The sequence below is a fragment of the Pantoea sp. GbtcB22 genome (genome assembly GCF_019091025.1).
Lineage (GTDB): Bacteria > Pseudomonadota > Gammaproteobacteria > Enterobacterales > Enterobacteriaceae > Pantoea > Pantoea leporis.
The window spans coordinates 923,407-1,036,793 of the sequence record NZ_JAGXKB010000001.1 but is presented as its reverse complement, the minus strand read 5'-3'; the positions used below and the strand labels follow the sequence as shown (position 1 = coordinate 1,036,793).

Genomic DNA, 113,387 nt, shown 5'->3' with positions numbered 1-113,387 from the left:
GGTGAAAAAGGGGGACGCAGCCGCGGCAAGAAATAGCGCGACTGACCGTTAATCCCCGGCCGCCGGGTTCGCCCGGCGGTGACAGGCATTGCAATTTCCCCGCTCTCTGAGCAAACTGACCGCCAACTGATTATTCTGGTGCGTTATGTCCGCTTCTTCTTCTCGTCTCAGCCTGCGTATTTCGCGTCAGGAGTTGGTGCTCATATTTATTACCATGGTTTGGGGTGGCACTTTTTTGGTGGTACACCGGGCGATGGCCCATTCCGGTCCGTTCTTTTTTGTGGGATTACGTTTTGCTACGGCATCGCTGCTGCTGGCCTTTTTCTTCCGTCGTTATCTCAAGCAAGTTACCTGGCTGGAAATCAAAGCCGGGGCGCTGATTGGCCTGTCGATTGCCGGCGGCTACGGTCTGCAAACCTGGGGCATGCAAACCATTTCCAGCAGTCAGTCGGCGTTTATCACCGCGCTCTACGTGCCGGTGGTGCCGCTGCTGCAATGGTTATTCCTGCGCCGTCCGCCGGGATTGATGGCGTGGCTGGGCATTTTGCTGGCGTTTACCGGTTTAGTGCTGGTGGCGGGTCCGCAGGATGGCAGTTTGACGCTGAATGCCGGTGAAATCGCCACCTTACTGAGCACGCTGGCAATCGCGGCGGAGATCATCCTGATCAGCCGTTATGCCGGACAGGTCGATGTACGCCGCGTCACGCTGATTCAGCTGATGGTGGCATCGGCCTGCGCCTTTGTTCTGATGATCCCGAATGGCGAATTGGTTCCTGCCATGTCAACGCCGTTGCTGCTGAGCGCGTTGGGTCTGGGCGCGGCCAGCGCCTTAATTCAGGTGACGATGAACTGGGCGCAACGCAGCGTTTCACCGACGCGTGCCACGGTGATTTACGCCGGTGAACCGGTGTGGGCGGGCGTGGTAGGGCGTTTGGCGGGCGAGCGTCTACCTGCTGCTGCGCTGCTGGGCGCGGCACTGATTGTTTGTGGGGTGATCGTCAGCGAACTGCGTATACGCCGCAAGAAAGCGGTGCCCGATCAGGCACCGCTCGAGCCTTAAGGGTGTTGCCGTGCCGCCTCGTTCGCCAGCGCGGCGCCGCGACGTTGTAAAATCGCGTTCAGGATGATGGCACCAAAGGTGGCGGTGCCGATGCCGCCAAGAGTGAAGCTGCCAATCTTCAGGGCAAAATCACCGGCGCCCAGCACCAGCGTGGTCGCCACCATGATCAAATTGCCATTCTGATTAAAATCCACATGGTTCTGCACCCAAATGCGTGCGCCTGCCACCGCAATCAAACCAAATACTACAATCGATGCGCCACCAATCACCGGACCGGGAATGGTGTGGATTAGCGCGCCAAATTTCGGTGAGAAGCCAAGCACCAAAGCGATCGCCGCGGCGGCCACAAAGGCCAGCGTTGAATAGACTTTGGTTACCGCCATCACACCGATATTTTCCGCGTAGGTGGTGACGCCGCTGCCGCCGATAGATCCCGACAGCATGGTTGCCAGACCGTCGCCGACAAAGGCGCGGCCCATCCAGGGATCAAGATTGCGCCCGGTCATGCCCGCCACGGCTTTAATGTGCCCGAGGTTTTCCGCCACCAGAATGATCGCCACAGGCGCGATCATCACGATGGCCTGCATATCAAAGATCGGTGCGGTGGTGTGCGGCAGGCCAAACCACGGTGCGTTGGCAAGGCCGCTGAAATCCACGGGTTTGCCGAAGCCCATCACGTTGGTTAGCAGTGCATAGATGGCCCACGCAACAATCAGACCGACCAGAATCAGCAGGCGCTGGATCATCCCGCGCGTGAATACCGCCACCAGACCAATGCACAGCACCGTCATCACTGCCATCCAGCTGTCAAACATTGAGCCGGACACCCCGTGCACCGCAATTGGCGCCAGGTTCAGACCAATCGCCATCACCACCGCGCCCGTGACCACCGGCGGCATCAGACGCTCGATCCAGCCGGTGCCGACCTTCATCACGATCAGGCCAATCAGCGTATAGAGCGCGCCGCAGGCAATCACGCCGCCCAGCGCCAGCGCCAGGTTGGGGTTGAGTCCCTGACCGTTAAAGCCGGTTACCGCGATGATTACGCCGACAAACGCCGCGCTGGATCCGAGATAACTGGGTACGCGCCCGCCGGTGACCAGGAAGAACAGCAGCGTACCGATGCCCGAAACCAGAATCGCCAGATTGGGGTCCAGTCCCATCAGCAACGGCATCAGCACCGTTGCGCCAAACATTGCCACAGCATGCTGCAGGCCTAGCACGACCGTCTGCGCAAACGGCAGCGTTTCGTCCGGCGCAATCAGCCCATCATCGGTCATGGCTGACTTTTTCTGCCAGCGGGGGAACCAGGAACTCGCCATCGTCATCTCCAGGGTGTCAGTGAAAGCGGGCCGCACAAGGCGGCGTTAGCGGGCGTCCTGCCGTAAAAGGTGATGATAGCCACGGTCAAACCATGCCAGACCGTGCGTTTCATCATTGCGTACCAGCGCCTGCACTTCGCAAAACAGAATGTCGTGCGTGCCCACGCTGACCACTTGTGCCACTTTGCAGTCAAACGACACCAGCGCGCCGTCTAACAGCGGTGAACCGCTGGCCAGCGTGTGCCAGTCAGCGGCGGCAAAGCGTTCTGCCATCGGCGTTTTGCCGCCAAATAGCGTCGAGAGATCTTCATGCCCGGCGGCCAGGGTGTTAACGCAGAGATAACCGTTGTCGCGAAAAATCGGCCACACCGACGCTGAGCGATTAAGACAAACCAGCAGCGTAGGCGGCGTATCAGTAACGCTGCACACCGCCGAGGCGGTAAATCCGGCGCGTCCAGCGGGACCGTCGGTGGTGATGATATTCACCGCCGCGCCTAAGCACGCCATCGCGTTACGAAACGCATCGTGTTCTACACCGGGTAAAACTGGCAGTTCATGCACGCTCATTGGCGGCTCCTGTGATTAGCTGGCCGCTCGCTGGGCAGGCGCAGCCGTATCGGCCAGCCAGCGCAGCAGCAGCGCATTAAAGTTGTCGGCATCGGTGACGCTCATCGCGTGTCCGCCCCAGGCCATCTCAATCAGGCTGCCGTTGGGCAGCGCCTGCGCCAGCTGCGGTGAGCAGCTCCACGGCACCAGCAGATCGTCCTGGCTGCAGATCGCCAACACCGGCTGGGAGATGCGCCCCACATGTGCGCGGAAATCCGCGCTTTTCAATGCATGCAAGCGACGCAGCAGGTTTTCCATGCCCTGAAAATGGGCGACATGGTGCGCATCTTCAGCGTTAATGCGCTCCTGATTGCGCGCCAGCCATTCCGCGGGATAGAGGAACAGCGGCTGCGCACGCACAAAGGCTTCGACGCCGACGTTCATCAGCAGATCCTGACGCACCTGGAAGCAGCGCTGCGTGTGCGCATCCAGCGAAAGCCAGCCGTTGATCACTACCACGCGGCCCACGCGCTGCGGGAAGTCCAGCGCCAGCTGCAGGCCGATTAAGCCGCCCAGCGCATGGCCGATAATGTCGTAATGTTGAATGCCGTGCTGTTCCAGCGTTTCTGCCAGTTCCGCCGCCATCATCGTCATGCTGTAGCCGTCCGGCAGCGTATCGGCGCTGCGGCCAGTACCGCGCTGATCGTACGTCACCACGCGATAATGCGGCGTCAGCGCCGCCAGCTGCGGTTGCCAGAAACCGGCGACGCCGCCTAAACCGGAAGCGAGCACCAGCGTCGGCGCATCTTCAGTGGTTAAACCCTGGATCTCCAGATGCATCACGCCTCCTGTTTGCCGATATGCGCAACGCTGGCGATTTCGATCAGCGCATCCGGTTTCACTAAGCCGCACTGAATGCAGAAGCGCGCCGGTTTATCTCCGGGGAAGTATTCGGCGTAGATCTGGTTAATCGCTGCGTAGTTGCTCCAGTCGGTGAGAAAAATCGAGTTGAAGGTCACGTCTTCCATGGTGCCGCCGGCAGTTTCGATCACCTTTTTAATGGTCTCCAGCACGTGACGCGTTTGCGCGGCGGCATCACCGACGTGCACCACGTTGTTGTTGGCATCGAACGGCAAGGTGCCGGAGACGTAGACGACGCCGTCAGCTAAGGTGCCGGGCACGAATGGCGCTATGGGCATACCGGTGCCGGGCGGAATAATCACACTTTTAGGCATGGCGAAATCCTCTTCTTATCGGTTTGCAGGTGAATCGAGGCGTTAGCTTTTCAGCGTTTCGCAGAAGGTGTCGGTATCGCTGACCCAGCCAAAAAACGTTTCGATATTGAAAATGGCCGCCTGCTGGGCAAACGCCGGACCCGCCTGATAGGTCGCGTCTTCCAGCACCACGCCGAAATATTCCAGGAAGAAGCCGTCACGCAGCGTCGATTCCACGCAGACGTTGGTGGCGATGCCGGTAAACACCAGATGGCGGATGCCACGGCTGCGCAGCATGCTGTCGAGCGAGGTGTTGAAGAAGCCGCTGTAGCGCGGTTTCGGCAGTACGATATCGCCGGCCTGCGGCACCAGTTCATCGACCAGCGCATAATCCCAGCCGCCTTTCGACAGCAGCGTGCCCTGTAACTCCGGGCGCTTGCGCATGGTTTTCAGCGCATTAGATTTGTGGAAGTTAGGCGATCCGGCATCACCGGCTTCAACGTATTGGTCGTCCCAACCGTTCTGGAACCAGATGATCTGCATCCCGGCGGCCCGCGCTGCGGTGACCGCCTGATGGATTTTGGCAATCACCGGCTTGGTAGCGGAGACATCAAAGCCCGCCAGATCGAGATAGCCGCCTTGCGTGGCGTAGGCGTTCTGCATATCCACCACAATCAGCGCACTTTGCGCGGGCGGCAGCGCGATGGCTTCCGGGCGCGCCGGCAAGGTGACGTTCGGTAAACTTGAGGTATGGGCGCAAACAACGGTACTCATCAGGCAACCTCCTGCTGGGATGCGATTAAATCGTGGCGACACTGCATTAAGGGCTGAATACGTTCACCGAAATCTTCGATGCCTTGCAGGAAGTCGTCGAAGGTGAGCAACACGCCTTGCGTGCCATCGACTAATGCAACCTCATCCAACATTCGTGCCACATTGGCGTAAGAACCCACCAGCGTGCCCATATTGATGTTGACGGCGGAGGTCGGATCGGCCATCTGGCGCACGTTGGTGTCGCTGCCAGATTTGGTGTCCTGCTGACTTTGCGTGGTGAGCCAGGCGAGCGCCTCTTCATCGGCACCGGCTTTGTAGTGCTCCCATTTGGCGCGTGCGGCTTCGTCGCTCTCGGCGGCAATGATCATAAACAGCACATAGGAACCGACGTCGCGGCCCGCTTTATCGGCAGCTTGCTTCATACGCGCGGCGGTTGGCGCGAAGGCAGTTGGCGTGTTGACGCCTTTGCCGAAGCAGAAGTTGTAATCGGCGTGCTGCGCCGAGAACGCCATGCCCGCATCGCTCTGGCCGGCGCAGATCACTTTCATCGGTTTCTGCGGCTGCGGGCTGACGCGGCAATCGTTCATGGTAAAGAACTCGCCTTTAAAGTCGCTCTGGCCGGTGCCCCACAAATCGCGCAGCACGGTGACGTATTCGGTCAGATATTGGTAGCGGCTGGAGAAGTAAGCATCGCCCGGCCACAAGCCCATCTGCTCGTACTCGGGTTTCTGCCAGCCGGTGACGAGGTTGACGCCGAAGCGGCCATTGGAGATGGAATCAATGGTGGAGGCCATACGCGCCACAATCGCGGGCGGTAAGGTTAGCGTGGCGGCGGTGGCGTAGATCTCAATGCGTGAGGTCACCGCCGCGAGTCCCGCCATCAGCGTGAAGGATTCGAGGTTGTGATCCCAAAACTCGGTTTTGCCGCCGAAGCCGCGCAGTTTGATCATCGAAAGGGCAAAGTCGAAATGATAATGCTCTGCTTTCAGCACGATCTCTTTGTTCAGTTCAAAAGTCGGTTTGTACTGCGGCGCATGGGTGGAGATCAGCCAGCCGTTATTACCAATCGGGATAAAAACGCCAATTTTCATGTGAAACCTCTCTGCATTAGACGGGGACTGCTTCACGCGCTGCGCTGCTTCCTGCACGCATCCTGCGGGCGGCGCTCCATCACAAAATTGCAAAGGCTGTGCCACATTTTTAAAAGAGATAAATAACAATGCGTTAAAAGTATCGCCTGTTCTAAACTGGAGTAATTGGTCCATTTCAGACCGTTTGGTCAAAACGTTTTGCACGTTTTTCATGCGCCGCATGGTCAAAAAAGGTGCAGGCGGGCGATTAGGCAGGAAAGAAGGCCTTTGTTATGATGCGTTGACGCAGGACGGAAGAGGTAACAGTGTGAAAAGCGATGAAAAAAAACCGGGACGCCGTTCGCGAGCGGTCGCCGCAAAGCGGGCAGCCATTCTGGAAGCGGCGTTAACCTTCTTCTCGCAATACGGTATTCACGGCACCAGCCTGGATAAAGTGGCGGAGCGCGCCGACGTCTCCAAAACCAATTTGCTGTATTACTATCCGTCGAAAGAAGTGCTGTATGTGGCTGTTTTAAAAGAGATTCTTGATGTGTGGCTGGCGCCGCTGCGCGCGCTGCAGCACGATCACGATCCGCTGACCGCGATACGTCAATACATTCGCCTTAAGCTGGAAGTCTCGCGTGATCATCCGCAAGCTTCGCGATTGTTCTGCCTTGAGATGTTGCAGGGCGCGCCGCTGCTGAAAGGTGAACTGGCCGGTGATTTAAAAGCGCTGGTGGATGAGAAAGCGGCGATTATCGAACAGTGGATCGCCGAAGGTCGGTTGGCGGGTGTGCAGCCGCAGCACCTGTTTTTCCTGCTATGGGCGACTACGCAGCACTATGCGGATTTCGCCTCACAGGTGGAAGCGATTACCGGCCAGACGTTGAACGATGCGGCGTTTTTTGAACAGACGCTGGAAAACGTGCAGCGCATGATAATTGAAGGGATCCGCGTGCGCTGATCCCGCGTTTTCAAGGAGAGTGCATGGATTCGTTATCACAACTGACGTTAGGCGCGGCGGTCACCGTTGCGGTGATGGGCAAGCGCGTCCCGCTGTGGCAAGCGGCGCTGGTGGGCGCGGTGGCGGGCACCTTGCCGGATCTCGACGTGTTTATCGATCACGGCGATGCCATCCGCAATATGACGCTGCATCGTACCGAAAGTCATGCGCTGATAATCCTCACCTTAATTGCACCGCTGCTCGGCTGGCTGGTGGCCGGTGCGACACGCAGTCGCGCGCACTGGCGCGGCTGGACGCTGGCGATGTGGCTGGCGCTGGTGACGCATCCGCTGCTGGATCTCACCACCGTTTACGGTACGCAGCTGGGCCTGCCGCTCACCGATTTCCCTTATGCCATTGGCAGCATGTATATCATCGATCCGCTGTATACCTTGCCATTGCTAATTGCGCTGCTCGTCGCCCTGTGGCGACGCGATGCTGTGGGCTTGCGCTGGAATCAGGCGGGATTATTGGTGAGTACGCTTTATCTCGGCTGGAGCATGGTGGCACAGAGCATGGCGACGCAACACATTGAGCAAGCGCTGGCGCAGCAATCAGTGCAACCGGAGCAACTACTGGTGACGCCAACCGCGTTTAATACGCTGGTGTGGCGCACGGTGATCATGACGCCAGAGCGTTATGGCGAAGCCTATTGGTCGCTGTTGTCACCGGGGCGTTCGCTGCAGATAAGCTGGCACGATCGTCAACCCGCGCTGTTTACGCCGTTCAAAGGGCAATGGCACGCCGAGCGTGTAGCGTGGTTTAGTCATGGGTTTTACGCAATGAAGCAGGAGGGCGATCGCACGTTGATCAGCGATTTGCGGATGGGGGAAGAGCCGGATTACACCTTTACCTTCAATCTGGGATCGCCGCAGTCGCCGGAGCTAGCACCGCAGCGTGAACCTTCGGTGCGTCCTGCATTGGGTGAGGCGTGGCATAAGCTGCGGGAGAGATTGTGACTTCGTGGTGAAGCGTGTTTGCTGATGAGGTGCGCTTTCTGTCAAAAAAGAAAAAGGCTGCACTTTCTTTCAAAAGGCAGCCTTAACGTAGCCGTGATAAATCAGGCTTTACGACGACGTAACAACCAGCCCATGGTCAGCATCACAAACCACAGCGGCGTGACCATTAGCGCCTGACGGGTGTCTTCCTGCAGCGTCAGCAGCACCAGCACAAAGGCGAAGAACGCCATGCATACCCAGCACATAAACTTGCCCAGCGGCATTTTGAACTTCGATTCAGCATGACGCTGTGGATGCTGCTTACGATACGCCAGATAGCTGCACAGGATGATGGTCCAGACGAACATAAATAGAATCGCCGACACCGTAGTGACCATGGTGAACACCGTCATCACATCCGGAATCAGGTAGATCAGCGCCACGCCCGCCAGCAGACACAGACAAGAGAAGAACAGGCCGGTGGTTGGCACCGCACGCGCCGAGAGGCGACCAAAGGCTTTATGCGCTACGCCTTGTTCCGCCAGGCCGAACAACATGCGGCTGGTGGAGAAGATACCGCTATTGGCGGACGAGGCGGCGGAGGTCAGCACCACGAAGTTGACGATGCTGGCGGCGGCAGGCAAGCCGATCAGCACAAACATCTCAACGAACGGGCTGCGATTCGCCAGCACCTGATTCCACGGCGTCACCGCCATGATGACCATCAGCGCCAGCACGTAAAACATAATAATGCGCAGCGGAATGGCGTTAATTGCACGCGGCAAAACTTTGTGCGGATCTTTGGTTTCTGCTGCCGCGGTGCCGACCAGCTCAATGCCGACAAAGGCGAAAACCGCAATCTGGAAGCCAGCAAAGAAGCCGCTCAAGCCTTTCGGGAACATGCCGCCGTGATCCCAGATGTTGCTCAGGGACGCGGTGCCACCGTTCGGCGACGGATAATGCATGCTCACCAGCACAATGCCGGTGATGATCAGCGCCACAATGGCGACGATTTTGATAATCGCGAACCAAAACTCCATCTCACCAAACAGCTTCACCGTAGCGATGTTCAAAGCCAGGAAGACAAAGACGCACAGCAGGGCGCTCATCCAGATGGAGAAGTCCGGGAACCACAGCTGGAAATAGGCGCTGATGGCCACCACGTCGGCAATGCCGGTCACCACCCAACAGAACCAGTACGTCCAGCCGGTAAAATAGCCCGCCCACGGACCGAGTAAATCGGCAGCGAAATCGCTAAAGGATTTGTATTCGAGGTTGGACAACAGCAGTTCGCCCATGGCGCGCATGACGAAGAACAGCATAAAGCCAATGATCATGTAGACGAAAATGATCGACGGGCCCGCGAGGCTGATGGTTTTACCCGAGCCCATAAACAACCCCGTGCCGATGGCGCCACCGATAGCAATTAACTGAATGTGACGATTATGCAGGTTACGCTGGAGTTTATCCGGCTGTTCGGCCGTAGCGAGCGCCTCTTTTGATTGATCAACCATAAATTTTTCTTTCCTGTCGAGATGTTGTGTCAGCTCTATTGGCTGTTTTGCCCGTCATACTTCAAGCCGCAGATGCGTTGGCTACGCGTGTTCACCCCAGGAACTGACTAAATTAAGCTCCCCATGATTCACACACTTGCCGCCTTCCTGCGGCTCACATTATTTAGGGCATTCGTTATGAGCCTTTGTCCAGGCAAGTGGCATAAGATAGTGGAAAGCCAACCCGTTTCGGTAATGGTTTTTCCCCCTTTGTGACCTTTTACGTGCTTTGCTCTGTCAGTAATTATTTACAGAGTTTAAAGCGCAGTCATTTTGCGTAAATCTTCAACAATTAAGCGATTTACGTCACTTTCCGCGCACATGACTTCTACACTTGTTAGTTCATTTCATCAGGAAAAGTGAGGCATTGTGCGCGCTCTGTTCGCCGTCGCGTTGTTGGCTGTATGCGGCTGGTTTAGTTTGCCGTGGTTGAAAACGCATCTGCCGCCTCAGTGGAACCCCTTTACACCGCTCAACGTTACCGATCCGCCCGGTTGGATGACGCGTTACAAGCTAAAAAAGCTGAGTGGCGATCCGGCTGCCTGCCTGGCGGTGATGCGGCAAGCCAGTGAACAGCGGCTGGTGCAGTTTCGTGCCGTGCCGCCAATGCAAGGGAATTGCCCGATTGAGCAGCCGCTACGCATCAGCGGCTACGGTGACGTCACGCTGAGCAGCAGTTTTCTCGCCAGCTGTCCGATGGCGGTGGCCAGCACCATGTTTGTGATTAACAGCGACAGCGCATTACGTCAGGCCGGTTTCAACAGTCCGCTGAAACGCATTGCCCATGTTGGCAGCTACGCCTGTCGCAATATTTATCATCGTCAGGAAGGGCGTTTGAGTGAGCACGCCAGCGCCGATGCCTGGGATATTACCGGATTTCAGCTGGCAAATGGGCGTTGGTTGCAGGTAGGAAAAAACTGGCAACAGCCTGAGGATGCGGCGTCAGGACTGCATGCGCTGTGGCGTAACGGCTGTGCGACGTTCGGTAACGCGCTGGGGCCCGATTATAACGCCGCGCATGCCAGCCATTTTCATCTTGGCATGCGCGGTTCGGGTTACTGCCGTTAGCTATACCGCAGGATTAAGCCCACGTTTTATCAGGAAATGATTAGCCGGCCAGGAGAAAATAAAGCCAATCATTATGGCCAGTTGCAGCATAAACCAGAATGCCGCCAGCAGCGGATTGACCTGCTCGTTCAGCACAAACTTTAGGGCCAACGCCATAAAGATAAAAATACCTAATTGAAAAATCAGCAGGGGGAAAATTTCGGTTTTCAGCGCCAAATATAATGCGCTGCCAAATGAATGTTTTTCAAGTTGGCGAATCGCCAGAAATTGAAAAAATAATCCCATAAACAATGAAGCGATAACGCAAATAAGCGCCTGCATCCCTATCGTCGGATTAATGGCAAAGTGTTTTAGTAAAGTGACTATCGGGATTGTCATTATATCGCCAAATATACAAGCCGCTGCGGATAATGACGTGGAAATAAATATAGTTTGCCAGCTGGCGTTACTGCGTATTTTTTGTGGAACCAATAGCGCAAGTTTTTGCTGTTGTGATGGTTTACGGCCTAAGTACCACCAGACGATCCAGCCAATAAAAGGCATATACAAACCGGTTAATGGCCAAATGATATTCATCACCGCCACCGGATGTGGATGGCGAAAAAGATCTTTTAAAATCATCAGGGCAGTGCAGACGCCCAGAACAAGGAAAGGTAATGCAAACTGGTTCAACATAGTCAGTTCCGCTAAGTTTCCCACCTACATGCGACAATGCGCCTGAGCCTTACTGAAGCACTGTCTTCCAATGCATCTTTTCACTCCGCTAGCATTAAGCGTAGCCGTTAATCAGCGTGAGAGAAATCACATCATTACTTAATGTATTATCTTAACCGCAGAAATAGGTGGGATTAACATTAAGTCAAAACTCATTCACCGTACAAACCCCTTTCACAGCAAAACAATCTGCTTTTTGCATCAATAATTTTAGTTAATGACGATGCTAAAAATTTATCAATCTAACGATCATTTTCAATCAACTGGATGATTGAAACTACTTCAGAAAAATCCTATTCTAATCTGCTGAGGAATTAAAGTTGTGAACCTGTTAACAATTAACGTGAACTTACACATTTTCATTACGTTAACGCATTGACAGTAGAAGAGTTATGCTAGCTGCTGGCAAATTTGCTCCTTTTTCAATCAATATTTTTTGTCTGGCTAATTTATTTTTTGCGTTAACACGAACTAATTTCAGAATGTAAAAGCGTGAAACAGCGCTAAGGCAATAATGACGACCGATAATTATTTCGTCTGGCGAGGCGAAATGGAAAATGAATTTCTGGCGCTAACGCAAGTGACGCAATTGAAATCCCTATTGCAACAGCAGATTGAAAAGCTGGGTTTCGATTACTTCGCTTTTTTGGTTCAGCATCCGGTGCCCTTTACCCGGCCGCGCTTGTTTTTGTTCAGTACATACCCGGAAGGCTGGGTAAAACGCTACGAAAGCGAGAACTATTATAAGGTCGATCCGGTGCTATTACTCTGTCAGCGGCCGGGACGGGGTGTTGAATGGACGCGCGATTTATTTACCGGTGCGGGCAATTTGTGGGCAGAAGCCAACGCCGCGGGATTAATGAGCGGCTTTTCCTGCTCAGCAATGGCACCAAATCGTACCATTGGTATATTATCTATTGCATCGACACTTCACAGTAAGACCCAACACTTGCGCATAGAGCTTGAGGTGAAACTGCATCTTCTGGCGGAACTGAGTTTGCGCGTGTTGGAGCGTTTGAATGACGATTCTATGGTCGTTTTATCTAACGATTTTAGTCAGCGTGAATTAGAAATCTTAAAATGGACGGCGGAAGGAAAAACGTCGGCGGAAATTTCACTTATTTTAGCCATATCTGAACATACGGTGAATTTTCACCAAAAGAATATGCAAAAGCGTTTTAATGTTTCCAATAAAACGCAGATTGCCTGTTATGCCGCTGCGGTTGGCCTGATATAGCGAAAAAGCAACTACTAATTTTAGTAGTTCCTTCTCCCGTGTCAGTTGTCTACCCTGCGCGCAACGTTGCCAGGCTGGCTCAAAGAAATCATTGCATACATGGGGATGTCAGAGGCGCATGATGAAAGTAATTCAAACACAGCTTAAGGATATGCCGTCCTCACTGTTGGCAGAACTGGGAACGTATCGCTATAGCGTGTTTGCGCGCGGCGAAGGGTGGTCGATTCCACCGCGATTGAGTACGCCAGGGCAAGAGTACGATCGTTTTGATCGTTCGGATGTCACCTGGTTGATTGCCTGGAACGCTCGTCAGGGTATTTGCGGCTGCGCACGTCTGTTGCCGTGGCATGAACCTGAGGTGCCGGAAGGTTTTATTCTGCCTTTCGATCAGGAAAAGGTATGGGAAATGTCGCGCTTCTCGGCGCGCCTTGAGGTGGACGCGGAGCTACCGCTGAGTATTTTGTGGCACTCGGTGCAATTAGCAGAACTGAGCGGCATGGAGTATTTGATCAGTTCGGCGACGCCAATGCTTGAGAAGATGTTCGAACAGCATCAGGTAGTCTACGAGCCGCTCTCACCGGGCTTGATCCAATCTGAAGACAATCTGTTTGCCATTCGCATTCCGGTTGATCAACCGGCGCTGGCGGAGAAATATCGGGGTACACGACGCTTTAGCCCGGAAGAGGTGCTGCCGTCGCTGGGTGTTTCAGTAAACTGGCAATCACACAGCTAAATACCCCGCGCATTTCGCGCGGGGCACATCGCTTATTGACGGTAAGCGGTTTTGATCTGACGAATTGTATTATTAAACACTTCCGCCTGCGGCTTATCGCCTAACGAAGCTTGCACATAACGCTCCATGTTGATGATCACCTTACCGGCATCGGCTTGACCCATTCCTTTCAGAATCAGCGTCACCATCATTTTCAGACAGGCGACTTCGTCGGCCAGCGCCTGCGTGTCTCGTGAAGTTGCGAAATCTTCATCACTCATAATTGACTCCTTGGGGGTATTACTCAATGTTGACACATTCTTCCTGTGCGTAAGAAAGAGAGTATATCATAGGGTTTTCAGATGAATTTTAATGAAGCGAAGCGGTAAAAGTCAGACCGCTTTTTAATTGCGCATTGCGCTATTTGTCAGCAACCAGAATTGGCGTTTAGCTGTTATTTACCAGGCGATCGGAATGCGACAATAAAATCGAGCTATAAATTATAACTTAATGATATTAATAACAATTTAACTTATCTCATTTTGCATCTCATTGCCCTTTGCAGTAAAAGCTGGATCAAAGAAATGTTATTGATTTGCATCAGTTCATTTGAGATTTATCTGTGACTGTAGATGTTTTTTCCACCTGAAAACCGGTAAGATGACCGTTCTGAAATATATTTCCCTTTCTTAACCTGCGGAGTACGTCCCGTTGATCAGCCTGCTTCTTGTTGATGACCATGAACTGGTACGCGCCGGTATTCGCCGCATTCTGGAAGATATGAAAGGCCTCGTTATTGCGGGTGAAGCGGCGTGCGGTGAAGACGCCGTGAAATGGTGCCGCAGCAATCCGGTTGACGTAGTGCTGATGGACATGAACATGCCCGGTATTGGCGGCCTGGAAGCGACACGCAAAATTGTGCGCTTTAACCCGGATATCCGCATCATCATGCTCACCATTCATACTGAAAATCCACTGCCGGCGAAGGTGATGCAGGCGGGCGCAGCGGGTTATCTCAGTAAAGGCGCCGCGCCGCAGGAAGTGGTGAGTGCGATTCGCTCGGTGCATTCAGGGCAACGCTATATCGCTTCGGATATTGCCCAGCAAATGGCACTCAGCCAGATCGAACCGCAAAAAGCCGAATCCCCCTTCAGCTGTTTGTCGGAAAGGGAATTGCAGATTATGCTGATGATCACACGCGGGCAGAAAGTGACGGAAATTTCCGAACAACTCAGTCTCAGCCCTAAAACCGTTAACAGTTACCGCTATCGCATGTTCAGCAAGTTGAATATCAGTGGCGACGTCGAGTTAACGCATTTGGCCATTCGACATGGCTTGTTCAATGCGGAGCCATTAATCAGTAGTGAGTGACGTTTTCGATTCCAAAGCCTTTCTCAGCACCGTGACCAGCCAACCCGGCGTCTACCGTATGTACGATGCGACCGGCACGGTGATCTATGTTGGTAAAGCCAAAGACCTCAAAAAGCGCCTGACCAGCTACTTCCGTACGCAGGTGGGCAGTCGCAAAACTGAAGTTCTGGTCAGCAACATTCAGAACATCGACGTCACCGTGACGCACACCGAAACGGAAGCGCTGCTGCTGGAGCATAACTACATCAAGCTCTACCAGCCGCGCTATAACGTGCTGCTGCGCGATGACAAATCCTATCCTTACATTTTCCTCAGTGGCGATAGCCATCCGCGTCTGGCGATGCACCGTGGCGCGAAGCACGCCAAAGGCGAATACTTTGGCCCGTTTCCGAACGGCTATGCGGTACGTGAAACCCTCGCGCTGCTGCAGAAGGTATTCCCGATTCGCCAGTGTGAAAACAGCGTGTATCGCAACCGCTCGCGCCCGTGTTTGCAGTATCAAATTGGCCGCTGCCTTGGACCCTGCGTTTCCGGCTTGGTTAGCGAAGAGGAGTATGCGCAGCAAACCGATTACGTGCGTTTGTTCCTCGCGGGGAAAGATGATCAGGTGATTAATCAGCTGGTCAAGCGCATGGAAAATGCCAGTGAGGAACTGCGTTTTGAAGAGGCCGGGATTTTACGCGACCAGATTCAAGCGGTAAGACGCGTAACCGAGCGGCAATTTGTCTCCAATCAGGGTGAAGACCTGGATGTGATGGGCGTGGCCTTTGATGCTGGCATGGCTTGCTTGCACGTGCTGTTTATCCGTCAGGGCAAAGTGCTCGGCAGCCGCAGCTACTTCCCGAAAGTACCTGCCGATACCGAACTGACCGAAGTGGTACAAACCTTTGTCGGGCAGTTCTATCTGCAAGGCAGTGAAGCGCGCACTTTGCCGGCGGAAATTCTGCTGGACTTTACACTACCGGAACGTGAGCTGCTGGCGGAATCGCTGAGCGCGCTGGCGGGACGTAAAGTGAACATTCAAAGTAAGCCGCGTGGTGACCGTGCACGCTACCTGAAACTGGCGCGCACCAATGCGGCAACGGCACTGACTACCAAGCTGTCGCAGCATTCGACCATTCAGCAGCGTCTGGCGGCGCTGGCGACGTTCCTTGAGCTCGACACCATTCATCGCATGGAGTGCTTCGACATCAGCCACACCATGGGCGAGCAGACCATTGCGTCGTGCGTGGTGTTCAACCGTGATGGTCCGCTGCGTTCGGATTACCGACGCTACAACATTGAGGGCATCACGCCGGGCGATGATTACGCGGCGATGAATCAGGTGCTGCGCCGTCGTTACGGCAAAGCGCTGGAAGAGGACAAAATCCCCGACGTGATCATCATCGACGGCGGTAAAGGTCAGTTAGCGCAGGCGAAACAGGTTTTCGCCGAGTTGAATGTACCCTGGGATAAAGATCGTCCGATTTTACTCGGCGTGGCGAAGGGTAGCGATCGTAAAGCCGGGCTGGAAACGCTGTTCTTTGAAGCGGAAGGTGAGGGCGTTTCCTTACCGCCGGACTCGCCTGCGCTGCATGTGATTCAGCATATTCGTGATGACTCTCACAATCATGCGATTTCAGGTCACCGGAAAAAACGCGCCAAAGTGAAGAACACCAGTGCGTTGGAAAGTATTGAAGGCGTGGGGCCCAAAAGGCGCCAGCAGCTGCTCAAGTATATGGGGGGCCTGCAACCGTTGATGAATGCCAGCGTCGAAGAGATTGCCAAAGTGCCGGGAATTTCCACCGCGCTGGCGGAAAAAATCTACTACTCACTGAAACACTAACGTTGAAAGAGGGGGGGCAATGTAGCAACATACATGAAACCCTACTCACACCAGACAGTTACTGGCATATGCAATTTAACATTCCGACGTGTCTTACCCTGTTTCGAGTCGTACTTATTCCCTTTTTTGTCCTGGCGTTTTATCTGCCATTTCAATGGGCTCCCTTTGCTACTGCACTGATCTTTGTGATTGCTGCGGTTACTGACTGGTTTGATGGTTTTTTAGCGCGTCGCTGGAAGCAGACCACGCGTTTTGGCGCGTTCCTCGATCCGGTTGCGGATAAAGTGCTGGTGGCGATTGCGCTGGTGCTGGTGGCGGAGCATTTCCACGCGTGGTGGATTACGCTGCCTGCGGCAACGATGATCGCGCGTGAAATCATTATCTCTGCGCTGCGTGAGTGGATGGCGGAGATCGGCAAACGCAGCAGCGTGGCAGTGTCGTGGATCGGCAAGGTGAAAACCACCGCGCAGATGTTCTCGCTGTTTGCCCTGCTGTGGCGTCCAGAAGCCACGGTGGTTGGCGTGGGTGTGGTCGCACTGTACATCGCAGCCGTGCTGACGTTCTGGTCAATGTTCCAGTATTTAAGCGCAGCGCGCGGCGATTTGCTCGATAGCTGATCGATGCGATTTAAAAAGCAGCAAACGGACGCAGTGTGTGGATAATTCTGTTGACTCACTGCGTCAGATAAGTAGAATGCATCGCATCGAACGGCAGCAAGCCTGCAAGAAGCTGAACAAAATCAGCAAGTTCGATGAAGAAATACAGAATCGAGTATTTCAATTTGTAGCAAGGCAGCAACTGAACGAATCATAGAGAGCTTACTTCAGTAAGTGACCTGTGTGAGTTAAGGAAGCTAACGCAGCAACAAATTGAAAGACGAAGATTATGCGGGAATAGCTCAGTTGGTAGAGCACGACCTTGCCAAGGTCGGGGTCGCGAGTTCGAGTCTCGTTTCCCGCTCCAAATTTAGTGGTTCGTATTCAACGAATTACATATCAGATTAAAGGCGCGTTGGCAGAGTGGCCATGCAACGGATTGCAAATCCGTCTACCTCGGTTCGACTCCGGGACGCGCCTCCAATTTATACCCTGCCCGGGTGGTGAAATCGGTAGACACAAGGGATTTAAAATCCCTCGGCTTATGGCTGTGCGGGTTCAAGTCCCGCCCCGGGCACCATATTTGCAGTCGATAAAACGAATAAAATAAAGCAATAAGCAGTAATGTCGTAACCGCCCAAGGGCGGTTTTTTTGTTTTTGTCCTTACCTCATCGCCAATAAAAAACCCGGCTAAGCCGGGCAAGTCATTACGATTGCGGTTGTCCCACCGGACCTGCACCTTCGCTGGCACCCGGCACCGGTTGGTTACTTGGCGCATGTGGGCGCCCATCGTTGCCGACCGCATCACTCTTGTGCATACAACCCGCCAGCGATACCAAGGTTAACGTCACCAATGCTGCTTTTGCTAAAACGTTCATCTGCTGCTCCTTATAATTAAGCGATTGAGTAACCAATCCCAAAGAGATCAAAGGATTGACCATGAGCTAAGCAAAGTCAGTGACAGCAAATTTCGCAAGCGAAGCGCGGCAGTAACCATAAAAAACGCCGGATTTCCGGCGTTTTTCGTCTCAATCCTAATATTTCTATCCCAGATTGCCACTCAGCCGCTCGCGGAAATCGCTGCTGCGGTTATCCAGCCCGATAAAGGTGACGTTCGCTCCATGGCGCTGATAGCGATATTCGATAGCATCAAGGGCCGCCACGCTGGAAGCGTCCCAAATCTGCGCATGCGTCAAATCGATGGTGACAGTTTTTGGATCGTGGCCGTAATTGAAGTGTTCAAACAAATCATTGCTGCTACCAAAGAACAGCGGGCCGCGCACGGTGTAATTGACCTGTTGGCCATCCTCGCTCAGCTGGCGTTCAGCGTGAATCACGTGAGCGATGCGGCGTGCGAACAGCATCATCGCCAGAATCACACCAACCAGCACGCCAATCGCCAGGTTACCGGTCCACACGGTGACCGCCACCGTCAGCACCATTACAAAGGTTTCCGACCACGGCATGCGTTTCAGCGTTGCCGGCTGAAGGCTGTGCCAGTTCACGGTTTTCACCGCTACCACCATCATAATGCCCGCCAGTACTACCATCGGGATCTGCGCCATAATCTGGCTCAGTCCGGTCACTAATAACAGCAGCACGATACCCGCCGCGACCGTCGAAACACGCGTACGTGCTTTGCCCAGCTCGACGTTAACGATGGTTTGGCCAATCATCGCGCAACCGGCGATGCCGCCATAGAAGCCCGCAAGAATATTGCCGACGCCCAGCGCCCAGGATTCGCGGCGTTTAGCGGAAGGCGTATCGGTGATGTCATCCACCAGTTTGGCGGTCAGCAATGATTCCATCAAACCCACAAAGGCGATGCTCAAGGCGGTGGGCCAGATGATTTGCAGCGTGTGCAGATTGATTGGGACCAGCAGCGTCGTGAAGCCTGGCAGACCGGCGGTCATTGGCCCTTCATCGCCCACGTTCGGTACGCGATAGCCAAGCAGCAACGCCACCGCCGTCACCACCACAATCGCCACCAGCGGTGAAGGGACGCTTTTCAGCACTTTTGGTAGCAGCAGCACGATGGCGAGCGTAACGGCGAACAGCACCCACACCAACTCGGATTGTCCCCAAACGTGCGGGACCTGCGCAAAGAAGATCAGGATGCCGAGGGCGTTAACGAAGCCGATCATCACCGAACGCGGGATATAGCGCATCATGCGCGACAACCCAGCGAGCCCAAAGATAATCTGGATAATGCCGCCCATAATCACCGCCGGCAGGATGTATTCAACGCCGTGCGCATGCACCATTGGGCCGATCACCAGCGCCACCGAACCGGCCGCTGCGGTGACCATCGCCGGACGACCACCCAGAATCGACAGCGTCAGGCACAGCACCACCGAGGCAACAAGGCTGACTTTAGGATCGACACCGGCAATCACGGAGAAGGAGATAACTTCCGGGATCAGCGCCAGCGCGGTAATAATGCCGGCCAGACACTCGCGGGTTAGCAGGGCAGGCGAACGTAAAACGCGCCCCACAGTGATATCGCTCTCCACCGCAGTGGTGCGCTCAGTTGGTTGACTCATAAATTGTGCAGGCTCTTTTATTATTGTGCGCATACCGTCGCGGTACGGCAGTAACCAGTTAGGATTTTCCGAGAAGGGATGTTACCGGGCAATAAGGTGAGACGCTAGCGCGTTGGGTCAGGTGAGGGTGATTCCATCCCTGGAATCCGGCTTTAGACCGCGAGATCGTCAGGTGTTTTATTCACAACCAATTCAAGCAGATGGCGATAAATATCCAGCTGAATCACATCGCTTTCCATCTCAAGACGGTTAATCAGCGAAGCAATAATCGCTTTATTAGAAACCGGCATACCGGCTTGCAGGATTTCGGCGATGATCTGCCCGAAAACTTCCATTTCACTGCTGTCGCTGTTACCGGCCAGTTTGAAATAGTCAGCGATGGCAGCGCTACTGTGTGCGGCGTTTTGCATATGTGAAGCCCTTAAGATCGGCCTGATGGCAATGTGCCTTCAGCTCCATGATGAAAAAATTTGCACGCGGACAGGCGCGCAACACCCAACTCATCAACCAACGCAAAAAGACACCTCTGAAGGTGGAAATCCACAACACTTTCAGAGGCGACGCAAAGTGCATCATTCGTTACGGAGCCATCTCCTGGCTCACGGGACGTAAACTTATACAATCCAGCACAACTTGTACAAGCTGGATTTTAAGCAATTTGTGCTAGCCCTTATTTAACAGTTACTTATGATTTGTAATGTTTTCTAAAAGCTATACAAGAATAAGCCCAAACCGCCAAATTTTCGGTGAGTTGTACAACTGATAAAGAAAGCTGGAGATTTTTTGTCCTGCCAACTACGTTTGCAGGTGTAAGCAAAATTTTCATTGGCGAGCGGCTTACCTTATAATAACGCTCCCGTTTAGTTAGATACCTAACCATTAGGCCACTACGTTTTGAGCGACTATCCCCAACCCTTTTCTCGTTTGCTGCATCTCACCGCGCACGCGTGGCGTTTGGCTGTCGATCGTCGCCTCAAAGAGAGCGGACTGAGCATGAGCAGCTGGATGGCAATTGCCAGCGTTGCCACCGCCGCCGAGCCGCCAACGCAAAAAGCGCTGGCGCAGTTGCTTGGTCTGGAAGAGGCCAGCGTCGTGCCGCTGGTGGATCGTCTGGTGAAGCAGCAGCTATTGGCGCGCGTGCAGCCGCCGGAAGATCGCCGCAAACGCCTGCTGATTCTGACGGAGCAGGGCAGCGTGGCCTTTGCCGAAGTGAAAACGCAGGCCGATGCGCTACGTGCACAGTTGCTGGCGGATATCGATCCTGCATCGCTGGCGATAACGGAACAGGTGCTGCAACAGCTGCTCGCGCGTCTGGGAAGCGTTTAACCGTGGCAAAACGTAATCCTTATGCTCCGCGCGAATGGCTGCCGCATGAGAAGCCGATGCTGCCGGGCTCGCCCTCAACGCCGCTGCATTCGCCTTCGAAGCGCATCGCGTTTGGCATCATTGGCTTATTGATTTCGATTACCGGCGCGCTGAGTAACGCGCTGGTCTCTGCCAACCTTACCAATCTGCAAGGCACCTTCGGCGCCTACAGCAATGAGATCGCCTGGCTGCCCGCGGTATATGTGATGGGCAACATCTCCATCAACCTGCTGCTGGTGAAGTTCCGCCAGCAGTTTGGTCTGCGGCTGTTCACCGAAGCGTTTCTGGTGCTGTATGTGATCGTGGCATTTTTCCACCTGCTGGCTAACGATCTCAGCTCGGCGATCATTGTCCGCACCGCGCACGGCATGGTCGGCGCGGCGCTCAGTTCGCTCGGCATCTATTACCAGATTCAGGCCTGGCCGGCGAAGCATCGGCTTAAAGCCCTGGTGATTGGCATCACCGCATCGCAGCTGGCGATTCCGCTGGCACGATTGTTCTCCACCGAACTGCTGCAGCTGCAAGAGTGGCGCGGTTTATACCTGTTTGAACTCGGTCTGGCGATGATCTCGCTGGGCTGCGTGCTGGTGGTGAAACTGCCGCCCGGCGACCGCATCAAAGCCTTTGAAAAGATGGATTTCCTCACCTTCATGTTGATGGCGCCGGGCATGGCGCTGCTGTGCGCGGTGCTGTCGCTGGGCCGCATCGAATGGTGGTTCAGCACGCCGTGGCTCGGTGTGGCATTGGCGCTGGCGTTGGTGTTGATCGTGGCGGCGATTGTCGTCGAGCACAATCGTAAGAATCCGTTGCTGAATACCCGCTGGCTCAGCAACGGCACGATTGTGCGGCTGGGCATTGTGATGATCATGATGCGTATTCTGCTGGCCGAGCAAAACACCGGCGCGGTCGGTTTCCTGCAGCAACTCGGCTTACTCAACGATCAGATGCGCGGTCTGGCGTTAGCGATCATTGCCGGGGTGATTTGCGGCATGATCGCCAGCGCATTAACCATCAAACCTACGCATCTGAGCTGGCCAATTGTCGTGTCGCTGGTGGTGATGATCGTCGCCTCGCTGATGGATGCGCAATCCAACCCGCTGACGCGTGCCCACAATCTCTACTTTAGCCAGTTTCTGCTCGGTTTCGGCAGCGCCTTCTTCCTCGGGCCTGCCATGCTGCTGGGGATTGGCGGCGTGGTGACGCAACCGAAAAACCTGGTCAGCTTCTCGGTGCTGTTCGGCATGAGCCAGAACTTAGGCGGCCTTATTGGCGCGGCCATTCTCGGCACGTTCCAGACGTGGCGCGAAAAATACCACTCCAGCCTGCTGGGCGATCAGCTGTCGCAGCTGGATCCCAACGTGACCGAACGCCTTAGCCAGTACAGCTCGCTGTTTAGCAGCCAGTTGCCGGATAGCGTGCTGCTCAGCGCGCAAAGCAGCAGCCAGTTGCAAACGGTGGCGACGCTGCAAGCCAACGTGCTGGCCTATAACGATACTTATCTTCTTACCGCCGCGCTGGCTTTCATCACCTTAATCTGGGTGCTGTATCGCCTGACGCGCTTACGCTATATCAACTGGCGTCAGACTAAAATGAATGCGGCACAACCAGTAACCCCGACGGAGAATTCATGAGCCAACAGGACGACATTCAGGCGGCGGAGCGCGAGCGCACCAACCGCCGACGCATTCTTTCCATCGCCGCTGGCAGCGGCATTGTCATCGTCGGCGTGCTGGTGATCCTCTATGCCTGGCAGCTGTGGCCGTTCACCAGCACCGTTCAGTCCACGGAAAACGCCTACGTGCGTGGCCAGGTAACCTTTATCAGCCCGCAGGTGAATGGCTATCTGACCGAAGTGAACGTGGTGGATTTGCAGCCAGTGACCAAAGGCCAACTGCTGATGACCATCGACGATCGTATCTATCGTCAGCGCGTGCATCAGGCGCAGGCGCAGCTGGATATGAAAATCGCCGCGCAGAATAATAACCAGCAGCAGCGTAAAAGTGCCGAAGCCAACATTCTCAGCAATAAAGCGGCGCTGGAAAATGCCAAAGCGCAGGCGCTGAAAAGCAGCCTCGATCTCAAGCGCGTTGAGAATCTGGCGGCTGATGGCTCGCTGTCGGTACGTGAGCGCGACGCCGCGCGCGCAGCGAACGCCCAGGCGCAGGCACAGTTGCGTCAGGCGGATGCGCAGGTGGCCGTTTCACAACAGAATCTGCAAACTGTGGTGGTGAATCGCGCGTCACTGCAGGGCGATGTTGCCAGTGCGCAGGCGGCGCTGGAGTTGGCAAATATCGACCTGGCGAATACGCGCATCATCGCGCCAGACAGCGGCCAGCTCGGTCAGCTGTCGGTGCGTAAAGGCAGCTATGTGACCGCCGGTACGCGTTTGACCTCGGTGGTGCCAGAAAACAAATGGATCATCGCGAATTTCAAAGAAACCCAGCTGGCGCGCGTACGTCCTGGCTTGCCGGTGAATATCCGCGTCGATGCGCTGGACGGTAAGCACTACGATGGCCGCGTCGAGTTTATTTCGCCTGCCGCCGGTTCCGAATTCAGTGCTATCTCGCCGGATAACGCCACCGGCAACTTTGTGAAAATTGCCCAGCGCATTCCGGTGCGCATCAAAATTTTGAATGACGATCTGCAAGCACTGCGTCCGGGCATGTCAGTGGAAGTAAGCATTGATACCGCCGCAGAGCCGCACAAGGATGCGCCATGAGGCGCTTATTGTTAGCCACCTGTGTGGCATTGATGGTGAGCGGCTGTGCAACGCAAGTGGAAAAAGCGCCCTCATCGTTGCCGATTCCTGAGAGCTGGCGTCAGCAGGTGGGCCCGCATGCGCTGCCGGAGGCGCAATGGTGGCAGAATTTTGGCGATGCCAATCTTAATCGCCTCGTCACGCAGGCGCTGCAGCACAACAGCGATGTCCTCACCGCGCGTTCGCGCGTGGATCAATACCGTGCCGAGTTGCGTGCCGCGCAGGGCGATAATTTCCCAACGCTGTCGGCGGGCGTGGCGGCTACGCATCAGCGTGCGCTGTCGGCGGCCACCGGTCAGCCGTATGAAAACGCGGTATTTCAGGGATTGCTGCAGGCTAACTACGAGGTGGATTTATGGGGCAGCCGCAGCAACAGCATTCGCGCTGCAGAAGCTTCGCTGGATGCGCAGCGTGCTGCCGCTTCTGCCGCTGAGCTCACCGTCGCCAGTTCGGTGGCATCGGGCTATCTCAGCTTGTGTGCGCTGGATGAACAGCTGCGCGTAACCCAGGCAACGCTGGCGACGCGCAAAAACTCGCTCAACCTGGCGCAGCGCCAGTTTGAAACCGGCTACACCTCGCGCCTTGAATGGATGCAGGCCGCCTCGGAATATCAAACCGCCAAAGCGCAGATCCCGCAGTTGCAGCATCAGATCGAGCAGCAGGAGAACGCGCTTAGCGTGCTGGTGGGCATGAATCCGCGCCAAATTGCGCGCAGCAGCCAGTTCGACCACATCAAGCCGCAAACCCTGCCATCGCTGCTGCCGTCGCAGTTGCTGAATCGCCGTCCCGATATTGTGCAGGCGCAGCGCCAGCTGCTGGCCGCCGACGCGTCACTGGCGTCAACCCAGGCCAAACTGTTGCCGTCGCTCAATCTCACCGCCAGCGGCACCTTGCAAAGCAGCGAACTGCATCAGCTGCTGGATAATCCGTTCCGCCTGTGGAGCATCGGCGGCAGCATTCTGGCTCCGCTGTTGAATCGCGAAGCGCTGACTGCTCAGGTGGATGTGGCGATGGCGACGCGTAATCAGGCGCTGTACGGTTATGAAAAAGTGGTGCGTAACGCCTTCTCCGACGTGGATAACGCGCTGGATGCCATTCGCCGTAGCGAGGAGCAGCTGGCGGAGTTGCAGAAACAGGAGAGCTACGTGGCGGAAGCGTATCGCATTGCCCACAACCGTTACCAAAATGGTTACGCCTCTTATCTGGATGAGCTGGACGCCCAGCGCACGCTGTTCAGCACTCAGCTGAATATCGTGTCAGTAAAAAATACGCTGCTGTTAGCGCAAATCGATCTATATCGTTCGCTCGGCGGCGGCTGGCAGGGTTAAACATCATGTCGCAAGGCCATTTTTCGGTAGAAATTCCGCCGTAAAACGGCCTGCGTCTGGTTTTAAATCGGCAGTAAACGATTCTAAAGTCATTCATGCTTCTTTTTACTTGTCTTTACAAATAATGTTATTATCCGCCCGCTTTACACAGTCTGAACGGAACAGTGTTGGTAAGTTTACCAGCGCGGTCGCTCACTTAAGCGGCATGCAAAGACAGGGGAAGAAAAGGAAATGATGAATAAAAAAATCGGTTTTGCGTTGTTAGTTACTGCGGTCCTGTTAACCGGCTGTGCGCCGCGTACCGCGCCGATCCAGAATGTTAGCCAGACCGTGGGTCAGAGCTACTCGGATGAGCAAATGAAGCAAGCTATCGTCCAGGCGGGCGCCGCTAACCATTGGGTGATGACGCCAGCGGGTCCAGGCGTGATGAATGGTCACCTGGCCGAGCGCGGACATACCGCGGATATTCGCGTGAACTACACCGCGAACAGTTATCAAATCCAGTATGTCAGCAGCCAGAATCTGAAAGCAGGCAGCGGTCAGATTCACCGCAACTATAACCGCTGGATTCAGAACCTGAGCCAGGGCATCCAGACGCGACTGGCGGTTGAAGCCGCTAAATAAGCGCGAAGCGTGATTGCTGACATAATGTTGTAAAGTTAGCCGTAACGCTGCCGAAATAGAAACAGGCGGGCCACGTGCCCGCCTTGTTAATCGGCGACATCCGCATGGGATGACGGGTATAGAGAGCAAGGAAGGGATGCCGCGCAGCGAAAACCGGACCATCCCTGAGGCTGAAGAAAGAATACAGGTATGAAACTCGCTTACTCCCTTGTTGACTGGCACGCCATCGCGCCGGGCAACAGCACCGCAGAAGAGTGGCAACGTTGGGCGCAACAGGCACCGGCGTTAGATGCCACGCAACCTATCGCGAAACCCCAATTTTTGCCGATGATGACCGCGCGTCGTCTCAGCGCCGGCAGCCGTGCTGCGGTTGAATGCGGGCTGGCGTTATTGGCGCGGCATAGCGTGGACGCCATCGTCTTCACCAGTCGCCACGGCGAACTGGAGCGTAATCTGCGCATTCTCACCGCGCTGGCGGAACAGCAAGCGCTGTCGCCCACCGATTTCGCCATGTCGGTTCACAACTCAGCGGTGGGCAGTTTGACCATCGCCGCGCGTCAGCCGTTGGTTTCATCCTCGGTTTCGGCCGGTATTGATAGCTTCCAGCAAGGATTGATAGAAGTGGCGGCGCTGCATCAGGCGGGTTATGCGCAGGTGCTGCTGGTGGATTTTGACGGCGTGGTGCCGGATTACTACCGTCCGTGGCTACCGGAAATCGATCGCTTTAATGCGCCGTACGCGGTAGCGCTGCTGCTACGGGCGGGCGAGGCATGGCGTTGCGAAGCGCAGGCCGGCAAACCCGCTGAGCTGCACAACCCTCTGCCGCAAAGTCTGCAATTTCTGGCGGCGATGCTGCACAACACGCCACGTTTTAGCGTGGCCGGCGAGCGCCATCAGTGGCACTGGGAGCGTCTGCATGGTGGATAATTCGCTGACCGAGGCGCGTCCCGGTTTCAACTATTACTGGCGGCTGGTGATGACCGCCGTCAGCTTTACGCTGTTCAGCGTGGGCGGCCTGCTACTGTCGCTGATTTGGTTCAATCTGCTGTTACTGGTGCAGCGTGATGGCCTGCGCCGTCGCCATATCGCCCGCAGCAGCATCGCCTGGAGCTTCCGCTGCTTCCTGCGTTTCTGCCGCTTTGTCGGGGTTTACGATTACCAGATCATTGGCGCAGAACAGCTGCGTCAGGATCGCGGCTGCCTGATCGTCGCCAACCATCCGTCACTGATCGATTACGTGATGATCGCGTCGGTGCTGCCGGAGATGGATTGCCTGGTGAAAGCCGAGCTGCAGCACAACATTTTCTTCCGTGGCGTGATTCGCGCCGCCGATTACCTGATTAACAGCGAAGCCGATACGCTGCTGCCAGACAGCCAGCAGCGACTGGCGCGCGGCGATACCATTCTGATTTTCCCGGAAGGCACGCGCACACGTTATGGCGAGCCGCTGAAGCTGCAGCGCGGTGCCGCCAACATTGCGGTGCGCGCGGGCTGCGATTTGCGTGTGGTGCACATCAGCTGCACCGAGCGCATGCTCGATAAGCAAAGCCGCTGGTATCAGATTCCGCTGGTTAAACCGATTTTTACTGTACGCGTACAATCGCGTATTGCCAGCCACGCCTTTAGTGAGGCCGAAGAGGATTCGCAGCCGCTGGCCGCACGTCGTCTGACGCGTCATCTGCAACAGGCGCTGGTGCCTGAAGAGACCAACTAAGTTATGCAAGTACTGATTAACGACATCAAACAGATGATTATCGACACGCTGAATCTGGAAGATATCAGCCCTGACGACATCGAAACCGACGCACCGCTGTTTGGCGAGGGGCTGGGCCTCGATTCAATCGATGCGCTGGAGCTGGGACTGGCGGTGAAAAATCGCTTCGGCGTACAGCTCTCCGCCGAGAGCGAAACGCTGCGCGCGCACTTTTTTTCCGTGGCTACACTGGCCGCGTTTGTTGAACAACAGCAAGCCTGAGAGCAGTCAACATGATGAACAAAAACGAAATTTACCAGGAAGTGGCTTCGCTGCTCACCTCGCTGTTTGAAATTGAGCCGGATGATATTCGTCCGGACGCCCGCCTGTATGAAGACCTCGAGCTGGATAGCATCGATGCGGTCGATATGGTGGTGCATCTGCAAAAGCGTACTGGCCGTAAGATCAAACCGGAAACCTTCCGCGCGGTGCGTACCGTGCAGGATGTGGTGGATGCCGTCGATCAACTGATGCGCGACGAAGCCTGATCGCATGCTGCTGCGGCTGCTAAACGGAGCGGCGCTGCTGGCGTGGCCGTTTCTGGTGTGGTTAACCCTCACCCAGCCACAGTGGCGCGGCGTGACGGGCCTGCTGGCGCTGCTGTTTGTGCTGCGCGTCTGGACGCTGCGCCGCGCCGCCGGGCCGATGGCGCGCGTGATGCTGCTGCTGTCGCTGGTGGGCAGCGCGTTATGCCTCGCCAGCCTGCTGCTGCGATCGCAACATCTGCTGCTGTGGTATCCGCTGGTGGTCAATGCATCGATGCTGCTGCTGTTTGGCGCGTCGCTGTGGAGCCCCATGCCGCTGGTAGAGCGGCTGGCACGGCTGCGCGAACCGGATCTGCCACCGCGCGCGGTGCATTATACCCGCCGCGTGACGCAAGTGTGGTGCGGCTTTTTCATCTTCAACGGCAGCGTGGCGTTGCTCACCTGCCTGCTCAATGATGTCACGCTCTGGACACTCTGGAATGGGTGCATCAGCTATCTGCTGATGGGCACGCTGATGGGCGGCGAATGGCTGCTGCGTCAGCGCATAAGGAAACAGGCATGAACTTACATAGCCTTCGCGACTGGTTCAGCGCGCCGGATCGCATGGTGGCCTGGCACGGCCAACAGCAACATACGCTGCACACCTTGCGTCAGCAGGTACGGGCGCTGGCCGATCGGCTGCAAAACCAGCCCGGCCAATATTGGGCGCTGTGCTTTGATAACAGCTATGCGTTTACCGCCGCGCTGCTGGCGCTGTGGCACGCCGGTAAAACGCCGGTGATCCCCGGACACTGTCGCGCGGCCCAGCTGGAAGAGATGGCCGACAGCCTGGATGGCGTGATCAGTGATATGCCGCTGGCAGTCGCGCTGCCGCAGCTGCGCTGGGACGACGCACTGGCGAGCGGTGCGTTACCGCCAATCGCCGCCGACGCCACGCTGGTGTTGTTCACCTCTGGTTCGACCGGCACGCCGCGTCGCGTAGTGAAATCGCTGCGCGCGCTGGATCTTGAAGCCCGCTGGCTCTCCAGCTTGTGGGGCGCACGCTTACGTGATTGCCATGTGATTGCCTGGCGCTCTGCACGTGAGGAGAACGCGCTGTGGCACTGTTTCCCGCAGATTACCCTGCGTGAGCAGGACGCCGGACGCTGGCGGGTGTTTTCCGCCTTGCTGGAAACCGATGACGGTTGCGCGCTCGACGATCGTATCGTGCAGCAACCGTCCGGCCAGTTTCAGCTGGCGGGACGTCAGGATCGCGTGGTGAAGATCGAAGATAAACGCGTATCGCTGAGTGAAATTGAACGCCGCCTGCTGGCGTTGCCCGGCGTGGAAGATGCCGCCGCGCTGGCGATTCAGCGTCACGGTCGTCACGCGATTGGCGTGGTGCTGGCGCTGCCTGAGATGCTGGATGCGGCGACGCTGCATCAGCTAAAAATTGAGTGGAAACGCGCCCTGCAACCCTGGCTGGAGCCGGTGGCGATTCCGCGCTATTGGCGCGTGGTGACGTCGATTCCTGTCACCGCACAAAGTAAACGCGCCTGGCCACAAATTGAGGAGTTATTTGATGCTGCCGGTTGAACTGCATGCCGAACAGCAGGGCGATACACTGACATTGCGCCTGCACGTTGTTGCCGATCTCTTTTGGTTTCGCGGCCATTTCCCGACGCTGCCAATTCTGCCCGGCGTGGCGCAGCTCGACTGGGCGCTGCATTACGGCCTGACGCGTTTAGCCATCGGTAAATCTTTCGCCGCGATTGACAATATCAAGTTCCAGCAGCCGGTGCCGCCGGATGCCGAACTGGCGTTACAGCTGCAGTGGCAGGCAGAAAAATCGCTGCTCAGTTTCAGCTACAGCCTGATCAACGGCGATGTGGCGACGGTGGCCAGCAGCGGGAAGATCCGCCTGTGTTGAGTTCTCACTTCACGCCTTGTGTGCTGATTCCCTGCTATAACCACGGCGCGATGCTGGCGTCGGTGCTGGCGCGGCTGGCACCGTTCAACTTGCCGGTGATTCTGGTGGATGACGGCAGCGATGCCACCACCAAACAGCAGATTGCGGCGCTGGAGGTACCGCAGTTGCGGGTGCTGACGCTACCCCACAATCAGGGCAAAGGCGCGGCGGTGATTGCCGGGATGCGCGCGGCGGCGGCGGCAGGTTACAGCCACGCGCTGCAACTCGATGCCGATGGCCAGCATCAGGTGGAAGACACGCCGCGTATGCTGGCCGAAGCGCAGCGTTATCCGCACTGTCTGATCTCCGGTCAGCCGCTTTACGACGCCTCGATTCCCAAATCGCGCCTCTATGGCCGCTACATCACCCATTTCTGGGTGTGGGTGGAAACGCTGTCGTTCTCGCTGAAAGACAGCATGTGCGGCTTCCGCGTCTATCCGCTCGCGCCATCGCTGGCGTTGTGCGATCGCCGTCCGATTGGTCAGCGCATGGATTTCGACACCGAAATCATGGTGCGCCTCTATTGGCAGGGCACGCCGAGCCGTTTTATCACCACGCGCGTGACCTATCCAGCCAGCGGCGTATCGCACTTTGATGCGCTGCGTGACAACCTGCGCATCTCATGGATGCACACGCGGCTGTTCTTCGGCATGTTGCCACGCATCCCGCAGTTGCTGCGTCAGCGTAGTGATGCGCAACACTGGTCTGCAACGCCGGAACGACGCGGGCAGAGCGGTTTGCGCTTTATGCTGTGGCTCTATCGCCGCGCCGGACGCTTGCCTTTTATCTTGCTGCTGTGGCCGGTGGTGGCGGTTTACTGGCTAACCGGACGCACCGCGCGCGCCGCCTCGCAGCAGTGGCTGACGCGAGTGCGGGCGATGGCGCAGCGGCAGAACATCGCGCTGCCTGCGCCGCTCAGCAGCTATCGTCACTTTCTGCGTTTCGGCTACAGCATGCTGGATAAAGTCGCTAGCTGGCGCGGCGATCTGCAATGGGGACGCGACATTGATTTCGCGCCAGGTGCGGAAGCCACCATTCGCGCCGCCGAGGGCAAAGGCCATCTTATCCTGGCCTCGCATCTCGGTGATATCGAAGCCTGCCGCGCGATGGCCAAACAGGTCAGCGGATTGGTGATTAATGCGCTGGTGTTTACTGACAATGCGCAACGCTTCCGCGAAGTGCTGGAGAGCATTGCACCGCAGGCGGGCGTCAATCTGCTGCCGGTCACCGATATCGGTCCGGACACCGCCATTCTGCTGCAGCAAAAACTCGATGCCGGTGAATGGGTGGCGATTGTTGGCGATCGTACCGCCGTGCATCGCCAGCGCGGCGGCGAGCGTCGCGTGGTGTGGAGTGAATTTATGGGCCATCCTGCACCGTTTCCCCAGGGACCGTTTGTGCTGGCGGCGGCGTTGCGCTGTCCAGTGCTGCTGATGTTCGCCCTGCGCGAACAGGGGCGATTGCGGGTGCACTGCGAAGCCTTTGCCGATCCGCTCTCGCTGCCGCGCGCCCAGCGCCAGCAGGCGTTACAGGCCACCGTCGATCGCTACGCCGAACGGTTACAACAGCACGCGCTGATGGCGCCGCTGGATTGGTTTAACTTTTACGATTTCTGGACGTTGCCCGAGGAGAAAAGCCGCGATGAGTGAAAGCAACTACCGCGCTGAGGTGGACATTACCGTGTCGTTTCACGACTGCGATCCGATGGGCGTGGTGTGGCACGGCAACTATTTCCGCTTTTTTGAAGTGGCGCGCGAAGCCTTGCTGCGCAGCGTCAATTACAGCTACGGCGAAATGGCCGCCAGCGGCTACGTCTGGCCGGTGGTCGATACCCATGTGAAATACCGCCAGCCGCTGCGCTGCGAAGAGGTGGTCCGCGTCGTCGCCAGTATCAGCGAATACGAAAACCGTTTACGCATTGATTATGTGATCCGCAACGCGGCGGGGCAGGTGACCACCAAAGCACACACGCTGCAGGTGGCGGTTAATGCAGCGACGCAGGAGATGTGTTTTGTCTCGCCCGATATTCTGTTTGAACGCCTGGGAGTGAAACCGTGATCAGAACCCTTTGTCTGCTGCTGCTGGTGATCTGCGCCAACGCCAGCGCGGTCACGCTCGAGCAGTTGCAACAGCGCTTCGCCAGTCAGCCGGTGATCCGCGCCAATTTTGTTCAGGTGCGCACCATTGCCGGGATGGCGCAGCCGCTGGTGTCACGCGGTCAGCTGCTGATCGCCCAGCAGCAGGGTTTGTGGTGGCAGCAAGCCACGCCGTTCCCGCTGATGCTGATCCTTGATGATAAGCGCATGGTGCAGAGCATGAGCGGTCAGCCGCCGCAGGTGATCACCGCCGACAGCAATCCGCAGATGTTCCAGTTCAACCATCTGTTGCGCGCGCTGTTCCAGGCAGATGAAAAGGTGCTGCGTGAGAATTTTGCGCTCGATTTCCACGATCTGGGCAACAACCGCTGGCAACTTGGTTTGACGCCGAAAGCCGCGCCGCTGAATAAGATCTTTAACCGTATCGATCTGCAAGGCGAGGCGTTTCTCAATCGCATCACGCTGGATGATAAGCAGGGCGATAAAACCGAGATCACCCTTAGCGCTACCCGCACCGAACCGAAACAGTTAACCGATGAAGAGCGAGCCCGTTTTGCCCCAGCGCAGTGAAAAAACCGTTGCGCTGCTGTGGCTGGCGGTGTGCCTGACGTTAGCGCTGGCGCTGGCGGTTTTGCTGCCGCGCAGCCAGCTGAACAGCAGCGTGCTGGCGTTATTGCCGCAGCAAAACCTCGGCCAGGCACCAGCGGAGATCCAGCACGGCTTTATGCAGCGCCTCGATCGTCAGCTGGTGTGGCTGGTGAGCGCCAACGATCACCACGGCGATGCGGTTGCGGCCTGGTGGCAAGCGCAGCTGCAAGCCTTGCCGATGCTGAAACAGGTGAGCGGCGCGCTGGATGACGATCAGATGCAGCGCTGGGGCGCCTATGCGTTTCAACATCGCAACGACTTGATCGATCCGGCCACGCGCGCGCGCTTGCAGAACGGCGGTGACGCGCAGGCTGACTGGATTCTGGCGCAGCTGTTCTCGGCCTTCGCGGGCGTCGGCAGCAAAGAGATCGGCCACGATCCGCTGCTGCTGGTGCGCGGCGCACAGCTGGCGATGCAGCAGAACGCCAATAAAATGCTGCTGCATAACGGCTGGCTGACGGTCAAGGATGCGCAGCAGCGCCGCTGGTATTTCCTGCACGGCGAGCTGGCGAGCAATGCTTTCAGTATCAAAGAGAGCCATCAGCTGGTGACCGCGCTTAATCAGCTGGAGCAACAGCTGAAAACCCGCTGGCCGGATGCGCAACTGCTGACGCGTGGCACGGTGCTGTTTAGCGACGATGCCAGCCAGCGCGCGCAGCATGATGTCGAAACCCTCGGCAGCGCAACGTTAGCGGGGTTGCTGCTGCTGGTGTGGCTGGTGTTCCGTTCATTACGGCCGCTGGCGCTCTGTGCATTGTCGGTGGCGATGGGCGCGATGGCGGGCACGGTGCTGACGCTGCTCTGTTTTGGTGAGCTGCATCTCACCACCTTAGTGATGAGCCTCAGCATTGTGGGTATCTCGGCCGATTATACGCTCTACTATCTGACGGAACGCATGGTGCACGGCGAGCAAGCCACGCCGTGGCAAAGTTTGCATAAGGTGCGTGGCACGTTGCTGCTGGCGCTCGGCACCACGGCGATTGCCTGGCTGCTGATGCTGCTGGCACCGTTCCCCGGCTTGCGCCAGCTGGCGGTATTTGCCGCCAGCGGATTAAGCGCATCCTGCCTGACGGTGATCTGTTTTTATCCGTGGCTGGTACGCGGTTTACCGGTGCGACCGATTCCGGCGATGGTATGGCTGGCGCGCTGGCTGGCCGCGTGGCGACGCAATAACTGGCTGAAGCGCGGCTTACCGGCGCTGGTGGCGATCTATGCGCTGAGCGGCATGCTACAACTCAAGGTCGATGATGATATTGCCCATCTGCAAAGCGCCCCGGCGCAGCTGTTAGCGCAGGATCGTCAGCTGGCGCAGCTGACCGGTCAGCAGGCCGATCAAACCTGGTTTGTGGTGTGGGGCGATGATGAACAGCAAGCGCTGCAACGGCTGAGCGCGCTAACACCGAAGCTGCAGCAGGCGCAGCAGCAAGGCTGGTTCAAAAGTTATCGCGTGCTGCCGCTGAGTTCGCTGGCGCAACAGCAGCAGGATGTAGCGCTGCTACAGCAGGCTGCACCAACCATTCTGGATCGATTGAAGCAGGCGGGCATTACTGTAGCGAATGCCAATCTCAGCGCCATGCCGGTGACCGCCGCCGACTGGCTGGCGAGCCCGCAGAGTGAAGGCTGGCGGCTGCTGTGGCTGTCGCTGCCGGACGGACGCAGCAGCGTGCTGGTGCCGATCGGCGGCGTTAAGAACAGCGCCGCGTTGCAGCAGCTGGCATCCCAGCAGGCGGGCGTCAGTTGGGTTGATCGCAAGGCCAGCTATGATGAACTGTTCCGCTTCTGGCGCACGCTGCTGAGCGGATTGCTGGCGCTGGCATTATTGCTGATTACCGGCAGCTACATGCTACGGCTGGGCGTAAAAGCCGGGATGCGCAGCGCGCTGCCGTCGTGGCTGTCGCTGGCGGCGGCGCTGGCGACTCTGGGCTGGATCGGCGCGAGCCTCAATCTGTTTGCCTTGCTGGCGCTGATTCTGGTGCTGGGCATCGGCATCAACTACACGCTGTTCTTCAGCAATCCGCGCGGCACGCCGTTAACCTCCATGCTGGCGGTGACGCTGGCGATGATGACCACACTGTTAACGCTCGGCATGCTGGTGTTCAGCAGCACCGCCGCCATCAGCGGTTTTGGCACCGTGCTGTGCAGCGGGATTTTTTGTGCATTCTTGCTGGCGCCGTTGGCGCTGGCTCCGGGGAAAAGGAAGCAACGATGAAAATGGGCATTTTGCTGCTGTTAAGCCTGCTGGTAAGCGGCTGCGCGCAGCATCAGAGCGACCTCAACCGGCCAACCGCGTGGCTGAAACCGGGCGTGCGCGTCACGTTGCCGGCGCCGGGCATCTCGCCCGCGTTTCAGCAGCAGCAGTTGCTGACCGGCCACGCCAAAGGCAAAACCCAGTCGCTGCTGGTGCTGCTGAGCGCGGATTCACAGCAGCTGAGCCTCGCCGGTTTGTCATCGCTTGGCATTCGCCTGTTCCGCGTCACCTATGATAAGAACGGCATTCACACGCAGCAGATGATGGCGCTGCCGGAAATGCCGCCCGCCAGTCAGGTGTTGGCGGATGTGATGCTGAGCCACTGGCCGATCAGCGCGTGGCAGCCGCAGTTGCCGCGTGGCTGGACGCTGACCGACATCGACGATCGTCGCGAGCTGCGCGATCCCGCCGGCAAGGTGGTGACGCTGATTCGCTATCTGCAACGCGGCGAGTTGCGTGAGCCGATCAGCATCGATCAACGTGCGTTTGGTTATCAGATTCAAATCCAACATCTGGATGCCTCATCATGATTTACATCTCCGCCTTTGGCATGGTGAATGCGCTGGGCAACAACCTGGCGCACATCGCCACACAGTTGCAAGCGGGCCACGCGCCCGGCATGCAACCGCGTGACGGCTGGCTGCAAGACGGCAAACGCTGCTGGCTGGGCGAAGTGCAGGGCGCGTTGCCGCTGATTCCTGCCGCGCTGGCGGCGCATAACACCCGCAACAATCAGCTGCTGCTGGCCGCGCTGGCGCAGATACGCCCGGTAGTGGATGCGGCGATCGCGCAATATGGGCGCGATCGCGTGGCGATTGTGCTTGGCACCAGCACCTCCGGCGTGGATGAAGGCGATCGTCAGGTGGATGACGCCTTGTCGGGCTACGATTACCGCATGCAGGAGCTTGGCGATCCATCACGCTTCCTGGCGCATTTTTTAGCGCTGGACGGTCCGGCTTACACCATTTCGACTGCCTGCTCATCCAGTGCGCGCGCCATAATTAGCGGCCAACGTTTGATTGATGCTGGTTTAGCGGACGTGGCGCTGGTGGGCGGCGCGGATTCGCTAAGTCGTATGCCGATTAACGGTTTCGCCAGCCTGGATTCACTCTCTGAACGTCACTGCGCGCCGTTTAGCGCCGATCGCGACGGCATTTCGATTGGTGAAGCTGCCGCGCTGCTGCTGCTGACGCGCGAAAAGCAGCCGCTGGCGCTGCTCGGCTGCGGTGAATCGTCGGACGCGTGGCACATGTCGGCACCGCATCCTGAAGGCGTCGGCGCCGAGCGCGCTATGCTGATGGCGCTGCAACAGGCGGGTTTACAGCCGCAGGATGTTGGTTACATCAACCTGCACGGTACCGCCACGCCGCTGAACGATCAGGTGGAGTCTGCGGTGATTCACCGCCTGTTTGGTGATCGCGTGCCGTGTAGCTCAACCAAACACCTGACCGGCCACACGCTGGGCGCGGCGGGCGCCACCGAAGCGGCTTTAGCCGCACTGATTCTGCAGCAGCATCTGCCGCTGCCGCCGCAGGATTTCTCGCTGGCGGTACACGATACTTCGCTGCCGGCGTGCGGTTTGATCACCACGCCGCAGCCTTTGGCGCGCCCGGTGATTGCCTCAAATTCGTTTGCTTTTGGCGGGAACAATACCTGCCTGATTGTAGGAAAGCCTTATGAGTGATTTTCTGCCGGTAGATGCTTATTTGCCGCATCGTGCACCGATGCTGCTGCTGGATCGCGTCATCCAGGTTAGCGACGACAGCGTGATCTGCGAAGTCAGTATCAACGCGACAGGCGTGCTGGCCCCTTTTCTCACCGCACAGGGCGATTTACCGGCGTGGTACGGCGTGGAGATCATGGCGCAGACCGTTGGCGTCTGGTCGGGCTTTCATGCGCGTCAGCGCGGCGACAGTGAGATTCGTCCCGGCATGCTGCTTGGCGGACGCGGTTATCGTGCCAGCAGCGCCGCTTTCGCCGCCAACAGCACGCTGCGCGTTGAGATGCGCCTGCTGATGCGTGACGACCGATTGGGCAGCTTTGAAGGGGAGATCCGCTGCGGCGAGGCGATCATTGCCAGCGGGCGGCTGAATACCTATCAGCCCAATGAACACGAGTTAATTCAATTGCAACAAGGAGTTCAGCCATGACACGCAGCGTTTTAGTGACCGGCGCAAGTAAAGGTATTGGCCGCGCCATCGCACTGCGTCTGGCGCAGGATGGCTTTGAGATAGTGGCGCATTATCACCGCGACAGCGCCGGTGCCGCGCAGACGCTGGCTGAGATTGAGGCGGCGGGCGGATGTGGGCGTACCTTGCAGTTTGACGTGGCGCAGCGCGATGCCACACGCAGCGCACTGGAACAGGATATCGCCGCACACGGCGCCTACTACGGCGTGGTGAGCAATGCGGGCATCACGCGCGATGCGGCGTTCCCGGCGCTGACCGATGACGAGTGGGACAGCGTGATCCACACCAATCTCGACAGCTTCTACAACGTGATTCATCCGTGCGTGATGCCGATGATTGGCCTGCGCAAGGGCGGACGTATTATTACGCTCTCCTCGGTCTCGGGGATCATGGGCAATCGCGGCCAGGTCAACTACAGCGCGGCCAAAGCCGGCATTATCGGTGCCACCAAAGCGCTGGCGATTGAGCTGGCGAAACGCAAAATTACCGTTAACTGCATCGCGCCCGGCTTGATTGATACCGGCATGACCGATCTTGAGCCGCTGGTGATTGACGAGGCGATGAAGCTGATCCCGATGAAGCGCATGGGCGCGGCGGATGAAGTCGCCGGACTGGCCAGCTACTTAATGTCGGACATCGCGGGCTACGTCACGCGTCAGGTGATTTCAATCAATGGAGGTATGCTGTGATTCAGCGCGTAGTGGTAACCGGCATGGGCGGCGTGACCGCTTTTGGTGAGCGCTGGAGCGCGGTGGCTGAGCGGATCAAACAGGGCAAAAATGCGGTGCGCCATATGCCGGAATGGCAAGTGTACGACGGCTTGCACACGCTGCTCGGCGCGCCGGTGGACGACTTTACGCCGCCAGCGCATTACACGCGCAAACGCATTCGTTCGATGGGGCGCGTCTCACTGATGGCAACGCGCGCCACCGAACTCGCGCTGGAGCAGGCCGGTTTGATCGATCATCCGGTGCTGACCAGCGGTGAAACCGGCATTGCTTACGGCTCCTCAACCGGCAGCACCGGACCGGTGAGTGAATTTGCCACTATGCTGACGGAAAAGCACACCAACAACATTACCGGCACCACTTACGTGCAGATGATGCCGCACACCACCGCCGTTAACGCGGGCCTGTTCTTTGGCCTGCGCGGCCGGGTAATCCCGACGTCCAGCGCCTGTACGTCGGGCAGCCAGGCGATCGGCTATGCCTGGGAAGCGATTCGTCACGGTTATCAAACCGTGATGGTGGCGGGTGGGGCGGAAGAGCTGTGTCCATCCGAAGCGGCGGTGTTTGACACGCTGTTCGCCACCAGCCAGCGTAACGACGCGCCGCACACGTCGCCCGCGCCGTTCGACCAGCAGCGCGACGGATTAGTGATTGGCGAAGGTGCAGGCACCTTGATCCTCGAATCGCTGGAACATGCGCAGGCGCGCGGAGCCACCATTTATGCCGAGCTGGTGGGTTTCCACACCAACTGCGATGCCGCGCATATCACCCAGCCGCAGCGTGAAACCATGCAGATTTGTATCGAGCGCGCGCTGAAAACCGCCGGTGTCACGGCGGAGCAGATTGGCTATATCAATGCCCACGGCACCGCCACCGATCGCGGCGATATCGCCGAGAGTCAGGCCACCGCAGCGATCTATGGCAACAGCACGCCAATCTCTTCGCTGAAAAGCTACTTTGGCCATACGCTGGGCGCGTGCGGGGCGCTGGAAGCCTGGATGAGCATTGAGATGATGCGTGAAGGCTGGTTTGCGCCGACGTTGAATTTGTCACAACCGGCCGCTGAATGCGGTGAACTTGATTACATCATCGGTGAAGCGCGCCAGATTGAGACAGATTACATCCAATCCAATAACTTCGCCTTTGGCGGGATTAACACTTCGCTGGTGTTTAAACGCTGGCGCGAAGGCTGATAGCAGGGCGCCATGAATGGCGCTTGTTAGTTAAGTCCGCGACGAACGCATGCCGGATGCTTCGGTACATGTTGTTGAAAAGGGCACAGTTGCCAGAGGCGCTGGCGCGTCTGCTGCGGCAAAAGGGCTATTCGCAGCGCTGAGGCTTTTACGTTGGGCCAGGAGCCTCACGTATGGATGCGTGAGGCAGTTCGGGGTCGGCCAGGGAAGGCCGATCCGCGAACGGTCCGTTGGCACGACGTGGAAGCCGAAGGCACCGCGCTAGCGGCGCGAGGACGGCCCGTGACACAGCAGATGTGTCAGAGCCCGCTACCTAGTCAAAGCAAAACCCTTTCTTCAGTGATAAGCATTGGTCGCCATGAATGAATGGCGACCCTATATGACCGGGCAGGGTACCCATTGCACCACTCCTCCATGATATGAACGCAAAAAGTGGGATTTTTCTTGCTTTCGCACAACGAGTGCGCATAATCGCAAACCGCAATAATAATGATTATCACTTCGTTTGCATTAGGGGATCCCATGCGCGCTATGCCTTTCAATCCCGGACTGAAACCGACGCTGTTGGCCGTAATGGTCAGCGCCGGTTGTTTGCCAGTGATGGCTGCTACCACCAACACCACAACCTCAACTGACGCGAAAAACGAGCAGCAGACGCTGACCGTGACCGCGACACCGCAAACCGATTTCAAACCAGGCGGCAACGATCTGGTACCGGCTTTCCTCGATGGCCAGGTTGCACACGGCGGCCGCCTTGGCATGCTGGGTGAGCAAAACGCCATGGACGTGCCGTTTAACGTCATTGGTTTTACCTCGAAAATGATTCAGGATCAGCAGGCGCAAACCATCGGTGACGTGGTGCGCAACGATGCTGGCGTGCAGAATCTGAAAGGCTACGGCAACTTTGCCGAGAGCTATCGCATTCGTGGCTTCAAGCTGGACGGCGATGCCATGACCTACGGCGGCCTGGCGGGTATCGTGCCGCGTCAGGTGATGGATGCCTCGCTGATTGATCGCGTGGAGATCTTTAAAGGGGCTAACGCCTTGCTGAACGGTTCGGCGGAGAGCGGCGTAGGCGGCATGATTAACCTCGAGCCGAAGCACGCTGATGATACGCCGCTGACGCGCATCGGGGTGGACTACACGTCCGGTTCCCAGGTGGGCGGCACCGCCGATATTGGTCGTCGTTTTGGCGACAACAACCAGTTCGGCGTGCGTCTGAATGCGGTTAACCGCGAAGGCGGCACCGAGGTAGATGGCGAGAAAAAACGCACCACCGCTGCGTCACTCGGCCTGGATTATCGTGGCGATCGTCTGCGTACGTCGCTCGACGTTGGCTACCAGAAAAAGACCTTCCACGATGCGCGTAACGGCGTCAACATCAGCGGCATCGATTTCATTCCTGATGTGCCGTCCAACGCGAAAAACTACAGCCAGAAGTGGGTGTTCAGCGATATCGAGTCGGAGTTTGGTCTGGCGAAAGCCGAATACGATCTGACCGATCAGTGGACCGCCTATGCGGGCCTCGGCGCGCAGCACACACATGAAGTGGGCAACTACGGCATTCCGAAGATCCTCGACAGCGCCGGCAACGCCACCATTGGCCGCTTCCGCACCAATCGCGTGCAGGACAACATGAGCGGCATGGTTGGCCTGCGTGGTGATTTCACCACCGGTCCGGTGACGCATAAAGTGAATTTCGGTTATTCGGCGATGACCACGAATGCGAAAAACAGCTATCGCATGTCGTCGGGCAACGATGCCAACGTAAATATTTATCACCCGCAGGATGTGGCTGAACCGGATAGCGTGTTCGCCGGTGGCGCTAAGTTCAGCGATCCGCTGACCACTTACCGTTCACGTTCGCAAGGCTACCTGCTGAGCGATACGCTGGGCTTCTTTGATGACACCTTGCTGGCAACCGTCGGCGCGCGTCATCAAAAAGTGGTGGTGCGTAACTACGGTTATGACGGCGTTGAAGATACCGCGACACGTTTCGACAGCAGCCGTTGGTTGCCGGCGTACGGTTTGCTGTATAAAGCCACGCAAAATATCTCGCTGTATGCCAACCATATTGAATCGCTGACGCCGGGCACCGCCGCGCCGTTTACCGCCACCAACTACGGTAGCGTGACCGGCATCGTGCATGCGAAGCAGAACGAAGTGGGTGTCAAAGCGGACTTTGGTCGCGTCGGCGGATCGCTGGCGCTGTTTGAAATCAAACAGCCGGTTGGCGTGCTGAACAATTCGGTCTACCAGCTGAATGGCGAGCAGCGCAACCGTGGCGTGGAGTTGAACGTATTCGGTGAGCCGGTGCTGGGCCTGCGTCTTAACAGCAGCGCCACCTGGATCGATCCGGATATGACCAAAACCGGTGACAGCGATCAGGATGGCAAAAACGCCATCGGCGTACCGCGCTTCACTGCGGCGCTGGGTGCGGAGTATGACATCAAGCCGGTGGACGGTTTGACCGCCACAGCATTGCTGAACTACACCGGTTCACAATATGCCGACCTGGCAAACAACATGAAGCTGGATGATTACACCACGCTGGATTTGGGTCTGCGTTACCGCATGAAGGTTAACCAGAACGATATGGTGTGGCGCGTGGGCGTGGATAACGTCACCAATGAGAAATATTGGGCCAATGTTGATGACAGCGGCACCTATTTGTCGCAGGGTGAACCGCGCACGGTGAAGGTTTCACTCAGCTACGATTTCTAATCTGCTCTCCAATGGGGCGCGCCTGCGCCCCATTATTTCTCCGCCAGAAATTTTCCTGTAACTTAGGGCGCATTGCATTACACTCTGTGCGGCAATCCTGCGCGAAAACTCGCCTTTATTTTTGAGTCATCATGAGTTCACCTGCACCACCAGACGACCACGACGAACCTTATCGGCAGCCGCTCGACGACGCGCTCTTCGCCATTGTGGTGCTTGCAGTCACTTCGGTTACGCTTATAATCTTCGTCCTGATGATTACGCTGTGGATGAGTTAAGGTCAGCACCGGGAAAAGGAAGCCTGCAAGGAGATGTCGATGGAAACCAGCGATGACAAACTGATCGCCATAATTGGCCTGCTTTCCGCCTGTTTAATTGGCGTGGTGTTTCTCTTCACCATGACCTGGCTCACCGACGTGCGTCACCCCGCGGATCCTTCACTCGATGTGCAAACCTGCCCGCAAAAACCCGCCACTACGCAACAGTCTTAGCTTTTTGTCTGCCAGTTCTGCCACTTAATCTGTTGACTGCGCAACTCCAGCGCCAGCGCCTCATGCAGGGTGCGATTGCCATTGGGATCGCCGAGGCCAAACAGCGCGCCTGGCGAACGTCGATCGTCGGCCCACGCCGGATACTCCACCACCGGATAGAGCGAAATCCCTTCCAGCGCCACGCCGTGATCCAGCGCCAGACGCGCTTCTTCACTGATCTGCCGCAGCCAGGGCGCTCGCGCATCACCTTCGGCTCCGGTTTCGGCCAGAATCATCGGGCGCTGATAACGTTGCCAGCACTGCATTAACAAACGGTGCAGCGGTTGGCGCGTCGGATGGTCGATTGGCATGGTTTCGCCTGAGAAAAACCAGTGATTGTCGGGATAGTAATTAAGACCCAGAATATCGAGGAAATCCGCGCGGCCACCCAGTTCCGGCGCATCGCGTCCGCCAATCCAATCCCAGGCTTCAAACTGCGCCTGATGCTGCGCGTCGGCATAAGGTTTGCTGTCAGGGTTATCGGGATCGGTCGCCACCTGCACCAGCGGATCGGTCAGCACAAAGCGGGCATCGGGATAAACCTCGCGAATGGCGTGCATCGCCGCCAGCGAGGCGCGCACTAATTGGCGCTTCAGCTCACGACCGCGATCGCTGGCGTAGGGATCGAGCCAGGAAACATCCGCGCCAGCCCACGACCAGAATGAGATCTGATTGATCGGCGTAAAAAAGGGCTTTTCGATGCCTTCATCGCGCATCAGTTGCGCCATCGCGCGGGCGAAGCGTTCAAAGTGATCGATAAAGCTGGCTTTCCAGATATCCAGGTGATCGGGATAGCCAAAATGCGCCAGCTCCCAGATAATCTGCATATCGTGACGCGCCGCGGCGTGCACCATCGGCAGAAAGGTGCGCCAGTCATATTCGTTGGGCACGGCTTCAATCAGATGCCAGCGAGCGCCATCGCGCGCGGTGTGCAAACCTTCCTGCGCCAGTGCGGCATAATCTTTCTCCAGCAGCATGTCGTGGCCGCTGCTGATCACCATATCGAGCCGACGTCCGCCTGCGCGACGGGCGGTTGAACAGGGAAAACTGCCCTGAAAGAAACTGCGGAACAGCTGAGGGTGATGGCGCAGGGATTGCTGAGTCATAATCCTCTCCTCACATTGAGCGCCGGATGCAGAATGCAGAACGCCTGGCTAAGTCTAGACTAAATTGACGGTGCGCCATTGGGCAGAAAAGGAAGCCTCCGATTGCTTCTTCGCGCATTGATACCAACAATAATAGGTCCACAGCTTTCAGGGATTCACTATGAGTGAAGCAGCAACCTCTTTGCCGCCTGAGGAACATTCGGGCAACCGGCTGAAACCGAGTGTTGAGGCGCGTTGCGCACGACATCCGGGCATGAGCGGCATCCATCCGCTTAACGATGGATTGGACGCTTTTGCTGCGCGCTATCAGTTGATGAGCATGGCGCAGCACACCATTGATGTGCAGTACTACATTTGGCACAACGACATGTCCGGCCGCTTGCTGTTCAGCGCGCTGCTGGACGCCGCCGAGCGCGGGGTGAAGGTGCGATTGCTGCTGGATGACAACAACACGCCGGGTTTGGATGAAACGCTGGCGGAACTCGATCGCCACGCCAATATCGCCGTGCGCCTGTTCAATCCGTTCTCGTTCCGCACGCTGCGCGCGCTCGGTTATCTCACCGATTTTTCCCGCCTCAATCGACGTATGCACAATAAGAGCCTGACAGTGGATGGCGCAGCGACGCTGGTGGGCGGGCGCAATATCGGCGACGAATATTTTGGCACCGGCGATGAACCGCTGTTTACCGATCTCGATGTCCTGGCGATTGGTCCGGTGGTCGACGAAGTGACGCAGGATTTCGAACGCTACTGGCGCAGTAAAGCGGTATCGCCGCTGCGCAAGGTGGTTGATGTGAGCGGCGATGCGCATCAGGCAGTGCGCTTGCCACAAGAGTGGCAGCAGAGTGAAGCGGTGGAGCGCTATCTGGCACGGTTGGAGCACTCGTCGTTTATCAGCCAGATGGAGCAGGGCGAGTTGGAGATGACGTGGGCGGAATCGCGCCTGCTGAGTGATGATCCGCGTAAAGGGCTCGGCAAAGCAAAACGCCGCAGTTTACTGCCGCAGCGCATGCTAGAGGTCATCGGCACGCCGCAGCAGCAGTTCGATATTATCTCGGCCTATTTTGTCCCGACGCGATCTGGCGTGGCGCAGCTGCTGGCATTGAAGCGTCGCGGGGTGAAGATTGCCATCCTTACCAATTCGCTGGCGGCCAATGACGTCACGGTGGTGCACGCCGGTTATGCGCGCTGGCGCAAAAAACTGCTGCGCCACGGCATCGCGCTGTATGAACTGAAGCCGCAGGACAATCCGCAAACCGCGCCACACGATCGCGGTATCACCGGTAATTCAGGTTCCAGTTTGCATGCCAAAACCTTCACCGTGGACAATCGCAAAGTATTTATCGGCTCGTTCAATTTCGATCCGCGTTCCGCCATGCTGAACACCGAAATGGGGTTGGTGATTGAGAGTGAAGCCCTGGCGCAGCAAACGCATCAGCGCTTTATTGCCGGGATGCGCGATCGCGCCTGGACGCTACGTCTGGATAAGTGGGGACGCGTCAATTGGGTCGAGTTTGCTAACGAGCAGGGCGAAGTGGTGCACAAACATGAACCGCAATGCACGCTGCTGCAGCGCTTGCTGGTGCGACTGGTGTGGCGCTTGCCGGTTGAGTGGTTGCTTTAGATAAAAAGGGCCAGCTTAGCGGGCCCTTTTTTCATTTGCGTTGCGGCTTACCGGAGAACAGGAAGCGCAGCAGCGGAATGCGCAGATGGATTTCATACAGCGTAAACGCCACGCCAAATACCATCAGTAAGCCGACGAAGAAGCCGAGCGTGTTGTTGCCGATGTGCGGCGTGATGTAGATGCCGTACAAAATGGTCAGCGGATGGTGTACCAGATAGATAAACAGCGAGGCATTCACCAGATACATGATGCGCGGCGAATGGCTGTTCAGCAGCTTATGGCCGAAGCTAAAACAGACGTTTAGCATGCACAACCCCATCAGCGTCGAAATGATCATATCGATTTCATACAGCCAACCTTCACCGCTGCTGTAACGCTGATTCAGGCTATAGGCGATGAATACTGCGATAGCGCCAAAGCACATCACCGGATTAAAGCGCACAAACAACGCTTTCAGCGCCTGATGCTTCCAGCTCAACGCACCCAGCATAAAGAACGGTAGGAACATCAGCGTTTGCATCACGGCAATGCTGAACAGGCCATCGGCAAACACGGCCGGAACGAAATAAAACAGCACGCGGCGGAACGCACACCAAATTAAGGCATAAGTCAGTAGCGCCAGCGTCAATTTGCCCCAGCCAATTTGCTGATAATCGATGCTGCGCTGCTGCTTATTCAGCCAGCGAAACGCCACCATACCGAACGTGGTCAGAATCACCAGTACCAATAAAAACCACAGATGAGATATCAGCTCCCACGCCAGCGTGTTGTACTTGTCGTACAGCGAGAAACTGTTCCAGTCGCCGATTTTATCGGTGAGATTTTTGGTGATGAAAAACTGCGGCAAGGTAATCAGCGGCACGGCAGTCAACATCGGGATGCCGACACGCTCCAGACGCACTTTCAACCAGCGCTGCGGCTGGTAGCGTAAGTAGAGCATGTAGGAAAAATAGCCTGAAATAACAAAGAACACCTGCATGCGGAAGGCGTGAATAAAGTCGTTCAGCACCGTCAACCACATTGAGGCGTCATGGCTGTTCACGGCCCATTTCTGCGTGGAGTAAATCAGGGAGACGTGAAAAGGCACGCCCAATAACATTAAATACGCGCGAATCGAATCGAGGAAATATTCACGTTCGGGTTTAGCTGAACTCATAATCTTCCAATAGTCAGTTTACTTGCCGGTTTCGCCCTGAAACCGGATTATGCCGAAGGAAAATTCTACCGGCTGTAAACAGGGTATACTATCAGGTGAATCTGTATGTGATTTTGCGGGGTTTAATTATCCTAAAAGCACATTTTCAGCTTACAAATCAGCGGAACAATCTATTACATACGCTGTCGGAAAACCGAATAATCCTTTAAGATAATCGGGTTTGATCTAAGCACACGAAAGGGGGGGATGTGCTGAATAATGTGAATAATAAAGTGGGACTGGTAAAGATGCGCTGGGTAGGCGCGGCAGTTCTGCTGGCTATGTATGCCAACAATAGTTGGGCGTTTAACATTGATGATGTTGCAAAACAAGCCAAGGCGTTGGCAGGGAAAAGTTTCGAAGCGCCAAAAAGCAATTTACCCTCTCAGTTTCGTGAAATGAAGTTTGCTGACTATCAGCAGATCCAGTTTAACCACGACAAAGCTTATTGGGGCAAACTGCGCACGCCGTTTAAGCTTGAGTTCTATCATCAGGGCATGTATTTCGATACGCCGGTGAAAATCAACGAAGTGACGGCGTCTTCAGTACGTGAAATTAAATATAACCCTGACTACTTCAATTTCGGCAACGTAAAACACGATGCTGATGCAGTCAAAAACCTCGGCTTTGCTGGTTTTAAGGTGTTGTATCCTTTAAATAAAAAGGGCAAAGACGACGAGATCACCAGCTTCCTCGGCGCCAGCTATTTCCGTGTGATTGGCGAAGGCCAGGTGTACGGTCTTTCGGCACGTGGACTGGCGATTGATACCGCCTTGCCGTCGGGCGAAGAGTTCCCGCGCTTTAAAGAGTTCTGGATTGAGCGTCCAAAACCGCAGGACAAACAACTGGTGATCTATGCGCTGCTGGATTCGCCACGCGCGTCCGGTGCCTATCGTTTCATCATCAAACCGGGCAAAGAATCGACGGTTGATGTGCAATCCAAAGTTTATCTGCGTGATAACGTCGGCAAACTGGGCGTGGCGCCACTGACCAGCATGTTCCTGTTTGGTGCAAACCAGCCTTCGCCAGTGACCAACTTCCGTTCTGAGCTGCACGATTCAAATGGTCTTTCGATTCATGCCGGTAACGGTGAGTGGATTTGGCGTCCGCTAAATAACCCGAAACATCTGGCGGTTAGCACTTTTACCGTTGAGAACCCGAAAGGTTTTGGTCTGCTGCAGCGCACGCGTGATTTCAGCCGTTTCCAGGATCTCGACGATCGCTATGACCTGCGCCCAAGTGGCTGGGTTGAGCCGCAGGGTGATTGGGGTAAAGGCCGTGTTGAACTGGTAGAGATTCCAACTGCCGATGAAACCAACGACAACATCGTTGCGTTCTGGACGCCGGAAAAACTGCCAGAGCCGGGCAAAGAGATGAACTTCCAGTATCGTCTGCACTTCACCCGTGACGAGAATCAGCTGCACTCAGACGACATCGCCTGGGTAAAAGACACGCTGCGCTCTGCCGGTGATGTGAAGCAGTCGAATCTGGTGCGTCAGCCGGATGGTTCTATTGCCTTCACCGTGGATTTCGTTGGCAAAGCGATGAGCAAGCTGCCGGAAGATACGCAAGTGGCGCCGCAGGTGAGCGTGGGTAACAACGCTGACGTGGTTGAGCAGAGTGTGCGCTACAACCCGGTGACCAAAGGCTGGCGTCTGGTGTTGCGTCTGCGTGTGAAAGATAACAAGCAGCCGACTGAGATGCGTGCGGCGCTGGTGAGCGGCGACAAGACATTGACGGAAACCTGGAGCTATCAGCTACCTGCCAATGAATAAATCGATATTTCTACCTCAATCTTACGTGGAGGCTCTGCCGCTTGATGCGGCAGGGCGCGCCCGTCTCAGCGATTCGCTGCAGAATGCGCAGGCGTTCCACGCTATTCATACGTCGCTGGGGCAAGATAACGCCGCCAGCGAGCGCCCGGATGATGCACCGCTGAAATCGGTGTCATCCCGTGTGCAAATGGCCTGGCCGGACTCACTGGCGGATGGTCAGCAGCTCAGCAAGGATTATCTTGATCGCACCACACTGAAGGCGATGCCGAAAGTGAAGCGTTCGCTGATGTTCCCGGAGATCTGGCGCACCAACCCGATTGCGCGCGCCTGGGATTCCCTGCGCGGCCAGAAATCCACTCCACGCTATGCCACCGTTGAAGAGCAGAAAAACGAGGACAAGTGGCGCCACGTTGGCTCCATGCGTCGTTACGTACTGCTGATTCTGACGATTCTGCAGACCGTGGTGGCAACCTGGTACATGAAAACCATTCTGCCGTATCAGGGCTGGACGCTGATCGATCCTATCGAGATGTTCAACCAGAACTGGCTGCAGTCGGTTGAGCTGATCCTGCCGTACATCCTGCAGACTGGGATTCTGTTCCTGTTCGCCATCCTGTTCTGCTGGGTTTCTGCCGGTTTCTGGACTGCGCTGATGGGCTTCCTGCAGCTGCTGATCGGTCGCGATAAATACAGCATTTCGTATTCGACAACCGGCGATGAGCCACTGAATCCGGAACACCGTACTGCGCTGATCATGCCGATCTGTAATGAAGATGTAGAACGCGTGTTTGCTGGCCTGCGTGCGACCTGGGAATCGGTCAAACGAACTGGCAATGCCGAACACTTCGACGTCTACATTCTGAGCGACAGCTACGATGCCGATATTGCCATCGCCGAGCAAAAAGCCTGGATGGAGCTGGTGCGTGATGTCGGTGGCGCCGGCAAGATCTTCTATCGTCGTCGTCGTCGTCGTGTGAAGCGTAAAAGCGGCAACATCGATGACTTCTGCCGTCGCTGGGGCAGCAACTACAGCTACATGGTGGTGCTGGACGCCGACAGCGTAATGAGCGGTGAGTGTCTTACCGGTTTAGTGCGCATGATGGATGCTAACCCGAACGCCGGTATTATCCAGTCTTCGCCGAAAGCGTCAGGCATGGATACGCTGTATGCGCGTTGCCAGCAGTTTGCTACCCGTGTGTACGGTCCGCTGTTCACCGCTGGTTTGCACTTCTGGCAGTTGGGTGAATCACACTATTGGGGCCATAACGCCATCATTCGTGTGCAACCGTTTATCGAGCACTGTGCGCTGGCACCGCTGCCGGGTGAAGGTTCCTTCGCGGGTTCGATCCTGTCGCATGACTTCGTTGAAGCCGCGCTGATGCGTCGTGCCGGTTGGGGTGTGTGGATCGCCTACGATCTGCCAGGCTCCTATGAAGAACTGCCGCCGAACCTGCTGGATGAGCTGAAGCGTGACCGTCGCTGGTGCCACGGTAACCTGATGAACTTCCGTTTGTTCCTGGTAAAAGGGATGCATCCGGTTCACCGTGCGGTGTTCCTGACGGGCGTAATGTCCTATCTCTCTGCGCCGTTGTGGTTCATGTTCCTCGCGCTTTCTACTGCCTTGCAGGTGGTGCACACGCTGATGGAACCGACCTACTTCCTGCAACCACGCCAGCTGTTCCCGGTGTGGCCGCAGTGGCGCCCCGACTTGGCGATAGCCTTGTTCTCAACTACGCTGGTGCTGCTGTTCCTGCCGAAACTGTTGAGCGTGGTGCTGATCTGGTTCAAGGGAGCGAAACCTTACGGTGGCGCCATCCGCTTATTCTTCTCGCTGATTCTGGAGATGTTGTTCTCAGTGCTGCTGGCGCCGGTGCGCATGCTGTTCCACACCGTGTTTGTGGTCAGCGCGTTCCTTGGCTGGGAAGTGGTGTGGAACTCGCCGCAGCGTGATGATGATGCGACGCCTTGGAGCGAAGCTTTCCGTCGTCATGGTTCACAGATGCTGTTGGGTCTGGTGTGGGCGGGCGGTATGGGCTTCCTCGATCTGAACTTCCTGTGGTGGCTGTCGCCGATCGTCGTCTCGCTGATCCTGTCGCCGTTTGTGTCGGTGATGTCGAGCCGTGCAACGGTAGGGCAGAAGAGTAAGAACGCCAAACTGTTCCTGATTCCGGAAGAGTATGAGCCACCTAAAGAGCTGGTTGATACCGATCACTATCTGCAGATCAATCGTCAACGCGCGCTGAAAAATGGCTTTATGCATGCACTGTTTAACCCGGCGTTTAACGCGCTGGCGACGGCGATGGCAACATCGCGTCATAAGCAGAGCGATTTACTGGATCATGCGCGTGACCGTCGTGTCGATCAGGCACTGAGCGATGCGCCAGAGAAACTGAATCGCGAGCAGCGTTTGCAGCTGATTAGCGATCCGGTGGTGCTGGCTCGTGTGCACTCACGCCTGTGGGAAAGCGCGGACAAATATCATCAGTGGGTGGAAAGCTATCAGAAGCTGAAGCTCAATCCAGAGGCGCTGCCACAGCGCTGAGGATGAGAAAGTAGAAAGCGGCAGAAATGCCGCTTTTTTTTCGCCAGAAATATGACGCAATCTTTACGTGTTAAGGAGTGGTCATCGTCCCTGTGAGATGGTTAAACTAACGCCAGTTCATTGTGAGTAAATGTTGTGAATTATTTCCTGAAAATAACCGCGCTTAGCGCCGCGATTCTTCTGCTCACCGGTTGTGGCAGTATCATCAGCCGCACCTTTCCCGGACAAGGTCACGGCAACCAATATTATCCCGGCGTGCAGTGGGACGTTCGTGACGGACCGTGGCGCGTGCTAACCATTATCGATTTGCCGCTGTCGCTGGTGATGGACACGCTGTTACTGCCCGTGGATGCCAGTCACGGTCCGTACGAATAAACGTTACTATAGATTGTCAGAAGGGCTGTTGTCGTCTTCCCACTCTTGTGCCGCCGCTTCGCCCTCTTCAAGGTCACGCGGTGGTTCCAGCTGGAACTCGCCGTCATCCCATTCGTGCAGCGTATTTTCCGCCTGCCACTCCTGACGCAGTTCGACTTCATCAAAATCGCCATCAAAGATGGCTTGTGCAGCGTCTCCGCTGGAGATCGGCAGGCATTCACCCTGACCGTCCTCTTCCGCGAAAAATTCGGCCTGCCACATAATGTCGCCATCCTGCATCACGTACTTCTGCAGGGCGAACTGGCTTACACTGGCATCTTCTTCAGCGATCTCTGGTTGGCTGGCGAGGAACTCTTCACGAGCGGCTTCAATGGCTTCTTCAAGGGTGGTAAACAGGCTCATCATCAACTCCATGTCTGTAAAAAAGGGATTTCACAGAAGGATAGACGAAAAATCGTGAAGTGCAGGGCGGAGAGGAAATATCAGTTGGGCGGTTGCGTGAAATTCAACCGCCCAACCGGTCAGGCTATTTTCTGCGGGAAATGCAATACCGGGCGTACTGATTCGTGAATAATTGGAGCAGAGTAACGAATACAACATTTAATACAGGGCTTAACCTTTTTAAAATTAATACGCGCGGTTGATAATGCCTGATTTAAATTATATAGAGTGCCAATAAATACCATGTCCTCCTTTACGGGTAAGCGTTTGCACTCTTTCCGATGCAGAAGATGATAACCTTCCTGATCGGTACTGATCGTCACGTAGTAGTAGATGCCTTTATTCATATTATATTGTCCTGAGATATATTTGCTGTGTGTAATCTTTTTATATTTTTTAAAAGTGAACGGGTGAAGCTAAGTGCTGTAATCGAAATTAACTGGATTCGATTTTACGAACCAATTCCATAAAGTTATAAGCGAAGCGATTATTTTAATGAAAAGGAATATGGGGTTTTTTAATCAGACAATACCTTGTTTAGTAAGTTAATTTTACTTCATTGATAAGTGATGCCGAAGGATTTAGCAATATTAAATAGGAATAGCCCTGGAAGTCGTAGAAATCAGGTCCGAAACGCTAAACTTTGGTGAATAAATATTAATGGGTGACAATTCCGGGAATCCTGCATCAACGCAGAATTTGGCTGCTGCGGCGCGAGGAAAGGTTAATTTTACGTCAACATTGCGTGCTGAAGAAAAGTGATGTCTGATTAAATGCGGCGCTAAGCCAACTATCAGCCTAAGTTCAGGCTGGCACGGCTCACTAATAAATTACCGCATGTGATCGCGCCAAAAGGCAAATTAGTGCATATAAACAGCGGAGCACACAGGGTGCCCCGACCAATGTTAATAAACCGATGGTTCGCCTTGCGGACGCGTTTTAAAGCGGCGATGCAGCCACATGTATTGCTCTGGAGCCAGCAGCACCGTCTCTTCCACCACTTTATTCATCACCACAGCCGTATCAAGTTCAGATTCCAGCGTAAATTTGTCGCGGATATCTGGCATCATTTTCAGCTCATAGCCGCGCGCGTTCGGCAGACGTCGCGCCAGGAACGGCACCACGCTTGGGTTTGCCAGACGAATCAGCATATGGGTGCCGGTGGTTGTCGCCGCATCCTGAACCGCGAAGAATGGCGCAAACACGCTGCTGCGCGGGCCATAATCATGATCCGGTGCATACCAGATAATGTCGTTGTTCTTCATGGCGCGAATCATGCCTTTCAGATCTTTGCGGTCCAGCATGCTTTTATTAGAGCGCATCCGGCCCCAGGTTTGCAGCCAGTCGATCAACTTGTTGTCGTTGGGACGATACACGCCAATGCCTGGGTTGTGCATACCAAATACCCGCGCTCCCAACTCCAGAGTCAGAAAGTGCATACCAATTAATAATATGCCGCGCTTCTCTGCCAGCGCGTTAGTCACGTGCTCCAGCCCGCTGGTGGTGACCCATTTACGAATACGCCAGTCCGGCCAGAACCACGCCATCCCGGTTTCAATCAGCCCCATGCCTACCGATTCGAAGTTGTGCTTTACCATCGCGTCACGTTCATTGGTCGGCATAGTGGGGAAGCACACTTCAAGATTACGTTGCGCCACTTCAACGCGCCGCTTCATAAAGCGCATGGCAACGCGACCCAATCCGCAGCCAATTGCATGCAGTACCGGATAGGGCAACAGCACCAGCAGATAAAGAAAGCCAATGCCGAGCCAGGTCAGCCAATAGCGTGGATAGAAGAGTTCACGGGTGAGTTGGGGAAGTTGAGTCATGGAAATGTCAGTATCCTGCGTCTTATGCCAGAGAGTCCGGTTTCTGTAATTTTTTGTCATTATGCCATTTTTTCATTCTGGCTGAAATCAAGCATAGACCGAGGACGGCTTTCCGACAGCAGGTATGCGCACGAAAACGCAATTGTGGCGCACAAATGCGTGTGTAATTTCAGCCGGCAGGCTTATCAAACCAACATTTTTGTATCAGGCAGAATTCGGGTATCATACGCGCGCTAAATTTCTCTGATTGCTAACAGGACGAACACCATGCCAGTGTTACATAACCTTGTTTCCAATAAAGAGCTGAAGGAACGTATGTTGGCGGAAACCGAACCACGTACCACAGTCTCTTTTTATAAATACTTCCAGATTGCCGATCCTAAAGCCTTCCGTGATGCCCTCTACGTTGAGTTAACCAAACTCAAGGTGTTTGGTCGCGTCTATGTTGCGCATGAAGGCATCAACGCACAAATCAGCGTGCCCGCCAGCCGCTACGAAAAGATGAAGGCCGCTTTGTATGCCTTTGATGCGGCGCTAAATAACTTGCGCATGAACATTGCGCTGGATGATGACGGTAAATCTTTTTGGGTGCTGCGCCTGAAAGTGCGTGAACGCATTGTAGCGGATGGGATTGAAGACAACAGCTTTGATGCCAGCGATGTGGGTGCTTACCTGAAAGCCGCGGACGTTAATGCGATGCTCGACGATCCGGATGCGCTGTTTGTGGATATGCGTAACCACTACGAATATGAAGTGGGGCGCTTCGATAACGCGATGGAAGTGCCGGCCGATACCTTCCGCGATCAACTGCCGATGGCCGTTGATATGCTGCAGGATCAGAAAGACAAAAAGATTGTTATGTACTGTACCGGTGGCATTCGTTGTGAAAAGGCCAGCGCCTGGATGAAACACAACGGCTTCAAAGATGTTTATCACATCGAAGGCGGGATTATTGAATACACCCGTCGGGCGCGTGAACAGGGCTTACCGGTGCGTTTCAAGGGCAAAAACTTTGTCTTTGACGAGCGCATGGGCGAGCGTATTTCCGACGATATTCTTTCCAGCTGTCATCAGTGCGGCACGCCTTGCGATAGCCACACCAACTGCATCAATGATGGCTGTCATTTGCTGTTTATTCAGTGCCCAAGCTGCGCTGAAAAGTACAACAACTGCTGCAGCCCAATCTGCATGGAAGAGTCAACGTTGTCGCCAGAGGAGCAGCGCGCACGCCGTGCGGGCCGTGAAAATGGCAACAAAGTGTTCAACAAATCACGTGGTTTGCTGAACATGACGATGGCAATTCCGGCGCCAGATAAAAAATAAGCGTAAAACAGCCTGAGGTCTGCGGACTTCAGGCTGTACTTCGTTTACTTACGCACGCCTTCCACCGAAATAATCAGTTCAGCTTTCTGCGATGCCGGGCCAAGATCTTTGCTGATGTTGAACTCTTTCAGCACGATCTCACCGCTGGCTTCAAATCCTGCACGGTAGCCGCCCCATGGATCTTTGCCTTCACCGATCAATTTTGCATCCAGCGTGACGGGCTTGGTCACGCCATTCAGCGTCAGGTCACCGGTGATCTTGTAATCTTTACCCTCTTTCTTCACGGCGGTAGAAGCAAAGGTTGCCTGCGGGAACTTACCGGTGTTGAGGAAATCCGCGCTGCGCAGGTGTTTATCACGCTCAGCATGGTTGGTATCGAGGCTGTTGGTGTTGATGGTCACGTTGACTTTATCTGCCGCAGGATTGGCTTCATCAAAAGTGAAGCTGCCATCAAAGTCTTTAAAGGTGCCGTACAACCAGCTGTAGCCCAGGTGCTGAATGCGGAACTGCACAAACGCGTGCTGGCCTTCCTTATCAAATTTGTAATCAGCCGCGCTGGCCGTCAGGCTGGCGCTCAATAATCCGGCCGCTGCTACTGCCAATAATGTCTTCTTTAGCATGTTACTTTTCCTTTTCAGAGATTAACGGGATGCGGTAACCCAACATCCTTTTCAGTGTCACATCACGGTCGATAAAATGGTGTTTCAGGGCTGCCAGCGCGTGCAGTGCTGAGATCAGCACCAAACCCCACGCCAGCCAAAGATGAATGTCACCCGCCAGATCCGCTTGTTGCGCGGCACCGCTGAACAGGGCGGGAACCGCGAACCAGCCAAATACGGAGATCGGTTTGCCATCGGCGGTGGAGATGAGATAACCGGTGAACAGCAGCACCAACAGTAAGCCGTATAACAGCCAGTGCGCGGCGGTAGCGCTGCGTCGTACGGCGGGCGAATAACTCGCCAACGGTTTGGGCGGCGGTGAAATAAAACGCCAGCCGAGGCGCAGCAGCAGCGCAGCGAACAGCAGAATGCCGATGCCTTTATGAATTTCGGGCGCATCGTGATACCAGCCATCGTAATAGCCCAATCCGACCATCCACAAACCCAGCGCGAACATGCCGTAAATAACCAGCGCCATAAGCCAATGCAATAAAATCGAGACAGCGCCGAAATGCTGTGTGGAATTACGCCACATTAAAATCACCTGGAATGAAATAAGTGGTAATGAGCATCTACATTTTGCAATGAAAGATCAATTAACCTTACTTTTCTATAAAGTTGAAAATCATCTTCGGAATAAATGAGGATTTAATTAAAACTCAGTCAGAATAATTGAAGGGATAGCTTAAAAGGCGGGGCTTATTGCGAAGTATTGCATATTCACTACACCAAATGCGGCATAGCGCGGCGCTGAATGTTGATATAGGTAATTAACTGTCAGTTTGTGTCAATTTCGCCGGCACAGGATTAGTACCGGCAAGTATGGTTTAGTTAAATCGCGCGAGCGAGAAAGGCGCAATATCGAAAGAGAACGGTTTGTTCTGCGCAAATTCACTGGCAAGTTCACCCAGCACGCTGGCGAATTTGAAACCGTGTCCGCTTAAGCCGGTGATGATCAGACGATTAGGTTCGCCCGGTAGCGTATCGATAATGAAATCTTCGTCCGGCGTATTGTCGTAGCTGCAGGCTTCGCCATGCAAACAGACGCCCACGCCCGGCAGGAATTTACGCAGGAAGCTAAAAGATTCGTTGCCGTCTACCGCGATGCTGCCAAAAGGTTTGCGATCGGCCGGCGTTTGCATCAGCTGTCCGCCATCGTGACGTCCCACTTTCAGCGCGTTGTTATCCGCCGGGAAGCCGTAAAAGTGGCTGCCATCGCTCATCTCCACGGTAAAGCCGGGGAATTTATTGTTCTCGCTGTAGCGACCATCTGCCTGATACCAGGCGAAAACTTTGCGCACGGGCGCAACCGGCAGATCGGCGACCAACTGGCTCACCCAGGTACCGGCGCTGACCAACAGTTTACGCGCGCGGAAAATGCCATCGCTGGTGGTGACTTGCTGCAGATCGCCGTCACGACCTATCTCTGTCACCGGACAGTTAAACAGCTGCGCGCAACCGGCCTGTTCCGCCAGCTGCACCCAGCTGCGCACCGCTTGCTCACATTTGAGGAAGCCGGAGTTGGGTTCGTACACGCCGATGTAGCCATCCGGCACCGTGAACTGCGGCCAGCGCGCGCGCACTTCATCGGCTTGCAGGATTTTCACATCCAGCTGCCACGCTCTCGCGCTATCGATAACATTTTGAATAAAGGAGGAGGTGATGGGCGCTAAGTTGAGGATGCCGCTGCGATGCATGATGCGCTCGCCGCTCTGGCGTTCCAGCTCATCCCAGAGTTTCTGTGCGCGTAGCACCAGCGGCACGTAGCGTTCACCTTCACCATACGCATGGCGAATCAGGCGGGTTTCCCCATGATGTGTGCCCTGGCTGTGCGGCGGATGGGCGCTATCAATCATCAGCACCGATAAGCCAGCCTGCGTGGCGTAAAACCCGGCTGCTGCGCCGACCGAACCGCTTCCCACCACAATCAGATCATAAACCATAACGACATCACTCCAGCAAAACAGCGAAATTTTTCAACAGCATATCAAAAGAGAGCGCCCATGAAAAAGGCACCCTGTTGGGTGCCCTTTCACGCGATAGTAGAAATTAATGCTTTTGATTGTCGCGTAGGTACTGCTCGGTAGACTCTATTTTTGCAATGCCAGCTTCGAGTAGAGAGATGAACTGTCTGGCTACGTCGGTAGTCAGCCAGTAGGTCGGACCCACGTCAGCTTCTTCTTCTTTCTGCCCCTGCGAGGAGAGCGAGTGCAGGCGAATCATCATGGCGTCATAACTGTCTACGGTGCTGATGTCCCATCCTACCAACGGATGAGTCTGGATGACGTCTTTATTTCTGTCCATTATAACCTCCGTATTACTCGTTAAACGAAGTGCTTCTTGAGGTTCAATGCGGCTGTATCGTGCACTAGCGAAACAATTATAACATGAAATAGCGGGTACAATAGTTAAAAGGTATGACGAACCTAAACAGAGTAAAAATAAACGCGGTTAACATTGCCGTTTAATCGAATAATAAAATGCCCGCAGCATCAGGCATTTTATTGGAATTATTACTGGCAACACTGACGAAGTTATCGGCTTTTATAAGGGAAAACTTTAGGCCGAAAAAGGGGGCACTTTTATGAGTGTGGCTCGACCGGCAGCAGGCCGTGACGTTTCTGAATCTCTTCCGCCAGCCGGGTAAAATGCTGCTGTAACTGCTCGTCATGGTTCTGGTTTTGCGCTTCCAGCGTCAGGTTGTGGACCAGCAACTGATTGGCGCGATCGTCGAGACAGAAGGTCAAGGTGGCAAACGCATTTTCTAATACGGTTAAGCGGCGCTGTTGCTCAGCAATAAATGCCAGCAATTCTCCGAAGGTCATCGCCTCTTCTGGTTTTTCAGTAGTCATGTAAAACACCTCCTGTAAGCATGACGAGGCAAGAATAGGGGATCGTTTAACATGAGTCTAGATGCAGGAAGTTTTTCTGGCGAGAGGGAAATAAAAACAAAAAAGCCGGATAGCGATACCCGGCAAAAACGGCACAGTGGCAGTTAATCGTTATTGAACCAGTCGTCAGCGCTTTCCCAGGTTTCTTGTAACAGTTCGCTGATGCGTTCGCGTGACTCTTTACAGCCACCAAACACGCTGAGTTGGTTGCCGCCGGCATAACGCACTTTGACGTGATGATCGTCGTCGGGGAAATCCTGCGTAATGCGACGAACCAGTTCGACGCTGAGTGCATCCAGTGCACCCGCAGGAAGGGGCGAAGTTTTTGCTACGGTAATTTCAACACGCATAGAAGCCTCCGGGATAATATACTGTTTATTTGTACAGTATAAATTTCCCGAAGGCAAGCAGCAGATAATTATTCTTTGATGCGCCAGTTCAGCGTTTCACCGGCAAGGAAAGGCACCAGCGTGTCATCCGCCAGCGCAATGCTCTCTTCAACCTGCCAGGATTCTCGCACCAGCGTCAGCGTGCCTTCATTCAGCGGCAGACCGTAGAAGTTCGCGCCGTTCTCCGAGCAGAAGGCTTCGAAATGTTCCAGCGCATTCAGCTCCTCAAACACTGTGGCGTACGCCGGCAATGAGGTCGGCGCATTAAACACGCCGGCGCAGCCACAGCTGGCTTCCTTGAGGTGACGCAGATGTGGCGCGGTATCGGTACCGAGGAATACGCGACGATTCCCGCTGGCAACCAGCTTACGCAGCGCTTCCTGATGGATATTGCGCTTCAGAATCGGCAGGCAGTAAAGATGCGGACGCACGCCGCCCACCAGCATGTGGTTACGGTTGAACATCAGGTGCTGTGGCGTAATTGTGGCGCCCAGCAGATCATTACCGGCTGCCAGATACTCCGCCGCTTCTTTCGTGGTGATGTGCTCCATCACCACTTTCAGCGCCGGGAACTGTTTACGCAGCGGTTCCAACACGGTTTCAATAAAGCGCGCTTCGCGATCAAAAATATCGATGTGAGAATCGGTCACTTCGCCGTGCACCAGCATTGGCATGCCGATCTGCTGCATGCGATCCAGCACCTTAGCGATGGCGGCGATGTTGGTCACGCCGTGGCTGGAGTTGGTGGTGGCGTGCGCAGGATAGAGTTTGGCGGCGGTAAAAGTGCCGTCACGGAAGCCTCGCTCGATCTCATCGGGATCAAGTGAATCGGTGAGATAGCAGGTCATCAGCGGAGTAAAAGCGTGCTCAGCAGGTAACGCAGCCATGATGCGCTCGCGATACGCCACGGCAGCGGCCACGCTGATAACCGGTGGAACCAGGTTTGGCATGACAATCGCACGACCATTTACTGCGCTGGTATAAGGCAGTACGGCGTTAAGCATCGCGCCATCGCGCAGATGGATGTGCCAGTCGTCAGGGCGGCGGATGGTAATGTGCTGAGGTTGGGCTGTCATTCAAAAAGACTCCGGCTGAGAAGAAAACGAGAGGCACGTTTAGGCCGGGGAGTAATCATAAGGATGTGGGCAACCGTTTGCACGGGATTTTATTGTGACAAACAAAAACCGCACCGGAAGGTGCGGTTGCGCGGATTAATCTGTAAACGGAATCACCAATTGGCCCGGTTTCACTTCAATTCCTTTAGCAAGTTTCTTCGCCAGCGCTTCGCCTTTGCTGCGGTCTGCACTCAGCACATAAGCAGGTCTCTCATTAAAGTAGCGCTTCAGCGACTCATTGAGATACGGCGTGAGGGTTTTCATAATCGACGCCATTTTCTCTGGCTGCACCTGCGCATCGACAATCTCCATGTCATGCAGATAAATCGCGCCTTCCTGTGCGTTGTAAACCGGCTGCGCCTTCATCTTCAGCAGCATTTCGGCCTGCTGCGGACCAAACAGCGAGCTGACATTGATGTTGGCTTTACCCGAGAGCGTTATTTTGCCGGGTTCTTCACGGCCAATCTGGCTGTTGAGATCGCTCAGCACAATGTGCGCATTCACCAGCCCGGAAACGCCGATATCTTTTTCGAAGTTATTGCGCTTTTGCAGCGCCTGATTCACTTCCTGTTCGCTGATGGTGTATTGCGTCAATTGGTTACAGCCGCTGAGTAGCACGGCAAAAAGCAGAGCGAAAAGCCCGGTAAGCGCCTTTTTCATATTGTCCTCATCCTGATCGAAACGGCAAAACAGCGATAGCCTGCCTGAATCAGCGGCATGTGTCACCAGGAGAGAGATGAGAAGCGCCGCAGCGCCTCTCAGGGATGAAGATTATGCGGCGATGGAGGAGAGCAGATTAACCTGGGTTTGTTTCGCCATGTTGTCGCGATAATCGGCAACGCGACTTGGCCATTCAATGCCGTTGACCAGCGTTAAGGAGCGCAGCAGCGGGAAAAGATGAATATCATCTTCCGACAGTTCGCCATTTACCGCATTGGGTTTGACGATCAGCTTGTCGAGCTGACGCAGATCGTCGCTGATGTTTTTGATTAAGCCCGGCGCGTGTTTACGCAACTCGCTGAAATCGCCCACGCTGGCCTGCTTCTTCTCGCTGAAGTAGCTACGCGCTTCCGGCGTAGCGAATTCGGCGAAGGAGGCATCGGCGATGCGCGGCAGCAGCAGCTTATTGACGTAGCCATTCACGTGGCGCAGCCAGTCGCTGATCGCAGGGTTGCTTTTGCCATTAAGCAGCGGTTGGTGATCGTATTTATCTACCAGCCGCACAATATCCATACTTTCCGGTACAGCGCTGCCGTCGGCCTTTTGCAGAATCGGCGCCATTTTCTGGCCGATCAATTTTTTCGGCGTTTGCTCGTCGTCATTCAGCATAACGATGAGTTCTAATGGCAGATTTTTTAAGCCGAAAATCATGCGTGCTTTGACGCAGAAAGGGCAGTGATCGTAGATGTAGAGTTTCATCCCGTTTCTCCTGTGGTTCTAAGGGTGACAGAGGTCACCCTTTTTCCGGACGTGCGGGAAGTATGGAAGAGATCTTTGGCGGGGGCAAATTAGCTGCTGAAAATCGCTGGTGCCACCGAACGCGGCTGGAACTGCCACCAAAGCGCCAAAAGGGTGATCATGCCAACGCTGCTCAGCAGCATCCACGGCAGTTCCGGCAGCGCCCATTGCTGGCCCATATCGAACATCCAGCCGCCGCCGGAGTAGCCGATCAAACCGCCAATCGCGAGGCCGAGTCGGCTGAAGCCCATATAGCTGCCGCGCGCACGTGAACTGGCCAGCGAAGCGCTGAGCGTTTCTCGCGCCGGTTCCGCGATGATTGAGCCCAGATAAAAGAGGGCGATCAGCATAAACAGCGACGGCAGCGAATCGGTCATGCCAACCGGCAGCAGGCTGAACGTCATCAGGAACAAGCCGGCCATCAAACGCGTTTCGAGGCGGAAGCGTTTTTCGCTCCAGCGCGCCAGCGGATAGAGCAGGCTTAATGACAGCAGCGCTTCTATCGCGTACATCCACTTCACCGCAGCAGGCGCCCCGGCTACCTGATTCACCATCACCGGCAGCATCAACATCACCTGCACGGCGAGAATGTAGTAGCCGGTCAATGTCAGCACGTACAGGCGAAAACGCTTGTCCTGCCAGACGCGTTGCATCCCTTCACGCATCGCAATGCGTTCGGTTGAGATGCGCCACGCCGGTAACCAAACGGCGTTAAACAGCGCAGCAGTGACAAACACCGCCGCGCCAACCCAGCACACCAGACGGAAATCCCACGCCAGCAGCCAGCTACCAATCAGCGCGCCCAGCACGGCACCGGCGCTGTCTTGCATCATCAGCAGGGAGAAGAAGCGGCCGCGATCGCGTGCGCGTACCAGTTTCATAACCAGCGCGCTGCGTGGCGGATCAAACAGCGTGCCGCCAAGGCCGGAAAGCAAACAGGCAAACCACAGCAGCCAGGGTTCATGCGCCAGCGCCATGCAGGCAAAACCCGCCGCGCGCATCAGCATACCAGTGACGATCAGCGGACGCGCACCAAAACGGTCGGCAATCGCACCGCCGAAGATGCCGAATCCCTGCTGGACGAACTGGCGCAAGCCAAGCGCAATACCGACCATCAACGCGGCCCAGCCCAGCTGTTCGACAAAATGGATGGAAATGAGGGGAAACACCACGAAAAAGCCCATCACAACCAGCATGTTATCCACTAAAAGAAATGTTTTACCGAGGCGTCGTGCCCGCGCAACCCGAGACATGCTAATTCCTGAGCAAATGAGAGGAGATAAGAGACCAATTGGTCTATTTTCCGCCTGCTCAGCGGCGAAAAACAGCTTTCTCAGGATGATATTTTTTCATCGAATCCGCAGAAATATTAATCCTAAATCAGGATGAATCCTGAGGAACGCGTTCAAGGGTTTTACCGCAAGCGGGGTGACGGTTATAGTGAGGAGTATCGCCGCTGGCGTACATCTTTCTTAAGTTATGGATTTCAGGAGTCATGATGTTTGGCTATCGTTCTGCTGGCCCACGCGTGCGCCTCACTACCGATCGCTTAGTGGTGCGTTTAGTACACGAACGCGATGCCTGGCGATTAGCGGATTATTACGCTGAAAATCGTGCGTTTCTCAAGCCGTGGGAACCGGTGCGCGACGAGAGCCATTGTTATCCTTCGGGCTGGCAAGCGCGCCTCGGACTGATCGCCGACATGCATAAACAGGGCTCAGCCTACTATTTTGTGCTGATGGACCCGGAAGAGACCGAAGTGCGTGGTGTGGCGAATTACAGCAACGTGCTGCGCGGATCGTTTCACGCCTGCTATCTCGGCTATTCACTGGGCGAGAAGTGGCAAGGTCAGGGACTGATGTTTGAAGCGCTCACTACCACCCTTCGCTATATGCAACGCCAGCAACGTATTCACCGCATAATGGCTAATTATATGCCGCACAATCAGCGCAGTGGCGATCTGCTGGCGCGTCTTGGTTTTGAAAAAGAGGGTTACGCCAAAGATTACTTGCTGATCGATGGGCGCTGGCAGGATCATGTACTCACCGCGTTGACCTGCCGGGAGTGGACCCCGGATCGTCGTGGACAATAATAAGGGATCACCTCAATGAAAATGGCCTTATCCGCGCAGGCATTGCGCGTGATTGGATGCCTGCTGGAGAAGCAGGTCACCACGCCGGATCAATATCCGCTCTCCCTTAATGGCGTTGTCACCGCCTGTAATCAGAAATCTAACCGCGAACCGGTGCTCAATCTCAGCGAGATGGAGGTGCAAGCGCAGCTTGATGAGCTGGTGAAAAAGCATCTGGTGACCGCCAATAACGGCTTCGGTCAACGCGTCAGCAAGTATGAACAGCGCTTCTGCAATTCCGCTTTCGGCAATCTGCAGTTGAATAGCGCTGAAGTCGCCGTGCTGACGCTGCTGTTCCTGCGCGGTGCACAGACGCCGGGCGAACTGCGCACCCGCAGCGGTCGTCTGCATGAATTCAGCGATATGAATGAAGTCGAGCAGACGCTTATCGGTTTAAGCACGCGCGAGGATGGCCCAATGGTGGTGCGACTGGCGCGCGAACCGGGCAAACGTGAAAGCCGCTATATGCATCTTTTTGGTGGCGAAGTAGAGGAAGACGCGGCCAGCGCAGAAAGCGTCAGTGACAACGGCGATTTAACCGCGCGTGTCGCGCAACTTGAAGAAACGGTTGCTGAGTTGCAGTCGCAACTGCAACAGCTGCTGCAAAAGGAGCACTAATATGACATTGCGTATTGGCATTGTAGGATTGGGCGGTATCGCGCAGAAAGCATGGCTGCCGGTTTTATCGCAAGCCAGCGGCTGGCAATTAGCGGGTGCGTTTTCGCCCAATCAGGCAAAGGCGCAACCGATCTGCGATAGCTATCGCATACCTTATTTTGGTCAACTGGATGCGCTGGCCGCCGCCAGTGATGCGGTGTTTGTTCACAGCAGCACCGCCAGCCATTACGAAGTGGTTAAAGCGCTGCTGCTGGCGGGCAAAGATGTGTGCGTCGATAAACCGTTAGCCGAAACGCTGCAACAGGCCGAAGCGCTGGTGGCGCTGGCGGACAAGCAGAAGCGCAAGCTGATGGTGGCATTTAACCGCCGCTTTGCGCCGCGTTATCAGCAGCTGAAAAGTGACATGTCACGCGCCGCCTCGCTGCGCATTGAAAAGCACCGCGCGGATAGCGTGGGTCCACAGGATTTGCGTTTTACCCTGCTGGACGATTATCTGCACGTGGTGGACACCGCGCTGTGGCTGGCGGGCGGCAGCCTGACGCGCGAGTTAGGGCACATTGAGACCAATGATGATGGCGCGATGCTGTACGCCGAACACCATTTCTCCGCCGGATCGCTGCAAATCACCACCAGCATGCATCGTCGCGCCGGGACGCAACGCGAAGTCGTCAGCGCCATCTGCGACGGTGATTACATCGAAATTAACGAGATGCGCGACTGGCAGCAGGAAAACCGCGGCGGCATGGTGCGTGATGTGCCGCCCGCGTGGCAAAGCCACCTTACTCAGCGCGGTTTCAGCGGCGCAGCGCACCATTTCATTCAGTGTGTTGAAAATCAGACGATGCCTGAAACCAGTGGCGAACAGGCGCTGGCGGCGCAGCGTCTGGTGGAAAAATTGTGGCGCGATGCCGAACGTGAATAATTCCTTGTAACACTCAATGCTGGTCATTTCCCGCCGTGGCAGTAGACTATCGCCGGACATCACGGGATGTCCGCGCTAAGTCGCTCATTTCTCCGACACTTTTCAGGATGCGCCACTCAATATGAATTTGTTGAAATCGCTGGCTGCGGTCAGTTCGATGACCTTGTTTTCCCGCGTACTGGGCTTTGCCCGCGATGCCATTGTGGCGCGCGTTTTCGGCGCAGGAATGGCAACCGATGCCTTCTTTGTTGCCTTCAAACTGCCGAACCTGCTGCGCCGTATCTTCGCTGAAGGCGCGTTTTCTCAGGCGTTCGTGCCGATCCTCGCGGAATATAAAAGCAAGCAGGGTGAAGATGCCACGCGCGTGTTTGTCGCTTACGTCTCCGGATTACTGACGCTGGTGCTGGCGGTGGTGACCGTGTTAGGGATGATCGCTGCGCCCTGGGTTATTGTGGTGACGGCGCCAGGCTTTGCCGATACCGCCGATAAATTTGCCTTAACCAGCGCGCTGCTGCGCGTCACCTTTCCCTATATTTTGCTGATCTCGCTGGCCTCGCTGGCGGGCGCGATCCTCAATACCTGGAACCGGTTTTCCGTGCCGGCGTTTGCGCCGACGCTGCTGAACATCAGCATGATTGGTTTTGCTGTCTTCGCTGCGCCGCATTTTAATCCGCCGGTGATGGCGCTGGCGTGGGCCGTGGTGGTCGGCGGCGTGTTGCAGCTGTTCTATCAGCTGCCGCACCTGAAGAAGATTGGCATGCTGGTTTTACCGCGTTTGAATCTGCGCGATGCGGGCGTGTGGCGCGTAATGCGTCAAATGGGGCCGGCGATCCTCGGCGTGTCGGTGAGCCAGATTTCACTGATCATCAACACCATTTTCGCCTCCTTTTTGGTTTCCGGTTCGGTTTCGTGGATGTACTACGCCGATCGCCTGATGGAGTTTCCTTCCGGCGTGCTGGGCGTGGCTCTGGGCACCATTTTGCTGCCCTCGCTGGCGAAGAGTTTTGCCAGCGGTAATCAGGAAGAGTATTCACGGTTGATGGATTGGGGCCTGCGTCTATGCTTCCTGCTGGCGTTGCCGAGCGCAGTGGCGTTGGGCATTTTGTCCGGGCCGCTGACGGTCGCGCTGTTCCAGTACGGCAAGTTCACCGCGTTTGATGCCCTGATGACGCAGCGCGCGCTGATTGCCTATTCAGTGGGTTTGATGGGGCTGATCGTGGTGAAAGTGCTGGCACCCGGCTTCTATTCTCGTCAGGACATTAAAACTCCGGTGAAAATTGCCATCGTGACACTGATTGTGACGCAGCTGATGAACCTGGCGTTTATCGGCCCGCTCAAACATGCCGGTTTGTCGCTGTCGATCGGTCTGGCCGCTTGCCTGAATGCTGCGCTGCTGTACTGGCAACTGCGTAAGCAGGATATCTTCCAGCCGCAGCCTGGCTGGTTCAGTTTCCTGACCCGTTTGCTGATTGCCGTAGTGGTAATGGCCGCAGCGCTGTTTGGCATTCTGCAGGTGATGCCGGCATGGGAAGAGGGGCAGATGTGGTGGCGCCTGATTCGTCTGGCGGCGGTCTGCGCCATTGGCGGCGGCGCATACTTTGTGATGCTTGGTCTGCTCGGCTTCCGCCCGCGCGACTTCGCGCGACGCACGCTGGTTTAAAGGCCGCACTCTCTTAATGGACATGCAGCGTCTGCCGCTGCGTAAGGGCAATCCGCAGCGCTGAAGCGTAAACGGTGGGCCAGGAGAGACCCGCATGGATGCGGGGCTCAGTTCGGGCCGGGCAGGAAGCCCGATCCCGAACGGTACGTCGGCACAACGTTGAAGCTGAAGGTACCGCGTAAGCGGCGCGAGGACCGCCCGGCAGCGGCAGATGCTGTAGGTCCCGCACACAACAAAAAGGCCGCCATCCCAAAAGATAGCAGCCTCTTCAAACCCACTTTTTTCTACCCTTTACGACTCAGCGTCGCCTGACCTTTACCCAAACCATCCGGGCCGTAAAACGCCTGGGTTTGGTGGGGTCGCAACACCGCCAATGCTTCATTGGTGTAGCCGATTTGATGCTGCAACAAAATCCCGTTATGCGTATTGGCATCGCGCAAGCGGCGCGTGTGCTGCTGAATACGCATCCAGCGGCTTTCGCGATCGCTGTGATCACCATAGGGCGCCTGCGTGCCGAGCGTTTTCTCGGTGGTGCGGCGCATCTCGTCCAGATAATTCAACGTCGTCAGCAGCGCGCTTTTATCTTCAGAAATACGCTGCAGCAGGTTGCCATTGATCTGGCCGGCAGAAAGTTGCTGTTGTTCCTCATCCATTACCACCGCAAGGGATGTCAGCACGTCCTGCATTTTGTCTAAGGTGATCAGCAGATGGTCCATTGGGATTAGTTACCCTCTAAATACGCCTTGGTATCGGCGATCAGCGCGTCGGCGATCTTACCGGTATCCATTTTCAATTCGCCATTACGAATGGCCGTCTTCAGCTGCTCAACGCGCGCTGTATTAATATCTTTGCTGCCAGGCTGCATCAGTTGCGCCTGCGCGGTACTCAACTTCACTTCCGCACCGCTTTCGCTGGTGGTGCTGGCTGCGGGCGTCGCGCTCTGACGCACTTTGCTGCTGTTATCGTTATTGTCGCGTGTTTGAACAGTGCTAACCGGATTCGTAGGCTGCGTTCTGTCGATGCTCATGGTAAGGCTCCTGTAAGGTCAGTTGGGGGTCAGCCAACTGAGTCAGCATAGGGTAATGTCTTTGTTGATATCTCTATCGGCAGAACAACAGGGTTCTTTAACGCTTTATAGCGATATCAGAATATTCCCATCCGCGTCGACGCGACCACTGACAACCTGACCATTTCCCATCCTCACGCGCACCATTTGTGCCGCGCTGGCGTTGTTCAGCGCACGTCCTTCGCTGCTGGCATTAAACCCGTTTCCACTGGCGACTACCATCACATTTTGACCGGCTTTCACGCGCCACGGCTGACGTACCATGGTGGCGGTTACCGGCTGTCCTGGCGGGATATCGCGTAGTGCGATCGCATCGATGACGCCGCTGCTGTCCATCAATGCGCGTGCTGGCAGTTCATCGAGACGTCCGGTTGCCAGACGCACGTCCGTCGGGCTGAGATTGCTGCCGCGCGCCACCTGACGGCTCGCCACCAGATATTGCCCGGTGACCTGCACCTGAACCTGCAGGAAACGACGATTTTGGTCGCAGTTGGCGGCGATGCTGATGTTGCCCCACTGACGGCTATTGCCCGGTAGCTGCAGTTCAGGGGTTTCGCAGTTTGGCCACTGCGCCTGTGGCGTACGCACCACCACCGTCATGCCCGCGGCATGTTGTGGGTCGCGCGCTTTAAAAAATTGGGTCAACTGCGCGGTAAGGTCCGCAGCAGAGCTGGGTAGCGCCAGTGCCAGCAAAAGTGTGGCTAGCAAGGTGGAATATCTGCGCATAACGCCTCCTGACGAGAAGATGGCACTGAGTCTACGCCTCGCGCAAAAAAATCAATGTCAAAAATAGCCGTCATTTTTGCTGCTATTCAGACGATCACCCTTGCATTTGTCCACTTAAGCTGTCAGCTCGAAATTCTCATTCGCGGAGGAAGCATGCTCGACAAACTCGATGCCGCGCTGCGATTTGGTACTGAAGCGTTAAACCTACGTGCTCAGCGTCAGGAAATCCTGGCGTCAAACATTGCCAACGCCGATACCCCGGGCTACCAGGCGCGGGATATCGACTTTGCCAGTCAGCTGAGCAAGGTGATGCAAAACGGTCGCGCCGAAGGCAGCAGTCTGGCGCTGAATGTGACGTCCTCACGCCACATTGAAGCGCAAACCAACTCTCAGCCGTCACTGGATCTGCTGTACCGCATTCCCGATCAACCCGCCGCGGATGGCAACACCGTGGATATGGATCGCGAACGTACGCAGTTTGCTGATAACAGCCTGAAATACCAAACCGATCTCACCCTCATCAGTAGCCAGATCAAAGGCATGATGAGCGTTCTGCAGGGGCAATAAGCATGGCATTGCTGAATATCTTTGATATCGCCGGTTCTGCGATGACAGCGCAATCACAGCGCCTCAACGTCAGCGCCAGTAACCTGGCCAACGCCGACAGCGTGACCGGCCCAGATGGCCAGCCTTACGTGGCGAAGCAGGTGATTTTCCAGACCGACGCCGCACAAGGTGCAGCCACCGGTGGCGTGAAGGTCGCTGGCGTGGTGAACGATCCTACCCCGGCAAAACTGGTGTACGACCCGGGCAATCCGCTGGCGGATCAGAAGGGCTACGTCAAGATGCCAAACGTTGATGTGGTGTCCGAAACCGTTAACACCATGTCCGCGTCGCGCAGCTACCAGGCCAACGTTGAAGTGCTGAACACGGTGAAGTCAATGATGATGAAAACTCTCACTATCGGTCAGTAACGGAGAACGAATATGAGCGTAGCAGTAGGAATTAAAGACAGTCTGGACCCAACGGTACTGACCTCCAGTAGCGCTTCGAGCGGTAACTCTTCCGCCGACCTGCAGAATCAGTTCCTGAACATGCTGGTGGCGCAGCTGAAAAACCAGGATCCCACTAATCCTATGGATAACAGCCAGCTCACCACGCAGTTGGCACAGATCAACACCCTGAGCGGTATTGAAAAGCTGAATACCACGCTGGGATCTATCTCCGGCCAGATCACTACCAGCCAGTCGCTGCAGAGTTCAACGCTGATTGGTCACGGTGTGATGGTCAATGGTTCGCAGGTATTGGTGGGCAGCGGTACGACTACGCCGTTTGGCATTGAGCTGGCGACAGCGTCCACGGCCACCAGTGTCACGATTAAAGACAGTAACGGCGCCACGGTCCGCACCATTGACCTCGGCAAACTGAGCTCTGGCGTCCACACCTTCTCGTGGGACGGCAAGCTGGATGACGGTTCTACCGCCGCGGATGGCAAATATTCTGTTTCGCTGGCCGCCAGCAATGGCAGCACGCAACTGGTGGCGCAGCCGCTGAACTATGCCTACGTCAATGGCGTCAGCACCACTGATGGCACCACAAAACTGGATCTCGGCACCATGGGCTCCGCAACCCTCGATGAAATTCGTCAGATTCTCTGATTAACCTTTTAGCAGGAGAGATTACATGTCTTTTTCACAAGCGGTGAGCGGCCTCAATGCTGCCTCCAGCAATCTGGATGTGATTGGTAACAACATCGCCAACTCCGCCACAGCCGGTTTTAAATCCAGCACCATTGCTTTTGCCGATATGTTTGCCGGCTCTAACGTGGGTTTGGGTACCAAAGTTGCCGCCGTCATTCAGGACTTTGGTGATGGAAGTACAACGTCAACCAGTCGTGGACTGGATGTGGCACTGAGCGGCAACGGTTTCTTCCGCATGACCGACGCCAGCGGCGGCGTGTTCTATTCCCGTAACGGCCAGTTCACGCTGGATGCCAACCGTAACCTGGTGAACACCCAGGGTCTGAATGTCACCGGCTATCCGGCCAGCGGCACACCGCCAACCATTCAGACCGGTGCCAACCCAGTGGCGCTGAGTATTCCAACCACGCAGATGGGGGCACGTGCAACAACAACTGCTACCCAGGTTGCCAACCTGAACTCCACCAGCACCACCCCGACCGTCACCCCGTTTGATAAGTCCAACGTTGATAGCTACAACGCGAAAACCACCATGACGGTGTACGACACGCAGGGTAACGATCACCAGTTAGACATGTACTACATCAAAACGGCGGATAACACCTGGACCGTGCATATGGTTGACTCCACCACCGGTAATGAAGTTGGTAATACTGCGGGCGGTGACAACCTGGGCTACCAGATGAAGTTTGATGCCAACGGTAAACTGACCGGCGTATCAAAAATGATTGACGATCCGGCCAATCCAGGCACTGCGATTCCGGATACCACGACCACCAGCGCTTCCCTGGCAAACCTGGTTGTGGACGGCACCAACGGGGCGAATGGCATGAACATCAGCCTGAGCATGTTGGGTAGCCTGCAGCAAAACACCGGTGCGACCACTTTTGGTAACCCAACGCAAGACGGTTATCAGCCTGGCGATCTGACCAGCTACACCATCAATGATGACGGCACCATTACCGGCACTTACTCCAACCAGAAAACCCAACTTCTGGGACAAATTGTCTTGTCGAGTTTCTCTAACCCGGAAGGTCTGAAGTCTGAAGGTGACAACGTCTGGTCTGCCACCAGCTCATCAGGTCAGGCCGCAACTGGTCTGGCAGGCACCGGTACTTACGGCAACCTGACTTCAGGTGCGCTGGAAGCGTCCAACGTCGATATGAGCAAAGAGCTGGTGAACATGATCGTTGCGCAGCGTAACTATCAGGCCAACAGCCAGACCATTAAAACTCAGGACCAGATTCTTAACACCCTGGTTAACTTACGTTAATTCGCTAACGGGATTGCTTTATGGATCACGCAATATATACCGCCATGGGCGCGGCCAGTCAGACGTTGGATCAGCAGTCGGTAACGGCCAGCAACCTCGCCAACGCCTCAACGCCGGGCTTTCGTGCTCAGCTCAACGCGTTGCGCGCGGTGCCGGTCAGCGGCTGGTCGCTGCCGACGCGTACGCTGGTTGCCGCTTCCACGCCGGGCGCCGATATGTCACCGGGCTCGATGGACAACACCGGCCGCACGCTGGATGTGGGCGTTGCGCAGGACGGCTGGTTGGCAGTGCGTGCCGCTGACGGTACCGAAGCTTATACCCGCAACGGCAATATGCAGATCAGCGCGACCGGTATTTTGACTATTCAGGGCAATCCCGTAATGGGCGATGGGGGTCCGATCGCCATCCCGCAAGGCGCTGAATTGACCATCGCGGCAGACGGGACCATCACCTCGCGTAACGCCGGTGATGCACCCAATGCCACGGTGCAGATTGGTCGCCTGAAGCTGGTGCGCGCCACCGGTAAAGAGATGCAGCGCGGTGATGACGGCATGTTCCGTCCTAATCAGCAAACCCAGGCGACGCGCGGCGCTGCGCTGGCAAATGATGCCACCATGACGGTGATGCCCGGCGTGCTGGAAGGCAGTAACGTCAAGCCGGTGGAAACCATGGTCGATATGATCGCCAACGCCCGACGTTTTGAGATGCAGATGAAAGTGATCTCCAACGTCGATGAAAACGAACAAAAAGCTAACAGCTTGCTCAACATGAGCAGCTAAGGCGTAAGGAAAACACCATGATTCGTTCTTTATGGATCGCCAAAACCGGTCTTGACGCTCAGCAAACCAACATGGACGTCATCTCCAACAACCTCGCGAACGTAAGCACCAACGGCTTTAAACGTTCGCGCGCGGTATTCGAAGATTTGATGTACCAAACCCTGCGTCAGCCGGGCACGCAGTCGTCAGAGCAAACCACGCTGCCGTCTGGTTTGCAGATCGGTACCGGTGTGCGTCCTGTCACCACTGAACGTCTGCATCAGCAGGGTAACCTGTCGCAGACCAGCAACTCAAAAGACGTGGCGATCAACGGCCAGGGTTATTTCGAAGTGCAGATGCCGGACGGCACCTCGGCGTATACCCGTGATGGTTCATTCCAGGTTGACCAGAACGGTCAGCTGGTGACTAACGCCGGTTATCCGGTACAGCCAGGCATCACTATTCCGGCCAACGCCACCAGCATCACGATCTCGCGCGATGGCGTGGTGAGCGTGACGCAGCAGGGCCAGACCAATCCGGCGCAGGTCGGTCAGCTGACGCTGAGCACCTTCATGAACGATGCGGGCCTGAACAGCCAGGGTGAAAACCTCTATCAGGAGACGCAGGCATCCGGTGCGGCGACGCAGAGTACGCCAGGCCAGAACGGCGCGGGTCTGCTGTATCAGGGTTATGTCGAAACCTCGAACGTCAACGTGGCGGAAGAGCTGGTCACCATGATTCAGACGCAGCGCGCCTACGAGATCAACAGTAAAGCGATCAGCACCTCCGATCAGATGCTGGCGAAGTTAACCCAGCTGTAATGCTGGTGTCGTTGGGCCAGCTCCGCTGGCCTGATTAAGCAACATGAAGAAGGTCAAAAAGTGGCGAAGCAAGTGATTCTCAAGCCTGGTCATTGGTTGGTAGCCACGCTGCTACTCACGCTTAACGGTTGTGCGCTGGTACCGCGCACACCACTGGTACAGGGATCGACTACGGCAGAGCCGACGCCATCCGCACCGCCGGTGGTGAACGGTTCCATTTTTCAGGGCGTCGCACCGCTGAACTACGGCTATCAGCCGCTGTTTGAGGATCGTCGTCCACGCAACATTGGCGATACATTGACGATCACCTTGCAGGAAAACGTCAGCGCCAGCAAAAGTTCTTCGGCCAATGCCAGCCGCGATGGCAGCAACAGTTTTGGTGTGACGGGTGTGCCAACCGGCCTGAGCGGTCTGGTGGGTGCTGGTGGCGAAAAAGCCACGCTGGATGCCAATGGCAAAAATGACTTCGCCGGTAAAGGTGGCGCGACGGCCAACAACACCTTTACGGGCACCATCACCGTCACCGTCAATCAGGTGTTGTCGAACGGCAACCTGCGCGTGGTGGGTGAGAAACAGATCGAAATTAACCAGGGCACCGAATTTATCCGGTTCTCGGGCGTGGTTAACCCACGCACCATCAGCGCCAGCAACGCGGTGCTGTCAACGCAGGTGGCCGATGCACGTATTGAGTACGTCGGAAATGGTTATATCAATGAAGCGCAGACGATGGGCTGGTTCCAGCGTTTCTTCCTGAACGTCTCGCCGATGTAAGAGGTAGTAACAATGAATATGACGACTCTGCTCCGCCTGAGCCTTGGCATGCTGCTCGGTTTCAGCTTACTGGCGCATGCTGACCGCATCCGCGATTTGACCTCCGTGCAGGGCGTGCGCGACAACCAGCTGATCGGTTACGGTTTGGTGGTGGGCCTTGATGGTACCGGTGACCAGACCACCCAAACGCCGTTCACCACCCAAACCGTGAGCAACATGCTCTCCCAGCTCGGCATTACTGTGCCGGCTGGCACCAATATGCAGCTGAAAAACGTAGCGGCCGTGATGGTGACCGCCAAGCTGCCAACCTTTGCGCGTCAGGGGCAAACCGTTGATGTGGTGGTTTCTTCGCTGGGTAACGCCAAGAGTTTGCGCGGCGGTACGCTGCTGATGACGCCGATGAAAGGCGTCGATAACCAGGTTTATGCGCTGGCGCAGGGTAACATTCTGGTCGGCGGTGCCGGCGCTTCTGCCGGTGGCAGCAGCGTGCAGGTTAACCAGCTGAACGGTGGCCGCATTACCGGCGGTGCCACGGTAGAGCGTGAACTGCAGAGCAACTTTGGTAGCCAGAACACCATTAACCTGCAGCTGAATAACGAAGACTTCAGCATGGCGCAGCGCATTGCCGACGCCATCAACAGCCGTGGGATTGGTTCGGCGCAGCCGCTGGATGCCCGTACCGTGCAGATTCGCGTCTCGCCGAATAACAGTTCTCAGGTGCGTCTGCTGGCCGAAATTCAGAACCTTGATGTTGCGGTGCCGCTCGAAGATGCCAAGGTGATTATCAACTCACGTACCGGTTCGGTGGTGATGAACCGCGAAGTGACGCTGAACACCTGTGCGGTGGCGCAGGGCAATCTGTCGGTTACCGTCAATCAGCAGCAGAACGTCAGTCAGCCGGATACGCCGTTGGCGGGTGGGCAGACTGTGACCACCAACAATACCCAGATCGATCTGCGTCAGAGTGGCGGCGCGCTGCAACGGGTTAACGCCAGCGCCAACCTCAATAACGTGGTGCGTGCGCTGAATGCGCTGGGTGCGTCACCGATTGAGCTGATGTCGATTTTGCAATCGATGGAAAGCGCAGGCTGCTTGCGCGCCAAACTGGAAATTATCTGATGAACGATACGCAATCGCTGGTGAATGCGGCGTACGACAGCCGCTCGCTGAACGACCTGAAACGCGAAGCCGCCGCCGACCCGAAAGGGAAGGCGATGCAGGTGGCCAAACAGGTGGAAGGGATGTTCGTGCAGATGATGATGAAAAGCATGCGTGCAGCGCTGCCGCAGGATGGCCTGCTGAGCAACGATCAGACGCGGCTTTTCACCTCGATGTACGATCAGCAGATTGCGCAGGACATCGGCAAACGTGGTCTCGGCATGGCCGATATCATTGTTAAGCAGATGCAGCCCGCTCAGGAGCCGGACGAAACCGCCGGTACGGTGCCGATGAAGCTGGATAACAGCTTCATCTATAGCAACCTGCCGTCGAATCAGCTGGAGCAGATGGTGCGTAAAGCGGTGCCGCGTTTGCCGGTCTCGCCCAGCAGTTTGCCGAGCGACAGCAACGACTTTATCGCACAGCTGGCGCAGCCGGCGCAGGTCGCCAGCCAGCAGAGCGGTATTCCGCATCACCTGATTCTGGCGCAGGCCGCGCTGGAATCCGGCTGGGGCCAGCGACAGATTCTGACGCGTGACGGCAAGCCGAGTTACAACGTGTTTGGCATCAAGGCGAGCGGCGACTGGAAGGGCGAAACCACCGATATCATGACCACCGAATACGAAGGCGGGGCAGCGAAAAAAGTGCGCGCCAGTTTCCGTGTGTATGGTTCCTATATGGAAGCGCTCAGCGATTACGTCAAACTGCTGTCCAATAATCCTCGTTATGCCGCCGTTGCCAACGCACCGAGTGCCGAGCAGGGCGCGCGTGCCTTGCAGGCCGCCGGTTACGCCACCGATCCAAAGTATGCGCAGAAACTGGTGGGAATGATCCAGCAATTCAAAAACATGGGCGAAAAAGTGGTGAAGGCGTACAGCAACGACATCACCGATTTGTTCTGATTTTTGCTCTCAAGTTTCACTTAAGCACGCCGATAACAATCACATGCCGCGGGCGTTCTCGTCCGCGCAATCGCACTGATGACTGCCAGCCCGGTTAACGGGAAATTAAGGAACCGAGATGTCCAGCATAATTAACTCAGCGATGAGTGGGCTGAGCGCCGCACAGGCTGCATTAAGCACCACCAGTAACAACATCAGTAATTACACGGTAGCGGGCTATTCGCGTCAGACGGCGATTTTGTCGCAGTCGAACAGCACCTTGCAGGGCAACAGCTATTACGGCAACGGTGTCACGCTCTCCGGCGTACAGCGTGAGTATGACGAGTTCATCACCGCCCAACTGCGCGGCTCCAGCGCCAACTACAGCGCGGTGAACACGCAATACAACCAAATTTCCAACATTGACGATCTGCTGTCGACGTCGACCACCAGCTTGTCGACCTCAATCCAAAGCTTCTTCACCAACGTGCAGAACGTGGTGAGTAACGCCAACGACCCGTCGGCGCGTCAGTCAATGCTGAGCTACGCCCAAGGCCTGGTGAACCAATTCCAGACCACCGCGCAATATCTCAACAATATGCAAAATAGCGTTAACACGGATATTGCCTCGAACGTCGATCAGATCAACACCTTCACCAGCCAGATTGCCGACCTGAACAGCCAGATCGCCAAGCTGACCACCGGCGGTGGCGCGGCGCCGAACAATTTGCTGGATCAGCGCGATCAGCTGGTGAATAGCCTGAACAATGTGGTGGGCGTGAACGTATCCCAGCAGGACGGCAGCTATATTGTCTCGATGGGCAGTGTGACGTTGGTGAATGGTAAAAACTCCACCAGCTTAGTGGCGATGCCGTCCAGCAGCGATTCAACACGTACCACTGTCGGTTATGTCGATAAGCAGGCAGGTAACGTTGAGATCCCTGAGAAGACGCTAACCACCGGTTCACTCGGCGGTTTGCTGGCGTTCCGCACCCAGGATCTGGATACCGCGCAAAATCAGCTCGGCCAGTTAGCGGCAGCGTTCACCACCAGCTTCAATACCGTGCACAGCGAAGGTTATGACAGCAACGGCGACCAGGGGGGCAACTTCTTTAATATCGGTTCGCCAACCGTAGTGGGTAACAGCAAAAATACCTCAGCGGCTACCGTTACGGCGGCATGGTCAGACACCAGCGCGATGAAAGCCTCTAACTACACCGTAAGTTATGATGGCAGCAACTGGTCGGTGACCCGCATGTCCGACAACGTGAAGTTTAGCGTTACGCCAGATGCGACCGACGGCACCCTCAACTTTGATGGCCTGAAACTGACGGTGAGCACCTCACCCGCGCCTAACGCGAAAGACAGTTTCCTGGTCAAACCGGTCCAGAACGTCATTGCGGGCATGTCGGTCGCGATCACCGATGAGTCGCAAATTGCTGCGGCATCCAGCGCAACCAGCGGTGAAAGTGATAATACAAACGCGCAAAAACTGCTGGCTTTGCAAGATGAAAAGTTAGTGAACGGTAATGCGACGATCTCGCAAGCTTACGCCAGCCTGGTCAGTACAGTAGGTAATAAAACTAGCACCCTTGAAACCGCCAGTACCACGCAGAAGAATGTGGTTACTCAGCTTAGTGACCGTCAGCAGTCAGTGTCCGGCGTGAACCTTGATGAAGAGTATGCCAACCTTACCAGGTACCAGCAGTTTTATATGGCGAATGCGCAGGTTCTGCAAACAGCAAATACTATTTTTAATGCCTTGATGGGCATTCGTGGCTAATTGGAGAAATCATAACCATGAGACTTAGCACGAGTATGATCTTCGACCAGCAGGTGCGCGGCATTAGCGATGCGCAATCTTCTTGGTTAAAAGTTGGAACACAGCTTTCTACTGGACGTCGTGTTAGCAACCCGTCTGACGATCCGATTGCAGCATCGCGTTCCATCGTGTTGTCACAATCGCAGGCTAAAAGCAGCCAATATGCGACGGCGCGTAGCTTCGCAAATCAAAGTTTGTCGCTGGAGGAGAATTCACTGTCCAGCGTGACGTCAAGTATTACCAAAGCGCAGGAAATTATTGTTGCCGCATCCACCGGCACACTCAGCGATGATGATCGTGCGTCGTATGCCACTCAGTTGCAGGGAATTCGTGATGAGATCCTGAACCAGGCTAACAGTAAAGACGGCTCCGGGCGTTACATTTTTGCTGGTTACAAAACCGATGTTGCGCCGTTCTCTGATACTGCTGGTGGCGTTACGTATGTCGGTGGGACGGAAGCTATTACTCAGAAAGTTGATGAAAGCCGCACTATGTCTGTGAGCGATACGGGAAGCTCGGTGTTTATGGCCATCACCAGCAATGCTAAACCTGAACCGGATGGAACGCCGAGTGAAAAAAGTCTTTTTGCAATGCTTGATGGTGCGATTGCCGCGCTGAAAATACCGCAAGAGAATGCTGATGCTGCTACTACACAGTCTTTTACCGACGCGATGAATAAAACGAACCGTGGATTAAGTAACTCATTAAATAATGTGCTTACGGTGCGTTCTGCAATTGGAACTCAAATGGCCGAGTTGGATACGCTGGATGGTCAAGGCGATGATCGAGATTTGATTCTTAGTTCGCAAATGAGCGACCTGGTTGATGTCGATTACACCGCGGCTATTTCCAGCTACACCATGCAACAGACGGCACTGCAAGCTTCGTATAAGACCTTTACCGATATGTCGCAGATGTCGCTGTTCCAACTCAATTCTTAATTAGCCTAAACCTTTGAGCGTACTTTAACCGGGTGCGCTTAGCTTCTCCCACCTCCCTTTGGGGGTGTGGGATTTTTTTTGCCCGTTATTCAGGTCGCCATAAATGGCGTCATGGTTGTCCGTTAGCGTAAATCGGTCGCCATAGATGCCGCCTGCAGGCAATAAAAAACCCCGGACTGGCCGGGGTTTGATGTTGACTGACTTGCCAGAGGTTACGCGCTTTCCGGACGGGTTGCCGGTGCGGTTGCCTGATGCGTCGCGCTGTGACCACCGGCTGAGCCGCGGCCCTCAAAGCCAAAGGCTGGACGGACCCAGTCGCTGTTGCGAACCGGTTCTGGTTCCCACGCCGGTGCTGGTGCTTTAGTCATCGGTGCAGTCGCGTGATGCTTGAAGCGCGTCTCAACCGTGGTTACTGCGGTATCACGTGCTGCAACCGGCGCATGAGGTTCAGTGACTGGCGTGACTTCGGCTTCAGCCGCGACTGGCGCAGCCAGCACGTCTTCAACCTGAGCTTCAACGGCTGGCGATACATCCACCGGCGCCTGTTCAGCAACTGCAGCCACTTCGCTTACTTCAGGCTTCGCTTCTTCAGCCACGGCAGCCGGTTCCGCTTCAGCCGCGGTTTCCTGTGCAACCTGTTCGTCAGCAGCAGAGATCACTGATGGCTCTTCGTTAACGGGCGCGGCAATCGGCGTGACGTCATCCGTATTCACCACGGGCACATCGGTGTGCGCCTGCGGTTCAACCTGATGTACGGATTCTTCAGCGGCAACCTGCTCAACGGCCGGTTCAACAGCGTCAGCGGGTTGAGTCTCGGCATCCGGTGTTTGCTGGTAACCGTAATCCGACACTTCATGCATCGCATCTTGCGTGCTGTACTCTTCCTGCGCTTGCGCAACCGGGTAAGAGATCCACACTTTGCCTGACGCCATTTCTGGTGAAGCAGCAGCAGATTCCAGCGGCATTGCAGACTGCGTTGGGTAACGCTCGTCACGATAGCGACGACGACGCTGACCGCTTACGCGCAGATGACGCGGTGAACGACGTGAACGGCGCGGCATATTGGCGCTATCACGGTTATCGCTATCATCTTGCTCGTCATTGCTGGCTTCAGGATGCTCTTTGTACTGAGCACGCGGCGCAGTTTCAACGGCAGCATCATGAACCACCGGCGCTTCGACAGTGATGTCAGGCGTTTCGCCAACACGCACGCGCTGTGACAGCTGACGCTGCTTACGACGCGGCATGACCTGAACGCGTTCTTCTTCGTGCTCAACGTTTTCGTCAACCGCAGGCGCCTGAACAACCGGTTCAGCGGCTTTCTGATCCTGCTGCTGAGCACGTTTTTCTTCCTGACGACGACGCTGGCGATCGGCACGCTGTTCGCGGCGCTGTTGCTGCTGCTCATCACGTTGCTCAAGCGCTTCATCGCTCAGCACTGGACGCGCTTCACGCGGCTCGTTCTGACGCTTGTTACGACGGTTGTCCTGATTATCACGCGGTTCGCGGGCTTCACGTGGCTCACGTGCTTCGCGCGGCTCGCGCGGTTCACGACCTTCGCGCACCTGACCGTTCTCGCCATTACGCGGCGTACGTTCACGACGATTGTTGCGACGGTTGTTATTGTTACGACGTTCGCCACGCTGCTGGGTGGTTTCAGATTCAGCGGCAACAACGGCTGGGGCTTCCTGCTTAGTTTCAGCAGGCGCCGCAGCAGGCGCATCACCGGCAAACAGTTTCTTCAAGCCACTCAGCAGGCGAGCCACGAAACCAGTGTTGGTTACTGCAGGCGCAGCAACTGCTGGTTTGGTTTTCACTTCTGCCGCTGGCTGAGTTTCTTTCACCACTTCAACCGGCGCAGGCGGCGCATCAGGCATCGCGAAAGCGGCCAGTGCTGGCTGCTCCGGACGACGACGCTCAGCGTGCTCTTCTTCAGAAGGCAGCGCCATTTCCGCTTCGTGCAGTTTCGGTAAGTGATAGCTCAGCGTTTGCGTCTCTTCGCCAGTACGAACACGCAGTACCGAGTAGTGTGGCGTTTCCATCTGATCGTTTGGCACGATGATGGCACGCACACCGCCCTGGCGTTTTTCGATGGCGCTAACGGCATCACGCTTTTCGTTCAGCAGGTAAGAGGCGACCTGAACCGGCACAATGGCATGCACTTCTTTAGTGTTGTCTTTCAGCGCTTCTTCTTCAATCAGACGCAGAATAGACAGCGACAGCGATTCGTTATCACGGATGGTGCCGGTTCCGCTGCAGCGTGGGCAGACGTGATGGCTGGATTCACCCAGTGACGGGCTCAGACGCTGACGCGACATCTCCAGCAAGCCGAAGCGTGAAATGTGGCTGATCTGAATACGCGCACGATCCTGACGTACTGCTTCACGCAGGCGGTTTTCCACCGCGCGCTGGTGGCGTACTGGCGTCATGTCGATGAAGTCGATAACAATCAGGCCGCCGAGATCGCGCAGACGCAATTGGCGTGCAATCTCATCGGCCGCTTCCAGGTTGGTGTTGTACGCGGTTTCTTCGATATCACCGCCGCGAGTAGCGCGTGCGGAGTTGATATCAATCGCCGTCAGGGCTTCGGTGCTATCGATAACAATCGATCCGCCTGATGGCAGACGCACTTCACGCTGAAAGGCGGATTCAATCTGCGATTCGATTTGGTAGTGGCTGAACAGCGGGATTTCACCGGTGTAGAGTTTGATTTTGCTGCTGAAGTCCGGACGACCCAGTGCAGCAATGTGCTGACGGGCCAGTTCCAGTACTTTTGGATTATCGATAAGGATTTCACCGATATCCTGACGCAGATAGTCGCGGAAGGCGCGCACGATAACGTTGCTTTCCTGATGGATCAGGAAAGGCGCTGGGCGGCTATCTGCGGCTTTCTTAATGGCTTCCCAGTGCTTCATACGGAAGCTGAGATCCCACTGCAGTGATTCGGCAGATTTACCCACGCCCGCAGTGCGGACGATCAATCCCATGCCGTCTGGAAGTTCCAGTGCGGAAAGTGCTTCTTTTAATTCGGTACGGTCGTCGCCCTCAATGCGGCGTGAAATACCACCGGCACGTGGGTTGTTCGGCATCAATACCAGATAGCTACCGGCCAGGGAAATAAAGGTGGTGAGTGCTGCACCTTTATTACCGCGTTCCTCTTTATCAATTTGAACGATAACTTCCTGACCTTCACGCAGCACATCTTTGATATTCGGACGACCATGTGCGTTGTAATTGGCGGGGAAGTATTCGCGGGAAATTTCTTTCAGAGGGAGGAAACCGTGACGTTCTGCACCATAATCGACAAATGCAGCTTCAAGGCTGGGTTCAACGCGGGTGATTTTACCTTTGTATATGTTGGCTTTTTTCTGTTCGTGTCCAGGACTTTCAATATCCAGATCGTACAGACGTTGTCCATCAACCAGGGCAACGCGCAACTCCTCCTGCTGAGTTGCGTTAATTAACATTCTTTTCATCGTGACTTACTCGTTATTCTCACATGAGTGATCTAGCTGCGGGCATCGTTACCCTGGACGAGAATCAACCGATGGCCCCGTGTCTTAATGCACTGACGTCAACCTCACGGTTGTCGGCGGCTAAAGGGGCGCAAATCTTGTCGGTGGCCTGTTTTTCATAAGGAAATCCAGCGCCTGAAGGTGGAAATGTTACAGAGTATTCAAAAATCCACACATCCTGGTCTGTCGTCCAGGCCGCAACCCGCAGCCCGCTAAGTGCCTGATTTAACATTACGTCTTACGCCATTGCTGCGTGTCCGTTAAATCCGGCAAAATGACTTATTTCGCTCTTTTTCCTGCCTGAATCTTTCCAGGGCAGAAACCCCTGCATTATTCCATTGCTAACTCACATTAAGCAAGGCGACTTTTGCCAAGCTGAGAAGTTTATTCATCCATAACCTGTTCATTTGCTGGGCTAATCATCGCATCGCTGAAAATGTCGCCATTTTCACCGTTTCAATACGCGACAAAGAGAGAGTTAAGCACAGAAAAAGGGGTGGCGCTATCCAGGTACACTAATTAGAATCGCCGCCATGAAAACTGAGAATCCCGGCGTACAGTATGTCGCCATCACGGCTGAAAATGCCGGACAACGAATTGATAACTTTTTGCGCACCCAGCTCAAGGGCGTGCCGAAAAGCATGATTTACCGCATTTTGCGTAAAGGCGAAGTACGGGTAAATAAAAAGCGCGTGAAACCGGAATATAAGCTGGAGGATGGCGACGAGCTGCGTATTCCGCCGGTGCGGGTTGCCGAACGCGAAGAGAACACGGTTTCACCGAAACTGGATAAAGTGGCGGCGCTCACCAATGCCATTCTGTATGAAGATGATTACCTGATGGTGCTGAATAAACCGTCGGGCACTGCGGTGCACGGTGGCAGCGGATTAAGTTTTGGCGTGATTGAAGGGCTGCGTGCGCTGCGTCCGGAAGCGCGTTTCCTTGAATTAGTCCATCGTCTGGATCGTGATACTTCTGGCATTCTGCTGGTGGCGAAGAAGCGTTCTGCTTTGCGCTCGCTGCATGAGCAACTGCGCGAAAAGGGCATGCAGAAGGATTACCTGGCGCTGGTGCGCGGTGACTGGCCGTCGCATCTGAAAGTGGTGCAGGCTCCGCTGTTAAAGAACATTTTGCAGAGCGGCGAACGCGTGGTGCGCGTGAGTGCGGAGGGCAAACCTTCCGAGACGCGCTTTAAAGTAGAAGAGCGTTTTGGTTTCGCGACCTTAGTGAAAGCCAGCCCGGTGACGGGCCGTACCCATCAGATTCGTGTGCATACGCTGCACGGTGGCCATCCGATCGCTTTTGACGATCGTTACGGCGACCGCGACTTTGATGCACAGCTGGGTTCGACGGGCTTGTCGCGTCTTTTCCTGCATGCGGCTGCGTTGACCTTTACCCATCCCAATACCGGAGAAGTGCTGCGCATGGAAGCGCCACTGGATGGCGCACTGAAACACTGTCTTGCACAGTTGCGTCAGAAGAAAGACTGATTGAAGGGGCATCAACACAATGCGTTGATGCCCACCGCTCTTAACATCTCATTTAGCGCGATCAGCGGTAAGCCAATCAAGGTATTAGGATCGCGACCCTCTAGCTTGTCAAATAAACAAATCCCCAATCCTTCGCTTTTGAAGCTGCCGGCGCATTGTAGCGGTTGTTCCTTTTCGACGTAGCCGCGAATCTCTTCGGCACTCAACTCGCGGAAATGCACGGTAAAGGGTTCGCAAATAACCGATTGTGTGTCGCTCTGCGGTTGCAGAAGCGCCAAGCCAGTATAAAAGGTGATGGCGTTGCCGCTGGCGGCCGCGAGTTGCTGGCAGGCCTTCTCCACGGTATGCGGTTTACCGGTTATCTCGCCATTCAATACACAAACCTGATCGGAACCGATAATCCAGCGGTCCGGGTAACGTGCAGCCAGCGCCTGCGCTTTGGCTAATGCCAGCCGCTGCACCAGCTCGGAGGCTGATTCATGCGGCAGCGGGGATTCGTCGCAATCGGGAGCGGCGGTAATAAAAGGCAGGCCCAGTTTGCTTAGCAGCGCCTGACGAAAAGGGGAGGTAGAAGCTAAAACCAAAGGTGTCGTCATTTTTTTTCAGAATAGATAGCGTAAAGATGACAGTCATTTTAAACTATGCGCCGCACTGGATGCGACTAACGGGTGAAAGATGCCGTAAACCGGCCTTTTTCTTTGACTCTATGACGTTACAAAGTTAATATGCGCGCCCTATGCAAAAGGTAAAATTACCCCTGACGCTCGATCCGGTCCGCGCCGCGCAAAAACGCCTTGATTATCATGGTGTTTATGCACCTGAATTGGTGGCGCGCTTGGCCGAAACGGTCGTGAGTGTGGACAGTGAAGTTGAATGCAATATGTCGTTTGCGGTTGATAACCAGCGCCTCGCCGTTCTGCAAGGAACAGCCGAAGTGCAGGTGACTCTGTCATGTCAACGCTGCAACCAGTCGTTTCCACGTCATGTTCACGTAAGCTATTGCTTCAGTCCTGTCTCTTCTGATGAACAGGCCGAGGCACTACCGGAAGCCTACGAGCCAGTTGATGTCAATGATTTTGGTGAGATCGACTTGCTGGCAGTGATCGAAGATGAGCTCATCCTCGCGCTGCCCGTGGTTCCGGTGCATGATTCTGAACACTGTGAAGTGTCCGACGCGGACATGGTATTTGGTCAATTGCCTCCAGAGGCAGAAAAACCAAATCCCTTTGCCGTATTAGCCAGTTTAAAGCGTAAGTAATAGGAGTAAGGTCCATGGCCGTACAACAGAATAAACCAACCCGTTCTAAGCGTGGTATGCGTCGTTCACACGATGCGCTGACCACTGCTGCTCTGTCAGTAGATAAAGTTTCTGGCGAAACTCATCTGCGTCACCATATCACTGCGGATGGTTACTACCGCGGTCGCAAGGTTATCACCAAGTAATCCTCGCGATTACACAAGGCGATACCTTGACACGTTTGACCCTGGCAGTTGATGCCATGGGCGGGGACTTCGGTCCTTGCGTGACAGTGCCTGCAGCCTTGCAGGCACTGGCCTCTCATTCGGAGCTGGTTCTTCTTCTGGTCGGCGATCCCGACATCATCTCGTCATTTCTTGCCAAAGCGGATTCCTCGTTACAGAGGCGTGTGCAGGTTATTCCTGCCGAATCGGTTATTGCAAGTGATGCCAAACCTTCTCAGGCGATTCGTAACAGCCGCGGCAGCTCCATGCGTGTGGCGTTAGAGTTGGTCAAAGAGGGGAAAGCACAAGCCTGTGTCAGTGCGGGAAATACCGGCGCACTGATGGGCCTGGCGAAAATGCTATTAAAACCGCTGGATGGCATTGAGCGTCCGGCGTTGATGACGGTGTTGCCGCATCAGCAGCATGGCAAAACGGTGGTGCTGGATCTCGGCGCTAACGTTGAATCCGACAGCGCCATGCTGGTGCAGTTTGCGATCATGGGCGCAGTGATGGCCGAAGAAGTGTTGGAGATCGCCCAGCCGCGTGTTGCGCTGCTGAATATTGGTCAGGAAGAGACCAAAGGATTGGAAACAATCCGCGCCGCATCTGCGGTGCTGCGAGCGTCACCGCAAATCAACTATATTGGATATCTTGAGGGGAACGATCTCCTCACCGGCAAGACGGATGTGCTGGTTTGTGATGGCTTCGTTGGTAATGTCACGTTGAAGACCATGGAAGGCGTGGTAAGAATGTTCCTCTCTCTGATTAAATCGTCAGAGGAAGGAAAAAAACGGGCCTGGTGGCTAACATTGCTGGGACGCTGGATTCAAAAGCGTCTGGCGAAGCGTTTCGGCCATCTCAACCCCGACCAGTACAATGGCGCTTGTCTGTTAGGATTGCGCGGGACAGTGATCAAAAGCCACGGTGCGGCGAATCAACGTGCATTTGCCGTGGCGATAGAGCAGGCAGAGCAGACGGTGCGAAAGCAAGTCCCTGAAAGGATTGCGGCGCGCCTTGACACTGTATTAGCCAGGAGTGACAAAGCGTAGATGTTTACCAAAATTATCGGTACGGGCAGCTATTTGCCTGAGCAGATTCGCTCCAATGCGGATCTGGAAAAAATGGTCGAGACGACGGACGAGTGGATTGTCACCCGTACCGGCATCCGTGAGCGTCGTATTGCCGCTCCGGAAGAAACCGTTGCTACTATGGGCTTCACCGCAGCACAGCGCGCGTTGGAAATGGCGGGTGTGAATGCGAGCGACATTGGCCTGATCATTGTGGCGACCACCTCTTCCAGCCATGCCTTCCCAAGTTCAGCATGCATGATCCAGCAAATGCTGGAGATTAACGATTGCGCTGCCTTCGATTTGGCCGCTGCTTGTGCGGGCTTCACCTATGCACTGAGCGTTGCCGATCAATACATTAAAAATGGTGCGGTAAAACATGCGCTGGTGATCGGTGCAGACGTGCTTGCACATACGCTCGATCCTAACGATCGCGGCACCATCATTCTGTTTGGTGATGGCGCGGGCGCGGTGGTGCTGAGTCAAAGCGAAGAGCCAGGCATCCTTTCTACCCATCTGCACGCCGACGGCCGTTACAGCAAACTGCTGACGCTGCCGTATCAGGATCGTGCCCATCAGGATGAGCCTGCTTATCTGACGATGGCGGGGAATGAAGTCTTCAAAGTGGCCGTGACTGAACTGGCGCACATTGTGGATGAAACTCTGCAAGCCAACAATCTTGATCGTGAAATGCTCGACTGGCTGGTGCCGCATCAGGCGAATCTGCGCATTATTAGCGCAACCGCCAAAAAGCTCGGTATGGGCATGGAGAAAGTTGTGGTCACGCTGGATCGTCACGGTAATACCTCGGCCGCGTCAGTGCCAAGTGCACTTGACGAAGCGGTGCGCGATGGCCGTATCAAGCCGGGACAACTGATTCTGCTGGAAGCCTTTGGTGGCGGTTTCACCTGGGGTTCTGCGCTGGTTCGCTTTTGATTGACAGGAACGAAAGATGACGCAATTTGCTTATGTTTTCCCAGGACAGGGATCGCAGACCGTCGGCATGTTAGCCGAGCTGGCCGCTGAAAACCCGCAGGTTGAAGCCACTTTCCGTGAAGCTTCTGACGCACTGGGTTATGACTTATGGCAGCTGGTCCAGCAGGGACCAGCTGAAGAATTGAATAAAACCTGGCAGACACAGCCTGCGCTGCTGGCGGCTTCTGTTGCCATCTATCGCGTATTGCAGAGCAAAAATGCGGTGCAGCCAAGCATGATGGCCGGTCACAGCCTTGGTGAATACTCGGCGCTGGTTTGTGCCGATGTGCTGAATTTCGCTGACGCCATTAAATTGGTTGAGCTGCGCGGCAAACTGATGCAGGAAGCGGTACCGGAGGGTACTGGCGCTATGCAGGCGATTATCGGCCTGGATGATGCATCCATCCGTAAAGCCTGTGAAGAGAGCGCTCAAGGCCAGGTGGTTTCACCGGTTAACTTCAACTCGCCGGGCCAGGTGGTTATCGCGGGCAACAAAGAAGCGGTTGAACGTGCGGGTACAGCCTGTAAAGCTGCCGGTGCCAAACGTGCATTGCCGCTGCCAGTCAGCGTGCCATCGCACTGTGCGTTGATGAAACCTGCTGCCGATAAGCTGGCAGTAGCGCTCGAAGCGATCACCTTTAGTGCGCCTTCGGTGCCGGTGGTGAATAACGTCGACGTGAAGTGTGAAACTGAAGGTGCTGCGATTCGAAGTGCGCTGGTCCGTCAGCTGTATAGCCCCGTGCGCTGGACCGAATCGGTCGAATTTATTGCTGCGCAGGGCGTTGAGCAGCTGCTGGAAGTCGGTCCAGGTAAAGTTCTGACCGGTCTGACCAAACGTATTGTGGATAGCCTGAGTGCCGCTGCGGTGAACGATTCTGTTTCACTGAGCGCTGCACTTACCCAGGAATAAGAGGAAAAACATGAGCTTTGAAGGTAAAGTAGCGCTGGTTACCGGTGCAAGCCGTGGAATTGGTCGCGCCATTGCGGAAACGCTGGCTGCGCGCGGTGCCAAAGTGGTGGGAACCGCCACCAGTGCAAGCGGTGCGGAAGCAATCAGTGCTTACCTCGGCGACAAGGGCAAAGGCCTACTGCTGAACGTTACTGATGCCGCCTCAATTGAGAGCGTCCTCGAACAAGTTCGCGCCGAATTTGGCGAAGTGGACATTTTAGTCAATAATGCAGGCATTACGCGTGACAATCTGTTGATGCGCATGAAAGACGATGAGTGGGCGGATATCCTTGATACCAACCTGACATCTGTCTTCCGTCTTTCTAAGGCGGTTATGCGTGCCATGATGAAAAAACGCGTGGGCCGTATCATTACCATCGGTTCTGTAGTTGGGACCATGGGTAACGCGGGTCAGGCAAACTATGCGGCTGCAAAAGCAGGTTTGATTGGCTTTAGCAAATCACTGGCGCGAGAAATTGCGTCACGTGGCATTACTGTAAACGTCGTGGCTCCGGGCTTTATCGAGACGGACATGACGCGTGCACTGAACGAAGATCAACGTTCGGGTATTTTGGCAGAAGTTCCCGCAGGTCGTTTAGGTGACCCGCAGGAGATTGCCAATGCTGTTGCATTCTTAGCCTCTGACGAAGCAGCCTATATCACGGGTGAAACGCTTCATGTCAATGGCGGCATGTACATGGTCTGATAATCACGAAAACATTTGCTTTATCTACGGTAAACACCGCAGAATAACGCAAAATCGTGGTTCGACCAGCCGGGATTTTGTTGCATCTTTTTCAACATTTTATACACTACGAAAACCATCGCGAAAGCGAGTTTTGATAGGAAATTAAATAGTATGAGCGATATCGAACAACGCGTTAAGAAAATCGTAGCTGAGCAGCTGGGTGTTAAAGAAGACGAAGTGATTAACACTGCTTCTTTCGTTGAAGACCTTGGTGCAGATTCTCTTGACACCGTTGAGCTGGTAATGGCTCTGGAAGAAGAGTTTGATACTGAAATTCCAGACGAAGAAGCTGAGAAAATCACTACCGTTCAGGCAGCGATCGACTACATCACTAGCCATCAAGGTTAATGAATATCTTCAGGCGGTCACCTCGACCGCCTGAGTTTTATGTTTGCCCCACATAGCGTTATTTTTTCCCTCCCTGGAGGACGTGCGTGTCTAAGCGTCGTGTAGTTGTGACTGGTCTTGGCATGTTGTCTCCTGTCGGCAATACCGTAGAGTCTACCTGGAGTGCTCTCCTTGCCGGTCAGAGCGGCATTAGCCTGATCGACCATTTTGATACTAGTGCCTACGCAACGCGTTTTGCGGGCTTAGTAAGAGATTTTAATTGCGATGATTTCATCTCGCGCAAAGATCAGCGCAAGATGGATGACTTCATCCAATACGGCATCGTTGCTGGTATTCAGGCTATGGCAGACTCCGGTCTGGTCGTAACCGATGAGAATGCTGGTCGCATTGGTGCGGCAATCGGTTCTGGTATTGGCGGACTGGGTTTAATCGAAGATAACCACAGCTCGCTGGTCAACGGTGGACCGCGCAAAATCAGCCCATTCTTCGTGCCTTCAACCATCGTCAACATGGTTGCTGGTCATCTCACCATCATGTACGGCCTGAAAGGTCCAAGCATCTCTATCGCAACTGCCTGTACGTCTGGTGTGCACAACATTGGTCATGCAGCGCGTATCATTGCGTATAACGATGCTGATGTGATGTTGGCCGGTGGTGCGGAGAAAGCCAGTACGCCACTTGGTGTCGGTGGTTTTGGTGCTGCTCGTGCGCTCTCCACGCGTAATGACAATCCTCAGGCGGCAAGCCGTCCGTGGGATAAAGATCGTGACGGTTTCGTGTTGGGTGACGGTGCTGGCATTGTCGTACTGGAAGAGTACGAACACGCTAAGAAACGTGGTGCGAAGATTTATGCTGAGATCATTGGTTTCGGCATGAGCAGCGATGCTTACCACATGACGTCACCTCCGGAAGACGGTTCAGGTGCAGCCGCGGCGATGGTTAACGCGCTACGTGACGCGCAGCTGAACGCTGAGCAGATCGGTTATGTCAACGCGCATGGCACCTCGACGCCAGCCGGTGACAAAGCGGAAGCGCAGGCGGTGAAATCGGTGTTTGGTGCGGCAGCTCACAGTGTGATGGTCAGCTCTACCAAGTCGATGACTGGCCACCTGTTGGGTGCGGCGGGTGCAGTAGAAGCGATTTATTCGATTCTGGCGCTGCGCGACCAGGCGATTCCACCGACCATCAACCTCGACAATCCTGACGAAGGTTGCGATCTGGATTTCGTGCCGCATACGGCGCGCCAGGTCAGCGGACTGGAGTACACCTTGTGTAACTCCTTTGGATTTGGCGGCACTAACGGCTCGCTGATCTTCCGCAAGGTTTAATCGCTCCTCAGCCATACAGAGGCCCGCAATGCGGGCCTTTTTTATATTTTCTACCGGGCTAATCAAGGCGGCCAGCATGTGGATAAACGGCATACCGCAAACCGAGCTTTCAGCACGCGATCGCGCAGTGCAATTTGGTGATGGCTGCTTTACCACCGCCGCGGTGATTAACGGCCATGTTGTGATGCTGGATGCGCATCTGCAGCGGCTCAAAGAGGGCTGTGCAAGGCTAATGATGGATGCGCCGGATTTAGTTCAGCTCGCTACAGAAATGCATAATGCCGCTGCGGGACACACACAGGCGGTGCTGAAGGTGATCGTGACGCCGGGCGCAGGCGGACGCGGTTACAGCCGCGCAGGCTGCCACTCACCTACGCGCATTCTTTCGCTCTCGCCGTGGCCGCAGCATTACGCCACGTTGCAACAGCAGGGCGCTGTGCTCCACACCAGCCCAATACGTCTGGCGCGCAATCCGTTGCTGGCCGGCGTAAAACACCTAAATCGCCTTGAGCAAGTGCTGATTCGCCAGCATCTTGACCAGACGGGCGGTGACGAGGCGCTGGTGCTTGACACTGGCGGGACGGTGGTGGAATGCTGTGCGGCCAATTTATTTTGGCGTAAGGGCAACAATGTTTTTACGCCGCAGCTTGAGCAGGCTGGCGTGGATGGCATTATGCGTCGTTATCTGATGGCACAGATGGCCGCGAATGGCCAGACTTGTCAGCTGATTGATGGCAGCAGGGACGACGTATTGAACGCCGATGAAGTGGTGATATGTAACGCCCTGATGCCCGTTTTACCCGTGCGACAAATTGACGACGTTTCATTTACCGCACGCTCGCTGTACCAGCAACTGCGCGCCAGTTGCCCGACGATGGAAGCATCATGACTCGAATGAAAAAAATTCTCGCAGGCGTTGTAATTGTCGCAGGACTCACCGCCGCCTTTGGCTATTGGCAGATTGAACGTTTAGCTGATACGCCCTTAACACTGCAGCAAGAAACCATTTACACCTTGCCCGCTGGCAGCGGTCGCGTGGTACTGGAAGCGCAACTGGAAAGTCAGAAGATCATTCCGCAAAGTATCTGGTTTGGGCCGCTGCTGAAACTGGAACCGGAACTGGCACGTTTTAAAGCCGGTACCTATCGCCTTGAAACCGGCATGACGGTGCGCCAGCTACTGCAACTGTTAGCCAGCGGTAAAGAAGCGCAGTTCCCGGTGCGTTTTATTGAAGGTTCGCGTCTTACCGAGTGGTTAGCCGAGCTACGCAAAGCGCCATACCTGAAACACACGCTGAGCGACGATCAATTTGCCACCGTTGCCGCCGCGCTTAAGCTTGATGTTAGCCAGCTGGAAGGCGGTTTCTATCCGGATACCTATCTCTATACCGCCAATACCAGCGATGTGGCGCTGCTGGAGCGTGCCCACGCGCGCATGAACAAGTTGGTTGATGAGATTTGGCAGGGACGTATGGAAAATCTGCCTTATAAGAAAGCGCAGGACATGGTCACCATGGCGTCGATCATTGAGAAAGAGACCGGCGTGAGCGAAGAGCGCGCGCGCGTGGCGTCGGTGTTCATCAATCGACTGCGGACCGGAATGAAGCTGCAGACCGATCCCACGGTGATTTACGGCATGGGCGACAGCTACACCGGCACGCTAACGCGTAAAAATCTGGAAACGCCGACCGACTATAACACTTACACCATTAGCGGTTTACCGCCGGGGCCGATCGCGATGCCGGGCCGTGCTTCACTGGAAGCGGCTGCGCATCCGGAAAAAACCAATTACCTCTATTTTGTCGCGGATGGCAAAGGTGGACACACCTTTACCACCAATCTGGCCAGCCACAACAAAGCGGTGCAGGTTTACCGGCTGGCAATGAAGGAAAAAAATGAAAAGTAAGTTTATCGTCATTGAAGGTCTGGAAGGTGCAGGCAAAACCACCGCACGCGATGCGCTGGTTGCCGTGCTGCATGAGCACGGCATTAATGATGTCGTCTTCACGCGCGAGCCCGGCGGTACGCCGCTGGCGGAACAATTGCGTATATTGGTCAAGCAGGGCATAGATGGCGAGCAGGTGACCGATAAAGCCGAGCTGCTGATGCTGTACGCGGCACGCGTGCAGCTGGTAGAGAACGTCATTAAACCGGCGCTGGCACGCGGTGCCTGGGTGGTGGGCGATCGTCACGATCTCTCTTCCCAAGCCTATCAGGGCGGCGGACGCGGACTGGATGCGCAACTGATGACCACGCTGCGTGATGCGGTGCTGGGCGATTTCCGTCCCGATCTCACACTCTATCTCGACGTCACGCCAGAAATTGGATTGCAGCGCGCCCGCGCACGCGGTGAGCTGGATCGCATTGAGCAGGAATCATTGCGCTTCTTCGAGCGCACGCGTGAACGCTATCTGGCCTTAGCTGCTCAGGATCCATCGATACTCACCATTGATGCGGGGCAAAACATTGCAAACGTGACATCGTCACTTCAACGCACTTTGCGTAGCTGGCTGGCAGGCCAATCCGCATGAATTGGTATCCGTGGTTGAATCAGCCTTATCGACAAATCATCGCCCGCCATCAAAGCGGCCAGGCGCATCACGCGCTGTTGGTACAAGCCATTGCAGGCATGGGTGACGATGCGCTGATCTGGGGCGTGAGCCGTTGGTTGATGTGTTTACAGCCGGAAGGATTGAAAAGTTGCGGCCATTGCCACGGCTGCCAGTTAATGCAGGCGCACACGCATCCCGATTGGTATCGCCTGGAAGCCGAAAAGGGGAAATCTTCGCTCGGTATTGATGCGGTGCGCGACGTCACTGAAAAGCTGTATCACTTTGCCCAGCAGGGCGGCGCAAAAATCGTTTGGTTGCCCGATGCCGCGCAGCTGACGGAAGCCGCCGCTAACGCATTATTGAAAACGCTGGAAGAGCCACCGGCCAATTGCTGGTTTTTCCTCAGCGTGCGCGAACCTTCACGCCTGCTGCCTACGTTGCGCAGTCGCTGCATGACGTGGCATCTGTCGCCGCCGGAAGAGGCGCATAGCCTGCAATGGCTGCAGAAACAGCAACCGCAGCCGGAAGAGAAGCTGCGCGCTGCCTTGCGTTTGAGTAATGGCGCACCTGCCGCCGCCTTGACGCTGTTGCAGCCCGAGCGCTGGCAGGCGCGTGAAACGTTGTGTGAAACGCTGATTAAAGCGCTCAACGGCGATGTGCTACAGCTGTTACCCGCGCTAAACAGTGAAGATGTGGCCGTACGTCTCAGCTGGCTGATTTCACTGCTGGTGGATGCGATGAAAGTGCAGCAGGGCGCAAGTCAGTGGCTGAGCAACGGCGATCGTCCGGATGTGGTCACACATTTGGCGCAAAGAATGAACAGCAGTGCGCTTAACAGCAGCGCGCAGCAATGGATGCAGTGTCGCGAACAGCTGTTGCATGTCGCCGCACTCAACCGTGAATTAATGTTGACCGATCGTTTACTCGCCTGGGGACGTTTACTGACTCCGGCAACGGTCGGCTAAGCAAAAGAGAACTCTATGTTTATTGTCGATTCCCACTGCCATCTCGATGGCCTCGATTATGAAAAGCACCATCGCGATCTGGATGATGTCATCGCCAAAGCGGCAGCGCGCGATGTGAAGTTTATGCTGGCGATTGCCACCACCTTGCCGGATTACTACAAAATCAAACAGCTGGTGGGCGATCGTGAAAACGTCGCGCTAGCTTGTGGCGTCCATCCGCTTAATCAGGAAGCGCCGTACGACGTCGAAGAGTTCCGCCGTCTGGCCGCAGAGGATCGCGTGGTCGCGCTGGGTGAAACCGGGCTGGACTATTTCTATCAGCAGGAAACCAAAGCGCAGCAACAAGCTTCGTTTCGTGAGCACATTCGTACCGGCATTGCGTTAAATAAACCGATCATCGTGCACACGCGTGATGCGCGTGAAGACACGCTGGCGATTCTGCGCGAAGAGCAGGTAGAGAAGTGCGGCGGCGTGCTGCACTGTTTTACCGAAGATAAAGAGACCGCCGCCAAATTGCTCGATCTCGGTTTTTACATCTCTTTCTCCGGCATTCTGACCTTCCGCAACGCCGAACAGATCCGCGATGCGGCGCGCTACGTGCCGCTTGATCGTATGCTGGTGGAAACCGATTCGCCGTATCTGGCGCCGGTACCGCACCGTGGTAAAGAGAATCAGCCAGCGTTTACGCGTGATGTGGCGGATTACATGGCGGTGTTAAAAGGCGTTGATATCGAAACGCTGGCCGCTGCCACCACCGAAAATTTCTCCCGCCTGTTCCACATCCCGATGAGTCGCCTCGGCGGCTAAACGCTTTATTTCAAACGCTGTAATTAATCACCAATCACTCTCCTGCACTGCGTCTTACGGGACGCAGGCAGTGTTTTATTGCTGTTTAATAGCGCAAGTCAGTAAGAAATGACTGAAAGGAAAGGGGCGTCCTTAGCGAAATGTGATGGCCGTCAATTTAACAATTAGCGATTTATTTTACTCTTCGTAATAAATCAAAAGACGCTCAGCGTCACCCCGGCGAAGGATCCTCCCCCTAAGCCATGCGCACTGCGCAAAAAATTGCACTCATACTCAGGAGTTTCTATGTTCAAGAACGCATTTGCGAACCTGCAGAAAGTAGGTAAATCGCTGATGTTGCCGGTATCGGTTCTGCCGATTGCCGGTATTTTGTTAGGTGTTGGTTCTGCAAACTTCAGCTGGCTGCCGGAAGTGGTTTCCCACGTCATGGCCGAAGCGGGTGGTTCGGTATTTGCCAATATGCCGCTGATCTTTGCGATCGGTGTGGCGCTTGGCTTTACCAATAACGACGGCGTTTCCGCGCTGGCGGCCGTGGTTGCCTACGGCATCATGGTGAAAACCATGGCGGTGGTTGCACCGCTGGTGCTGCATATGCCTGCCGGAGAAATTGAGGCTAAGCATCTTGCGGATACCGGTGTGCTCGGCGGAATCATCGCCGGTTCCATCGCGGCGTATATGTTTAACCGCTTCTATCGCATCAAACTGCCTGAGTATCTCGGCTTCTTTGCCGGCAAGCGCTTTGTGCCGATCATCTCCGGTCTGGCGGCGATTTTCACCGGTGTGGTGCTGTCATTCATTTGGCCGCCAATCGGTACGGCGATTCAGGAATTCTCAAAGTGGGCAGCCTATCAAAACCCAGTCGTCGCCTTTGGACTGTACGGTCTGATTGAACGTTCACTGGTGCCGTTTGGTCTGCACCATATCTGGAACGTCCCTTTCCAGATGCAAATTGGTGAGTTTACCAATGCCGCAGGTCAGGTGTTCCACGGAGATATCCCACGTTACATGGCGGGCGACCCAACCGCAGGTAAATTGTCTGGCGGCTTCCTGTTCAAAATGTACGGTTTGCCAGCGGCAGCGATTGCGATTTGGCATACGGCTAAACCAGAAAACCGGGCCAAAGTGGGCGGTATTATGATCTCCGCCGCGCTGACCTCGTTCCTGACCGGTATCACCGAGCCAATCGAGTTTGCCTTCATGTTCGTGGCGCCGATTCTGTATGTGATCCACGCGATTCTGGCAGGTCTGGCCTTCCCAATCTGTATTCTGCTGGGGATGCGTGATGGCACCAGCTTCTCACACGGTTTGATCGACTTTATCGTGTTGAGCGGTAACAGCAGCAAAATCTGGTTGTTCCCGATTGTGGGTATCATCTACGGCCTGATTTACTACACCGTATTCCGTTTCCTGATTGTGAAACTGAATCTGAAAACCCCTGGCCGTGAGGAGACCGCGATGGAGCAGAGCAGCGCAACCGGCAGCGAAATGGCGGGTAAACTGGTTACCGCGTTTGGTGGTAAAGAGAACATCACTAACCTTGATGCCTGTATCACGCGTCTGCGTGTCAGCGTGGCGGATGTCGGCAAGGTTGATCAGGCTGAACTGAAAAGCCTCGGCGCACGTGGTGTGGTGGTAGCAGGTTCAGGCGTTCAGGCGATTTTCGGCACCAAGTCCGATAACCTGAAAACCGAAATGGATGAGTATATCCGCAGCATGTAACGGAAAAAGGCGGGCAGAGCTGGTGCGATGAAGCGGCGTCAGATCGTAAAGACGCCATAAACCTTCCCTGGGGCTCGGCCCAAGCCATCCATGGCTTGGGACGCTTTACTCCTCTGCCGCCGCTTCAACGCACATTACTTACTGTGCGTAAAAATGCCCTCAAATGAGGGCATTTTTTTATTTACAGATAAACCCGCAAATACTCCGTCAAACACAGCAGCGCCATGGCCTGACCATACGGCATCGAGGTGAGCGGTATCTGGCGGTAGTACGCCAGATCGCTGCCCATCGCTGTTCCGAACGACACCTGCTTCAATTCCCCATCTTCATCAATATTGCCGATCACGCCGCGCAACGCTTTCTCCGCCAGCGGCAAATACTCGGGCGAAAGATAATGTTTACGCACCGCTTTAAGAATGCCATAGGCGAAACCGGCGGTGGCGGAGGCTTCCGGGTAACTGTTGGGATCGTCGAGCAAGGTGTGCCACAAACCGCTGCTGTGCTGACAGGCGCTAAGCGCTTTCACCTGACTCTCCAGCACCTGTTGCAGGAAACGCCGCGTGGCATGCTGTTCCGGCCAGTTCATCATCTCGAGGAAATCAGGAATGACTATAGTCAACCAGCTGTTGCCGCGCGCCCAACGTGCATTGGCAAAATTGTGCCGTCCCTCAAACGTCCAGCCGTGGAACCACAAACCGGTTTGGCGATCCATTAAGTATTGGGTATGAATCAGGAACTGATAACTGGCTTCTTCGACAAACTCAGGACGATCCAGCAGCTGGCCAATCTTCGCCAGCGCCATCACGCTCATCATTAAGGTGTCATCCCACAGCTGCTGGGTGTTTTCATTGTTGTAGACGATGTGCTGCAAGCCGCCTTGCTCGGTGCGCGGCATCTCATACATCACCCATTCAGCCCAGCGCTCCAGTACCGGTCGCCACGCGGCATTTCGCGTCTCTTCATAGCGATACGCCAGCGTCAGGAACGGGCAGACGGTATTCACGTTCTTGGTTGGCGTACCTTCCGCCAGCCGCGTGCTGAACCAGTCATCGATAATCTTCAGCGTCGCTTGATCGCCGGTTTGCTGATAATAGTGCAGCATGCCGTACAGGCCGATGCCGTGCGTCCACTCCCAACCGGCCCAGCCTTTGGTATCGATCACGCGGCCATCATCGAGGCGCAGCAAAAACTCGCCGCTGTGATCGGTAATATTCACCAGATTATGGGTTAGCCGCTGAATCAACTGCACCAGCTCAGTACGTGGCAACAGATATTCAGGCTGGCGCAGTAACGCGCTGTGCTTTACAGGAAATACAGTCATGGTTCATTCCTATCGTTAATCAGGGTAGAGAGAGAAGGTAAAGATCGTGGCTGCGTCGGCAGCGGCGGTGCGGCAGGCTTATGACGGTTGAGATACCCGACGTTGTTATTGCCCCACAGATTTTCATACGGCATGCCCGCCAGCATTTCGACCACTTCACGCGCCTGTGGCGAAATACGCTCTGGCACCACGCGTCCGGCTTCGCGCATTTTCAACGTCTCTTCGCGCAGCACGGTGTGGGTTTGCAGATTGAGTTTAAAGCGCAGTGAAATAATGAAGCCGCAGGCCAGCACACAGAGCGTGCCCACGCTGAGGATCGCCAGAATGGTATGGCCGACAGCCGGCACCTGCGTGGCCTGGCCGGAAGAGAAGCCCGCCAGCTGCAACACGATACCGACGAACATCACCGCACCTGCTTGCGAGGCTTTGCGCGTCAGCGTCATGATGCCGGCAAAAATGCCTTCGCGACGTTGGCCGGTAATCACTTCATCGACGTCAGCGATATAGGTGTAAGTATTCCACGGCACATAGTTGATGCCGCCGCGACCAAGACCGGCAAGACCGGAAATCAGTACCAGCAGAGCGAAGTTGTCGTTCATGCCGGTGTACCACAATCCGGCGTAGGAGAGGGCGCTAAGCCCAAACAGCACCACCACCATACGGTATGCGGGCGCAGGCCCAAGGCGGATACACAGCGGAATCATCGCCATCACCGCAATAAACTGCATCACCGCCATGGTGCCCATCAGGTTGGAGGCGATCTGCGCGCTTTGCATCAGCACAAACACCACATACCAGGTGAACACCGCGTTAAACACGTCCTGCGCGATATAGCCGCCGAGATACATGCCCAGATGCTGACGGAAAATACGAATGCGCAGCGTTGAGGCCAGCTCGGTGTAGAGGCGCTTCAGGCTCTGTAGCAAGGTCAGCTGTGATTTTTCCTGCTCGGCGCGGCGCGATTCGGCAGAGAAATCGTCGGGATCGCGTTCCCAGGTAAACAGCCACACCAACGTTAACACCAGCGCACAAATCACGGAGAACACCAGGCTGGCGTAGAAGAAGGAGATCGGATTCTCTTTGCCAAACCAGCCAATCAGTATGCCTGGCAGGAACGCTGCCAGAATGGCCGACAGCTGCGCCAGGCCAATACGCGCGCCAGAGAAGCGGGTTTTCTGTTTGAAATCGTCGGTCATCTCCGGCACCAGCGTTTCGTAAGGCACCAGAATCATGGTGTAGACCATATCGAACAGCAGATAAGTCAGCAGATACCACCAAAAACTCATGTCGCCAACCCACATCAGGCTGTAGCTGAACACGCACGGAATACCGAGCAGGATAAAAAATTTGCGGCGGCCAAAGCGCTTGCCGAGCCAGGTCGAACCGAAGTTATCGGTCAGGAAACCCATCAGCGGGCTCACCACCGCATCCAGTACGCGGGCGGCGGCGAAAATGAAGGTCGCCTGAATCGGCGAGAGCCCACAAAAGGTGGTGTAAAAGTAGAGCAGCCAGGCGGCGGTTAACGCCGTGGTGCCTGCACCGAGGAAATCCCCGGACCCATAGGCCAGATAATGGCCCAGGCCAATCTTACGAGAGCGCATGGCAGGTTCTCCTTGAATTAGTCGGTAAACACATCCCTCATCACTCCGTACAATTTGCGCGGATTGGATTGAAAGTAGAGCGGCTTAAGCTGGCAAACCTTCGTGATTTCGCAATGACCTGCAGGTGAGTGGCAAAATCACAAAGAAAAAGGCGTGATATCTCTAATTTATAAAACAGCGTTTCATTTTTGTGGTTAAGGAGATCTCAGGAATGCGAGCTGCAGCACATGCGTGGCGAAGGGTTAAATCGGCTTAAAGGCAGCCATTTAATGCAGGAATTGTGGTCCTGAGGTTGAAAGAAATGGAATTCCTCACGCATACTGCCTGACTGAACTCAGGCTTAAGGAAATGCACCATGGCTGAAGAAACCATTTTCAGTAAAATCATCCGTCGCGAGATCCCCGCCGACGTGGTTTATCAGGACGAACTGGTCACCGCCTTCCGTGATATCGCGCCGAAAGCGCCTACCCATATCTTGATCATCCCCAACGTATTGATTCCCACCGCCAATGATGCGCAGCCCGCACACGAGCAGGCGCTGGGCCGGATGATCACCGTGGCCGCCAAAATTGCCCGTGATGAAGGCATTGCTAAAGATGGCTATCGTCTAATCATCAACTGCAACAGCCATGGCGGTCAGGAGGTTTATCACATCCATATGCATTTGGTTGGCGGTCAGCCGCTGGGCCCGATGCTGGCCAGCTAACTCAGGCGGACAACGTGATGCGTCAATGGCTGAGTGGCTTGCTGTTGCTGACCCTTGCAGGTTGCAGCAGCGATAAGCCGATGATTAATACCTCGCAGTCGCTGGTGATGGAATCGGCGGTGTTATCCGCGGGCATTATTACCGATGATCCGAAGTTGACCGAACAAGATGGTCAGCAGCGTGCCATGAGCGTGTTGTACAACCAGCGTGAAACGCCAGTGAAAGTGCACTATCGTTTCTATTGGTACGACGACAAAGGATTGGAAATCACGCCGGAAGAGCCGGCGCAAAGCCAAATCGTTCCGGCGCACGGCAGCGTAGAAGTGGCCTCACAAATGGGCAATCCGACCGCCAGTAAGGTGCGTCTCTATCTTTATCTTTGAGGAGTAAGCTGTGATTCGCAGTGTAAAACGTTCGGGCGCGTTGTTATTTGCGCTAATGCTCACCGGTTGTGTGGTGCAACAACAGACGCCGGCACCGGTAGAACCCACGCAGCCGACTACGCCCTCTCAGCCGGTTGAACCCACGCCGCAGCCAGTGCCGCCGCCGCAAACCGTGCCGCAGCCACCAAAGCTGAAAACCATTAACTGGGATGCCAGCGTCCAGCCGTTGGTCGGCAAGATGGTGCAATCTTCAGGCGTGAATCCGGGCAGCGTGCTGCTGGTGGATCGCATCAAGAACAGTACTAATGGCGCGCTGCAAACCGACAAAGCCACCGACGCGATTCAGAATGCGCTGGCCAACAACGGCAAGTTCACGCTGATCACCCCAGAACAGCTGGCGCAGGCCAAGCAAACGCTGGGCTTGTCGCCGGATGACAGCCTCAACTCGCGCAGTAAAGCGATTGGCCTGGCGCGCAACGTTAACGCGCAGTATGTGCTCTACAGCAATGCGCAGGGCGATGTGAAATCACCGACGCTGCAAATGCAGCTGATGCTGGTACAAACCGGTGAAATCATCTGGTCAGGAAACGGTGTTGCTCAACCCTGATCCCCAGCTGCAAAACCTGCTTCAGCAACAATGGCCGACGGCGCAAGCTGCCGGTCATTTTTTCGCGCTGCCGGGACTGAGCGGGCAAAGCGTGCGCGTGCAGATGCCGCAGGGCGAATTGCTGGCGAGACGTGCGCCGCCGCAGCCGATCCCGTTTGTCGATCGCCAGCGCGAATACCGCATTCTGCAGCAACTGCGGCATGCACAGCTGGGGCCGCAGCCGCTGGCGTGGCGCCATCCCTGGCTGCTGCAAAGCTGGATGCCGGGCGAGGTGCTCACTTCCGCGCAGTTTAACGCGCAGCGGCAGGCGATTGTGGCGCTGCTGCAGCGTCTGCATCAACAGCCGCTCACCGGCTACCGTTTACGCTTAGCGCCGCTGCTACAGCGCTATTGGCAGCTTTGCCGGCAGCGTCACTGGCGCTGGCAGCGTCGTCTGCAACGCTTATTACAACAGGGCGAACCGCAGCCGCTGCGCCTGGCGCCGCTGCATATGGATGTCCACGCCGGCAACCTGATTGCCACGCCGGAAGGTTTACGCCTAATCGACTGGGAATATGCCGCCGACGGTGACGTGGCGCTGGAGCTGGCGGCGGTGTGTGCGGTTGATGGCGATACGCGTTCTGCGTGGATTGCCGATTACGCCGCGCGCGCGCAACTGGATAAGCCAGCACTGGCGTGCCAGATGCAGCGCTGGCAACCGTGGCTGCAGCTGTTGATGGCCAGCTGGTATCAGCTGCGTGCCGAGCAGAGCCAGGATGACACCTTACTGCAGCTGGCGCAGGCTAGCTGGCACGACCTTTAACTCAGGATTTTAATCATGACCATGAACACACCCGGACCGCTGATGCTCGACGTCGAAAGCTATGAGCTGGACGCCGAAGAACGCGAAATTCTGCAGCATCCGCTGGTGGGCGGACTGATTCTGTTTGCCCGCAACTTCCACGATGTCGAGCAGTTGGCAGAGCTGGTGCGCCAGATTCGCGCCGCTTCACGCAATCGTCTGGTGGTAGCGGTGGATCAGGAAGGCGGTCGCGTGCAGCGTTTCCGCGACGGCTTCACGCAGCTGCCGGCGATGCAATCGTTCGCCGCGCTGCACGATCTCAATAGTGCCGGTGAACTGGCGCAGCAGGCGGGCTGGCAGATGGCGTCGGAGATGATCGCCATGGACATCGACATCAGTTTCGCGCCGGTGCTCGATATTGGTCACATCAGCGCGGCGATCGGCGATCGTTCATTCCATGAAGATCCGGCCATCGCCCTGCAGGTCGCGCGCCGTTTTATCAACGGCATGCATGAAGCCGGCATGAAAACTACCGGCAAACACTTCCCCGGTCACGGTGCGGTCAGTGCCGATTCGCATAAAGAGACGCCGCGCGACAACCGCGATACCGCCACGTTGCGTCAGCATGACATGGCGATCTTTAAGCAGTTGATCGACGAGCAGCTGCTTGATGCGGTGATGCCGGCGCACGTTATCTATACTGAGGTGAATCCGTTGCCTGCCAGCGGTTCGCCGTATTGGCTGCAAACCGTATTGCGCGAGGAGCTCAGCTTTAACGGCGTAATTTTCTCCGACGACCTGTCGATGGAAGGTGCCGCGGTGATGGGCAGCTACGCCGAACGCGCGCAGCAGTCGCTGAATGCCGGTTGCGATATGATCCTGGTGTGCAATCAACGCGCGGGCGCGGTGAGCGTGCTGGATAACTTGACGCCGATCGGGGCAGAGCGCGTGACGCAGTTATACCATCAAGGGCGTTTTACCCGTCAAAGCCTGCTGGCAAGCGAGCGCTGGCGGCAAAATCAGCGTCAGTTAAGCGCGTTGCAAGAGCGCTGGCTGGCGCACAAAGCCTCGGGCAGATAAGCTTCGCTGCCCGGATTTCACTCCACGCTGAGGATAATCATGATCATCTATCTGCACGGTTTTGATTCCAACAGTCCGGGCAACCATGAAAAGGTGCTGCAGCTGCAGTTTATTGACCCGGACGTCAGATTAGTCAGCTACAGCACCCGCCATCCCAAACACGATATGCAGTTTCTGCTGAAAGAGTGCGACAAGCTGCTACAACAGGGCGACGATGCGCATCCGCTGATTTGCGGGGTTGGGCTGGGCGGTTATTGGGCCGAACGTATTGGCTTCCTGTGCGGCATGCGTCAGGTGATCTTCAATCCAAATCTGTTCCCGTTTGAGAACATGGAAGGCAAAATCGATCGCCCGGAAGAGTATCTCGATATCGCCACTAAGTGCGTCAACGATTTCCGCGAAAAGAACCGCGAAAAGTGTCTGGCGATTTTGTCTCGTCAGGACGAAGCGCTGGATAATCAGCGCAGCGCGACGTACCTGCAGCCGTTCTATGAAATCATCTGGGATGACGCAGCCAGCCACAAATTCAAGAACATCGCGCCGCATTTGCAGCGCATCAAAGCCTTCAAACTCCTCGCCTGACCGTCCGCGCGCCGTGTGATGCGGCGCATAAAATGTGTAACATTCTGATAATGCAGCTGAAAGATTGATGTACATCAATTTTCTTATGTGATGTCTCTGACGCCGTGATATTCTGCCCTCAGCTCGCGATTTAACGTCGCCAACCCTATGTTTATTAAGGTTTTTATTAACCATTAATTAACTATTGGTTTACAACTTTGAGGGGGTCTTTGTTGACTACATCTATGGAAAAAATCGTTATCATCGGCGGTGGTGCTGGCGGCTTAGAGCTGGCAACGCAGCTCGGTCACAAGCTGGGACGCAAGAAGAAAGCCGAGATCATCCTGGTTGATCGTAACCACAGTCATTTGTGGAAACCGCTGCTGCATGAAGTGGCAACCGGTTCGATGGACGAAGGGATTGATGCGCTAAGCTATCTGGCGCACGCGCGTAATCACGGTTTCCAGTTCCAGCTGGGATCGCTGACGCAAATCAATCGTGAAAACAAAACCCTTGAGCTGGCCGAAATCCGCGATGCGGAAGGCGCACTGTTAGTGCCGCAGCGTGAGCTGGCCTACGATCGTCTGGTCATCGCGCTTGGCAGCACCTCAAATGACTTCGGCACGCCGGGCGTAAAAGATCACTGCATCTTTCTCGACAACCCGCATCAGGCGCGTCGTTTCCACAACGAAATGCTCAACCTGTTCCTGCGTTTCTCGGCCAGCGAAGGCAGCCTGGAAAAAGTCAACATCGCCATTGTCGGCGGCGGCGCCACCGGCGTGGAACTCTCTGCAGAGCTGTATAACGCGGTGAAACAGCTGCACAGCTACGGCTACAAAGGTCTGGATAGCAGCTCGCTGAACGTCACGCTGGTGGAAGCCGGTGAACGCATTCTGCCGGCGCTGCCACCGCGCATTTCGGCGGCGGCGCATCAGGAGCTGACCAAACTTGGCGTACGCGTGTTGACGCAAACCATGGTCACCAGCGCCACCGAAAACGGCTTGAATACCAAAGGCGGCGAATTCATTGATGCCGATCTGATGGTGTGGGCGGCCGGTATCAAGGCGCCAGACTTCCTGAAAGAGATTGGCGGTCTGGAAACCAACCGCATCAATCAGCTGGTGGTAAAAGAGACGCTGCAAACCACGCTGGATGACGACATCTACGCCATTGGTGATTGCGCCTCCTGTGCGCTGCCGGGGGGCGGATTTGTACCGCCGCGCGCGCAGTCAGCGCATCAAATGGCGTCGCGCGCGCTGGAGAACATCCTTGCACAGCGTAAAGACAAACCGTTGAAAGCCTATGTTTATAAAGATCACGGTTCGCTGGTGTCGCTATCGCGCTTCAGCACCGTCGGCAGTTTGATGGGTAACCTGATGCGCGGATCGATGATGGTGGAAGGGCGCATTGCGCGTTTTGTCTACATCTCTCTATATCGTATGCACCAGATTGCGCTCCACGGATACTTCAAGACCGGTCTTATGATGCTGGTCGGCAGTCTTAACCGCGTCCTGCGTCCGCGTCTCAAGCTGCACTGATGATTTTCGGGCGGTGAATGCCGCCCTACGCCACACCAGCTGCCGTAACCCGCTGAAAACTGCACGTTCAGCTTAAGGTTACGGCACTATTTCACCCGCTCTCAGAACTCTCCTAAAAGCTGGCCCTGATGGGTTTCCGCTGCGTTTCCTCCATTAATCTGATGTTGCAATTACGGTCCATCTGTAAAACTTATCACCAACAAACACGGCGCGGCGCGCACGCCGGTTATGCCTCGGTTACCCAGGATTGGGTAGCGGCAGGAATGCGCGGTAACAACCTTCAGGAGGATATTCCTGTGAATAAATCAATGTTAGCGGGTATCGGTATCGGCGTGGCAGCAGCGTTAGGTGTTGCCGCAGTCGCCAGCATGGATGTTTTCGATCGCGGCCCGCAGTTTGCACAAGTTCTGTCGGCGACGCCGATTAAAGAGAGCATCAAGCAGCCGCGACAGGAGTGTCGCAATGTGACGCTGACCCATCGTCGTGCGGTCCAGGATGAGAATCGCATTGCCGGTTCGGTGCTGGGCGCGGTAGCCGGCGGCGTGTTGGGCCATCAGTTTGGTGGTGGACGCGGACGCGATGTGGCTACGGTAGCGGGCGCGTTAGCTGGCGGTTACGGTGGTAATCAGGTGCAGGGTGCGCTGCAGGATCGCGACACGTACACCACCAACGAGCAGCGTTGCAAAACGGTATATGACAAACAGGAAAAAATGCTGGGTTATGACGTGACCTATAAAATAGGCGACCAGCAGGGCAAAATCCGCATGGAAAACGACCCTGGTACCCGCATTCCGCTCGACCGTAATGGTCAGCTGATCCTGAATTCAAATCAGGCCTAATTGGGCAAAGATGCATCACAGCAGCAGTAACGAAAAAAGCGCCGCAAGGCGCTTTTTTTTATGTGTGAGATCCTCAACGCGCACGGATTCGTAGCGGCGCAATTTGTTGCGCATCATCAATGGCGCACGGAGTCAAAGGCGCGCGATGAATCGCGCCGCTACGATTCCGTGCGGATATCCACTAAACCCGGTTTTTCGCCAGCTCGCTAACAAATCCCTGCACCCACTCCATACGGATTTTCCGGTCCGCCATATCGCGGGTGAACTTCAATCGCGTTGGGCCATCCAGCTTCCATTGCTGAGGATCTTTCTGCAGCAGGCCAATCAGCCAGCCCGGATCAACCTGATTCTGCGGCGCAAACTCGAAAAATCCGCCTTTGTCGCTGGCTTCAATCTTACGAATCCCCAACTCGCGCGCCACTAAACGCAGCCCGGCAACATCCAGCAGATTACGCGCTGCATCCGGCAGCTTGCCGAAGCGGTCAATCATCTCAACCTTCAGTTCCGCCAGATCCTGCTCATCGGCGGCGCTGGCCACGCGCTTGTAGAGCGACAAGCGAGTATTCACATCCGGGATAAAATCATCTGGCAGCAGGGCAGGCATACGCAGTTCAATTTCGGTTTGATTGCTGGTGAGATCTTCCAGCGACGGCTCGCGGCCCGCCTTCAGCGCATCGACCGCGTTCTCCAGCAGCTCCATATACAGCGTGAAGCCGATGGTTTCCATTTGGCCGCTCTGATCCTCGCCGAGCAGCTCACCCGCGCCGCGGATCTCCAGATCGTGGGTTGCCAGCGCAAAACCGGCACCAAGATCTTCCAGCGACGCGATAGCTTCCAGACGTTTTTGCGCATCAGTGGTCATCGCTTTTGGATGCGGCGTCAGCAGCCACGCATAGGCCTGATGGTGCGAACGTCCCACGCGGCCACGCAGCTGATGCAGCTGCGCCAGACCAAAGTGGTCGGCGCGTTCGATGATAATGGTGTTGGCGCTGGGTACGTCGATACCGGTTTCGATGATGGTGGTACACACCAGCACGTTAAAGCGCTGATGGTGGAAATCATTCATCACCCGCTCGAGATCGCGTTCGCGCATCTGACCGTGACCAATGGCAATGCGCGCTTCCGGCACCAGATCGGCCAATCGCTGCGCCGCTTTCTCGATGTTTTCCACGTCATTGTAGAGATAGTAAACCTGGCCGCCGCGCAGCACTTCACGCAGGATTGCCTCGCGCACCACCAGGCTGTCGTACTCACGTACAAAGGTTTTCACCGCCATGCGTCGTGCCGGTGGCGTGGCGATAATCGACAGATCGCGCATGCCGCTCATCGCCATATTCAGGGTGCGCGGAATCGGCGTGGCGGTGAGCGTCAGGATATCGACATCGGCGCGCATCGCCTTGATCCGCTCTTTATGACGCACGCCAAAGCGGTGCTCTTCATCGACAATTAGCAGGCCGAGATCGTGCCACTTCAGGTCGCTCGACAGCAGCTTATGGGTGCCAATCAGAATATCGACTTTGCCCTCGCGCGCCTGTTTCAGCACCTGACTCTGCTCTTTGGCGGTGCGGAAGCGCGACAGCATTTCAATGCGCACCGGCCAGTTAGCGAAACGATCGCGGAAGTTGTCGTAATGCTGCTGCGCCAGCAGCGTGGTGGGCACCAGCACCGCGACCTGTTTGGCGTTCTCAACCGCCAGAAACGCAGCGCGCATCGCCACTTCGGTTTTACCAAAGCCGACGTCGCCGCACACCAGACGATCCATCGCCAGCGGCTGACACATGTCGCTCAGCACCGCGTTGATCGCCTGGCCTTGATCCGGCGTGGTTTCAAACGGGAAGCCTTCGCAGAACAGCTGATACTGATCGCGATCGTGCTTAAAGGCAAAGCCGGTTTTGGCTGCGCGCTGAGCGTAAATATCCAGCAGCTCTGCCGCCACGTCGCGCACTTTCTCAGCAGCTTTCTGCCGCGCGCGTGACCAGGCATCGCTGCCAAGTTTATGCAGCGGCGCGTTTTCATCCGCGCCACCGGCATAGCGGCTAATCAGATGCAGTGATGAAACCGGCACGTACAGCTTGGCGTCGCCCGCATAGGAGAGCATCAGATATTCAGCGACGATGCCGCCGGCTTCCAGCGTGGTCAGGCCGATATAACGCCCCACGCCGTGCTCCAGATGCACCACCGGCTGGCCGGGATGCAGCTCGGCGAGGTTGCGGATCAGCACATCAGGATTGATGGTGCGGCGATTATCCTGGCGACGACGACTGACGCGCTCGCCAAGCAGATCGCTTTCGCAAATCAACGCCAGCTGGCGTTGCGTATCGATAAAGCCGCGCTCGCTGGCGCCAATCATCAGGCTAAGCGGCTGATTGGCGGCCTGATCAAAGTGATCGATAGCCTGTGGACGCAGTTTAATGCGCGCCAACAGCTCTTGCAGGCTTTCACGCCGGCCTTCACTCTCAACCGAGAAAATCACCTGACCGCTGAATTGTTCAAGGAACTGACGCAGCAGATCGAGTGGCGCTTTGGCCTGCGCCTGCACCGTCAATTCCGGCAGCGGCTGATAACCGAGATTGGTATTCGCTGCTTTTTCCGGCAGCGTCTCGCTGCTTAACTGCATGCGCGGCCAGGCTTTCAGTTCGCTCATCAGCGTGTCGGGACGCAGCCACAGCGTGACCGGCTCCAGCAGCGGGCGCATCGGATCGATACGGCGATTCTCAAAGCGCGCGTTGGCGTCAAGCCAGAAGCGCTCGGCGCTGGCCAGCAAATCGCCGCTGTTGAGCAGCAGCGTATTGGCGGGCAGATAGCTGAACAGCGTCGGCAACGCCTGCTCAAAGAACAGCGGCTGCCAGTATTCGATACCGGCGGGCAGCGTGCCTTTGCTCACCTGCTGATAGACATGCTCCGGCTCGCGCCGTACGTCAAAGGTTTCGCGCCAGCGGCTGCGGAACAGCTCGATGGCGGCTTTATCCGTGGGGAATTCATGCGCCGGCAACAGGTTGATGGCGTTGACCGCCTCCAGCGTGCGCTGCGTATCGACGTCAAACAGACGCAGGCTGTCGATCTCATCGTCAAAGAAGTCGATGCGATAAGGTTGGTCGCTGCCCATCGGGAACAGATCGAGCAGCGCACCGCGCGTGGCGTATTCACCGTGCTCCATCACCTGATCGACGTGGCGATAACCGGCCTGCTCCAGCTGATCGCGCAGCGCATCGCGCGACAGCTTTTGCCCTTGCTGCATCACCAGCGCATGGCCGTGCAGGAAGCTGTGCGGACATACGCGCTGCATCAGCGTGTTGACCGGCATAATCAGCATACCGCGCGTTAAGTTGGGCAGTTGATACAGCGTGGAGAGGCGAGCTGAGATGATGTCCTGATGCGGCGAGAAGCTGTCGTAGGGCAGCGTTTCCCAGTCAGCGAGATGGGTGACCGGCAGATCGGTGAACTGGCGAATCTCCTCCTGCAGACGCAGGGCAGATTGCATATCCGGGGTAATCATCAACACCGGACCGCTGTGGCGTTCGGTGATGCTGGCGCACTCAAGCGCTTGCGCGGCGCCGACGAGCTGGCCGAGCTGGCGATGGTCGCCGGCTTTGACTGGCAGGGTATAACGACTCTGTTCCGACATGGGATCTCGACATTCTCTCCTTGGATTACAGGGCGTCATCATTCCATAATCCGCCCTGAGGATCATCTGTCGTGGTGCGATTTCTCACACTTTTGCCGGTTGAGCTACTTACTCGATTGCTGTGTGTAGTGCATACGTGGGCGGTCGACATTGGCCCAGGACAGCTCTTTCTCCAGATGGTAGCTGTGGTTGCCGTCGTCCCACTTCACGTAATAGCCGGTTGGCGCATCTCCCTGTTCAAAAACGTTGACGATCTCGCCTTTAATTTCACCCGATTTATGCTTAACAATGCTGCTTTTGGGGAACTTGAACATGGTGTACTCCTCGTCGCCTACGGTAATTCACCTTTAAGTCTACGCCAGCCAATGACGAATAAACGTACAAATAACATCATTAATTTGTCGCAATTTTATGCATAAGCGTTGGCTGGGACGGTTTTTGACACAACTTTGCCGCAGACTCAGAGGGTTAGAGGTTTCATAAAGGGGACGCCTCCTTTATCATCCCACTACTTATTTTCAGGCAACTGCCAAGACGGATCTCATGTATCAACCAGTCGCGTTATTCATCGGTTTACGCTACATGCGTGGACGTGCCTCAGACCGCTTTGGTCGCTTCGTCTCCTGGCTCTCAACTATCGGCATCACGCTCGGCGTGCTGGCGCTGGTCACCGTGTTGTCGGTGATGAATGGCTTTGAGCGCGAGCTGGAAGGCAATATCCTCGGCCTGATGCCGCAGGCGCTGATCACCAGCGAAAAAGGCAGCATAAGTCCCAAGGCGTTGCCCGCCGATAATCTCCAACTGCAAGGCGTTAAGCGCATCGCACCGCTGACCACCGCCGATGTGGTGCTACAAAGCGCGCGTAACGTCTCGGTCGGCGTGATGCTCGGCATCAATCCCGACGAACAGGATCCGCTGACGCCATTCCTCGTCAACACCCAACAAAGCGTGCTGCAGCCGGGCCAGTACAACGTCATCCTCGGTGAACAGCTGGCTGCACAGCTGGGCGTGAAGCGCGGCGATCAGCTGCGTCTGATGGTGCCATCGGTCAGCCAGTTCACGCCGGTAGGACGTTTGCCGAGCCAGCGTATTTTCACTGTGGCTGGCACCTATGCCGCCAACAGCGAAGTGGATGGCTATCAAATTCTGGTCAATCAGCAGGATGCGTCACGCGTGATGCGCTATCCGCTCGGCAACATCACCGGCTGGCGTTTGTGGCTGGATAAGCCGTTAAGCGTTGATGCGCTCAGCCAGCAGAAACTGCCGGAGGGCCTGACGTGGAAAGACTGGCGCGAACGCAAAGGCGATCTGTTCCAGGCGGTACGCATGGAAAAAAACATGATGGGGCTGCTGCTGAGCCTGATCATCGCGGTGGCGGCTTTTAATATCATTACCTCGCTGGGCCTGCTGATCATGGAGAAGCAGGGCGAAGTGGCCATTTTGCAAACGCTGGGTTTAACCCGTCGCCAGATTGTCGCGGTGTTTATGGTGCAGGGCGCCAGCGCGGGCATTATTGGCGCGCTGCTGGGCACCGTGCTTGGCGTGCTGCTTGCCAGCCAGCTGAATAATTTGATGCCGGTGATTGGTCTGTTCCTTGATGGTGCGGCGCTGCCGGTCGACATCAACGTGTTGCAGGTGATCACCATTGCGCTGGTCTCAATGGCCGTCGCGCTGCTTTCTACCCTTTATCCGTCGTGGCGCGCTGCCGCCGTCCAACCCGCTGAGGCTTTACGTTATGAGTAATACTCCTTTGTTGCAGTGTCGTGACCTGTGCAAACGCTATCAGGAAGGCAGCGTGCAGACCGATGTGCTGCGCAATGTGGCTTTCAGCCTGCAGCCGGGTGAACTGACGGCAATTGTCGGCAGCTCCGGTTCGGGTAAAAGTACCTTACTGCATCTGCTCGGCGGCCTGGATGCGCCGACGTCAGGCGATGTGATTTTTGATGGTAAATCGCTGAATGCGATGTCGTCGGCCGCGAAAGCCGAGCTGCGCAACCGTGAGCTGGGCTTTATCTATCAGTTCCACCATCTACTGCCGGATTTTAGCGCGCTGGAGAACGTGGCGATGCCGCTGCTGATTGGCAAAATTGGCAAAGCGGAAGCGGAATCACGCGCGCGTGAAATGCTGGCGGCGGTCGGGCTGGAAAAACGTGCTGCGCATCGGCCTTCTGAACTGTCGGGCGGTGAACGTCAGCGTGTGGCGATTGCCCGCGCGCTGGTGAATCGTCCGCGGCTGGTGATGGCCGATGAACCTACCGGTAACCTCGATGCGCGCAACGCCGACGCGATTTTTGAACTGCTCGGCGAGCTGAACGTTAAACAGGGCACCGCTTTTCTGGTAGTGACGCACGATCTGCAGCTGGCGAAACGCCTGAGCCGCCAGATGGAGATGCGCGACGGTGAGCTGAGCGACCAACTGACGCTGGGAGTGATCTGATGGCTTCGTCATTATCCCTGCTGCTCGGGCTGCGTTTTAGCCGCGGTCGGCGGCGTGGTGGCATGGTCTCGCTGATCTCCATCATCTCCACCATCGGCATTGCGCTGGGCGTGGCGGTGCTGATCATCGGCCTGAGCGCCATGAACGGCTTTGAGCGTGAGCTGAATAACCGCATTCTGGCGGTGGTACCGCACGGTGAAATCGAGCCGGTGAATCAGCCGTTCCGTAACTGGCAACCGATGATCGCGCCGATTGAGCAGGTGGCCGGCATTGCCGCCGCAGCGCCCTATATCAACTTCACCGGGCTGATTGAGAGCGGCGCAAAGCTGCAGGCGCTGCAGGTGAAAGGCGTCGATCCGCAGCAGGAAGCGCGTCTTAGCGCCTTGCCGAGCTTTGTGGCCGGAGATGCATGGTCGCAGTTCGCGGCTGGTAAACAGCAAATCATACTGGGTGGCGGCATCGCTAAATCGCTCAACGTGAAACAGGGCGACTGGATCACCATCATGATCCCGAATAATGATGGCGAGAATAAGCTGCTGCAGCCAAAACGTATTCGTCTGCAGGTCAGCGGCGTGCTGCAACTGAGCGGCATGCTCGATCACAGCCTGGCGCTGGTGCCGCTGGCCGATGCGCAGAAATATCTGGATATGGGCGACAGCGTCAGCGGTATTGCGCTGAAGATGAATGACCCGTTCCAGGCGCAGAAGTTGATACATGACGCCGGTAAAGTGACGCACTCTTACGTCTACATCAAGAGCTGGATTGGCACTTACGGCTACATGTACCGTGACATCCAGATGATTCGCGCCATTATGTATTTAGCCATGGTGCTGGTGATTGGCGTGGCCTGCTTTAACATCGTCTCGACGCTGGTGATGGCGGTGAAAGATAAGAGCAGCGACATCGCGGTACTGCGTACGCTGGGCGCCAAAGATGGTTTGATCCGCGCCATCTTTATCTGGTACGGCTTGCTGGCGGGCCTGCTCGGCAGCGTCAGCGGCGCGGTGGTCGGCGTGCTGGTAGCGCTCAATCTCACGCCGGTGATGCGCGTGTTTGAGCACCTGACCGGGCATCAGCTGCTGGCGGGCGATATCTACTTTATCGATTTCCTGCCGTCCGAACTGCACTGGATTGATGTGATTTCGGTGCTGGCCACCGCGATTGTCCTGAGCCTGATTGCCAGCTGGTATCCGGCACGACGCGCCAGCCGTATCGATCCGGCCCGCGTACTCAGCGGTCAGTAAAGATAAAACGCAGCCGCTGTGCGGCTGCTATTATCGGGCAGAGTAGCCCGAAAAATCCCCGATGCGCGGCAATAAACGCCGCAGATAAGGAGCTTTTATGCGCATACCGCGCCGCCGCCTACGACTCGCCCGCGACAAAAAAAACCGCCGCAAGGTGCATCAGCGCTTTCGCCAGCGCATCTTCGAGCGCGATCGCAAAGCTGAACTGGCCGCGCATCCGCAACCGCGCGTGGTGGTGCTGACTGGCGCGGGGATCTCCGCCGAATCCGGTATTCGCACTTTCCGCGCCGCCGATGGCTTATGGGAAGAGCATCGCGTAGAAGATGTCGCCACGCCGGAAGGTTTTCAACGCAATCCGGCGCTGGTGCAGGCGTTTTACAACGCGCGGCGTCAACAGCTGCAGCAGCCAGAAATTCAGCCTAACGCCGCGCACAAAGCGCTGGCGGAACTGGAGCAGGTGCTGGGCGATAACTTCCTGCTGGTGACGCAGAATATCGATAACCTGCACGAACGCGCCGGCAGCCAGCGCGTGCTGCATATGCACGGTGAACTGTTGAAAGTGCGCTGCGTCAGCAGTGGACAAGTGCTGGACTGGACCGAAGATTTAACC

At 55.8% G+C, this 113,387-nt stretch carries 117 protein-coding genes and 3 tRNA genes (2 of these 120 only partly in view); 83 read left to right on the top strand and 37 right to left on the bottom strand.

The window, feature by feature from the left end:
* Both KVT28_RS04920 and KVT28_RS04915 read left to right on the top strand, forming a co-directional pair.
* On the top strand, positions 1 to 36 hold the 3' end of the coding sequence (locus KVT28_RS04920) for a general stress protein (protein WP_061717065.1). It extends 129 nt beyond the left edge of the window; 36 of the gene's 165 nt are visible here — the last part of the coding sequence; the start codon falls outside the window, past its left edge; its stop codon occupies positions 34 to 36.
* Between the two features lie 109 nt (positions 37 to 145).
* On the top strand, positions 146 to 1,060 hold the full coding sequence (locus KVT28_RS04915; RefSeq protein WP_217547026.1) for a DMT family transporter: 915 nt from the start codon (positions 146 to 148) through the stop codon (positions 1,058 to 1,060).
* Here the strand turns inward: KVT28_RS04915 and rutG are convergent.
* Genes rutG through rutA form a run of 6 tightly spaced genes read right to left on the bottom strand, consistent with a single transcriptional unit; the run spans position 1,057 to position 6,007 of the window.
* Complete coding sequence (gene rutG / locus KVT28_RS04910) at positions 1,057 to 2,382, bottom strand: pyrimidine utilization transport protein G (protein WP_110865877.1); 1,326 nt, start codon at positions 2,380 to 2,382, stop codon at positions 1,057 to 1,059. The genes KVT28_RS04915 and rutG overlap by 4 nt on opposite strands.
* Before the next feature lie 45 nt (positions 2,383 to 2,427).
* Positions 2,428 to 2,949, bottom strand: a complete 522-nt coding sequence (rutF, locus tag KVT28_RS04905; RefSeq protein ID WP_217547024.1) for an NADH-dependent FMN reductase RutF — start codon at positions 2,947 to 2,949, stop codon at positions 2,428 to 2,430.
* 15 nt (positions 2,950 to 2,964) lie between these two features.
* Positions 2,965 to 3,768 carry a pyrimidine utilization protein D gene (gene rutD, locus KVT28_RS04900; RefSeq protein ID WP_101760906.1) on the bottom strand — a complete coding sequence of 268 codons (804 nt, stop codon included), beginning with the start codon at positions 3,766 to 3,768 and terminating at the stop codon, positions 2,965 to 2,967.
* Positions 3,768 to 4,163: a pyrimidine utilization protein C gene (gene rutC, locus KVT28_RS04895; protein ID WP_101760905.1), complete on the bottom strand. Its 396-nt coding sequence runs from the start codon at positions 4,161 to 4,163 to the stop codon at positions 3,768 to 3,770. The genes rutD and rutC overlap by 1 nt, the downstream gene beginning before the upstream one ends.
* Before the next feature lie 42 nt (positions 4,164 to 4,205).
* The gene (gene rutB / locus KVT28_RS04890; RefSeq protein ID WP_110865881.1) at positions 4,206 to 4,916 is read right to left on the bottom strand and encodes a pyrimidine utilization protein B; all 711 of its coding nucleotides are present in this window, start codon (positions 4,914 to 4,916) and stop codon (positions 4,206 to 4,208) included.
* Positions 4,916 to 6,007 carry a pyrimidine utilization protein A gene (gene rutA, locus KVT28_RS04885; RefSeq protein ID WP_049851054.1) on the bottom strand — a complete coding sequence of 364 codons (1,092 nt, stop codon included), beginning with the start codon at positions 6,005 to 6,007 and terminating at the stop codon, positions 4,916 to 4,918. The genes rutB and rutA overlap by 1 nt, the downstream gene beginning before the upstream one ends.
* Before the next feature lie 307 nt (positions 6,008 to 6,314).
* Here rutA and rutR point away from each other — a divergent pair, with 307 nt between their 5' ends.
* Both rutR and KVT28_RS04875 read left to right on the top strand, forming a co-directional pair.
* On the top strand, positions 6,315 to 6,950 hold the full coding sequence (gene rutR / locus KVT28_RS04880) for an HTH-type transcriptional regulator RutR (protein ID WP_110865882.1): 636 nt from the start codon (positions 6,315 to 6,317) through the stop codon (positions 6,948 to 6,950).
* 23 nt (positions 6,951 to 6,973) lie between these two features.
* Positions 6,974 to 7,948, top strand: coding sequence for a metal-dependent hydrolase (locus KVT28_RS04875; protein ID WP_101760902.1), 975 nt, complete (start codon positions 6,974 to 6,976; stop codon positions 7,946 to 7,948).
* 101 nt (positions 7,949 to 8,049) lie between these two features.
* Here the strand turns inward: KVT28_RS04875 and cycA are convergent, their stop codons facing one another.
* The gene (cycA, locus tag KVT28_RS04870) at positions 8,050 to 9,441 is read right to left on the bottom strand and encodes a D-serine/D-alanine/glycine transporter (RefSeq protein WP_101760901.1); all 1,392 of its coding nucleotides are present in this window, start codon (positions 9,439 to 9,441) and stop codon (positions 8,050 to 8,052) included.
* 408 nt (positions 9,442 to 9,849) lie between these two features.
* Between cycA and KVT28_RS04865 the strand changes: the two genes are divergently transcribed.
* Positions 9,850 to 10,548 (top strand): extensin family protein, encoded by a 699-nt coding sequence (locus tag KVT28_RS04865; RefSeq protein ID WP_217547021.1) that lies wholly within the window; start codon positions 9,850 to 9,852, stop codon positions 10,546 to 10,548.
* Here the strand turns inward: KVT28_RS04865 and KVT28_RS04860 are convergent, their stop codons facing one another.
* Positions 10,549 to 11,223, bottom strand: a complete 675-nt coding sequence (locus KVT28_RS04860) for a DUF4396 domain-containing protein (protein ID WP_217547019.1) — start codon at positions 11,221 to 11,223, stop codon at positions 10,549 to 10,551.
* 553 nt (positions 11,224 to 11,776) lie between these two features.
* Here KVT28_RS04860 and sdiA point away from each other — a divergent pair.
* Both sdiA and KVT28_RS04850 read left to right on the top strand, forming a co-directional pair.
* On the top strand, positions 11,777 to 12,499 hold the full coding sequence (sdiA, locus tag KVT28_RS04855) for a transcriptional regulator SdiA (protein ID WP_101760898.1): 723 nt from the start codon (positions 11,777 to 11,779) through the stop codon (positions 12,497 to 12,499).
* Positions 12,500 to 12,620: 121 nt separating this feature from the next.
* Positions 12,621 to 13,232, top strand: coding sequence for an acyl-homoserine-lactone synthase (locus KVT28_RS04850; RefSeq protein WP_101760897.1), 612 nt, complete (start codon positions 12,621 to 12,623; stop codon positions 13,230 to 13,232).
* Positions 13,233 to 13,264: 32 nt separating this feature from the next.
* On the opposite strand, the gene KVT28_RS04845 is transcribed toward KVT28_RS04850, so the two are convergent.
* Positions 13,265 to 13,492 carry a DUF2594 family protein gene (locus tag KVT28_RS04845; protein WP_007887303.1) on the bottom strand — a complete coding sequence of 76 codons (228 nt, stop codon included), beginning with the start codon at positions 13,490 to 13,492 and terminating at the stop codon, positions 13,265 to 13,267.
* Positions 13,493 to 13,922: 430 nt separating this feature from the next.
* On the opposite strand from KVT28_RS04845, the gene uvrY reads away from it, so the two are divergent.
* The 6 genes from uvrY (at position 13,923) to KVT28_RS04815 (ending at position 17,583) form a co-directional block, all read left to right on the top strand.
* Positions 13,923 to 14,582, top strand: a complete 660-nt coding sequence (uvrY, locus tag KVT28_RS04840) for a UvrY/SirA/GacA family response regulator transcription factor (RefSeq protein WP_008102320.1) — start codon at positions 13,923 to 13,925, stop codon at positions 14,580 to 14,582.
* Positions 14,575 to 16,407, top strand: coding sequence for an excinuclease ABC subunit UvrC (gene uvrC / locus KVT28_RS04835; protein WP_101760896.1), 1,833 nt, complete (start codon positions 14,575 to 14,577; stop codon positions 16,405 to 16,407). The genes uvrY and uvrC overlap by 8 nt, the downstream gene beginning before the upstream one ends.
* Positions 16,408 to 16,475: 68 nt before the next feature.
* Positions 16,476 to 17,024, top strand: coding sequence for a CDP-diacylglycerol--glycerol-3-phosphate 3-phosphatidyltransferase (gene pgsA / locus KVT28_RS04830; RefSeq protein ID WP_008102316.1), 549 nt, complete (start codon positions 16,476 to 16,478; stop codon positions 17,022 to 17,024).
* Between the two features lie 270 nt (positions 17,025 to 17,294).
* Positions 17,295 to 17,370, top strand: a tRNA-Gly gene (locus KVT28_RS04825).
* A gap of 42 nt (positions 17,371 to 17,412) precedes the next feature.
* Positions 17,413 to 17,486: transfer RNA gene (locus KVT28_RS04820), tRNA-Cys, on the top strand.
* Positions 17,487 to 17,497: 11 nt separating this feature from the next.
* Positions 17,498 to 17,583 (top strand) — tRNA-Leu (locus KVT28_RS04815).
* Between the two features lie 128 nt (positions 17,584 to 17,711).
* Here KVT28_RS04815 and KVT28_RS04810 read toward each other — a convergent pair.
* The 3 genes from KVT28_RS04810 to KVT28_RS04800 form a co-directional block, all read right to left on the bottom strand.
* Complete coding sequence (locus KVT28_RS04810; protein ID WP_167391169.1) at positions 17,712 to 17,882, bottom strand: hypothetical protein; 171 nt, start codon at positions 17,880 to 17,882, stop codon at positions 17,712 to 17,714.
* 165 nt (positions 17,883 to 18,047) lie between these two features.
* The gene (locus tag KVT28_RS04805; RefSeq protein WP_217547017.1) at positions 18,048 to 19,547 is read right to left on the bottom strand and encodes a SulP family inorganic anion transporter; all 1,500 of its coding nucleotides are present in this window, start codon (positions 19,545 to 19,547) and stop codon (positions 18,048 to 18,050) included.
* 152 nt (positions 19,548 to 19,699) lie between these two features.
* Positions 19,700 to 19,957, bottom strand: coding sequence for a biofilm/acid-resistance regulator YmgB/AriR (locus KVT28_RS04800; protein WP_101760894.1), 258 nt, complete (start codon positions 19,955 to 19,957; stop codon positions 19,700 to 19,702).
* 484 nt (positions 19,958 to 20,441) lie between these two features.
* Between KVT28_RS04800 and KVT28_RS04795 the strand changes: the two genes are divergently transcribed.
* From KVT28_RS04795 to KVT28_RS04685, 23 genes are all read left to right on the top strand, one after another.
* Positions 20,442 to 20,873, top strand: coding sequence for a MarR family winged helix-turn-helix transcriptional regulator (locus KVT28_RS04795; protein WP_101760893.1), 432 nt, complete (start codon positions 20,442 to 20,444; stop codon positions 20,871 to 20,873).
* A 2-nt stretch (positions 20,874 to 20,875) separates the two neighbouring features.
* Positions 20,876 to 22,543 (top strand): MFS transporter, encoded by a 1,668-nt coding sequence (locus tag KVT28_RS04790; RefSeq protein ID WP_101760892.1) that lies wholly within the window; start codon positions 20,876 to 20,878, stop codon positions 22,541 to 22,543.
* On the top strand, positions 22,540 to 23,631 hold the full coding sequence (locus KVT28_RS04785; RefSeq protein ID WP_110865890.1) for an HlyD family secretion protein: 1,092 nt from the start codon (positions 22,540 to 22,542) through the stop codon (positions 23,629 to 23,631). Before KVT28_RS04790 ends, KVT28_RS04785 begins: the two co-directional genes overlap by 4 nt.
* Complete coding sequence (locus KVT28_RS04780; RefSeq protein WP_137385537.1) at positions 23,628 to 24,998, top strand: efflux transporter outer membrane subunit; 1,371 nt, start codon at positions 23,628 to 23,630, stop codon at positions 24,996 to 24,998. The genes KVT28_RS04785 and KVT28_RS04780 overlap by 4 nt, the downstream gene beginning before the upstream one ends.
* A gap of 234 nt (positions 24,999 to 25,232) precedes the next feature.
* Positions 25,233 to 25,622, top strand: coding sequence for a hypothetical protein (locus KVT28_RS04775; protein WP_167391170.1), 390 nt, complete (start codon positions 25,233 to 25,235; stop codon positions 25,620 to 25,622).
* Positions 25,623 to 25,811: 189 nt separating this feature from the next.
* Entirely contained in the window at positions 25,812 to 26,549 is a 738-nt protein-coding gene (locus KVT28_RS04770) for a beta-ketoacyl synthase chain length factor (protein WP_137385538.1), read from the top strand.
* Positions 26,539 to 27,336, top strand: coding sequence for a 1-acyl-sn-glycerol-3-phosphate acyltransferase (locus tag KVT28_RS04765; RefSeq protein WP_110865892.1), 798 nt, complete (start codon positions 26,539 to 26,541; stop codon positions 27,334 to 27,336). Before KVT28_RS04770 ends, KVT28_RS04765 begins: the two co-directional genes overlap by 11 nt.
* A 3-nt stretch (positions 27,337 to 27,339) precedes the next feature.
* A complete protein-coding gene (locus tag KVT28_RS04760) occupies positions 27,340 to 27,597 on the top strand; it encodes a phosphopantetheine-binding protein (protein ID WP_007887282.1) in 258 nt (85 codons plus the stop codon).
* 11 nt (positions 27,598 to 27,608) lie between these two features.
* Positions 27,609 to 27,863, top strand: a complete 255-nt coding sequence (locus KVT28_RS04755) for an acyl carrier protein (RefSeq protein ID WP_101760886.1) — start codon at positions 27,609 to 27,611, stop codon at positions 27,861 to 27,863.
* A 4-nt stretch (positions 27,864 to 27,867) separates the two neighbouring features.
* On the top strand, positions 27,868 to 28,422 hold the full coding sequence (locus tag KVT28_RS04750; protein ID WP_217547014.1) for a hypothetical protein: 555 nt from the start codon (positions 27,868 to 27,870) through the stop codon (positions 28,420 to 28,422).
* A complete protein-coding gene (locus KVT28_RS04745; protein ID WP_217547011.1) occupies positions 28,419 to 29,435 on the top strand; it encodes an AMP-binding protein in 1,017 nt (338 codons plus the stop codon). Before KVT28_RS04750 ends, KVT28_RS04745 begins: the two co-directional genes overlap by 4 nt.
* The gene (locus tag KVT28_RS04740) at positions 29,422 to 29,769 is read left to right on the top strand and encodes a hydroxymyristoyl-ACP dehydratase (protein WP_217547008.1); all 348 of its coding nucleotides are present in this window, start codon (positions 29,422 to 29,424) and stop codon (positions 29,767 to 29,769) included. The genes KVT28_RS04745 and KVT28_RS04740 overlap by 14 nt, the downstream gene beginning before the upstream one ends.
* The gene (locus KVT28_RS04735) at positions 29,763 to 31,457 is read left to right on the top strand and encodes a glycosyltransferase family 2 protein (protein ID WP_217547003.1); all 1,695 of its coding nucleotides are present in this window, start codon (positions 29,763 to 29,765) and stop codon (positions 31,455 to 31,457) included. Before KVT28_RS04740 ends, KVT28_RS04735 begins: the two co-directional genes overlap by 7 nt.
* Positions 31,450 to 31,866, top strand: coding sequence for a thioesterase family protein (locus tag KVT28_RS04730; protein WP_101760881.1), 417 nt, complete (start codon positions 31,450 to 31,452; stop codon positions 31,864 to 31,866). Before KVT28_RS04735 ends, KVT28_RS04730 begins: the two co-directional genes overlap by 8 nt.
* Complete coding sequence (locus tag KVT28_RS04725) at positions 31,863 to 32,474, top strand: outer membrane lipoprotein carrier protein LolA (protein WP_101760880.1); 612 nt, start codon at positions 31,863 to 31,865, stop codon at positions 32,472 to 32,474. The genes KVT28_RS04730 and KVT28_RS04725 overlap by 4 nt, the downstream gene beginning before the upstream one ends.
* The gene (locus KVT28_RS04720) at positions 32,440 to 34,761 is read left to right on the top strand and encodes an MMPL family transporter (protein WP_217547001.1); all 2,322 of its coding nucleotides are present in this window, start codon (positions 32,440 to 32,442) and stop codon (positions 34,759 to 34,761) included. The genes KVT28_RS04725 and KVT28_RS04720 overlap by 35 nt, the downstream gene beginning before the upstream one ends.
* Positions 34,758 to 35,330: a DUF3261 domain-containing protein gene (locus KVT28_RS04715; protein ID WP_101760878.1), complete on the top strand. Its 573-nt coding sequence runs from the start codon at positions 34,758 to 34,760 to the stop codon at positions 35,328 to 35,330. The genes KVT28_RS04720 and KVT28_RS04715 overlap by 4 nt, the downstream gene beginning before the upstream one ends.
* A complete protein-coding gene (locus KVT28_RS04710) occupies positions 35,327 to 36,484 on the top strand; it encodes a beta-ketoacyl-[acyl-carrier-protein] synthase family protein (protein WP_217546998.1) in 1,158 nt (385 codons plus the stop codon). Before KVT28_RS04715 ends, KVT28_RS04710 begins: the two co-directional genes overlap by 4 nt.
* Positions 36,477 to 36,950, top strand: a complete 474-nt coding sequence (locus KVT28_RS04705; protein ID WP_217546994.1) for a 3-hydroxy-fatty acyl-ACP dehydratase — start codon at positions 36,477 to 36,479, stop codon at positions 36,948 to 36,950. The genes KVT28_RS04710 and KVT28_RS04705 overlap by 8 nt, the downstream gene beginning before the upstream one ends.
* A complete protein-coding gene (locus tag KVT28_RS04700; RefSeq protein WP_217546990.1) occupies positions 36,947 to 37,678 on the top strand; it encodes a 3-ketoacyl-ACP reductase FabG2 in 732 nt (243 codons plus the stop codon). The genes KVT28_RS04705 and KVT28_RS04700 overlap by 4 nt, the downstream gene beginning before the upstream one ends.
* Positions 37,675 to 38,910: a beta-ketoacyl-ACP synthase gene (locus KVT28_RS04695; RefSeq protein ID WP_192413685.1), complete on the top strand. Its 1,236-nt coding sequence runs from the start codon at positions 37,675 to 37,677 to the stop codon at positions 38,908 to 38,910. Before KVT28_RS04700 ends, KVT28_RS04695 begins: the two co-directional genes overlap by 4 nt.
* A gap of 522 nt (positions 38,911 to 39,432) precedes the next feature.
* Positions 39,433 to 41,634 carry a TonB-dependent siderophore receptor gene (locus tag KVT28_RS04690; protein ID WP_217546988.1) on the top strand — a complete coding sequence of 734 codons (2,202 nt, stop codon included), beginning with the start codon at positions 39,433 to 39,435 and terminating at the stop codon, positions 41,632 to 41,634.
* Positions 41,635 to 41,948: 314 nt separating this feature from the next.
* Complete coding sequence (locus tag KVT28_RS04685) at positions 41,949 to 42,122, top strand: hypothetical protein (RefSeq protein ID WP_217546985.1); 174 nt, start codon at positions 41,949 to 41,951, stop codon at positions 42,120 to 42,122.
* On the opposite strand, the gene KVT28_RS04680 is transcribed toward KVT28_RS04685, so the two are convergent.
* Complete coding sequence (locus KVT28_RS04680; protein WP_101760873.1) at positions 42,119 to 43,267, bottom strand: beta-glucosidase; 1,149 nt, start codon at positions 43,265 to 43,267, stop codon at positions 42,119 to 42,121. The genes KVT28_RS04685 and KVT28_RS04680 overlap by 4 nt on opposite strands.
* Positions 43,268 to 43,427: 160 nt before the next feature.
* Here KVT28_RS04680 and KVT28_RS04675 point away from each other — a divergent pair, with 160 nt between their 5' ends.
* Positions 43,428 to 44,891, top strand: coding sequence for a phosphatidylserine/phosphatidylglycerophosphate/cardiolipin synthase family protein (locus KVT28_RS04675; RefSeq protein ID WP_101760872.1), 1,464 nt, complete (start codon positions 43,428 to 43,430; stop codon positions 44,889 to 44,891).
* A gap of 31 nt (positions 44,892 to 44,922) precedes the next feature.
* Here the strand turns inward: KVT28_RS04675 and mdoC are convergent, their stop codons facing one another.
* The gene (mdoC, locus tag KVT28_RS04670) at positions 44,923 to 46,047 is read right to left on the bottom strand and encodes a glucans biosynthesis protein MdoC (protein ID WP_101760871.1); all 1,125 of its coding nucleotides are present in this window, start codon (positions 46,045 to 46,047) and stop codon (positions 44,923 to 44,925) included.
* Between the two features lie 278 nt (positions 46,048 to 46,325).
* Here mdoC and KVT28_RS04665 point away from each other — a divergent pair, with 278 nt between their 5' ends.
* The 3 genes from KVT28_RS04665 (at position 46,326) to KVT28_RS04655 (ending at position 50,778) form a co-directional block, all read left to right on the top strand.
* Positions 46,326 to 47,861, top strand: a complete 1,536-nt coding sequence (locus KVT28_RS04665; protein ID WP_192234533.1) for a glucan biosynthesis protein G — start codon at positions 46,326 to 46,328, stop codon at positions 47,859 to 47,861.
* Positions 47,854 to 50,403 carry a glucans biosynthesis glucosyltransferase MdoH gene (gene mdoH, locus KVT28_RS04660; RefSeq protein WP_101760869.1) on the top strand — a complete coding sequence of 850 codons (2,550 nt, stop codon included), beginning with the start codon at positions 47,854 to 47,856 and terminating at the stop codon, positions 50,401 to 50,403. The genes KVT28_RS04665 and mdoH overlap by 8 nt, the downstream gene beginning before the upstream one ends.
* A gap of 135 nt (positions 50,404 to 50,538) precedes the next feature.
* Positions 50,539 to 50,778 carry a YceK/YidQ family lipoprotein gene (locus tag KVT28_RS04655; RefSeq protein ID WP_110865906.1) on the top strand — a complete coding sequence of 80 codons (240 nt, stop codon included), beginning with the start codon at positions 50,539 to 50,541 and terminating at the stop codon, positions 50,776 to 50,778.
* A 6-nt stretch (positions 50,779 to 50,784) separates the two neighbouring features.
* Here KVT28_RS04655 and KVT28_RS04650 read toward each other — a convergent pair whose 3' ends face one another.
* The 3 genes from KVT28_RS04650 to KVT28_RS04640 form a co-directional block, all read right to left on the bottom strand.
* Positions 50,785 to 51,180 carry a MysB family protein gene (locus tag KVT28_RS04650; RefSeq protein WP_101760867.1) on the bottom strand — a complete coding sequence of 132 codons (396 nt, stop codon included), beginning with the start codon at positions 51,178 to 51,180 and terminating at the stop codon, positions 50,785 to 50,787.
* Positions 51,181 to 51,299: 119 nt separating this feature from the next.
* Entirely contained in the window at positions 51,300 to 51,566 is a 267-nt protein-coding gene (locus KVT28_RS04645) for a hypothetical protein (protein WP_008103132.1), read from the bottom strand.
* A gap of 558 nt (positions 51,567 to 52,124) precedes the next feature.
* Positions 52,125 to 53,048 (bottom strand): Kdo(2)-lipid IV(A) acyltransferase, encoded by a 924-nt coding sequence (locus KVT28_RS04640; protein WP_101760866.1) that lies wholly within the window; start codon positions 53,046 to 53,048, stop codon positions 52,125 to 52,127.
* A gap of 267 nt (positions 53,049 to 53,315) precedes the next feature.
* Here KVT28_RS04640 and KVT28_RS04635 point away from each other — a divergent pair, with 267 nt between their 5' ends.
* Positions 53,316 to 54,371: a rhodanese-related sulfurtransferase gene (locus KVT28_RS04635; protein WP_101760865.1), complete on the top strand. Its 1,056-nt coding sequence runs from the start codon at positions 53,316 to 53,318 to the stop codon at positions 54,369 to 54,371.
* 44 nt (positions 54,372 to 54,415) lie between these two features.
* Here KVT28_RS04635 and KVT28_RS04630 read toward each other — a convergent pair whose 3' ends face one another.
* The 10 genes from KVT28_RS04630 to mdtH form a co-directional block, all read right to left on the bottom strand.
* Positions 54,416 to 54,991, bottom strand: coding sequence for a YceI family protein (locus KVT28_RS04630; RefSeq protein ID WP_101760864.1), 576 nt, complete (start codon positions 54,989 to 54,991; stop codon positions 54,416 to 54,418).
* 1 nt (position 54,992) lies between these two features.
* On the bottom strand, positions 54,993 to 55,565 hold the full coding sequence (locus KVT28_RS04625) for a cytochrome b (protein WP_110865908.1): 573 nt from the start codon (positions 55,563 to 55,565) through the stop codon (positions 54,993 to 54,995).
* 292 nt (positions 55,566 to 55,857) lie between these two features.
* Positions 55,858 to 56,973, bottom strand: a complete 1,116-nt coding sequence (gene solA / locus KVT28_RS04620) for an N-methyl-L-tryptophan oxidase (protein WP_101760863.1) — start codon at positions 56,971 to 56,973, stop codon at positions 55,858 to 55,860.
* A 106-nt stretch (positions 56,974 to 57,079) separates the two neighbouring features.
* Positions 57,080 to 57,334 carry a biofilm formation regulator BssS gene (gene bssS, locus KVT28_RS04615; RefSeq protein WP_008103119.1) on the bottom strand — a complete coding sequence of 85 codons (255 nt, stop codon included), beginning with the start codon at positions 57,332 to 57,334 and terminating at the stop codon, positions 57,080 to 57,082.
* A gap of 278 nt (positions 57,335 to 57,612) precedes the next feature.
* Positions 57,613 to 57,882 (bottom strand): hypothetical protein, encoded by a 270-nt coding sequence (locus KVT28_RS04610; RefSeq protein WP_101760862.1) that lies wholly within the window; start codon positions 57,880 to 57,882, stop codon positions 57,613 to 57,615.
* A gap of 143 nt (positions 57,883 to 58,025) precedes the next feature.
* Positions 58,026 to 58,271 carry a DNA damage-inducible protein I gene (gene dinI, locus KVT28_RS04605; protein ID WP_101760861.1) on the bottom strand — a complete coding sequence of 82 codons (246 nt, stop codon included), beginning with the start codon at positions 58,269 to 58,271 and terminating at the stop codon, positions 58,026 to 58,028.
* A gap of 68 nt (positions 58,272 to 58,339) precedes the next feature.
* Positions 58,340 to 59,386: a dihydroorotase gene (gene pyrC / locus KVT28_RS04600; protein WP_101760860.1), complete on the bottom strand. Its 1,047-nt coding sequence runs from the start codon at positions 59,384 to 59,386 to the stop codon at positions 58,340 to 58,342.
* Between the two features lie 135 nt (positions 59,387 to 59,521).
* A complete protein-coding gene (locus KVT28_RS04595; RefSeq protein WP_101760859.1) occupies positions 59,522 to 60,085 on the bottom strand; it encodes a lipoprotein in 564 nt (187 codons plus the stop codon).
* A 111-nt stretch (positions 60,086 to 60,196) separates the two neighbouring features.
* Positions 60,197 to 60,844, bottom strand: coding sequence for a glutaredoxin 2 (grxB, locus tag KVT28_RS04590; RefSeq protein ID WP_192234315.1), 648 nt, complete (start codon positions 60,842 to 60,844; stop codon positions 60,197 to 60,199).
* A gap of 89 nt (positions 60,845 to 60,933) precedes the next feature.
* Positions 60,934 to 62,136, bottom strand: coding sequence for a multidrug efflux MFS transporter MdtH (gene mdtH / locus KVT28_RS04585; RefSeq protein ID WP_101760857.1), 1,203 nt, complete (start codon positions 62,134 to 62,136; stop codon positions 60,934 to 60,936).
* Between the two features lie 245 nt (positions 62,137 to 62,381).
* Between mdtH and rimJ the strand changes: the two genes are divergently transcribed.
* From rimJ to murJ, 4 genes are all read left to right on the top strand, one after another.
* Positions 62,382 to 62,975, top strand: coding sequence for a ribosomal protein S5-alanine N-acetyltransferase (gene rimJ / locus KVT28_RS04580; protein ID WP_101760856.1), 594 nt, complete (start codon positions 62,382 to 62,384; stop codon positions 62,973 to 62,975).
* A 15-nt stretch (positions 62,976 to 62,990) separates the two neighbouring features.
* Positions 62,991 to 63,632: a DUF480 domain-containing protein gene (locus KVT28_RS04575; RefSeq protein WP_101760855.1), complete on the top strand. Its 642-nt coding sequence runs from the start codon at positions 62,991 to 62,993 to the stop codon at positions 63,630 to 63,632.
* Between the two features lies 1 nt (position 63,633).
* Positions 63,634 to 64,554 carry a Gfo/Idh/MocA family protein gene (locus KVT28_RS04570; RefSeq protein WP_101760854.1) on the top strand — a complete coding sequence of 307 codons (921 nt, stop codon included), beginning with the start codon at positions 63,634 to 63,636 and terminating at the stop codon, positions 64,552 to 64,554.
* A 121-nt stretch (positions 64,555 to 64,675) separates the two neighbouring features.
* Positions 64,676 to 66,214: a murein biosynthesis integral membrane protein MurJ gene (gene murJ / locus KVT28_RS04565; protein WP_101760853.1), complete on the top strand. Its 1,539-nt coding sequence runs from the start codon at positions 64,676 to 64,678 to the stop codon at positions 66,212 to 66,214.
* A 284-nt stretch (positions 66,215 to 66,498) separates the two neighbouring features.
* Here murJ and flgN read toward each other — a convergent pair whose 3' ends face one another.
* The 3 genes from flgN to flgA form a co-directional block, all read right to left on the bottom strand.
* A complete protein-coding gene (gene flgN, locus KVT28_RS04560; RefSeq protein WP_101760852.1) occupies positions 66,499 to 66,930 on the bottom strand; it encodes a flagellar export chaperone FlgN in 432 nt (143 codons plus the stop codon).
* A gap of 5 nt (positions 66,931 to 66,935) precedes the next feature.
* Positions 66,936 to 67,241, bottom strand: a complete 306-nt coding sequence (flgM, locus tag KVT28_RS04555) for a flagellar biosynthesis anti-sigma factor FlgM (RefSeq protein ID WP_101760851.1) — start codon at positions 67,239 to 67,241, stop codon at positions 66,936 to 66,938.
* A 105-nt stretch (positions 67,242 to 67,346) separates the two neighbouring features.
* On the bottom strand, positions 67,347 to 68,006 hold the full coding sequence (gene flgA / locus KVT28_RS04550; protein ID WP_101760850.1) for a flagellar basal body P-ring formation chaperone FlgA: 660 nt from the start codon (positions 68,004 to 68,006) through the stop codon (positions 67,347 to 67,349).
* Positions 68,007 to 68,159: 153 nt separating this feature from the next.
* On the opposite strand from flgA, the gene flgB reads away from it, so the two are divergent.
* From flgB to flgL, 11 genes are all read left to right on the top strand, one after another.
* Positions 68,160 to 68,573: a flagellar basal body rod protein FlgB gene (gene flgB / locus KVT28_RS04545; protein ID WP_008103091.1), complete on the top strand. Its 414-nt coding sequence runs from the start codon at positions 68,160 to 68,162 to the stop codon at positions 68,571 to 68,573.
* Between the two features lie 2 nt (positions 68,574 to 68,575).
* Positions 68,576 to 68,980: a flagellar basal body rod protein FlgC gene (gene flgC, locus KVT28_RS04540; RefSeq protein ID WP_064740862.1), complete on the top strand. Its 405-nt coding sequence runs from the start codon at positions 68,576 to 68,578 to the stop codon at positions 68,978 to 68,980.
* Positions 68,981 to 68,992: 12 nt separating this feature from the next.
* Entirely contained in the window at positions 68,993 to 69,664 is a 672-nt protein-coding gene (gene flgD, locus KVT28_RS04535) for a flagellar hook assembly protein FlgD (RefSeq protein ID WP_110865917.1), read from the top strand.
* A 25-nt stretch (positions 69,665 to 69,689) separates the two neighbouring features.
* The gene (flgE, locus tag KVT28_RS04530; RefSeq protein ID WP_217546982.1) at positions 69,690 to 70,979 is read left to right on the top strand and encodes a flagellar hook protein FlgE; all 1,290 of its coding nucleotides are present in this window, start codon (positions 69,690 to 69,692) and stop codon (positions 70,977 to 70,979) included.
* Between the two features lie 20 nt (positions 70,980 to 70,999).
* Positions 71,000 to 71,758, top strand: coding sequence for a flagellar basal body rod protein FlgF (locus KVT28_RS04525; protein WP_101760847.1), 759 nt, complete (start codon positions 71,000 to 71,002; stop codon positions 71,756 to 71,758).
* Positions 71,759 to 71,775: 17 nt separating this feature from the next.
* Complete coding sequence (gene flgG, locus KVT28_RS04520; protein ID WP_007885801.1) at positions 71,776 to 72,558, top strand: flagellar basal-body rod protein FlgG; 783 nt, start codon at positions 71,776 to 71,778, stop codon at positions 72,556 to 72,558.
* 60 nt (positions 72,559 to 72,618) lie between these two features.
* Positions 72,619 to 73,329 (top strand): flagellar basal body L-ring protein FlgH, encoded by a 711-nt coding sequence (locus tag KVT28_RS04515; protein WP_097094260.1) that lies wholly within the window; start codon positions 72,619 to 72,621, stop codon positions 73,327 to 73,329.
* 12 nt (positions 73,330 to 73,341) lie between these two features.
* On the top strand, positions 73,342 to 74,448 hold the full coding sequence (locus KVT28_RS04510; protein WP_101760846.1) for a flagellar basal body P-ring protein FlgI: 1,107 nt from the start codon (positions 73,342 to 73,344) through the stop codon (positions 74,446 to 74,448).
* Positions 74,448 to 75,389, top strand: coding sequence for a flagellar assembly peptidoglycan hydrolase FlgJ (gene flgJ, locus KVT28_RS04505; RefSeq protein WP_192413667.1), 942 nt, complete (start codon positions 74,448 to 74,450; stop codon positions 75,387 to 75,389). Before KVT28_RS04510 ends, flgJ begins: the two co-directional genes overlap by 1 nt.
* Before the next feature lie 118 nt (positions 75,390 to 75,507).
* Complete coding sequence (flgK, locus tag KVT28_RS04500) at positions 75,508 to 77,151, top strand: flagellar hook-associated protein FlgK (protein WP_101760844.1); 1,644 nt, start codon at positions 75,508 to 75,510, stop codon at positions 77,149 to 77,151.
* 17 nt (positions 77,152 to 77,168) lie between these two features.
* Complete coding sequence (flgL, locus tag KVT28_RS04495; protein WP_101760843.1) at positions 77,169 to 78,131, top strand: flagellar hook-associated protein FlgL; 963 nt, start codon at positions 77,169 to 77,171, stop codon at positions 78,129 to 78,131.
* A gap of 212 nt (positions 78,132 to 78,343) precedes the next feature.
* On the opposite strand, the gene rne is transcribed toward flgL, so the two are convergent.
* Both rne and KVT28_RS04485 read right to left on the bottom strand, forming a co-directional pair.
* The gene (gene rne / locus KVT28_RS04490; protein WP_101760842.1) at positions 78,344 to 81,607 is read right to left on the bottom strand and encodes a ribonuclease E; all 3,264 of its coding nucleotides are present in this window, start codon (positions 81,605 to 81,607) and stop codon (positions 78,344 to 78,346) included.
* A gap of 64 nt (positions 81,608 to 81,671) precedes the next feature.
* Positions 81,672 to 81,878 (bottom strand): hypothetical protein, encoded by a 207-nt coding sequence (locus KVT28_RS04485; protein WP_101760841.1) that lies wholly within the window; start codon positions 81,876 to 81,878, stop codon positions 81,672 to 81,674.
* Positions 81,879 to 82,179: 301 nt separating this feature from the next.
* Between KVT28_RS04485 and rluC the strand changes: the two genes are divergently transcribed.
* A complete protein-coding gene (gene rluC, locus KVT28_RS04480; protein WP_101760840.1) occupies positions 82,180 to 83,136 on the top strand; it encodes a 23S rRNA pseudouridine(955/2504/2580) synthase RluC in 957 nt (318 codons plus the stop codon).
* Between the two features lie 11 nt (positions 83,137 to 83,147).
* On the opposite strand, the gene KVT28_RS04475 is transcribed toward rluC, so the two are convergent.
* On the bottom strand, positions 83,148 to 83,732 hold the full coding sequence (locus KVT28_RS04475; RefSeq protein ID WP_101760839.1) for a nucleoside triphosphate pyrophosphatase: 585 nt from the start codon (positions 83,730 to 83,732) through the stop codon (positions 83,148 to 83,150).
* Positions 83,733 to 83,872: 140 nt separating this feature from the next.
* On the opposite strand from KVT28_RS04475, the gene yceD reads away from it, so the two are divergent.
* The 14 genes from yceD to ptsG all read left to right on the top strand — a co-directional run bounded on the left by yceD (position 83,873) and on the right by ptsG (position 96,054).
* On the top strand, positions 83,873 to 84,394 hold the full coding sequence (gene yceD / locus KVT28_RS04470; RefSeq protein ID WP_217546978.1) for a 23S rRNA accumulation protein YceD: 522 nt from the start codon (positions 83,873 to 83,875) through the stop codon (positions 84,392 to 84,394).
* A 14-nt stretch (positions 84,395 to 84,408) separates the two neighbouring features.
* Positions 84,409 to 84,579, top strand: coding sequence for a 50S ribosomal protein L32 (gene rpmF / locus KVT28_RS04465; RefSeq protein WP_007885783.1), 171 nt, complete (start codon positions 84,409 to 84,411; stop codon positions 84,577 to 84,579).
* Between the two features lie 26 nt (positions 84,580 to 84,605).
* Positions 84,606 to 85,646 carry a phosphate acyltransferase PlsX gene (gene plsX / locus KVT28_RS04460; RefSeq protein WP_008103068.1) on the top strand — a complete coding sequence of 347 codons (1,041 nt, stop codon included), beginning with the start codon at positions 84,606 to 84,608 and terminating at the stop codon, positions 85,644 to 85,646.
* Complete coding sequence (locus KVT28_RS04455; RefSeq protein WP_217546976.1) at positions 85,647 to 86,600, top strand: beta-ketoacyl-ACP synthase III; 954 nt, start codon at positions 85,647 to 85,649, stop codon at positions 86,598 to 86,600.
* A 16-nt stretch (positions 86,601 to 86,616) separates the two neighbouring features.
* Positions 86,617 to 87,549, top strand: a complete 933-nt coding sequence (fabD, locus tag KVT28_RS04450; RefSeq protein ID WP_217546973.1) for an ACP S-malonyltransferase — start codon at positions 86,617 to 86,619, stop codon at positions 87,547 to 87,549.
* Positions 87,550 to 87,559: 10 nt separating this feature from the next.
* Positions 87,560 to 88,294: a 3-oxoacyl-ACP reductase FabG gene (gene fabG / locus KVT28_RS04445; protein ID WP_007885776.1), complete on the top strand. Its 735-nt coding sequence runs from the start codon at positions 87,560 to 87,562 to the stop codon at positions 88,292 to 88,294.
* A 153-nt stretch (positions 88,295 to 88,447) separates the two neighbouring features.
* Positions 88,448 to 88,684 carry an acyl carrier protein gene (gene acpP, locus KVT28_RS04440; RefSeq protein ID WP_101760835.1) on the top strand — a complete coding sequence of 79 codons (237 nt, stop codon included), beginning with the start codon at positions 88,448 to 88,450 and terminating at the stop codon, positions 88,682 to 88,684.
* Between the two features lie 86 nt (positions 88,685 to 88,770).
* Complete coding sequence (gene fabF, locus KVT28_RS04435; RefSeq protein WP_101760834.1) at positions 88,771 to 90,012, top strand: beta-ketoacyl-ACP synthase II; 1,242 nt, start codon at positions 88,771 to 88,773, stop codon at positions 90,010 to 90,012.
* A gap of 76 nt (positions 90,013 to 90,088) precedes the next feature.
* Positions 90,089 to 90,901, top strand: coding sequence for an aminodeoxychorismate lyase (gene pabC, locus KVT28_RS04430; RefSeq protein WP_217546971.1), 813 nt, complete (start codon positions 90,089 to 90,091; stop codon positions 90,899 to 90,901).
* The gene (mltG, locus tag KVT28_RS04425; protein ID WP_210080519.1) at positions 90,898 to 91,917 is read left to right on the top strand and encodes an endolytic transglycosylase MltG; all 1,020 of its coding nucleotides are present in this window, start codon (positions 90,898 to 90,900) and stop codon (positions 91,915 to 91,917) included. Before pabC ends, mltG begins: the two co-directional genes overlap by 4 nt.
* The gene (gene tmk, locus KVT28_RS04420; RefSeq protein WP_110865930.1) at positions 91,907 to 92,542 is read left to right on the top strand and encodes a dTMP kinase; all 636 of its coding nucleotides are present in this window, start codon (positions 91,907 to 91,909) and stop codon (positions 92,540 to 92,542) included. Before mltG ends, tmk begins: the two co-directional genes overlap by 11 nt.
* Positions 92,539 to 93,528, top strand: coding sequence for a DNA polymerase III subunit delta' (holB, locus tag KVT28_RS04415; RefSeq protein WP_217546968.1), 990 nt, complete (start codon positions 92,539 to 92,541; stop codon positions 93,526 to 93,528). The genes tmk and holB overlap by 4 nt, the downstream gene beginning before the upstream one ends.
* Before the next feature lie 15 nt (positions 93,529 to 93,543).
* The gene (locus tag KVT28_RS04410) at positions 93,544 to 94,335 is read left to right on the top strand and encodes a metal-dependent hydrolase (RefSeq protein ID WP_154181483.1); all 792 of its coding nucleotides are present in this window, start codon (positions 93,544 to 93,546) and stop codon (positions 94,333 to 94,335) included.
* Positions 94,336 to 94,620: 285 nt separating this feature from the next.
* Positions 94,621 to 96,054, top strand: coding sequence for a PTS glucose transporter subunit IIBC (gene ptsG / locus KVT28_RS04405; protein ID WP_217546964.1), 1,434 nt, complete (start codon positions 94,621 to 94,623; stop codon positions 96,052 to 96,054).
* A gap of 181 nt (positions 96,055 to 96,235) precedes the next feature.
* Here the strand turns inward: ptsG and KVT28_RS04400 are convergent, their stop codons facing one another.
* Together KVT28_RS04400 and KVT28_RS04395 are read right to left on the bottom strand one after the other, a co-directional pair.
* The gene (locus KVT28_RS04400; RefSeq protein WP_101760827.1) at positions 96,236 to 97,375 is read right to left on the bottom strand and encodes a glycoside hydrolase family 105 protein; all 1,140 of its coding nucleotides are present in this window, start codon (positions 97,373 to 97,375) and stop codon (positions 96,236 to 96,238) included.
* A complete protein-coding gene (locus KVT28_RS04395) occupies positions 97,372 to 98,976 on the bottom strand; it encodes an MFS transporter (protein WP_210080516.1) in 1,605 nt (534 codons plus the stop codon). The genes KVT28_RS04400 and KVT28_RS04395 overlap by 4 nt, the downstream gene beginning before the upstream one ends.
* 355 nt (positions 98,977 to 99,331) lie before the next feature.
* On the opposite strand from KVT28_RS04395, the gene hinT reads away from it, so the two are divergent.
* The 8 genes from hinT to KVT28_RS04355 all read left to right on the top strand — a co-directional run bounded on the left by hinT (position 99,332) and on the right by KVT28_RS04355 (position 105,471).
* On the top strand, positions 99,332 to 99,682 hold the full coding sequence (hinT, locus tag KVT28_RS04390; RefSeq protein WP_192234274.1) for a purine nucleoside phosphoramidase: 351 nt from the start codon (positions 99,332 to 99,334) through the stop codon (positions 99,680 to 99,682).
* A gap of 17 nt (positions 99,683 to 99,699) precedes the next feature.
* Entirely contained in the window at positions 99,700 to 100,065 is a 366-nt protein-coding gene (locus tag KVT28_RS04385) for a YcfL family protein (RefSeq protein WP_101760824.1), read from the top strand.
* Positions 100,066 to 100,075: 10 nt separating this feature from the next.
* Positions 100,076 to 100,672 carry a penicillin-binding protein activator LpoB gene (lpoB, locus tag KVT28_RS04380; protein WP_217546962.1) on the top strand — a complete coding sequence of 199 codons (597 nt, stop codon included), beginning with the start codon at positions 100,076 to 100,078 and terminating at the stop codon, positions 100,670 to 100,672.
* Positions 100,659 to 101,474 (top strand): thiamine kinase, encoded by an 816-nt coding sequence (gene thiK, locus KVT28_RS04375; protein WP_217547549.1) that lies wholly within the window; start codon positions 100,659 to 100,661, stop codon positions 101,472 to 101,474. Before lpoB ends, thiK begins: the two co-directional genes overlap by 14 nt.
* Before the next feature lie 15 nt (positions 101,475 to 101,489).
* The gene (nagZ, locus tag KVT28_RS04370; protein ID WP_217546960.1) at positions 101,490 to 102,533 is read left to right on the top strand and encodes a beta-N-acetylhexosaminidase; all 1,044 of its coding nucleotides are present in this window, start codon (positions 101,490 to 101,492) and stop codon (positions 102,531 to 102,533) included.
* Between the two features lie 39 nt (positions 102,534 to 102,572).
* Positions 102,573 to 103,115 (top strand): alpha/beta hydrolase YcfP, encoded by a 543-nt coding sequence (ycfP, locus tag KVT28_RS04365; protein ID WP_192413645.1) that lies wholly within the window; start codon positions 102,573 to 102,575, stop codon positions 103,113 to 103,115.
* 212 nt (positions 103,116 to 103,327) lie between these two features.
* Positions 103,328 to 104,632, top strand: coding sequence for an NAD(P)/FAD-dependent oxidoreductase (locus KVT28_RS04360; protein ID WP_085982480.1), 1,305 nt, complete (start codon positions 103,328 to 103,330; stop codon positions 104,630 to 104,632).
* Positions 104,633 to 104,928: 296 nt separating this feature from the next.
* On the top strand, positions 104,929 to 105,471 hold the full coding sequence (locus KVT28_RS04355) for a glycine zipper 2TM domain-containing protein (protein WP_007885735.1): 543 nt from the start codon (positions 104,929 to 104,931) through the stop codon (positions 105,469 to 105,471).
* A gap of 181 nt (positions 105,472 to 105,652) precedes the next feature.
* Here KVT28_RS04355 and mfd read toward each other — a convergent pair whose 3' ends face one another.
* Complete coding sequence (gene mfd / locus KVT28_RS04350) at positions 105,653 to 109,096, bottom strand: transcription-repair coupling factor (RefSeq protein WP_217546957.1); 3,444 nt, start codon at positions 109,094 to 109,096, stop codon at positions 105,653 to 105,655.
* Positions 109,097 to 109,200: 104 nt separating this feature from the next.
* Entirely contained in the window at positions 109,201 to 109,410 is a 210-nt protein-coding gene (locus KVT28_RS04345; RefSeq protein ID WP_008103029.1) for a hypothetical protein, read from the bottom strand.
* A 229-nt stretch (positions 109,411 to 109,639) separates the two neighbouring features.
* Between KVT28_RS04345 and lolC the strand changes: the two genes are divergently transcribed.
* From lolC to cobB, 4 genes are all read left to right on the top strand, one after another.
* The gene (gene lolC, locus KVT28_RS04340) at positions 109,640 to 110,839 is read left to right on the top strand and encodes a lipoprotein-releasing ABC transporter permease subunit LolC (RefSeq protein ID WP_101760818.1); all 1,200 of its coding nucleotides are present in this window, start codon (positions 109,640 to 109,642) and stop codon (positions 110,837 to 110,839) included.
* Complete coding sequence (gene lolD / locus KVT28_RS04335) at positions 110,832 to 111,533, top strand: lipoprotein-releasing ABC transporter ATP-binding protein LolD (protein WP_008103026.1); 702 nt, start codon at positions 110,832 to 110,834, stop codon at positions 111,531 to 111,533. The genes lolC and lolD overlap by 8 nt, the downstream gene beginning before the upstream one ends.
* Positions 111,533 to 112,777, top strand: a complete 1,245-nt coding sequence (lolE, locus tag KVT28_RS04330; RefSeq protein WP_217546955.1) for a lipoprotein-releasing ABC transporter permease subunit LolE — start codon at positions 111,533 to 111,535, stop codon at positions 112,775 to 112,777. Before lolD ends, lolE begins: the two co-directional genes overlap by 1 nt.
* Before the next feature lie 97 nt (positions 112,778 to 112,874).
* On the top strand, positions 112,875 to 113,387 hold the 5' portion of the coding sequence (gene cobB / locus KVT28_RS04325) for a Sir2 family NAD+-dependent deacetylase (protein ID WP_101760816.1). It continues 321 nt past the right edge of the window; 513 of the gene's 834 nt are visible here — the first part of the coding sequence; it begins with the start codon at positions 112,875 to 112,877; the stop codon falls past the right edge of the window.

Coding starts and splice junctions, on each gene's coding strand:
- KVT28_RS04915 (WP_217547026.1), top strand. CDS start 146: ATGTCCGCTTCTTCTTCTCGTCTCAGCCTGCGTATTTCGCGTCAGGAG.
- rutG (WP_110865877.1), bottom strand. CDS start 2,382: ATGGCGAGTTCCTGGTTCCCCCGCTGGCAGAAAAAGTCAGCCATGACC.
- rutF (WP_217547024.1), bottom strand. CDS start 2,949: ATGAGCGTGCATGAACTGCCAGTTTTACCCGGTGTAGAACACGATGCG.
- rutD (WP_101760906.1), bottom strand. CDS start 3,768: ATGCATCTGGAGATCCAGGGTTTAACCACTGAAGATGCGCCGACGCTG.
- rutC (WP_101760905.1), bottom strand. CDS start 4,163: ATGCCTAAAAGTGTGATTATTCCGCCCGGCACCGGTATGCCCATAGCG.
- rutB (WP_110865881.1), bottom strand. CDS start 4,916: ATGAGTACCGTTGTTTGCGCCCATACCTCAAGTTTACCGAACGTCACC.
- rutA (WP_049851054.1), bottom strand. CDS start 6,007: ATGAAAATTGGCGTTTTTATCCCGATTGGTAATAACGGCTGGCTGATC.
- KVT28_RS04875 (WP_101760902.1), top strand. CDS start 6,974: ATGGATTCGTTATCACAACTGACGTTAGGCGCGGCGGTCACCGTTGCG.
- cycA (WP_101760901.1), bottom strand. CDS start 9,441: ATGGTTGATCAATCAAAAGAGGCGCTCGCTACGGCCGAACAGCCGGAT.
- KVT28_RS04860 (WP_217547019.1), bottom strand. CDS start 11,223: ATGTTGAACCAGTTTGCATTACCTTTCCTTGTTCTGGGCGTCTGCACT.
- sdiA (WP_101760898.1), top strand. CDS start 11,777: ATGACGACCGATAATTATTTCGTCTGGCGAGGCGAAATGGAAAATGAA.
- KVT28_RS04850 (WP_101760897.1), top strand. CDS start 12,621: ATGAAAGTAATTCAAACACAGCTTAAGGATATGCCGTCCTCACTGTTG.
- KVT28_RS04845 (WP_007887303.1), bottom strand. CDS start 13,492: ATGAGTGATGAAGATTTCGCAACTTCACGAGACACGCAGGCGCTGGCC.
- pgsA (WP_008102316.1), top strand. CDS start 16,476: ATGCAATTTAACATTCCGACGTGTCTTACCCTGTTTCGAGTCGTACTT.
- KVT28_RS04810 (WP_167391169.1), bottom strand. CDS start 17,882: ATGAACGTTTTAGCAAAAGCAGCATTGGTGACGTTAACCTTGGTATCG.
- KVT28_RS04805 (WP_217547017.1), bottom strand. CDS start 19,547: ATGAGTCAACCAACTGAGCGCACCACTGCGGTGGAGAGCGATATCACT.
- KVT28_RS04800 (WP_101760894.1), bottom strand. CDS start 19,957: ATGCAAAACGCCGCACACAGTAGCGCTGCCATCGCTGACTATTTCAAA.
- KVT28_RS04785 (WP_110865890.1), top strand. CDS start 22,540: ATGAGCCAACAGGACGACATTCAGGCGGCGGAGCGCGAGCGCACCAAC.
- KVT28_RS04780 (WP_137385537.1), top strand. CDS start 23,628: ATGAGGCGCTTATTGTTAGCCACCTGTGTGGCATTGATGGTGAGCGGC.
- KVT28_RS04775 (WP_167391170.1), top strand. CDS start 25,233: ATGAATAAAAAAATCGGTTTTGCGTTGTTAGTTACTGCGGTCCTGTTA.
- KVT28_RS04770 (WP_137385538.1), top strand. CDS start 25,812: ATGAAACTCGCTTACTCCCTTGTTGACTGGCACGCCATCGCGCCGGGC.
- KVT28_RS04765 (WP_110865892.1), top strand. CDS start 26,539: ATGGTGGATAATTCGCTGACCGAGGCGCGTCCCGGTTTCAACTATTAC.
- KVT28_RS04760 (WP_007887282.1), top strand. CDS start 27,340: ATGCAAGTACTGATTAACGACATCAAACAGATGATTATCGACACGCTG.
- KVT28_RS04755 (WP_101760886.1), top strand. CDS start 27,609: ATGATGAACAAAAACGAAATTTACCAGGAAGTGGCTTCGCTGCTCACC.
- KVT28_RS04750 (WP_217547014.1), top strand. CDS start 27,868: ATGCTGCTGCGGCTGCTAAACGGAGCGGCGCTGCTGGCGTGGCCGTTT.
- KVT28_RS04745 (WP_217547011.1), top strand. CDS start 28,419: ATGAACTTACATAGCCTTCGCGACTGGTTCAGCGCGCCGGATCGCATG.
- KVT28_RS04740 (WP_217547008.1), top strand. CDS start 29,422: ATGCTGCCGGTTGAACTGCATGCCGAACAGCAGGGCGATACACTGACA.
- KVT28_RS04730 (WP_101760881.1), top strand. CDS start 31,450: ATGAGTGAAAGCAACTACCGCGCTGAGGTGGACATTACCGTGTCGTTT.
- KVT28_RS04720 (WP_217547001.1), top strand. CDS start 32,440: ATGAAGAGCGAGCCCGTTTTGCCCCAGCGCAGTGAAAAAACCGTTGCG.
- KVT28_RS04715 (WP_101760878.1), top strand. CDS start 34,758: ATGAAAATGGGCATTTTGCTGCTGTTAAGCCTGCTGGTAAGCGGCTGC.
- KVT28_RS04710 (WP_217546998.1), top strand. CDS start 35,327: ATGATTTACATCTCCGCCTTTGGCATGGTGAATGCGCTGGGCAACAAC.
- KVT28_RS04705 (WP_217546994.1), top strand. CDS start 36,477: ATGAGTGATTTTCTGCCGGTAGATGCTTATTTGCCGCATCGTGCACCG.
- KVT28_RS04700 (WP_217546990.1), top strand. CDS start 36,947: ATGACACGCAGCGTTTTAGTGACCGGCGCAAGTAAAGGTATTGGCCGC.
- KVT28_RS04690 (WP_217546988.1), top strand. CDS start 39,433: ATGCGCGCTATGCCTTTCAATCCCGGACTGAAACCGACGCTGTTGGCC.
- KVT28_RS04685 (WP_217546985.1), top strand. CDS start 41,949: ATGGAAACCAGCGATGACAAACTGATCGCCATAATTGGCCTGCTTTCC.
- KVT28_RS04680 (WP_101760873.1), bottom strand. CDS start 43,267: ATGACTCAGCAATCCCTGCGCCATCACCCTCAGCTGTTCCGCAGTTTC.
- KVT28_RS04675 (WP_101760872.1), top strand. CDS start 43,428: ATGAGTGAAGCAGCAACCTCTTTGCCGCCTGAGGAACATTCGGGCAAC.
- mdoC (WP_101760871.1), bottom strand. CDS start 46,047: ATGAGTTCAGCTAAACCCGAACGTGAATATTTCCTCGATTCGATTCGC.
- mdoH (WP_101760869.1), top strand. CDS start 47,854: ATGAATAAATCGATATTTCTACCTCAATCTTACGTGGAGGCTCTGCCG.
- KVT28_RS04650 (WP_101760867.1), bottom strand. CDS start 51,180: ATGAGCCTGTTTACCACCCTTGAAGAAGCCATTGAAGCCGCTCGTGAA.
- KVT28_RS04645 (WP_008103132.1), bottom strand. CDS start 51,566: ATGAATAAAGGCATCTACTACTACGTGACGATCAGTACCGATCAGGAA.
- KVT28_RS04640 (WP_101760866.1), bottom strand. CDS start 53,048: ATGACTCAACTTCCCCAACTCACCCGTGAACTCTTCTATCCACGCTAT.
- KVT28_RS04635 (WP_101760865.1), top strand. CDS start 53,316: ATGCCAGTGTTACATAACCTTGTTTCCAATAAAGAGCTGAAGGAACGT.
- KVT28_RS04630 (WP_101760864.1), bottom strand. CDS start 54,991: ATGCTAAAGAAGACATTATTGGCAGTAGCAGCGGCCGGATTATTGAGC.
- KVT28_RS04625 (WP_110865908.1), bottom strand. CDS start 55,565: ATGTGGCGTAATTCCACACAGCATTTCGGCGCTGTCTCGATTTTATTG.
- solA (WP_101760863.1), bottom strand. CDS start 56,973: ATGGTTTATGATCTGATTGTGGTGGGAAGCGGTTCGGTCGGCGCAGCA.
- bssS (WP_008103119.1), bottom strand. CDS start 57,334: ATGGACAGAAATAAAGACGTCATCCAGACTCATCCGTTGGTAGGATGG.
- KVT28_RS04610 (WP_101760862.1), bottom strand. CDS start 57,882: ATGACTACTGAAAAACCAGAAGAGGCGATGACCTTCGGAGAATTGCTG.
- dinI (WP_101760861.1), bottom strand. CDS start 58,271: ATGCGTGTTGAAATTACCGTAGCAAAAACTTCGCCCCTTCCTGCGGGT.
- pyrC (WP_101760860.1), bottom strand. CDS start 59,386: ATGACAGCCCAACCTCAGCACATTACCATCCGCCGCCCTGACGACTGG.
- KVT28_RS04595 (WP_101760859.1), bottom strand. CDS start 60,085: ATGAAAAAGGCGCTTACCGGGCTTTTCGCTCTGCTTTTTGCCGTGCTA.
- grxB (WP_192234315.1), bottom strand. CDS start 60,844: ATGAAACTCTACATCTACGATCACTGCCCTTTCTGCGTCAAAGCACGC.
- mdtH (WP_101760857.1), bottom strand. CDS start 62,136: ATGTCTCGGGTTGCGCGGGCACGACGCCTCGGTAAAACATTTCTTTTA.
- rimJ (WP_101760856.1), top strand. CDS start 62,382: ATGTTTGGCTATCGTTCTGCTGGCCCACGCGTGCGCCTCACTACCGAT.
- KVT28_RS04575 (WP_101760855.1), top strand. CDS start 62,991: ATGAAAATGGCCTTATCCGCGCAGGCATTGCGCGTGATTGGATGCCTG.
- KVT28_RS04570 (WP_101760854.1), top strand. CDS start 63,634: ATGACATTGCGTATTGGCATTGTAGGATTGGGCGGTATCGCGCAGAAA.
- murJ (WP_101760853.1), top strand. CDS start 64,676: ATGAATTTGTTGAAATCGCTGGCTGCGGTCAGTTCGATGACCTTGTTT.
- flgN (WP_101760852.1), bottom strand. CDS start 66,930: ATGGACCATCTGCTGATCACCTTAGACAAAATGCAGGACGTGCTGACA.
- flgM (WP_101760851.1), bottom strand. CDS start 67,241: ATGAGCATCGACAGAACGCAGCCTACGAATCCGGTTAGCACTGTTCAA.
- flgA (WP_101760850.1), bottom strand. CDS start 68,006: ATGCGCAGATATTCCACCTTGCTAGCCACACTTTTGCTGGCACTGGCG.
- flgB (WP_008103091.1), top strand. CDS start 68,160: ATGCTCGACAAACTCGATGCCGCGCTGCGATTTGGTACTGAAGCGTTA.
- flgC (WP_064740862.1), top strand. CDS start 68,576: ATGGCATTGCTGAATATCTTTGATATCGCCGGTTCTGCGATGACAGCG.
- flgD (WP_110865917.1), top strand. CDS start 68,993: ATGAGCGTAGCAGTAGGAATTAAAGACAGTCTGGACCCAACGGTACTG.
- flgE (WP_217546982.1), top strand. CDS start 69,690: ATGTCTTTTTCACAAGCGGTGAGCGGCCTCAATGCTGCCTCCAGCAAT.
- KVT28_RS04525 (WP_101760847.1), top strand. CDS start 71,000: ATGGATCACGCAATATATACCGCCATGGGCGCGGCCAGTCAGACGTTG.
- flgG (WP_007885801.1), top strand. CDS start 71,776: ATGATTCGTTCTTTATGGATCGCCAAAACCGGTCTTGACGCTCAGCAA.
- KVT28_RS04510 (WP_101760846.1), top strand. CDS start 73,342: ATGAATATGACGACTCTGCTCCGCCTGAGCCTTGGCATGCTGCTCGGT.
- flgJ (WP_192413667.1), top strand. CDS start 74,448: ATGAACGATACGCAATCGCTGGTGAATGCGGCGTACGACAGCCGCTCG.
- flgK (WP_101760844.1), top strand. CDS start 75,508: ATGTCCAGCATAATTAACTCAGCGATGAGTGGGCTGAGCGCCGCACAG.
- flgL (WP_101760843.1), top strand. CDS start 77,169: ATGAGACTTAGCACGAGTATGATCTTCGACCAGCAGGTGCGCGGCATT.
- rne (WP_101760842.1), bottom strand. CDS start 81,607: ATGAAAAGAATGTTAATTAACGCAACTCAGCAGGAGGAGTTGCGCGTT.
- KVT28_RS04485 (WP_101760841.1), bottom strand. CDS start 81,878: ATGTTAAATCAGGCACTTAGCGGGCTGCGGGTTGCGGCCTGGACGACA.
- rluC (WP_101760840.1), top strand. CDS start 82,180: ATGAAAACTGAGAATCCCGGCGTACAGTATGTCGCCATCACGGCTGAA.
- KVT28_RS04475 (WP_101760839.1), bottom strand. CDS start 83,732: ATGACGACACCTTTGGTTTTAGCTTCTACCTCCCCTTTTCGTCAGGCG.
- yceD (WP_217546978.1), top strand. CDS start 83,873: ATGCAAAAGGTAAAATTACCCCTGACGCTCGATCCGGTCCGCGCCGCG.
- rpmF (WP_007885783.1), top strand. CDS start 84,409: ATGGCCGTACAACAGAATAAACCAACCCGTTCTAAGCGTGGTATGCGT.
- KVT28_RS04455 (WP_217546976.1), top strand. CDS start 85,647: ATGTTTACCAAAATTATCGGTACGGGCAGCTATTTGCCTGAGCAGATT.
- fabD (WP_217546973.1), top strand. CDS start 86,617: ATGACGCAATTTGCTTATGTTTTCCCAGGACAGGGATCGCAGACCGTC.
- fabG (WP_007885776.1), top strand. CDS start 87,560: ATGAGCTTTGAAGGTAAAGTAGCGCTGGTTACCGGTGCAAGCCGTGGA.
- acpP (WP_101760835.1), top strand. CDS start 88,448: ATGAGCGATATCGAACAACGCGTTAAGAAAATCGTAGCTGAGCAGCTG.
- pabC (WP_217546971.1), top strand. CDS start 90,089: ATGTGGATAAACGGCATACCGCAAACCGAGCTTTCAGCACGCGATCGC.
- mltG (WP_210080519.1), top strand. CDS start 90,898: ATGACTCGAATGAAAAAAATTCTCGCAGGCGTTGTAATTGTCGCAGGA.
- tmk (WP_110865930.1), top strand. CDS start 91,907: ATGAAAAGTAAGTTTATCGTCATTGAAGGTCTGGAAGGTGCAGGCAAA.
- holB (WP_217546968.1), top strand. CDS start 92,539: ATGAATTGGTATCCGTGGTTGAATCAGCCTTATCGACAAATCATCGCC.
- KVT28_RS04410 (WP_154181483.1), top strand. CDS start 93,544: ATGTTTATTGTCGATTCCCACTGCCATCTCGATGGCCTCGATTATGAA.
- ptsG (WP_217546964.1), top strand. CDS start 94,621: ATGTTCAAGAACGCATTTGCGAACCTGCAGAAAGTAGGTAAATCGCTG.
- KVT28_RS04400 (WP_101760827.1), bottom strand. CDS start 97,375: ATGACTGTATTTCCTGTAAAGCACAGCGCGTTACTGCGCCAGCCTGAA.
- KVT28_RS04395 (WP_210080516.1), bottom strand. CDS start 98,976: ATGCGCTCTCGTAAGATTGGCCTGGGCCATTATCTGGCCTATGGGTCC.
- hinT (WP_192234274.1), top strand. CDS start 99,332: ATGGCTGAAGAAACCATTTTCAGTAAAATCATCCGTCGCGAGATCCCC.
- KVT28_RS04385 (WP_101760824.1), top strand. CDS start 99,700: ATGCGTCAATGGCTGAGTGGCTTGCTGTTGCTGACCCTTGCAGGTTGC.
- nagZ (WP_217546960.1), top strand. CDS start 101,490: ATGACCATGAACACACCCGGACCGCTGATGCTCGACGTCGAAAGCTAT.
- ycfP (WP_192413645.1), top strand. CDS start 102,573: ATGATCATCTATCTGCACGGTTTTGATTCCAACAGTCCGGGCAACCAT.
- mfd (WP_217546957.1), bottom strand. CDS start 109,096: ATGTCGGAACAGAGTCGTTATACCCTGCCAGTCAAAGCCGGCGACCAT.
- KVT28_RS04345 (WP_008103029.1), bottom strand. CDS start 109,410: ATGTTCAAGTTCCCCAAAAGCAGCATTGTTAAGCATAAATCGGGTGAA.
- lolC (WP_101760818.1), top strand. CDS start 109,640: ATGTATCAACCAGTCGCGTTATTCATCGGTTTACGCTACATGCGTGGA.
- lolD (WP_008103026.1), top strand. CDS start 110,832: ATGAGTAATACTCCTTTGTTGCAGTGTCGTGACCTGTGCAAACGCTAT.
- lolE (WP_217546955.1), top strand. CDS start 111,533: ATGGCTTCGTCATTATCCCTGCTGCTCGGGCTGCGTTTTAGCCGCGGT.